This is a genomic window from Ancylobacter tetraedralis, assembly GCF_014195655.1.
GTDB classification, from domain to species: Bacteria; Pseudomonadota; Alphaproteobacteria; order Rhizobiales; family Xanthobacteraceae; genus Ancylobacter; species Ancylobacter tetraedralis.
Map to the genome: position 1 here is coordinate 226,242 of NZ_JACICD010000002.1, position 113,217 is coordinate 339,458.

Sequence of the window (113,217 nt, forward strand, 5' to 3'; positions counted from 1 at the left end):
CTTGGAGCGGCGGCCGGCCACGTCCAGCGTGCGGCCCTCGCTCGCGGCCCAGCGCACGGTCTCGGCGACGTCGGCCTCGTCGCGCGGGCACAGGCGATCGCCCGATATGGCGGCACTAGCGGCACGCGTGGCAGCACTCATGGCAGCACTCATGGCAGGGATCACTCCGACAGCGCGGCCAGCCGCGCGGCATGCTGGTTGTGCTCGGCGACGACGGCGGCCAAGTCGATGGTGACGACCTCGCCATGGGCGACGATCGGGCGGCCATGCACGACGGTGAAGGCCGCGCGGCCGGGCGTGCAGAACAGTGCCGCCGCCACCGGGTCCGAGAGGCCGCCGGCAAAGGCGACGTCGTCGAGCCGGAGCGCGAAGAAATCGGCGCATTTGCCCACTTCCAGCGCGCCGATATCGCTGCGCCCGAGCACCGCTGCCCCGCCCAGCGTGGCCAGTTCCAGTGCCTCGCGGGCGGTCATCCACTCGGCATCGCGCGCGGGGTCGGAGGTGGACAGCGTGGTGTCCGGGCCTTCGGGCGGGCGCAGGGAGATCTGCAGCCGCGCGAGCAGCAGGGCCTGGCGCGCCTCGCCCAGCATGTTGTTGCCGTCATTGGAGGCCGAGCCGTCGACGCCGAGCCCGACCTTCACGCCGGCGCGTCGATATGCCTTCACCGGCGCGATGCCGGAGGCGAGCCGCATGTTGGAGGATGGGCAATGGCACACGCCCACCCCCGCGCTGGCAAAGCAGCCGATCTCATGCGCGTTCACATGCACCGCGTGAGCGAACCAGACATCGTCGCCGAGCCAGCCCAGTTCCTCCATATAGGCGACCGGCCGCTTGCCGAAGCGCGCCAGCGTGAAGCGCTCCTCGTCGATGGTCTCGGCGAGGTGGGTGTGCAGGCGCACCCCCTTCGCCCGTGCCAGCGCCGCGCTGTCGCGCATCAGCTCCGGCGTCACCGAGAAGGGCGAGCAGGGGGCGAGGGCGATCTGCAGCAACGAGCCGGGCGCGGCGTCGTGATAGCGGGCGATGACGCGCTCGGAATCAGCGAGGATGTCGTCTTCCCGCTCCACGCAATCATCGGGCGGCAGGCCGCCGCGGGACTGGCCGAGCGACATGGAGCCGCGCGAGACCATGAAGCGCAGGCCGATTTCGCGCGCCGCCGCGATCTGATCGTCGACCGTGCAGCCATTGCGGAACACATAGGCGTGGTCGAAGCAGGTGGTGCAGCCGGTCAGCGCCAGCTCGGCGAGGCCGGCCAGCGTCGCGGTGCGCGAGGCCTCCGGCGTGCGCGCGGCCCAGCGGCGATAATGCGCGGTGAGCCAGCGGAACAGGTTGACGTTCTGGGCGACCGGCAGGTTGCGCGTCAGCGTCTGGTCGAGGTGATGATGGCAATTGACCAGCCCCGGCAGCACCACATGGCCGTCAAGGTCGAGAATGCGATCGGCCGTGGTGGGCAGGGTTTCGCTCGGCCCCACGGCTTCGATGATCCCGTTGCGGGCGAACAGCCCACCCCCCGCGATCTCGCGGCGCGCGCCGTCCATGGTGACGAGTACCGTGGCATTCCGGACGAGGAGTGTGCGGTCGGGCGGGTTCATGAGGGGCTCAGAATCGGGGAATGTCGGGGAAGGGCAGCTGGCCGGCGCTCACATGCATGCGCCCGAGCTCGGCGCAGCGGTGCAGCACCGGGAACACCTTGCCGGGGTTGAGCAGCGCCTCGGGGTCGAAGGCGCATTTCAGCCGCTGCTGATGGGCGAGGTCGACCTCGTTGAACATGGAGGGCATGAGGTCGCGCTTCTCGACGCCGACGCCGTGCTCGCCCGTCAGCACGCCGCCGACCTCGACGCAGAGCAGCAGGATATCGGCCCCGAAGGCCTCCGCCTTGTCGAGTTCGCCGGGTTTGTTGGCGTCGTAGCAGATGAGCGGATGAAGATTGCCGTCGCCGGCATGGAAGACATTGCCGCAGCGCAGCCCGTATTTGACCGACATCGCCTCCATGCGGCTCAGCACCAGCGGCAGCGCCTTGCGCGGAATGGTGCCGTCCATGCAGAGATAATCCGGCGAGATGCGCCCCACCGCCGGGAAGGCCGCCTTGCGCCCGGCCCAGAAGGCGACGCGCTCGGCCTCGCTGGTGGAGGCGCGCAAGGTCATGCAGCCGAGCCCGTTGCCGATCTCGGCGACGCGCTCGATGAGGTGATTCACCTCCGCCTCCGGCCCGTCCAGCTCGACGATCAGCAACGCCTCGACATCGAGCGGGTAGCCGGCTCCCAGAAAGGCCTCGGCCGCGTGCACCATCATGCGGTCCATCATCTCCATGCCGCCGGGGATGATACCGGCGGCGATGATGGCGGCGACGCAGGCGCCCGCCGCCTCGGAGGAGGGGAAGCCGAGCAGCACGGCGCGCGCCGTCTCCGGCTTCTTCAGAATGCGCACGGTGACCTCGGTGACGACGCCGAGCAGCCCTTCCGAGCCCACGATGAGGCCGAGCAGGTCGAGCCCGCCGGAATCGAGATGCTTGCCCCCGAGGCGGATGATCTCGCCCGTGATCAGCACCATCTCGACGCCGAGGACGTTATTGGTGGTGAGGCCGTATTTCAGGCAGTGCACGCCGCCGGAATTCTCCCCCACATTGCCGCCAATGGTGCAGGCGATCTGCGAGGAGGGGTCGGGTGCGTAATAGAAGCCGTGATCGGCCACCGCGGTGGTGATGCCCAGATTGGTCACGCCCGGCTGGGCGATCACGGTGCGGTTCTCGAAATCGATGTCGAGAATCCGGTTGAACTTGCCCATGCCGAGCAGGATGCCGTCCGCCAGCGGCAGCGCGCCGCCCGATAGCGAGGTGCCCGCCCCGCGCGGCACCACGGGTATGGCGTTGGCATTGGCATAGGCCAGCACCTGCGACACCTGCTGCGTGGTGGAGGGCAGCACGACCACCAGCGGCAACTGGCGATAGGCGGTGACGCCGTCGCTCTCGAAAGGGCGCATCTCGGTCTCGGTATCGATCACCCCCTCGCCGGGGACGATCTCGCGCAGCGCCGCGACGATCTCCGACCGGCGGGCCAGCACGTCGGCTTTTGGCGCCGGCATGACGAGACCGGACATGGCGTTTCTCCTCGTTCCCGGCTGGCGCTCTTGGCGGCGCGCATCTGGCTTTCGAGCCATTCTAGGGAAAAGCGCGCACGCTTCCTATGGTAAAAAAACTGGACCACGCAAGAATGTACGCCCGTCCGCGGCCCGTTCCCGCGGCGCGCGGGAACCAACGGGCTTGCGGCGCATCAAGGAAGAGGGTCGGCCCGCACGCTACAAGCCTATCGTTGCGGGCGGGCCCGCTGCCGGCTCGTTCCGACCGGAGACAAGGGAGACAGCCATGAACGCCGTCGCGGCCACCGCGCTCCAGCGCATCCGCCTCCATCTCGCCCGCTCGAAGGAGTTTCCCGAGGGCAGCGCCCGCCACGGCTACGAGTTCGTCGCGCCGCTCGACGCGCGCGGGCATATCGATCTGGAGGGTTGGAAGGCCGCGCGCGCGGCCTGCCTCGTCACCCGCTTCTGGGGCAACGACGCGCCGGAGAGCGGCCATCTCGTGCACCGCGCCGGCGGTGCGCGGGGCGCGACGTGGATCTTCGATTATGAGGAGGGCACCAGCGAGGATGACGAGGCCGGCTACCGCTTCGCCGATCATGCGTTCGCGCCGGGGGAATATGTCTCGCTGCGCGAGGAAGACGGCGCGCTGCACACATTCGTGGTGTTTTCGGTAGTGCCGGCCTGAGGGCGCTTGCCTGAAAGTGCCCGCCTGAAAGTGCCTGCCGCCCCGTCGTCGACCGGCGCGCCTCAGTTCGGCGCGCGCATCACGGCGGGACTGACGGCGCCGGCGGAGGGAGCGGCGGCGGTTTCCGTCGCCGACGGCGCAAGCGTGGCGGAGGCGGTGGGCGCGACATTCCCGGCCGGAGCGCCGGGGCTGGCGACCGGTGCCGCCGGCGGGGCGATCGGCCGGGGCCGGCGCGGCGCGCGGCGCGCGGGCTGCTCGATCAGCGCGATCACGTGCTGGTGCAGGTCCGACGCCTTCTCCATGTTGAAATGCGTCAGGCCCTTGCCCGCGAGATCGACATTCTCGACCCGCGGGCCGGCCACGCGCTTTCCGGCGCCGCCGGTCTGGTAATAGTTCAGCACCCGGGTGATGCGCCCGTCGGAGGTGACATTCGAGACGGGATCGAAGGTGACGACCAGCGGCACCGGCACGCCGGCACCGGCGACCTTGTTGCCCATGTAGATCGCCGCGTCGGCCCCGAGCGAATGGCCGATGATGATCACCGGGGTCGCGCGGCGCTTGCCCTTGGTCGCGTCCTCGATGGCCATGGTGCTCAGCGTCTGCCAGTCGGTATAGGGGTGCACGCTCGCCTTGATGCCGCGCGCCTTGAGCTTGGTGGCGAGATCATCCATGCCGAACGAGAAGATGTTGGCGAGGCCGCGCAGCAGGTAGACGCGCACCTCCGGCGCCTTGCCCGCGTTGGGCGTGCGCGCCTGGGCGAAGGCGGAGCCCGGAAAAGCGGCGGCGAGGGCCAGGGTCAGGACGGCGACGAAACTGAAGAACCAAGCCCGCGCAGGCGTCATGTCACGATTCCCGAAATATCGCTCAACTTCATGCATCTGCCATGATCGGCAAGGCAAACCGTATTTTGATTCGCTCCAGCATCACGACCGGGCTGATGCGAATCGGCAACAGAGTGTGACCGGTCCTGCTGCGGCAGGTCGGCGCGGCGGGCTTGCCAGTGCCCCGCCACCATGCAACCGACTGGGTCCGCTGCGGGTTCCCGCCCGGCCGGACGGGGGCGGCGGTGATTTGGTAGCATGGTCGAAATGGGTAAATTTTCCCGTTTCGCCGGGTGGGTTTGCACGCGCGGGCGATCGCGAAGGCTGTCGCCGGGACGGGATGGCGCCGGGCATTTTCGAGCGAGGTGAGAACCGGCTCGTGTGAAGAAATGCGTGAAGCCGATCGTGGAGCCTGTTCGGTGAACCCGGGTTCACGATCAGGCTCCACTGCGCCGGCAGTGTTTGCGCGGGCACGCCTTGAAGCAGGGAGCACATGCCGTGACGACGACTATCCTCGCGAAAGCCGAGCCCATGCTGCCGCGCGCGGGAGCCTTCTACGATCATCCGCTGCGCGCGACCGTGCTGGCCGAACTGCACGCGCGCCCCTTCGTGCCGGTGGCGACGCCCGCCCGCATCCTGCATGCCGCCTTCCTGGTGGATCGCAGTCAGGCCGGCGCCGACCGTGCCGCCTTTGCCGCACTGTGCACCGCGCGCGGCCAGCCGGCGCCGGCGCGCGAGGCCAAGCAGCATCGCGTGTCCTTCGGCGGCGCCGTGGTGCGCTGGGAGCGCCACGCCGAATTCACCACCTATACCTGGGAACTGCCGGCGCAGGATCTGGTGGATGGCGGGCTTCCCTTCCACCCCTCCTCCGGCAGCCTTGCCGAGATGCTGGCGCAGGTGCCCCAGCCCGGCCCGCTGCTGGTCGCGGTCGACGTGCATCTCGTCACCGACACCGCGGATGCGCTGGCGCTCGACCGGCTGTTCGACCGCGCCAGCCTCGCGCGCTCGGATGTGGAGGATGGCTTCGCGGAGATCGCCACCGACTTCCAGCCGGACCCGTCCGGCTTCGTGCGCATCCTCGTGCGCGATCGCGGCATGACGGCGGATGCGGCCGGCGCGCTGGTGCAGCGTCTGCTGGAGATCGAGACCTACCGCACCCTCGCGTTGCTCGGCCTGCCGGAGGCGCAGCGTCTCGCGCCCACCGTCGCCAGCAGCGAGCAGCAGCTCAGCGCGCTGACCAGCGAAATGCGCGAGAGCGAGGGACTGGCCGCCAATAACAAGCTGCTCGGCGCGCTCACCTCGCTCGCCGCCGCGCTCGAGGCGGATGCCGCCGCCTCGCTGTTCCGCTTCGGCGCGACGCGGGCCTATGAGGAAATCGTCTCGGCCCGGCTGCGGGCGATCGGCGAGCGGCCGATTTCAGGCTACCCGACCTGGCAGCAATTCCTGCTGCGCCGTCTGCAGCCGGCCATGCGCACCTGCCAGGCGATCGAGCAGCGGCAGGCCAATCTCTCGGTCAAGCTCACCAGCGCCGCCAACCTCCTGCGCACGCGCGTCGATGTCGAGCTCGAGCAGCAGAACCGCGATCTCCTGCAAAGCATGAACAAGCGTGCCCGCCAGCAGTTGCGGCTGCAGCAGACGGTCGAGGGTCTCTCCGTCGCCGCCATTTCCTATTACGTGGTCAGCCTGATCCATTATCTCTTGGAAGGCATCCACGCCCGCGCGGAGGCGGCTGGCCTGCATTACGACGTCGGCACCGCCACCGCGATGTCGGTGCCGCTCGTCGCGCTGCTGATCTGGCTGGTGGTGCGGCGCATCCGCCGCGGCCATGTCGAGGAAGGCTGAGCCCGGCGACGACGGAGCGGACGAGGCCCGATCCGGGAGCACGGTACGGCGGGCGGCGGCCTGAGGCGTCGCCGGCGTGGCGAAGGGCGCCTCGACTGCCGCGTGGCCGTCTATTGCGAGAAGGTGTTGGTCGCCGGGGCGGGCGCGCCGATCCACTGATTCTGCCCGTTGCCCGACGCCGCCTGCGGCGTCGCCGGCGCGGCCGGGGTTGCGGTGGCCGGGGCCGCCGTCACGGGCGCGGCCGGCGCTTCGATCGGGGCCTGCTGTACCACGGGCGTGGAGGGCGCCGACGGGGCCGTGGTGGGCCGCGATGTCTGGGCGGGCGCAGTCTGGACGGGGGCGCTCTGCGCCGGCTTCGGCCGCGAGGTGCGCGGCCGGGCGGCCGGCTTGTCCGCAGCCGTGGCGCCCTGCGCATCGAAGCCGACATAGACGACATACTTGTCCAGCGTCGCCGCGTCGGGGCGCGGGAAGGTCACGTCGTCCGCCACGAGGCCGAAATCGACCTGCAGCACGTTGGGACCGATTTCGACCGGCACCGAATAGAGCTTGGTCCAGATCGACTTCGGCTCGGGCCCTTCCTGCAGCAAAGCGAGGCGGATCGGCACGTTGATCTTGCCCGGGCCACCCTTGGCGCCCAGCAGCACGCGGCCCTGGATGCCGATGCGCATGGTCATGTCCGGCGAGGTGTAGCGGCATTCGCGGGCGAACTGGCCGAGCGTCGCCTGGTAGCGCACGCCGGGCGGCTCCTCGCCCCGGGCCGGCTCCGTCACCTGCCAGGAGCCCGCCCCGCCCCGGACCTGCACCAGCGGGCAGGAATAATCGGGATTGTCCGTCGTCTTGGGCGTGGGCGACACCGAGCCGCGGATGACCGGGTCGTCAGGCGAGAGATTGGTCGAGGTGGTGGTACCGGACGACGCCACGGTCGTGGTCTGCATCTGCGACCCGAAAAGGCCCTGGCCATCCGTGCCGCCGGCGCCCATCGGGCCGACATTGCCGTTGCCGCCGCCCGTGCCGGCACCGGCGCAGCCCGCCAGCAGCCATGCCAGCCCTGTCGCGGCCAGTGCCGCACGAAGGCGAATGGCCGCGCCACGGGGGCCGTGACCGGTGACGCCCGAAGTTCCGTTCCGCATTTGAGCTCGACGCATACAGCTACTCCCGCCCAGGACCGACAAGACCGTCAGCTTACCGGCGCGTCGCCACGCCGGACCCCGTTTCCATTCGAGATATCCAGACCGGGGGCTCTTATAGCAGGCGATCCCGCGCGGGGGGAACATCCTGCGGCGTCGCCGCATGATTCGTTACCCGGCGTCAACACGGGGAAATCAACCGCCGTTCGGCACGACCCCGACCGGTTTGCCGACCAGACTGAACAACAGCTCCGGATTTGCCTTGAGGCGCGCGGCGACGCGCTTCACGTCGTCAAGCGTCACGGCGGCGACCAGCTGGTTGCGCACGTCGATGTAATCGATGCCGAGATTGTCGATCTGGATCTGCAGAAGCTGCGAGGCAACCTTGGCGGAACTATCGAAACGCAGCGCGAAGGAGCCGATGAGGTAGCTCTTGGCGTCGTCCAGCTCCGCCTCGCTCGGCCCGTCGGTCAACAGCTTGAGATATTCGGCGCGGATGAGGTCGATGGCCTCGCCCGCCCGTTCGTTCTTGGTCGCCGTCCCGCCGAGAATCAGCGCGGCGTGGTCGAGCGGGGCGAGATGGCTGTAGACCGAATAGGCGAGGCCGCGCTTCTCGCGCACTTCCTTGAACAGGCGCGAGGAGAAAGCCGAGCCGCCCAGCATGTGGTTGAGCACGAAGGCGGGAATGAAATCCGGGTCGTTGCGCTTGAGACCGATGCCGCCGAACACCACCGAGGTCTGCGGCACGTCGAGCGTCTTGACCTCCACCGTGCCGAGGCCCTGCGGCACCACGTCGGGCACCGGAGTCAGCTCGGCCTTGGCCGGCAGCGCGCCGAATATCGAGTCCAGTGCCGGTGCCAGCGTTTCCGCCGTGATGTCGCCGACCACGGCGATCTTGAGATTGTCCTTCGCCAGCGTGCGCTTGGCGAAGGCGGCGAGATCCTCGCGGGTGATGGTGGGAACGCTCTCCAGCGTGCCCGCCACCGGGCGACCATAGGGATGGTTGGGGAAGGCCCTCGCCGACCAGCCGAGGCTGGCCAGCGTGGAAGGATCGTTCGCCCGGCGGCGCAGGCTCGCCAGCTGGCCCTGGCGGATACGCTCCACCGCCTCCTCGTCGAAACGCGGCGCATTGACCGCGAGACGGGTCAGCTCGAAGGCGGGTGCGACATTTTCCGAGAGGGTCCGCAGTGAGCCGCCGATCGAATCGCGCGAGGCATCGAAGCGCAGCTCGATCGCCTTCTCCGCCAGCTTGTCCTGGAAGCTGCGCGAATCGAGGTCGCCCGCGCCCTCGTCGAGCAGCGAGCTCATGAGGCTCGCCGTGCCCGGCTTGTCCGCCGGATCCTGTGCCGCGCCGGAGACGAAGGCGAACTCCATCGCCACCAGCGGCAGGGTCTTGTCGTGCACCAGCCACGCCTCGATGCCGCCGGGGCTCACCACGCGTTGGATGCGCGTGGTGTCGGACTGGGCGGAGGCGGCGGGCGCGAGAGCGATGTTCATGATGAAAAAGGCCGTGGCGAAAAGGACGGGAGCGGAAAGGATGACGCCAAGCCCCGAGCGGAGCCGGGCGCGCGCGGACGGTTGGGCACCGGCGCGGGCGGAACCGCGTGGCGCGCGGCTCACGAACGCTTCTCCGGCGCCCCGGGCGCGGCGGCGGGCTCGGACGAGGCGGAGGCCGCCGCGGCGGGCAGGAGTTCGCTGGTTACGGCGCGGGCCGGCACCAGATAGCGGCGGGCAACGTCGCGCAACTGGTCGGCCGTGACCGCCTTGACCATGTCCGGCCAGACCTTCACGTCCTCGACAGTGGATCCGGTGGTGAGCGCGGCACCGTAGATGCGCGCCAGCGTCGCCTGGTTGTCCTGCGCGTAGATGGCATCGGCGACCAGCCGGGTCTTGGCGCGCTCCAGTTCGTCCGCCGCCGGGCCGTCCTTGGCCAGCGCGGCGATGGCCTCGTCGAGCGCGGCCTCCAGTGCCTCGGTCGTCACCTCCGGCCGGGGCGAGGCCGAGATGCCGAAGCGCGTGGCGTCCAGAGCGGTGGACTGGTACCAGGCGCCGGCGCTTGCCGCCAAGCCCTTCTCGACCACGAGGTCGCGGTAGAGCCGGCCGGTCGAGCCGCCGCCCAGCACCTGCGCCAGCACGTCCAGCGCGACGCTGTCCTCCTTCGCCTGCCGATAGGACGGCACGAGATAGGCGCGGGACAGGTTCGGCTGGCCGACGCGCGCATCGGCGAGGATGAGCCGGCGCGCGGCGCGCGGCGTGGGCTCGCTCGGGCGCACCCGCTCGGCGGTCTCGGCGCGGCGCTCGACCTTGCCATAGGTCTCTTCGGCGAGCGTCTTCACCTCGTCCGGCTCGACATCGCCGGCCACCACGAGGATCGCGTTGTTCGGGGTGTAGAAGCGGCGGTAGAAGGCCAGCGCATCCTCGCGGTTGAGCTGCTTGATCTCCTCCTCCCAGCCGATGATCGGATGGCCGTAAGGATGGTTCACATACATCGCGGCCTGCGCGGCTTCCGAAAGCTGGGAGGCCGGATCGTTGTCGGTGCGCATGCGACGCTCTTCCAGCACCACGTCGCGCTCGGGCAGCACGACCTCGTCGGTCAGCACCAGCCCGGTCATGCGGTCCGCCTCGAAGGCCATCACCGTGCCGAGGCTCGGCTTGGCGACGCGCTGGAAATAGGCGGTGTAATCCTGCGAGGTGAAGGCGTTCTCCTGCCCGCCGAGCTTGCCGACCACCTGCGAGAACTCGCCCGCCGGGTGCTTGTCGGTCCCCTTGAACATGAGATGCTCGAGGAAATGGGCGATGCCCGACTTGCCCGGCTGTTCGTCGGCCGAGCCGACCCGGTACCACACCATATGGGTGACGACCGGCGCGCGGTGATCGGGCACGACGACGACCTGCATGCCGTTGTCGAGGGTGAATTCGGCGACGTCCGCCGCCTCGGCGGCCTTCGTCGAGGCGAGGGAGGCGGCGATGAGCATCACGGCGGACATCAGCTTTCCAGTCGACAGGGTTCGAGGCGCCATTCCGGTTACAATATCCGTATTGGGTCCCTGATATAGGGACATGTCGGCGCAGGCGCCATGAGAGGGCGCATCGAGGGGCGGCATTTCCCGGCGCGGCGTCCTGAAGAACGGCGCCGTGAGAAGGGGGCGCCAGCGGGATCGGCGCGGTTCGGCATGGGCACGCGGGCAAGGCCGCCCGCTTTTTGTCGTCGTGTTGGGCTTCCCGTCATCTCCCGGGCCGGACGCGCCAGACGGACGGACCCGATGACGGACAACGGCGCATCTCCGGTGCAACGCACCGAGGGCACAACCGCGCGGCGGAGTGTGCCACAGTTCGAGCGATGAAAACGGCCGGCCAGATCAATCCCGTGTGAGTCGCCCCCGGTATCGAAGGCATGTCCCGGAAGGCATGGCCCGGGCGCGGCGTGTGGCCGGAAGTTTGTGCGATGCCGACGAGCGCGCGAACGGCCAGCCCGCGGCGCCGCCCTACGGCATGGGGCCGGCGCGGGCGGATCCGCCCCCCCGGTCGAGAGGGGCCGTCGGAGCCCGTCAGTTGCGGGTATTGTTCTTCTGCGAGCGGTCGAACCAGTCCGGCAACTGCCAGACGCTCTCCTCGGGACGCTCGGCGACCGTGCCATAGGCGGCGCTCGATGCCGGCGTCTGATAGCCGACCGGCGGGTCGGTCAGCGTCTGACGCTCCGGCTCGCCCGCGAAGGCGATCGGCTTCTCTTCCTTCTTGCTGCCCCAGCCGAGGAATCCGAGGCCGCCGGTCGGCTTCAGCCAGTCCTGCCGCTGGGCATTGTTCTCGGCCACGAGGCCCGGCTTGGTGGTGATGTTGTTGGCGTTCGGATTGGTGCCGGTGGCGATCTGGGCCGGCGTGAGGGCGCGGGTCGCGTCACGGTCGTTGAAGCTCGTCGGCTTGCTGGCGACCTTCTGCGCATCGGCGCGCTTCTTGACGTCGTCGTCCTTCGGCCAGTTCGGGTTCTGGGTGATGGCGTCGGCCGCGCGCGGGGGCGGCAGCGTCTCGCCCGTGGGCGGCACCACCAGCGGCGCGCGCTCGCGATAATCGATATCCGGCGGCGGCGCGGCGACGAGGCCGAGATTGGTCAGCAGCTGCTCGGTGAAATTGTCTTCCTGGGCGAAGGCAGGGCTCCCGTTGACCAGAACAGCCACGCAGAAGGCGCCGGAAAGCAGGGCGGCGCGCATCGTCAGAGGTTGTCTCGACATTCGGTCATCTCCTGCTTCTGCCGCGAAAGACCCGCTCGTCGGGCGTCGCGCGGGCACGGGCATGTAGAACACGGGGCCTATCGGGCACGGGCTCGCCCGCCTCCCATGACGCGCGTCCCGAAGCGTCAACTCTTCATGTCAGGACGGCAATTTTGCGGCGCCGCCCAGGAAAGAGTCATACAGAAGCAGTCCGACACCGGCAACAATCGCGACGTCGGAGAGATTGAACACGTACCAGTAGAAGCCGAAGGCGTGCAGCGAGACAAAGTCGAACACCGCGCCATAGGCGAGGCGGTCGATGGCGTTGCCGAGCGCGCCGCCGATCAGGAGGCCGAGTGCGGCCGCCTCGATCCGGCGGTCGACCCGGGCGAGCCAGAACCAGAACAAAACCGCCGCCGCCAGCTTGAGCCCGCCCAGCAGCCACCAGCCATCCGCGCCCTGCGAGAACAGGCCGTAGCTGATGCCGGTATTCCAGGCCCGCACGAAATCGAGGAAGGGCAGGATCCGCACGATCCCCGCGTCGCCGAAATCGACGCCGTGCAGCACGGCGAGCTTGGACGCCTGGTCGATCACCAGCGCGGCGAGCGCAAAGCCGCCGCCATAGAGCGAGAGCGGCCCGGTCAGACGTAGCCCGGCGAGGCGCGGCTTCATGCGGAGAACCTCACGGGGCGCAATAGGACAGCGTCATTCCGCCGCTCGCCGCGCATTGGCGAGTTCGCGCAGCGCCAACGCGTCGCGCGGCGTCACGTCGGGGAAGTCCGGGTCGCTGCCGACCAGCGGCGAGATCTTCCACGAGCGGGCGCATTTCTCGCCCACCGCCTTGGCCGGCACCACCGCGACGCCCGGCACGTCCGGAAGGCGGAACGCCTCCTTCGGCCCGGCATCGGGCATCAGATGCGCGTCGGAGGTGATGCACACCTCCGCCAGATCCACCGCGCTCACCGCCGCGAACAGGCTCTCGTCGCTGACATGGATGATGGGCGCGGCCTCCAGGCTGGAGCCGATGCGCTTGGCGGCGCGCTCCACTTCCAGCGCGCCGAGCACCACGCGGCGCACGAGGCGGATCTTGCGCCACTCGTCGGTCAGCGTCTCGTCGCGCCACTTGGCCGGCGTCTCGGGGAAGAGCTGGAGATGCACCGAATCCGTCTCGGAGGGGAAACGGGCGAGCCAGGTTTCCTCGGCCGTGAAGGGCAGGATCGGCGCCAGCCACAGAACGAGGCGGTTGAACACCTCGTCCAGCACGGTCAGGCACGCCCGGCGCGTCACCGAGGAGATCGGGTCGCAATAGAGCGCATCCTTGCGCACGTCGAAATAGAAGGCCGACAGCTCGGTCGTCATGAAGGACGACAGCGCCGCATGCACGCGCTTGAAGTCGAACGCGGCATAGGACGCGCGCACCTGCCGGTCGAGCTCGTGCACCCGGTGCAGAACCATGCGCTCCAGCGCCGGCATGTCGGCATAGGCGACGCGCTCGGCCTCGCGGTAATGGTGCAGCGAGCCCAAGAGCCAGCGCAGCGTGTTGCGCAGCTTGCGATAGGTCTCGACCGTGGTCTTGAGGATTTCCGGCCCGATGCGCAGATCGTCGGAATAGTCGGAGGCGCAGACCCACAGGCGCAATATGTCGGCGCCGGAGGACTTGATCACCTCCTGCGGGGCGACGACGTTGCCGACCGATTTCGACATCTTGCGGCCCTGCTCGTCGAGCACGAAGCCATGCGTCAGCACCACGTCATAGGGCGGGCGCGCCCGCGTGCCGCAGCTCTCCAAGAGCGAGGAGTGGAACCAGCCGCGATGCTGGTCCGAGCCTTCCAGATACATCACCCGGTCCGGCCCGCCCTGGAACGCGCGGTTCACCTTCAGGTCTTCGCGCACTTCCAGCGTGAAGGCGTGGGTGGAGCCCGAATCGAACCACACGTCGAGAATGTCGTCGACCTTGTGCCATTCGTTCGAGCTGTGGTCGTGCCCAAGGAAGCGCTGGGCGGCGCCGTCCTTGTACCAGGCGTCCGCGCCCTCGGTGGCGAAGGCGTCCGCGATGCGCTGGTTGACGGCGTCGTCGCGCAGGATCTCGACCGTGCCGTCGCCCTTGTCCTTCACGAACACGGCGATCGGCACGCCCCAGGCGCGCTGGCGCGACACCACCCAGTCCGGGCGGTTCTCGATCATGCCGGTGATGCGGTTCTGGCCCGAAGCCGGCACCCAGTCGACGCGTGCGATACCGCCGAGCGCGCGGGCGCGGAGCGTGTCGCCGGAGGTGGAGGAGCCATCGCTCGCCGCGATGTCCTTGTCCATCGCGATGAACCATTGCGGCGTGTTGCGGAAGATGATCGGCGCCTTGGAGCGCCACGAATGCGGGTACTGGTGCTTCAGCCGGCCGCGCGCCAGCAGCCGGTCGGCGGCGAGCAGCGTCTTGATGACGAGGTCGTTGGCGTCGCCATCCCGGCCCTTGTCGTCCATCACCCGATGGCCGGCGAACAGCGGCACATGCTCGTAATAGCGCCCGTCCGGGCCGACCGTGTGCGGGACATCGCCGAGCTTCTCGGCGACGTAGAGATTGAAGTCGTCGGCGCCATGGCCCGGGGCTATGTGCACGAAGCCGGTACCGGCGTCGTCGGTGACATAGTCGCCGGCGACCACGGGAACGGGGAAATCGAAATAGCCGTCCGTGCCCTCGACGCCCTTCAGCGGATGGGCGCAGACGAGATGGGTCGGGTCGACCTCCTTGTGGCGCTCATAGCCGGTGACACGCGCGGCCTTGAACACCTCGTCCGCCAGCTTGTCGGCGACGATGAAATGCTCTCCCACCTTCGCCCAATTGTCGGCGGGAGCCTCCGTCACCTCGTAGACGGCGTAGGTCACGTCCTTGGAGAAGGCGATGGCCCGGTTGCCCGGAATGGTCCAGGGCGTGGTCGTCCAGATGACGATGGACGCGCCCTCATAGGAGGGGAACAGGTGGATGTCGTCGGCTTCGCTGGCCGGCTTCAGTCCCTTGGGCAGGCCGCCGGCGGTGGCCGCGCTCTCGCGATAGCCGGTCACGGGGAACTTCACGAAGATCGTGGTCGACTGGTGGTCGTGATACTCGACCTCGGCTTCGGCCAGAGCGGTGCGCTCGACCACCGACCACATCACCGGCTTGGAGCCGCGATAGAGCAGGCCGTTGCTGGCGAACTTGATGATCTCGCGGGCGATCTGCGCCTCGGCGTCGAAGCTCATCGTGGCATAGGGGTGCGACCAGTCGCCCTCGACGCCGAGCCGCTTGAACTCCTCGCGCTGGATGTCGAGCCAGCTGGCGGCAAAGGCCCGGCATTCCTGGCGGAATTCGACGACCGGCACCTCGTCCTTGTTCTTGCCCCTCGCGCGGTACTGCTCCTCGATCTTCCACTCGATCGGCAGGCCGTGGCAGTCCCAGCCCGGCACATAGTTGGAATCGTGGCCAAGCGCGCCTTGAGAGCGCACCACCACGTCCTTCAGGATCTTGTTCAGCGCGTGGCCGATATGGATGTTGCCATTGGCATAGGGCGGGCCGTCATGCAGCACGAAGCGCGGGCGGCCCTCGCCGGCCTTGCGCTGCTGGGCGTAGAGGTCGATGCGCTGCCAGCGGGCCAGCAGTTCCGGCTCGCGCTGGGGCAGGCCCGCGCGCATGGGGAAATCGGTCTGCGGCAGGAACAGGGTCGACGAATAATCGCGCGCCTTCGCCTCCTCGGCAGGCTCGTTCGCGGATCGACCATCGCTGTTGCGGCTCGTCATGACGGACTCCTTCACTCGCCGCACGGTTTAAGCGCAGCGGCAAGGCGGTGCAAGGGCGGGGATGGTGGGGGCGTAAGGGCGATGGGCCAAAGAGTTTATATGGCCGAAGAGTCTCTCCTGGCTCCCGGATCGGCGCTGCACGTTGTCCAGCTTGTCCGGGAAACAGCAGCCTCGTTTCCCGGACAAGGTGCGCGAAGCGCAACGCCGATCCGGGACCCAGCGCGGGACTCGTCGGCTGGCGCGAGATTGTTCGGCTGACCCCTCTCTAACCCAGCGCCGCCTTCGCCCGCGCGCTGTCGATGTCCATCTGCGCGATCAGCGCATCAATGCTGTCGAATTTCAGCTCGGGGCGCAGATAGGCGTGGAAGGCGATGGGCAGCACGCGGCCGTAGAGGTTGCCTGAATAGTCGAAGATGAACGTCTCCAGCCGCGGCGCGCCGTCGTCGAAGGTGGGGCGCCGGCCGAAGCTGGCCACGCCCTTGTGGCGCACGCCGTCGATCTCCACCGTCACCGCATAGATGCCGTGGGCGAGGCGGATCGCCGGATCGAGCCGCATATTGGCGGTGGGATAGCCGAGCTCGCGCCCGCGCTTGTCGCCATGGATCACCTCGGCCTCGACCTCCCACGGGCTGCCGAGCATGTCGGCGGCCTGTTCGACCCGGCCCTGCGCCAGCGCCGCGCGGATGGCGCTGGAGGAAATCTGCGCCCCCTCGTCCAGCAGCGGCGCGACGATCTCGACCGGGAAGCCGTGGCGATGGCCGGCTTCGCGCAGGAAGCTCGGCGAGCCGCCGCGCCCCTTGCCGAAGTGGAAATCATAGCCGGCGACCACCATGGAGACGCCGAGCCGGCCGAGCAGGATCTCGCTCACGAAGGTCTCGGCGTCGAGGCCGGCGAGCGCGGCGTCGAAGGTCAGCACCACGGCGCCGTCGAGCCCGGTCTGCGCCAGGCGCTTGAGCTTCAGCGGCGGCGGGGTGAGGCGGAACATCGGCTCGTCCGGCCGGAAGAAGGCGCGCGGATGCGGCTCGAAGGTCAGCGCCAGCGCCGGCCGCCCGAAGGAGCGGGCCTGGTCGATCGCCGTGCCGATGACGGCGCGATGGCCGCGATGCACGCCATCGAAATTGCCGATGGCGACGACCGGCCGGGCCAGGGCAGCGGGCAGGCCCGTTGCATCGTGAAAGATGGCGAAGTCATGCGGGCGGGCGGCAGCGTGGGTCATGTCCGGACACGGCACGAGGGGACGGGCGCGGTCGCCTTAGTGGCGCTGCCGCGCATCCGCGTCAATGCGGCTCAGCACGGATCCCCTCACCAGACGAGGCGGGTGGTGACGGCCGTCGGCTGGCCGGGCCCGTCGGCGAGCAGGCGCGCCAGCGCCTTCGGGTCGACCTCGGCGCCGTGTTCCAGCCCGAGCTCGCCGGCATGGATGCCGGCGGCGACGAACAGGCAGTCGATGCCCACGCCCAGCGCGCCGGCGAGGTCCGTGCGCAGCGCATCGCCGATGGCGACCACGCGGCTGGCCGGCGTCTCGGCCCCGCGCAGCTCGCGCGCGGTGGCCAGTGCCGCCTCGTAGATCGGCCGGTGCGGCTTGCCGCAGAACACCACGTCGCCGCCCAGCGCCGCATAGGCCTCGGCCAGCGCGCCGGCGCACCACACGAGATCGCCGCCGCGCTCCACCACGATGTCCGGGTTGGCGCAGATGAAGGGCAGGTTGCGCGCCCGCGCGGCCGCCAGCCGGTCGGCATAGTCCGCCGGCGTCTCCACCGTGTCGTCGAACAGGCCGGTGCAGACGATCAGCTCGGCTGCGTCCAGCTCGGCGAAGGCGAGGTCGAGCCCGTCATAGATGCCGAGGTCGCGCTCGGGGCCGAGATGCCAGAACCGCGCGCCGGCATGTCCGGCGAGCAGCCGGTTCGTCACCATGCCGGAGGTGACGATCGTGTCATAGGCGGCGCGCGGCACGCCGAACCCGTCGAGGATCTTCGCCACCCCGTCGCGCGGGCGCGGGGCGTTGGAGACCAGAATCACCGTGGCGCCAGCCGCCCGGGCGCGGATAAGCGCGTCGGACGCGGCGGCGGCGGCGACCACGCCGTTATGCAGCACGCCCCACACGTCGCACAGCACAACGTCGTAGCGCGGGGCGAGCGTGGCGAAGGAGGTGATGACAGGCGGCAGGATTCCGGGCGGAACGATCTCGGTTTGCATGCCCCGCGCATGCCATGGCGCGGGCGGCGGCACAAGACCCGCCGCGGCGCAGGAGCCATGCACGCGTTTCATCCCGCGCGTTTCATCCCACGCGTTTCATCCATGGTTGCAGGCGGTACCCTGGGTTTCAGGCGGTACCTTGGGTGGGTTCCCCGCAGGGGCCCGTCCCTGCTACGAGGAATGAGGGTCCGCGAAGCCGCGCGCGCCCACCGGCCCCCAGAGGAGACTTCAACGCCATGGATTTCGCCTTCGCGGCCAAGGTGTTCGCCGCCCTGTTCGCCATCATGAACCCGATCGCCAACCTGCCGATCTTCCTGTCCTTCACCTCGGGCATGAAGGAGGCCGAGCAGCGCCGCACGGCGATCCTGGTCAGCCTGACGGTCGCGGTCGGCTGCCTGGTGTCGGTGTTCGCGGGCAATGCCATTCTCGGCTTCTTCGGTCTCGACGTGGATCATTTCCGCCTCGCGGGCGGGCTGATCGTGCTGCTGATCGCGCTCTCCATGCTGCACGGCGAGGACAGCGCCACCCATGGCGGATCGAGCGCGGAGAAAGCGACCTTCAATAATGCGAGCAACGTGGCGTTCTATCCGCTCGCCATCCCGATGCTGCTGGGGCCGGGCACGATCTCGGCGCTGATCGTCTATGCCCATACTGCCGGGCGGACCGACCAGTTCCTTGCGCTCGGCCTCGGGCTCGTCGCCTTCCTGCTGCTGCTGTCAGCCACGCTCATCGCCGCGCCCTTCATCGGCCGGGTGGTTTCGCCCACCGTGATGAGTGTGACCAAGCGGCTCATGGGCATGGTGCTGGCCGCCATCGCCATGGAAATGCTGGTGGCGAGCCTGCGCGCGCTGTTTCCGGGGCTGGTGTGACGCCGCTAGGGCCGGAAGGCCGGCCCATGGGTGATGACCGGCCCGTCCGATACCTCGTTGCCGGTGGGATAGACACCGCCGAGCACATCGTCGAAATGCCGGCGCACCACGTCGTGGCAGCCGCAACTCATTGCCTTGAGCCGTTCCGGATCGCGCACCGTCAGCCGCCCGCGCCCGGGCTCCACCGCGCCGGAGCGGCGCAGGTGCTGCAGCACGCGGCTGACATAGGAGCGCCCCACCGCCAGCATCGAGGCGAGCTGGTCCTGGGTGAGGCGCACGCTGTCCTCGCCGGTGCGGTCGAGCGCGGCGAGCAGCCATTTGGCCGCGCGCTGCTCGATGGTGTGCGCGCCGTTGCAGGCCACCGACTGGAACACCTGTGCCAGCAGGCAGTCGGCATAGCGGGCGAAGAGGTTGGCGAGCGGCGGGGAGGTCTGCTTGGCGCGCTCCAGCTCGGCGACGTCGAGCCGCAGCAGCGGGCCGCCGATCTGCACCACGGCGCGGGCATAGGCGGGCAGCCGCCCGTGCGAGACGATGCCGCCGACGGCCCCCTCGCGGCCGATCGAGGTGATCTCGACCAGACGCCCGTCCTCCATCATCACCATGAAGGAGACGAGGGTCTGGCCGCAGGGAAAATAGACCGAGCGCACATCGTCGCCCGGCTCGTAGAGCACCGTGCCGGCGGCGCGGTCGATGCGCCGCAGCTGGTGGCGGATCAGCAGGAAATCGGCCGCGCGCAGGGCGCCGATGAGGTTGTTGCCGCCGGAGGAGGGTTCGGCGACATTGGCCACCGGCTCCGAAAGCGATCCCGATGCGTGCGTCATGAGGTTCTCCCCAGGGCTTCCCGAGCCAGAACGCACGGAGCGGCGCTTTGTTCACTCTTGCACAGAAGCGGCGTGACGATCGCGGTAAGAGTCTGCCATTATTCGCCGGGTCGATCCGGCCTAGCGGATGCCGAGGGGCGCTTGAGGGTTCTAGGAATGAGACGGACCGGCGTCCGCGGGACCATCCCGCTCGCGGCGGCCCTGCCGGCGGCGGACAACGCGGCGGCGTGGCACAATGGCTGAAATCGAAACGGCGGCGGCGGCTAACCCGGCCCTGTTCTGGCGGCTGGTCGAGTTCGCGCGGCCGCTGCGCCGGCATCGCTGGCTGCCGGATGCGTTCGGCGTGGCCATGTTCGCGGCGGCGCTCGCCCTGCGATTCGCGGTGGACGCGGTCCTGCCGCCTGGCTTCCCGTTCCTCACCTTCTTTCCCGTGGTGATTCTCACTACCTTCTTCTGCGGGCTGCGGCCGGGCATCACCTGCGCCACGCTGTCCACCATCGCCTCCTGGTATTTCTTCATCGGCCCGGCCACCGGCATGCAGATGACCGGCCAGGCGATGATGGCGCTGGTCTTCTTCATCAGCATCGCCACCATCGACATCATCCTGATCCACTTCACCTTCAGCGCCGCCGACAAGCTGCGCGCGGAGAAGGAGACCACGGCCCGGCTCTATGAGAGCCAGCGCACCATGTTTCAGGAGCTGCAGCACCGCGTGGCCAACAACATGCAGTTCGTCGCCGCCCTGCTCCTGCTGCAGAAGCGCCGGGTGGTGGACGATCCGCGCCAGGCGGTGGCCGCGCTCGACGAGGCGCGGGCCCGGCTCGACACCATTGCCCGCATCCACCGCCAGCTCCACGCGCCGGAGCGGCTGGACCTGCCGACCGGGCAATATCTGCGCGAGCTGTGCTGCGATCTCGTCGCCGCGTCCGGCGTGGAGAACATACGCTGCGAGGTGACGACCCCCGACCTGCCGCTGAGCGTAACCCAGCTCACCACCCTGTCCATGCTGGTGGCCGAGGTCGTCACCAATTCGCTCAAGCACGCCTTCGCCGACGGGCGGGCGGGCAGCATCCGCATCGTGGTCGTTCCGCGCGGGCCGGACCGCTACGAGGTCTCCATCGCCGATGACGGGCGGGGCCTGCCGGCGCAGATGGATCTCGCCGCCAGCCACGGGCTGGGCTGGCGCATCATCCAGAGCCTTGCCAGCCAGCTCGGCGGCACGCTCAACTATGGCAGCGCCAGCGGCACCACCGTACGGGTCGAGTTCGCGATCGCCTGAACGGCGACAGCCCGCCGCTGCCCTTGCATCCGGCCGGACAGGGCGCGTAGGAGAAGCGCGTGAGAGGGCCCACCGGCGAGGACGGCATGACTGAAACCTTCGATCTCCTGCTCAAGGGCGGCACGCTGGTCAATCACGACGGCACCGGCGCGCGCGACGTCGGCCTACGCGGCGGGCGCATCACCGGCATCGGCTCCTTCGATCCGGCGCAGGCCGGCGAGACCCTCGATTGCACCGGGCTCCACATCCTGCCCGGCGTCATCGACACGCAGGTGCATTTCCGCGAGCCGGGGCTGGAGCATAAGGAAGACCTCGAATCCGGTTCGCGCGCGGCGGTCATGGGCGGCGTCACCGCCGTGTTCGAGATGCCCAACACCAACCCGCTCACCACCTCGGGCGACGCCCTGGCCGACAAGGTCCGGCGCGCGAGGAACCGCATGCATTGCGACTTCGCCTTCTTCGTCGGCGGCACGCATGAGAACGTGAAGGACCTGCCGGAGCTGGAGAACCTTCCCGGCTCGGCCGGCATCAAGGTTTTCATCGGCTCCTCGACCGGCTCGCTGCTGGTGGCGGACGATCCCGGCGTGCGCGCAATTCTAAAGGTGATCCGCCGCCGCGCCTCGTTCCATTGCGAGCACGAGCCGCGGCTCGACGAGCGCAAGCACCTGCGCGTACCCGGCGACGCCGCCTCGCATCCGGTGTGGCGCGACGAGATCGCCGCCCTCACCGCCACCATGCGCCTCGTCAACCTCGCCCGCGAGGAAGGCAAGCGCGTGCACGTGCTGCACGTCACCTCGCAGGAGGAGATCGAGTATCTGCGCGACCACAAGGATGTCGCCACCGTCGAGGTGACGCCGCACCACCTCACGATGGAGGCGAGCTGGTACGCCCGGCTGGGTTCACTGGTGCAGATGAACCCGCCGGTGCGCGAGGCGCGGCACAGGGCGGCGCTGTGGCGCGGCCTCGCCGAGGGCGTGGTCGACGTGCTCGGTTCCGATCACGCGCCGCACACGCTGGAGGAGAAGGCCAGGCCCTATCCCGACAGCCCCTCGGGGATGACCGGCGTGCAGACGCTGGTGCCCATGATGCTCGACCATGTGAATGCCGGTCGCCTGTCGCTGGAGCGCTTCGTCGACCTCTCCTCGGCCGGGCCGGCGCGCATCTTCGACATCGCCACCAAGGGCCGCATCGCGGTCGGCTACGATGCCGATTTCACCATCGTCGACCTGAAGCGCCGCGAGACCATCCGCAATGGCTGGATCGCCTCCAAGCCCGGCTGGACGCCCTATGACGGGGTCGAGGTCACGGGCTGGCCGGTCGGCACCTTCGTGCGCGGCCACAAGGTGATGTGGGAAGGTGAGCTGACCACCCCGTCGCAGGGCGCGCCGGTGAGGTTTCTGGAGGCGCTGAAGCCCCTGCCGTGATGCGCGAAACGCCGTCCCCCTCAACCTCTCCCCGAGGGGGAGAGGGCGCCGCGTAATGGCGGGCGAGGGGGGCTCTCCGGTGCCGACGGCAACAGGTTCCTCACCCCAGCCCTCTCCCCGGCGGTGAGAGGGAGCAAGGTGCTCAATACCTCACTTCCGCCAGATACAGCCCGGCCGAGGGCGCCATCGGGCCGCAGCGCGTGCGGTCCCTGGCCTCCAGCGCGGCGCTCACATCGTCCGGCGTCCACGCGCCCTCGCCAACCTTCAGCAGCGTGCCGACCATGGAGCGCACCTGATGGTGCAGGAAGGACCGCGCCGCCGCATGCACGCGGATTTCGCTGCCGAAATCCTGCGCCACCGTCTCCACCTCCAGCCGGTCCAGCGTCTTCACTGGCGAGGCGGCCTGGCAGCCGATGGCGCGGAAGGTCGTGAAGTCGTGCCGGCCGACGAGGTGCGCCGCGCCCTTCGCCATCGCCCCTGCGTCGAGCGGGCGCAGCACCCGCCACGCCCGGTCGCGCTCCAGCGCGAGATCGGCGCGGCGGATGAGGATGCGGTAGACATAGCGCCGCCCGGTGGCGGAGAAACGGGCGTGGAAGTCGTCCGCCACCTTTTCGGCGGCGAGCACGGCGATGGGACGCGGGCGCAAATGCGCGTTCAGCGCATCGCGCACCGTGTCGGGCCGCCAGTCCTTGCTCAGTTCGATGTGCGCCACCTGGCCGGTGGCGTGCACGCCGGCATCGGTGCGGCCGGCGCCCTGCACATGCACATGCTCGCCCGTGAAGCGCGCGACGGCATCGGTCAGCGCGCCCTGCACGGTGACGCCCGCCGCCTGGATCTGCCAGCCGACAAAGGGGGTGCCGTCATATTCGATGGTGAGCTTGTAGCGGGGCATGGTGCTCTGTAGCGCCGCGACGGCCCGCCGTCATCTGCCACGAAAACACATCATTCCCGACGGCCGCCGCCCGGTCCGGGATCGCCGGCGGAAACGCGGAGCGATCCCGGCTCTCGCCGGACCCGGCCGGGATGACGTCACGCAAGCGGGATATCGCCCTTGCCCCGCGGCCGACGCATGGGGCATCGTGCGCCCGCCCGAGCCTGGCTCGGCCATCTGAATTCGGGGCGGGCCGTTCCCGTCCCCACCGGAGCCCTTCATGCCCGAGCACGACCCGCTGGAAGCCGGCGACCATGTCGTCCTGATCGACGGTTCCGCCTATATCTTCCGCGCCTATCACGCGCTGCCCCCGCTCACCCGCTCGTCGGACAAGCTGCCCGTCGGCGCGGTGGCGGGGTTCTGCAACATGCTGTGGAAGCTGGTGCGGGCGCAGGGTTTCTCCCCGGCGCCGACGCATCTGGCCGTCGTGTTCGACAAGTCCGAGCAGACCTTCCGCAAGGACATATACCCGCTCTACAAGGCGCAGCGCCCGGATCTGCCGGAGGATCTGCGCCCGCAATTCCCGCTCATCCGGGAAGCGACCCGCGCGTTCGACCTCGCCTGTGTCGAGCAGTCCGGCTTCGAGGCGGACGACCTGATGGCGACCTATGCGGAGCTGGCCAAGGCCAAGGGCGCGCTCGTCACCATCATCTCCTCCGACAAGGATCTGATGCAGCTGGTCGATGCGCGCGTGCGCATGTACGACCCGATGAAGGACAAGGCGATCGGCACCGAGGAGGTGTTCGAGAAATTCGGCGTCGCGCCGGAGAAGGTGGTGGACGTGCAGTCGCTGGCCGGCGATTCGGTCGACAACGTGCCGGGCGTGCCGGGCATCGGCATCAAGACCGCTGCCCAGCTGCTCGCCGAATATGGCGATCTCGACACGCTGCTGGCCCGCGCTTCCGAGATCAAGCAGACCAAGCGTCGCGAGAACCTGATCGAATTCGCCGACCAGGCCCGCCTCTCGCGCGAACTGGTGACGCTCAAGCGCGACGTGGCGCTGGACGTGCCGCTGGACGACATCGCCGTGGTGGAGCCCGCCGGCGGCAAGCTCATCGCCTTCCTCAAGGCGATGGAATTTACGACGCTCACCCGTCGCGTCGCCGAGGCCTATGGGATCGACGCGGCCGCCATCGACCCCGATCCCGGCCTGAAGGCGGGCGGCGCGGAGACGGCGCTGGTCGCCGCCGGCATCGACCCCGAGAGCCACGCCGCCGCCGCCGCCGACAATGACATGGCCATCCCCGGCGCCGCGCCGGCACTGACCCCACAGGCACTGACCCCGCAAGCGCTCTCGGCCGCGCGCGTGGCGCAAGGCGCGGCCACCCCGGTCGACCGCTCGACCTACGAGACCGTGACGACGCTGGCGCGGCTGAACCAATGGATCGCCCGCGCCGTCGAGATCGGCGTGGTGGCGGTGGATACCGAGACCACCGGGCTCGACCCGATGCAGGCCGACCTCGTCGGCTTTTCGCTCGCCACCGCGCCGGGCGAGGCGTGCTATGTGCCGCTCGCCCACAAGGGCGGCGACGAGGGCCTGTTCAGCGAGGGCCTGCTGCCCGGCCAGATCCCGCCAGCCGAGGCGATCGCCGCGCTCAAGCCGCTGCTGGAGCACAAGGGCGTGCTCAAGATCGGCCAGAACCTCAAATATGACTGGCTGATCCTGAAGCGCCAGGGCATCGAGGTCGCCCCGTATGACGACACGATGCTGCTCTCCTACGTGCTCGACGCCGGCGCCTCGCCGCACGGCATGGACCCCTTGTCGGTCCGCTGGCTCGGCCACACGCCGATCAAATATGAGGAGGTCGCCGGCAAGGGGAAAAGCGCCGTCACCTTCGACCGCGTCGCCATCGACAAGGCCAGCGCCTACGCGGCGGAAGACGCCGACGTGACGCTGCGGCTCTGGCGGGTGCTCAAGCCCCGCCTCGTGGCGGAGGGCAAGACCACCGTCTATGAGCAGCTGGAGCGCCCGCTCGTCACCGTGCTCGCCCGCATGGAGGCGCGCGGCATCATGATCGACCGGCAATTGCTCTCGCGCCTGTCCGGCGAGTTCGCGCAGGGCATGGGCCGGCTGGAGGCGGAAATTTCCGAGATGGCGGGGGAGAGCTTCAATCCCGGTTCGCCCAAGCAGCTCGGCGACATCCTGTTCGGAAAGATGCAGATTCCCGGCGGCCGCAAGACCCCCACGGGCGCCTGGTCCACGGGTGCCGACGTGCTGGAGGAACTGGCGGAGCAGGGCCATGCGCTGCCGCGCCGCATCCTGGACTGGCGCCAGTTGCAGAAGCTGAAATCGACCTATACCGACGCGCTGCCGTCTTACGTGAACCCCGAGACCGGCCGCGTGCACACCTCCTTCGCGCTCGCCGCCACTACCACGGGCCGGCTCTCCTCCTCCGAGCCGAACCTGCAGAACATCCCGGTGCGCACCGAGGAAGGCCGCAAGATCCGCAAGGCCTTCATCGCCGCGCCCGGCCACAAGCTGATCTCGGCCGACTATTCACAGATCGAGCTGCGCCTGCTGGCCGAGATCGCCGACACGCCCTCGCTGCGCCAGGCCTTCCAGGACGGGCTGGACATCCACGCCATGACGGCGTCCGAAATGTTCGGCGTGCCGATCGCCGGCATGCCGAGCGAGGTGCGCCGGCGCGCCAAGGCGATCAATTTCGGCATCATCTACGGCATTTCGGCCTTTGGCCTCGCCAACCAGCTCTCCATCCCGCGCGAGGAGGCGGGGGCCTATATCAAGCGCTATTTCGAGCGCTTCCCCGGCATCCGCGCCTATATGGACGAGACGCGCGCCTTCGCCCGCGAGCACGGCTATGTCGAGACGCTGTTCGGCCGGCGCTGCCACTATCCCGACATCGCGGCCAAGAACCCGTCCATTCGCGCCTTCAACGAGCGGGCGGCGATCAATGCCCGGCTGCAGGGCTCGGCCGCCGACATCATCCGCCGCGCCATGGCGCGCATGGACGCGGCGCTCGCCCGAGCCGGGCTCGCCGCGCGCATGCTGCTGCAGGTGCATGACGAACTGATCTTCGAGGTGCCGGACGACGAGATCGGCGCCACCGTGCCCGTGGTGCGCGAGGTGATGGAACTCGCCCCGCTGCCCGCCCTCTCGCTCAAGGTGCCGCTGAAGGTGGACGCCCGCGCCGCCGACAACTGGGACGAGGCGCATTGAACGGATCGCTTCCGTACAGCGTCATCCCGGCCGGAGGCGTAGGGCGTGACATGAGAGCCGCGATCGCCCGCCGCTCGCCGCCGCGATGACGATCCCGGATCGGCCCGGCGGGCCGTCCGGGATGACGTCTTTTCGGGTGGGCGCCTCAGCCCACGCTGAGCTCGACCGGGATGTTGCCGCGCGTCGCCTTGGAATAGGGACACATCTGGTGCGCGGCATCGAGCACCTCCTGCACCTCCGCGGGCGAGAGCGCCGGCGCCTTGAGCGAGAGCTTGGCGGCGAGGCTGAAGCCGTCATCGCCCTTCACCAGCGAGACCGCCACGGTGACGGCGGCGCCGGTGACATCGAGCTTCTTCATCCGCCCGACCGCCTCGACCGCCGAGCCGAAGCAGGCGGCGTAGCCGGTGGCGAACAGGTGCTCGGGCGTGGTCTTGCCGGGATCCAGCACGCCATTATGCGGCATGGCGAGATCGACCGAGACCGAGCCGTCGCTGGTCTGGGAATGACCGTTGCGGCCGCCGATGGCGGTCGCGGTGCCGGTGAAAAGGACGGTGCCGGACATGGGTATCTCCTCGGTTGATTGACGTCTTGGGGCCGGTGAATTGGGGCCAGTGAATTGGGGCCGGCGAGGCCGGGGCCGGTGATGCCGGGCGCAGCGTAGCGCCCGCCTGCTAACATGGTGCGACGGCCGCGCGCGGCAACCGGATCGGCACGATCCATTGCCCCCACGCACGGTCGTCGCTGTGTTCCCGGTTTGTTCATTTTCACTTGCCGATCCGCGCGCCAGGGCTTACCTGTCACCCAACACGTCCCGTTCCCGCGCGCCAGGATCTCACGCTAGGGAATGCGACAACCCCGTCGACGGAACTGCCTCATGCCGATCGCGATCCTGAAGGAGCGGGCGGTTGCCCGCATTGCGGGCGCCGATGCCGCCCACTTCCTCGACAATCTGCTCACCGCGCGCGTGCCGGGCGAGCCCGGGGCGGCGCGCTACGCGGCGCTGCTCACCCCGCAGGGCAAGATCGTCTCCGACATGATCGTGCTCGCCACCGAGGGGGGCTTCCGGCTCGACGTGCCGCGCCTCACGCTGGCCGACCTGGTCAAGCGCCTGCAGCTCTACCGGCTGCGCGCCAAGGTGGAGATCGGCGTCCTGGAGGACCTCGCTGTTGCTGTGGCCTGGGGCGGGGCGAGCCCGCTGGTCGACACGCTCGCCTATGACGACCCGCGCCTGCCCGCGCTCGGGCGCCGCTTCCTGCTGCCCGCCGCCGAGGCCAGCGAGATCGGCGCGGTGCCGGAGGAGGAATGGCAGGCGCATCGCATCGCGCTCGGCGTGCCGGAGGGCGGCATGGATTTCCTCTATGGCGACGCCTTCCCGCACGAAGCGGACATGGACCAGCTCGGCGGCATCGATTTCGACAAGGGCTGCTATGTCGGCCAGGAAATCGTCAGCCGCATGCAGCATCGCGGCACGGCGCGCACGCGCATCATCCCCTTCGCCGTGTGCGGGCGCCCGCCGGCCGAGGGCACGCCGATCCTCGCGGGCGGCAAGACCATCGGCCGGCTCGGCTCCGGCACGCCGGGGCGCGTGCTCGGCCTCGTCCGGCTCGACCGGCTGGAGGATGCCCGCGCCGGCGGCCATGTGGTGGAGGCGGACGGGGCGGCGCTGGTGCCGGAAAGACCGGGCTGGGTATCCTTCGCGGTCCCCGGCACGGCCGGCGGGGAGATTCTGGCATGAACGTGCACCATCACCCCGACGGCGTGACGCGCTGCGCCTGGTGCGGCACCGACCCGCTCTATGTCGCCTATCACGACGACGAATGGGGCGTGCCGGAATATGACGACCGCGCGCTGTTCGAGAAGCTGATCCTCGACGGCTTCCAGGCGGGCCTCGCCTGGATCACCATCCTGCGCAAGCGCGAGGGTTTTCGCGCGGCGTTTGACGGCTTCCAGCCGGAGATCATCGCCCGCTACACGCCCGAGAAGGTGGAGGCGCTGATGCTGGATGGCGGCATCGTGCGCAACCGCTCGAAGATCGTCTCCACCATCCGCTCGGCGCAGGTGTGGCTGGATATCATGGAGCGCGGGCCGGGATTCTCGAAGCTCTTGTGGGGCATCAACGGCCCGGTGCAGGACAATGCCCGCAATCCCGGCGCGCCGCCCATCATCACCTCGCCGGTGGCGGTGGCGATGTCCAAGGAACTGAAGACGCGCGGCTTCAACTTCGTCGGTCCCACCATCGTCTATGCCTTCATGCAGGCGGTCGGCATGGTGGACGACCATGCCGTGACCTGCCACCGGCACGGCGCGCATGCCGGGAGCCCGTCCCCGGGAGCGCCGGCGTGAGTGCGGGCGGCGCCCGGGTGGCACGGACAGGCCCCGCGCGGACCCGGCCGGCGCGTGTCTGGCAGCGCATGCTGTCCGGCCGGCGGCTCGACCTGATCGACCCGTCCCCGCTCGATGTCGAGATCGAGGACATCGCCCATGGTCTCGCCCGGGTGGCGCGCTGGAACGGGCAGACGAGGGGCGAGCACATCTTCTCGGTCGCCCAGCATTCGGTGCTGGTGGAGCACATCGCCCGCCGGCAGGCGCTCGCGCGCGGCAGCGATCTCGATCCACGCTGGCGGCTCGCCACGCTGCTGCACGACGCGCCGGAATATGTGGTCGGCGACATGATCAGCCCGTTCAAGGCGGTCCTCGGCGGAGACTACAAGCTGGTGGAGGCGCGCCTGCTGGGCGCCATCAGCCTGCGCTTCGGCCTGCCGGCGCTGTGGCCGGCCGCGCTGGTGAAGTGGGTCAAGGCGGCGGACCGGGCCAGCGCCTTTCTCGAGGCGACGCGTCTGGCCGGCTTCGAACTGGTCGAGGCACGCGCCCTTTTCGGCCAGCCATTCCCGCTCGACGCCGCCGCCGAGCGGGATTATCTCACCCCGTGGAGCGCGGAGGAGGCCAAGACGCGCTTCCTCGCTCGTTTCCGCGAGATCACGGCCGAGCCGGCCACTGCCACGCTCGAACCCGAGTCCGCGCCCGATATCGCATCCGCCGTCCGGAGGGGTTCCTCATGATCCATGTCTGCCCGCTCTCGCGCCTCGAGGAGACGGTGACCCGCACCGGCGCCGCGCATGTGCTGAGCGTGATCAATCTTGGCACGCCGGTCGTGCTGCCGACGAGCGTCGCGCGCGACAATCATCTGTTCGTCGGCTTCAACGACATTGTCGAACCGCGCGATGGGCTGATCCATCCGGCGATCGAGCATGTGGAGGCCATCCTCGCCTTTGCCGGCCGCTGGCCGCGTTCGGCGCCGCTGGTGGTGCATTGCTTCGCCGGTATCAGCCGCTCCACCGCCTCCGCCTATATCGCCGCCTGCGCGCTGAATCCCTCGCGCGACGAGGCGGAGATCGCCACCGCCCTGCGCGCCGCCTCGCCCATCGCCACACCGAACGCGCTGCTGGTATCGCTCGCCGATGCCGCGCTCGGCCGGCAGGGCCGCATGAGCGCCGCCATCGCCGCCATCGGCCGGGGCGAGGAGGCGATGGAGAACGTGCCGTTCGAGCTCCGGCTGGATTGACGCGCCTCGGTTGGCGGGAGAGGCACCACAGCCACCGGATCTGCCCGCGATGCGAGCGGGGCCATCTCTCCGGCCGACGCGGGATAGGGATGGGAATGGGTGGCGCAGAGCCGGGACGCCGTGAGTCCCTCGGGGCCCCGTCTTGACGTGCCGGACGCCTGAACCGGGAGGCCGCGTCGCCGAAGCGCGTTTCTGAGCGCATTCCCGCCGCGGATGGCGGCAAGCCGGGACGCGACACGTCCCACGCGGCCACGCCCGATCCGGCAAGGCCCGATCCGGCAAGGCTCGATCCGGCAAGGCTCGATCCGGCAAGGCTCGATCCGGCAAGGCTCGATCCGCGAGATCGCGTGCCGACGCCCTCATTCCGGAGCCCGAGATCCGAGCTGTCTCGCCCCCGGCCGCGCGCGCGTGGCCGGGCAAATCGCGCCCGTCGCGCGCGGCTCGGGGCAGAGGTTGGATGCTGCCCCGCCCGGCCGATGGACGTCCCGTTTCGGAACCGCGGCGCGGCCGATCTCCGGCGCCGCGCGATTGCCGTTCAGCTCGTAGCCGCGCCGGTGGCGGGCAGCACCACGACCTTGGTGCCCACCGGCACGCGCCGATAGAGGTCGATGATGTCCTGGTTGATGAAGCGGATGCAGCCGGAGGAGACCATGGTGCCGATGGTCGAGGGCTCCGTCGTGCCGTGCAGGCGATAGAGCGTGTCCTGCCCGTCCTTGTAGAGATAGAGCGCGCGCGGGCCGAGCGGGTTGGTCTCGCCCCCCGGCATGCCGCCGGCGAAGGGGCCGTAGCGTTCCGGCTCGCGCGCGATCATGGTAGGGGTCGGCGTCCAGCGCGGCCAGGTGGCCTTGCGCGCGATCGTGCCTTCGCCGCGGAAATTGAAGCCCTCCTGCCGGCCCACGCCCACGCCGTAGCGCAGCGCCCTGCCGTTTCCGAGCACCAGATAGGCGTGGCGTTCGTTTGGATCGACCACGATGGTGCCGGGCTGGTACGGCGAGCGATATGCCACCTCCTGGCGCAGGAAGCGCGGATCGATCTCGCTCAAGTCGACCGCCGGGACCGGGAACGGCTCGTCGGTGATCGCGGCGTACATCTTCAGGAATTGCGGATCCACCGACGGCGGCAGGACGCCGCTGACGCGCGGGCCCTGCGTGGTGGTGCAGGCCGCGAGGGCGAGCGGGGAGGCGATCAGGAACAGACGGCGGTCGAGAAGCATGGCGGGCGGACCGGGAGGCGTTAAGGAACAGGGATGTTCCCCTATAGCGTGTCGCGATGGCGCGGTTCGCGCCGGCGCCTTCACGGTGGCGTTATGGCGGCCATTCGCGGACGGCCTGTGGCCTATCCGCCTCACCTGCTTCCATCATTTTTCCTGATCGCCAACCTGAAAATTATTCGTTTTCCTTCCCGATGACGGCCATTTATTTCACAGCGAGGGGTGGTCGAAATCGCCTGCGGCCCCGCGCCGCCGTCTCGCAGCGTGCCGGAGGAGATGTCCGTGTCCAGCCCCGCCGCTCGTCCCAGCCTTGCCATGCGAGCGCCGCTGATCGTGGTGCTGTGCGGCTGCATGATCGCGATGCTAACCTTCGGCCCGCGCGCCTCCTCGGGCATCTTCCTGCTGCCGATGACCCGTGAATTCGGCTGGGGCCGTGACACGTTCGGCCTCGCCATCGCCATCCAGAACCTGCTCTGGGGGCTGGGCACGCCGTTCGCCGGCGCCATCGCCGACCGCTTCGGCGTGGTGCGCGTGCTGTTCGTGGGCGCGGGCCTCTATGCGCTGGGCCTTATCGCCATGGCGCATGCCGCGACCCCGGAACTGCTGCAACTGTCGGCCGGCGGGCTGATCGGCTTCGGCCTGTCGGGCTGCTCGTTCAACATCGTGCTGGCCGCCTTCGGCAAGATGCTGCCGGATCGCTGGCGCCCACTGTCCTTCGGCGCGGCGACGGCGGCGGGCTCGTTCGGCCAGTTCCTGTTTCCTCCGCTCGCGGCCGGGCTCAATGCCAGTATCGGCTGGCAGGAGACGCTGACCCTGTTCGGCCTAGCCATGCTGCTGGTGCTGCCCTTCTCGCTGGCGCTGGCCACCCCGCGCGGGCCGGCGAGGGCCGATAGCGGGCCGCGCCAGACCATCGGCGGCGCGCTCGGCGAAGCGTTCCGGCACCCGAGCTACGTGCTGCTGGTGCTCGGCTTCTTCACCTGCGGCTTCCAGCTCGCCTTCGTGACGACCCACCTGCCGGCCTATCTCGCCGATCGCGGCCTCTCCATCGCCATTGGCGGCTGGACACTGGCGGCGATCGGCCTGTCCAACATGGTGGGCTCGCTTGGCGCGGGCTGGCTGTCGAGCCGCATGCCCAAGCGCTATTTGCTGGCGGCGATCTACTTCGCGCGCGGCATCGCCATCGCGGTGTTCGTTCTGCTGCCGGCATCCCCCGTCACGTCGATCGGCTTCGGCGTCGTGCTGGGGCTGCTGTGGCTGTCCACCGTTCCGCCGACCTCGGGGCTGGTGATGCTCATGTTCGGCACGCGCTATCTCGCCATGCTCTACGGCTTCGCCTTCTTCTCGCATCAGGTGGGCGGGTTCCTCGGCGTGTGGCTGGGCGGCGTGTTCTATGAGCGGCTCGGTTCCTATGATCTGGTCTGGTGGCTGGCGGTGGCGCTCTCCTTCGCCTCGGCGGCGATCAACCTGCCGATCGTCGAGCGGCCGGTGGAACGCGGCGTGCAGCCCGCCTGACGCCGCCCGCCAGATGCCTCGCCGGCGCGTTTGCTGGCTGTTAACCCTGTATGTTCATCATGGCGGTGTTGCGGTGCCGATGGCGTTGCGCCCATGTCACAGGGCGATCCGCAAGCATGCCGCCGGGCGTGCGGCGGGGCGCTTGTCCTTGACAGGATGGGGCCTTCGCAGCGCAACCTAGCTCGTCCTGACGATGGAAGCCGGAATGCGTATCCCCTCCGTTCTCACGCTTGCCGCCTGCCTCGCCCCTGCTCTTGCGGGCATGGCGCCGGCGTTCGCCGACCCGATGAACGCCCAGTCGGCCGAGCGCTTCGTCTATGGCCGGACTTTTTTCTACACCTGCTACGAGGGCACGGCGGGCGCCGGGCGCATCCTCGACGACGGCTCGGTGGCCGGCACCATCCAGATGCGTGGCAAGGGCAATGTGCGCTATGTCGCGCTGCCGGCCGGCACCATCCTCGTGCGCGGCGAGAAGGTCTGCGCCAAGGTGAAGGGCCTCGCCTTCCAGCCCTGTTTCGACCTCGACAAGACCGGGGAACAGAGCTTCCGCGGCAATCTCGCCGGGGCCGACAAGATGTGGTGCGAGTTCAAGCGCGGCGGCAGCGGCCGCACCCGCATGGCCGAGCGCGCCACGCCCAAGCGCAACGATGTCGCGACAGCCGACGAGAAGGCGCCGTCCGACCCGCCGCACTGATCGCGCGGCCGGGTGGCTTGAGCCCGTCTCGCCGAGTTTGCGCATGCGCAATATCGACCTGGTATAAACGGCTATTCTATTGCGAAATTGATTGATCTAACCTCTGGGCATGAAACGGACCGCACGGATGACCCGTCCCGTCCTTCACCCCTGAGGTTGTGCCATGATCGACAAGAACTCGGCGCCCTATGGCGTTTTCCTCCTGCGTGTCGCGCTCGGCGGCATGTGGGTCTCGCATGCCCTGCTGAAATATGTGGTCTTCACCATTCCCGGTTTTGCCGGCTATCTCGGCAGTCTCGGCTTTTCTCCCGCTCTCGCGTGGCCGGTCTTTCTGATGGAACTGACGGGCGGCATCCTCATCCTGCTCGGCGTCTATGCGCGCCATGTCGCGCTGCTGCTGATCCCCGTCATGGTGGCGGCCTCCAGCGCGCATATCGGCAATGGCTGGGTGTTCTCGGCGGCGGGCGGTGGCTGGGAATATCCCGCTTTCCTGGTCGTCACCTCCTTCGCCCTGTGGCTGATCGGCGACGGCGCCTTTGCCCTGCGCTCGCGCCCGCTGCTCTTCGCGGGCCGGCCCGTGAGCGCCTGAGCGCCCCGGCCGCCGTGCCGGACAAGGCAGTCGACTGACGAAAAAGGGGCGGACCCCATGAGGTCCGCCCCTTTTTCATGTCGTCCTGCCGCGAGCGCCCAGGGCCGTTGCCGGCCCGCCCCGATCAGCCGCCCCGATCAGCCGCCGCCGTCAGGCTTGGTTTCCACCGGTGCCGGGGGCTCGGCTGCCTTGGGCGCCTCGGCCTGATGGGTGGCAGCGGCAGGGTCGACCTCGGTCTTCTGGATGTCCGGCTTGTCGTTCTTGCGCCGCTCCGCCTCGTCGAGGCCGACGGCGATCTTCAGTTCGATTTCCTGCAGCTCGTCGGCATCGGGCTTCAGGTCGCGGGCATGGTTCCATTTGAAGGTCGCCTCGAGCTTGCGCCCCACCTTCCAGTAGGCATCGCCGAGATGGTCGTTGATGACCGCCTCGTTCGGCTTCAGCTCCACGGCGCGCTCCAGTTCGCGCACCGCGTCGTCATAATGGCCGGTGCGGTAATAGGCCCAGCCGAGGCTGTCGATGAAGAAGCCGTCATCGGGCCGCAGCGATACCGCCTTGCGGATCATCTCGGTGCCCTGGTCGAGATGGATGCCCTGGTCGATCCAGCTATAGCCGAGATAATTCAGCACGTGCGGCTGGTCGGGCTTCAGTTCCAGCGCCTTCTTGAGGTCGGCCTCGGACTTCTCCCACTGCTTGGTGCGCTCATAGCTCGTGCCGCGGAAATAATAGAGCATCCAGTTGGCGGCGGTGGGCGTCTGCAGCTGGTCGATCGCCTTGGTGTAGATGTCGGCAGCGTCGGCATATTTCTCGTTCGAGCGCAGCACGTCGCCCAGCGCCATCAGGGCCCGCAGGTCCTTCGGGTTCTTGGCGACGACGGCTTCCAGCGTCTTGCGGGCACCCTCGAAATCGCCGACGGCGTCGAGATTGAGCGCCATCTGCACGTCGGCATTCACCTTGAAGGGCGAATCGGACGGCACGCTGCGGTAGAGCGTGATGGCTTCGTTATTGCGCTTCTGCGTCTCGAACAGGTCGGCGAGGGTGATCTCGATCAGGGGATGCGAGGGATCCAGCCAGTGGCCCAGCTGCAGATAGATGAGCGCGAGGTCTTCGCCGCCCTGCCGGGCCAGCGCCGCGCCGAGCCCGTAGAGCACCTCCGCCGCCCCGGCCGACGGGGTGGTGATGAGCGCGGGAAGCGTCTTGCCGGCTTCCAGCAGGCTCAGTTCCTGGTCGACCAGCGGATCATTCGGCACCAGCTTGTCGAATGCCTCATAGGTGTCGACGGCCAGCTTCTTGTTGCCCGATCGCGAGGCCCAGCGGCCATAGGCATCGACCACGCGCAGCGTGCGCGGATCGATCTTGAGCGCGCTCTCCAGGCGTTGGCCGGCCTCCTTCTTGGCGCCCGCCGCATCCAGCAGCAGGCCGGCGTGGAAGTCCTTGAACCCCGCATACCATTCCGGGCCCTTCAGCTCGTCGATGGCGGCAACGCCGGCGCGCGGATTGCCGGATCCGTACTGGCTCCAGGCGCTGAGCAGAGTGGAATTGAGCTCGGCAATGGCCCCCTGGCCGGAGCGGCGCAGATTGCTGCGGGCGGTGACATATTGCTTCGACTTGATGGCGCGCACGCCCAGGACGAGGCGCGCCAGCGTGTGCTCGGGATCGATCCGCACGATGCGCTGGGCGTAGTCCACGGCTTCATCGATCGAGCCTTCCGCCAGTACGGCGAGGAAGGCGCGCTCCAGGATCTCGCCGCTGCGCGGGAAGCTGCGCACCAGCGCGCGATAATAGGCCGCGGCCGCCGGTGTATCGCGTTCGGCGGTGGCGAGCCGGGCGGCGAGATAATTGCCGGCCGGCGCGGAGCGGGCGATGAAATTGTCCGGCGGGGCATCGGCCAGCACCGGCGACGCTCCAAGCGCGGTCATGATGGCAAGAATGGCCGCACCGGGCCGCAGCGACAAACGGCGGAACGTCAAGTTGGAACCTCCTGCGGCGCATCCGTCATGCCTTCGGCGTGACTCGCAGCCATTGCTCGCCGGCAGATTGGTCCTTTTTGGCTCCCCCTGCAAGAATCGCCGGAGTCCGAAACAGGCCGCTGCGGAACGTTCCGCGACGGTTTCAGATGCGTCGGCCAAGAATAAGGCCGAGAAGTGCCGCCCCCGCGGCAACGGCGATCACCGTTGTGGCATTGGTCGGCCGCGGCGGCACCGCCTCGGCCAGCGGCTGAATGGAGGGCGGTGGCGCGGTCAGCCCGGCGAGGCTCGAATAGCCGCCCCGCGCATGCCGCCGGCGCGAGCGCAGATGCGCCGTCATCAACAGAATCAGCGCCAGCAGCAGCAGCACGCCGGCAATGATGAACGCCGCGATCACCGGGTCGTAATGGCTTGCGAGCAGCAGGAAGCAGGCGACGAGAAACGCCAGCACCGCACCGCCGAGCATGAGCCCGGCGATGAGCAGGATGACAAGCGTGACCGCCGCGCGGCGGGTCGCCATGCGCAGCTCGGCGCCGACGACGCCGGCGACCAGCCCGGTGAGGAGGCGCAGCATCAGCGACCCCGGGTGATGAGGCCGAGCAGGAAGCCGACGCCGAGCGCCGCTGCCACCGCGCCGAGCGGGTTGCGCTCGATCGTCGCCGTCACCTCGCCACCGAACTGGCTGGCGCGCTCCTTCGCCTCCTGATAGGCGTCGGCGCCTTCCTCCATCAGATCGGCGGCGGTCGCCTCCGCCTTCTCCTTGCCCTGGCGCACACGACTGGCCACCGCATCTGCGGCGGCCTCGCCCTGCACCTTGGCAAGCGTGGTGAGCGTTTCGGCCAGCCTGGCGACGTCGGCGCGCAGCACGGCGAGATCGGCGGACAGCTGGGCGAAATCTTCCTGCGCGTTGGGTTCGGCCATGAACATCTCCTGACGGGTGCTTTGGTGCTGTTCCGACAACGCCGATCGCGGAACTCGGGTTCCATTCTACGCGGTAGTCAGATGCGCCGGAACTCGTAATAACCCGGCCGGCGTCCCTCGCGCAGCGCTTTCGCCTCGTAGCGCGTGCCCGGCCAGCCTTCCCAGGGCAGCCGCCAGTCATCGGCGCGACGGGCGGTCCATTCGAAGCGCGGATCGGCGTTGAGCCGCGCCAGCGTCCAGGCGGCATAGTGCTCGATGTCGGTGGCGAAGCGGAAATGCCCGCCCGGCGCCAGCAGGCGGGCGATGCGGTCGATATTGTCGGCCTGCACGAAACGGCGCTTCCAGTGCCGGCGCTTGGGCCAGGGATCGGGATAGAGCAGGTCGATGCGCTCCAGCGCGCCGTCCGGCAGGCGGTCGAGCAGCGGCACCACGTCGTCGCCATGAAGGCGCACATTGGCGAGGCCCGCCTCGGCGATGGCCGCGGTCATCTTGGCGATGCCGTTCAGGAAAGCTTCCGCACCGATATAGCCGATATCGGGATGACGCCGCGCCTCGGACAGCAAATGCTCGCCGCCGCCGAAGCCGATTTCCAGTCGTACCGCGCGCACCGGATGAGGAAACAGCTCGGCAAGCGGCCGGCCGTCCAGGGTGGCGGTGTCGATGGCGAGGGCCGGCAGGTCGCGGACGAGATGGGTTGCCTGCGCGGCGCGCAGCTTCTTGCCCTTGCGCCGGCCGTAGAAGGCGGTCTCGCGCACGGGAGCGGGGACACCGGACGCGGGTGCGTCACTGTCCGGGTCGTCACGGGCAGGTGCATTACTTGCGGGATCGGTCATCGGCACAAGACAAAATCAAACGGGGCGGACACTGGCGTCCGCCCCGCTTATCATCGACAGGAAGGGTGCGTGCAACCGTCCGCTCAGGCGACCGCGGCGCGAATGGCCTCGGCGAGGTCGGTGCGCTCCCAGGAAAAGCCGCCATCGGCCTCCGCGGCGCGGCCGAAATGGCCATAGGCCGAGGTACGCGCATAGATCGGCTTGTTGAGGCCGAGATGCTCGCGAATACCGCGCGGGCGCAGGTTCATCACCTCGCGCAGGACCTTCTCGAGCTTGGCCTCTTCGACCTGCCCGGTGCCGTGCAGGTCGACATAGATGGCCAGCGGGTCGGACACGCCGATGGCATAGGCGAGCTGGATGGTGGCGCGGTCGGCGAGGCCGGCGGCCACCACGTTCTTGGCGAGATAGCGCGCGGCATAGGCGGCCGAGCGATCGACCTTGGTCGGGTCCTTGCCGGAGAAGGCGCCGCCGCCATGGGGCGCGGCTCCACCATAGGTGTCGACGATGATCTTGCGCCCGGTCAGGCCGCAATCGCCGTCCGGGCCGCCGATCACGAACTTGCCGGTCGGGTTGACGTGCCAGATCGTGGCGGGGGTGATCCAGCCTTCCGGCAGGGTCTCGCGGATATAGGGCTCCACGATGGACTGCACGTCATGCGAGGAGAGGTCGGCGTCGAGATGCTGGGTGGAGAGCACGATCTGCGTGACCTCGACCGGCTTGCCGTCCTCATAGCGCACGGTGACCTGGCTCTTGGCATCCGGGCCGAGCACGGTGCTCTCGCCGGAATGCCGGGCCTCGGCGAGGCGCTTCAGGATCTTGTGCGCGTACAGGATCGGCGCGGGCATCAGTTCCGGCGTCTCGCGGCAGGCATAGCCGAACATGATGCCCTGGTCGCCGGCGCCTTCGTCCTTGTTGTTGGCGGAATCGACGCCCTGGGCGATGTCGGCCGACTGCGCGTGCAGCAGCACTTCGATCTGGGCATTCTCCCAGTGGAAGCCTTCCTGCTCGTAGCCGATGTCCTTGATGGCCAGGCGCGCGATATGGGTGATCAGATCCTTGGTGATCTGCGCGGGCCCGCGCGTCTCACCGGCGATCACCACGCGGTTGGTGGTGGCCAGCGTCTCGGCCGCCACACGCAGGTGGCTGGGATCCCAGCCATGTTCCGGCCCAAGGCGGAAGAAGGCATCGACCACTTCGTCGGAAATGCGGTCGCACACCTTGTCGGGGTGCCCTTCGGAAACGGATTCGCTGGTGAACAGATAGGCTTGCCGAGACACGCGTCAGCTCCTCAATGCTCGCCGGCGCGCGCACAGGCTCCGGCTTGGCCTGTGTCGCAAGCGCCAGCACGTGGGTCAAGATTGCCAAGCGAATTCGTTCGGAAAAAAGAACGCTGTGGCAGGCAGGTCTCAGGCCACCGGTTCGCCGCCCGCCAGGGCCTCGACCAGATCGACAATCCGGCGCCGCACCTTGCTATCCGGTATTTTTAGGAAGGCGCGCGTGAGGGCGAGGCCTTCGTTCGTGGCGAGAAAATCGGCGACATAGGCGGGCGAGGCGTCTTCGGCAAATCCCGCGGTCCCGGGCGTGGTGTTCGGGATTCCCTCGAAGAAAAACGCGACCGGAACGCCGAGCACGCTGGAAATGTTCTGCAGCCGGCTGGCCCCGATCCGGTTCGTGCCCTTCTCGTATTTCTGGATCTGCTGAAAGGTGATGCCCAGATTTTCCCCCAGCTTTTCCTGGCTCATGCCGACCATCATCCGGCGCATGCGCACCCGACTGCCGACATGCTTGTCGATGGGGTTGGGAGATTTTTTGGTCATCGAGGTCTCCGACCGCAAGCAAAAAAAACCCTGCCCCCGCCGGCCTAGCGGGGAGAAGGTGTGCCCGAACAAGCATCAGTCTAGGCAAAGCGTTGGGCACCGTCGATCAATCTAGAGGTGCAACTGCCTCCGATGCCCCAGCAGGGCCAGCAATAGGCTCATCAGCACCAGAAAATGTGGTAATAAGTTGCCGATGCTTGTATAAATTGGCGGAGCGAGAGGTAACGGGAGGGGGCCATCGAGCACGCCGCGTACACCCAGAGGTAGTATGCCCATAATTCGGCCAAGCGGATCGACGATCGCCGAAATGCCGTTATTGGTTGCGCGTATAAGTGGCAGGCCCTGTTCCACCGCCCGGAGGCGCGCCTGTTCGAAGTGCTGGTAGGGGCCGGGCGTGAGGCCGAACCAGGCATCGTTGGAGACATTGAGCAGGAATCCCGGCCGTGCCGCTCCGGGCGCGGATGCCGGCATCAGCTCCTCGGGAAAGATCGCTTCGTAACAGATGAGCGGCACCGCCAGCGGCAGGCCGGGGATCGCCATCGGCTGGCGATGGCTGGCGGCGGTGAAGCCGCCCCGCTGGCGGGTCAGTTGCTCGAAGCCGAGCGCCTCCAGCGTTTCCTGGAACGGCAGGTATTCGCCGAACGGAACGAGGTGCACCTTGTCGGCATCGGCGATCACTTCGCCACGCGCGTCGATCACCCTGAGACTGTTATAGGCCTTCGGCCGCGGCTGCCCGGGCACCGGCTCCAGCCGGGCGGCGCCGGTGATGAGCAAGGCCCCTGGCGGCAGCATGGCGGCGATGCGGGCCTGGGCCTCGGGTTCGCGCTCGTAGAAGAAGGGAAAGGCCGATTCCGGCCAGATCAGGTGGGTGACGCCGGTAAGCCCGCCCTGGCTCTCGCTGGTCGCGACATAGAGGTCCATCACGCTGCGGCGCGCGTCATAGCGGAATTTCTGGTCCTGCGGCAGGTCCGGCTGCATGATCCGCAGATGCACGCCGGCCACGGTCCCGACCTCGGTGGTGGCCAGGCGCCACTGCCCGCCGGCCCACACGAGCGCGAGCAGCCCGATGGCGAATGCGAGCGGCAACTGGCGTCCGCGCGGCGTCGCCTCCTCGTCGAACAGCGCCGCCGGGCTGGCGAGGGTGATCAGCGTCAGCCAGCACAGGCCAAGGAGCCCGACCACCGAGGCGGCCTGGGCAAAGCGCAGGTCATTGGCCAGCGCGTAGCCGAAATTATTCCAGGGAAAGCCGGTCAGCAGGAAACCGCGCAGCCACTCCGTCAGCGTCAGCGCCCCGGCAAAGGCGAAGAGCCGCCCCCAGCCGCGCGACCACAGCAGCACCGCCAGCGCGCAGCCGAGCCCGGCAAAGAGTGCCAGGCCCGCCGGCAGCAGCAGCACGGCGAAGGGCATGAGCCAGGCGAAGGCATCGGCCTGCACCAGGAAGGCCTCGCCGATCCACCACAGGCCGGCGAGGAAATAGCCCATGCCGAACAGCCAGCCGCTGGCGAAGGCGCCGCCGAGCCGCCGCCGAAGGCTGCGCGCCTCGCTCGCCGCGTCGATCAGCCCGACCAGCACCGGCAGGGTGGCGGCGAGCACCGGCCACAGGCCGAACGGCGGCATGGCGAGCGCCGAGAGCCCACCCGCCGTGAGCGCGGCGAGCACGCGCCAGCGGGTGGATGCGCCCCGCAGCAGGGCCGGAGTCAGCATCATCGACGCGTCTTAGGCCGCTTCATTCGGTGTGCCGGAGGGGGAGGGACGACGGCCGCTGGCCTGTTCGGCCGGTGGCGGCAGGCTGGCCGCGCCGCTGCGGGCGGGATCCTCCCGCACGGTCTCCTCGGACTGCGCCGATGCCCGGCGGACCGGGGTGTCGCCTTCGCCGGCGCGGGAGATGCGCAGCCGCTTGACCCGGCGCGGATCGGCATCGAGCACCTCGATCTCGAACTGGCCCGGCCCGGGAACGATTTCGCCGCGCACCGGCACGCGCCCGGCAATGGTGACCAGAAGGCCGCCCAGCGTATCGACTTCCTCCGCCTCCTCGCCGGCCGCGAAGGCCGGATCGATCATTTCGGCGACGTCCTCGAGGCTGGCGCGGGCATCGGCGATGAAGCTGCCGTCGGCCTGGCGGGCGATGAGCGGGGTCTCGTCGTCGTCGTGCTCGTCCTCGATATCGCCGACGATCTCCTCGACCAGATCCTCCATCGAGACGATGCCGTCCGTGCCGCCATACTCATCCACCACCAGCGCGAGGTGAATGCGGCTCGCCTGCATGCTGGCCAGCAATTCGATGGACGGCATGGAAGGCGGCACGAACAGCAGACGGCGGATCAGCTTGGCGGCGCTCAGCGTGGCGCTGAGGTCGATGGCCTTGAGGTTGAAGGCCGGCAGCGGGTGCGCGAGATCCCAGCCGCGCATGTGGGGCCGCTCCTTGGCGCCTTCGCCATTGGCCCGCCCGTTGTCGCTCTTTGTCTCGCTCTTCGCCTCGTTGCGGGCGTCGCTGCGCGCCTCACCCCGGCGCGGCATCATGGCGCGCTGGGTGAGATAGGTGACGAGGTCGCGGATGTGGACCATGCCGACCGGGTCGTCGAGCGTGTCGTCATAGACGACGAGACGCGAATGCCCGGCATCGGCGAACACGGCGAGCAGTTCGCCGAGCGTGATGTCCTTCTGCACGGCGATGATGTCGGCGCGCGGCACCATCACGTCGCCGATGCGCAGCTCGCGCAGGTCGAGAATGCTCTTGAGCATGGACCGCTCGGTGGCGGTCAGGTCGGAGCCGGTGTCCATGCTGGTCGACAGCGCTTCCGCGAGATCGTCGCGCAGCGATCCGGTGGACCGCCAGCCCCCGATGAGATGGCGGAGCCGGTCGAACAGGCCGCCGCGCGCGTCGGCGCGGGCGGCGCTTCTACTCTGCCCTGCGCCGGACGTCGAGCCGCCGGACGAACCGTTACTGGATCCGGTACTACTTGGTCCGGCAGCCGGCCCTTCGCTGGAGCCGGAGGAGGAATGGGAAACGGGGTCGGACATTGGCCTCTAAGGGTGTTGTTGAACGGGTTCCGTGTCGGCATAGGGGTCGGGAATGCCGAGGCTGGCGAGCACGTGGCGTTCCATCGCCTCCATCTCCTCCGCTTCCTCGGTGACCTCATGGTCGTAGCCGACGAGATGCAGAGTACCATGGACCGCCAGATGCACGAGATGGTCGGCAAGGGGCTTGCCCTCGCTGGCCGCCTCGCGCTCCAGCGTCTCGAAGGCGATGGCGATGTCGCCGAAATGGGGATCGCCCCCTTCGCGCGCCACCTCGGGCGTGGGGAAGGAGAGCACGTTGGTGGCGCTGTCCTTGCCGCGCCAGTCGCGGTTGAGCGCGCGGATGGCGGCGTCGTCGGTCAGCTTCACGGCGATCTCGGCGCCGTCGAGGTCGAGTTCATAATCGGCGGACGCGCCCTCGCAGGCCGCCATCACCGCCCGCGTGACCAGCCCGGCCGCCTCGGGAAGCGCCGACCAGCCGCTGGCCTCGACCAGGACGTCGACCTCAAGGGCAAAGCCGATGGCGGGCGCCTCGCTCATCGCGGTGGCGCCTCGACGGCACCGGCCACCTCGTTGGCCCGCGCCTCGGCACGGGCGCGCGCGCTGGCGGCCTTGCCGTCATAGGCGGCGACGATGCGCCCGACCAGCTCATGCCGCACCACGTCGGCGGCCGCGAAATGACAGACCTCGACGCCTTCGACATGGCTCAACAGAGCCACCGCCTCGGCGAGGCCCGAGGTCTGGCCCGGCGGCAGGTCGATCTGGCTGGGATCGCCGGTGACGATCATGTGGGAGTTCTCGCCCAGACGGGTGAGGAACATCTTCATCTGCATCGAGGTGGTGTTCTGCGCCTCGTCGAGGATGACGCAGGCATTGGCCAGCGTGCGCCCGCGCATGAAGGCCAGCGGGGCGATCTCGATCTCGCCCGACGTCATCGCCCGCTCGACAAAGGCGCGGTCCATCAGGTCGTGCAGCGCGTCGTAGATCGGCCGCAGATAGGGATCGACCTTCTCCTTCATGTCGCCGGGCAGGAAGCCGAGCCGCTCGCCCGCCTCCACGGCCGGGCGGGAGAGGATGATCTTGTCCACCACCCGGCGCTCCAGCAGGTGCACCGCATAGGCCACGGCCAGCCAGGTCTTGCCGGTGCCGGCCGGGCCGACGCCGAACACCAGCGTGTGCCGCTTCAGCGCGCGGATATAGGCGTCCTGCGCGGCGGTGCGGGCGCGCACCGGGCGCCGGCGCAGCTGGATCTCGTCGAAGCTCTGCTTCTTGGTCGCGGGATCGAAATCGAACAGGAAGCCCTGGCTGGCAGCCTCGCGCAGCACGCCCTCGACATCGCCGGGCGCGATCTCGCCACCCTTCTTGAGGCGGGCATAGAGCGTTTCCAGCACGTGGCGGGCCTGGTCGCAGGCCTCCCGCTGGCCTTCCAGCGTGACATGGTTGCCGCGCTGCTCGGCGACGATCTCGAGGCGCCGCTCGACCAGCGCGAGGTTCTGCCCGTAATGGCCGAACAGCAGGCTGGCGAGGCGGTTGTCGTCGAAAGCGAGCACGATCTGGCTCGGCGCGTCGTCCGGGGTGTCGAGCCATCGCGCCTCGGGGCGGCTGGCGGTTCGCGGCGGCGAACCTCCCGGTCCACCCGCGCGGGTGGCAACCAAGGTACGGTCGGAATCGGAACCACCAGGTCGACGCACGCTCACGCCTCCACCTTCTCGCTCTGCCTCGCCGAACGATTCATGCCGACATTGTCGGCGAAGAATTCGCCACCGACGATGTCACCCGAAAGACTCTTGGTGCTGACCTCGCGCACGTCAACCAGCGCCAGCGTACCGATCGCCTCGACCGGCGCCTCGACCACCACCGACTGCAGATAGGGCGAGCGGCCGATGAGCTGGCCGGGGAAGCGGCCCGGCTTCTCCAGCAGGATCTCGAAGCGGCGCCCGCGGCAGGCCGCGTCGAACGCCGCCTTCTGCCGGTCCAGCAGGGCCTGCAGCGCATGGATGCGCGCCGATTTCACATCCTCGGGAAGCTGGCCGTCCATGCTGGCCGCCGGCGTGCCCGGGCGCGAGGAATATTTGAACGAGAAGGCGCCAGCGAAGCCGACCTTTTCGACGAGGTCCAGCGTGTCGGCGAAATCCTCGTCGGTCTCGCCGGGGAAGCCGACGATGAAATCGGAGGAGAAGGCGATGTCTGGCCGCGCTGCGCGCACCTTTTCCACGATCGCGAAGAACAGCTCGCGGTCGTGCCGGCGGTTCATCGCCGCGAGAACCCGGTTGGAGCCCGACTGCACCGGCAGATGCAGGTAGGGCATCAGCGCGGGCAGGTCGCGATGGGCGGCGATCAGATCGTCATCCATGTCGCGCGGGTGGCTGGTGGTGTAACGCACCCGGGCGATGCCGGGCACCTGCGCCACGCGGCGCACCAGTTCAGCGAGGCCGACATCGCGCCCGCCCGCGTCAACGCCGTGATAGCCGTTGACGTTCTGGCCGATCAGCGTCACCTCGCGCACCCCGCCATCGGCGAGGCGGATCACCTCGTCGAGGATCTTGGCCACCGGGCGCGAGACCTCGGCGCCCCGCGTATAGGGCACGACGCAGAAGGTGCAGAACTTGTCGCAGCCTTCCTGCACGGTGACGAAAGCGGTGGGGCCGCGCTTGGCGATGGCGGCGCGGCTCGGGGGCGGGAGAAAATCGAACTTGTCCTCGACCGGGAACTCGGTCTCGACGATGCCGGCGCGGCGGTTGGAGCCGCGCGCTTCCGCCTGCGCGATCAGCTCGGGCAGCTTGTGGTAGCTCTGCGGGCCGACCACGAGATCGACTGTGCGGGCGCGCTTGAGGATTTCCGCGCCTTCCGCCTGCGCGACGCAGCCGGCGACCGCCACCATCTGCCGGCGGCCGGCTTCTTCCTGGCTTTTGCGCAGGCGCCCCAGCTCAGAATAAACCTTCTCGGCCGCCTTCTCGCGGATATGGCAGGTGTTGAGGATGACGAGGTCGGCGTCCTCGGCCGTGTCGGTCTCGACATAGCCTTCCCTGGCCAGCGTGTCCGTCATGCGCTGGGCGTCATAGACGTTCATCTGGCAGCCGAAGGAGCGGACGTAGAGTTTGCGCGGCTCAGTCATGGCGTATCGATCGACCCGGCCCGCGTGGCGCCGATGGCGGCGCGGTCCCTTGCGTTGAACGTTCGGGCGCGCGACGAGAGCGCCCTCGACAAGGCGCATCCGAAAATCGTCGCTCGCACCGAGGTCGGGATCGCCTACGTCTCCACAAATGACACCTTGTGACCTGTGTAGCGGGATTCCCGCGAAAAGGGAATGCGGGAGACACGAGACGGAGGCGCTTGCGTGCATCCGCCTTGCCCGGGAAATGTCAGCGCCCCGTGAGCGCGCGCGCCAGCATGGTGCGGCTCGCGGCCTCCGCCCGGAGCGTCGCCGCCTTGCGGTCGCCGGCGTCGAGCGGGGCGCCGAAATGCACCTCGACATCCACCGCCCCGCGCCGCAGCACGGCGAGGAGATGGGGCGCGAGGTCCATGTCGCCATACCAGGCGAGGCGCGGGCGCCCGGCGCGGCCGAGCGGCACGCCGTTCTGGCGGACATAGGCGATGGCGAGCGGCTGGAGGATCGCCGCGCCCGCCGCATCCCCCGCTGCCGCACCCTCTCCGAGGGTGGCCCGCGCGGCGCCGATCAGCGCCGAGCGGAATTGCAGCACCCGGTTGCCGTCGCTGGACGTGCCTTCCGCGAACAGCACCACCGGATCGCCGTCATTCATGCGCGCCGCCATCTCGCCGGCCACCTTGCCGGTGGCGGCGCGGGAGGTGCGATCGACGAAGATGGTCCGCTGGAGCTTCGCCAGCAGGCCGATGCCGGGCCAGCCCGCCACCTCGGCTTTGGCGACGAAGCACAGCGGCAGGCAGGAGCCGAGCACGCAGATATCCAGCCAGGACACGTGGTTGGACACGAGCAGCAGCGGGCGGGCCGTCGCCGGCGCCCCCACCACGCGGACCCGCACTCCCACCAGTGCCAGCACGATGCGATGATAGAGAAGCGGCAGGGTCCGGCGCGCCGGTAGCCGGTACCGCACCGCCAGCCATTGCAGCGGGATGCCGATCAGCGTGACGAGAACCACCGGCACCAGCACCAGCCCGACACGCAGCCCTCCCGCACGCATGGCCGGGGCTCAGTCCGTCTTCTTGTCGAGCGGCACGCCGTAGAGCTCCAGCCGGTGGCCGACCAGCCGGTAGCCCAGCTTGCGGGCAACCTCTTCCTGCAGCCGTTCGATTTCCTCCGAGCGGAACTCGACGACCGTGCCCGAGCGCAGGTCGATCAGGTGGTCGTGGTGCTCGTCCGGCACCGGCTCGTAGCGCGAGCGCCCGTCGCGGAAATCGTGGCGCTCGATGATGCCGGCATCCTCGAACAGCTTGACCGTGCGATAGACGGTGGAGATCGAGATGCGGTCGTCGATCGCCGCGGCGCGGCGGTGCAGTTCCTCCACGTCGGGATGGTCCTGCGCGTCGGCGATGATGCGGGCGATGACGCGACGCTGGTCGGTCATGCGCAGGCCCAGCGTCACGCAGGCTTCCTCGATGGCGGTCGGCTTTTCGTTCATCTACGCCCGGTCTCCCGTCGCGGCCTGCGGTTCCCGATGCCTTATGGCGCAGGCGGAACGCAAAGGGCAATCGTCTCTCAGGCGATATCGCGCCGCATCACCAGCGCGGCCGCCGGTTCGCCCGCCGCGCTGCGATAATAGCCCGACCGCCGGCCGATCTCCTGAAAGCCGGTGTGCTGGTAGAGCCGCAGCGCCGGCGCGTTGCCCTCCTCGACCTCCAGGAACACGGTCCTGAAGCCCTGGGCGGCCAGTTCGGCGAAGGCGGCCACCACCAGCCGGCGGGCAATGCCCTCGCCCCGGCGGGACGGGGCGACCGCGACGGAGAGAATTTCCATCTCCGGTGACACGCCGCTGAGCAGGATGAAGCCGAGTATGCGCCCGGTCGGGCCTTCCGTCGCCACCAGGCAGCGACTGAGCCGGTTGGCCAGCAGGCGCTCGAATTCCGACGCGTCCCAGCCGATGCGGAAGCTCTGCGAATGAATCTGCGCGAGCGCGTCGGCATCGGCCGTGCAGGCCGTTCGCAGCGCCGTGTCGGGGCGCGTGATGCCGAGAAGCTCGAACAGCCGGGAGGTCATCGTCGCGCGATCCTTCCGGCCGTCTGCGGCTTGGCGTCGGCCTCGCGCAGATAGAGCGGGCGCGGCTCCGAGCGGGCGGGGTCGGCCACAATGGCGAGGCGCGCGAGCCAGACCGCATCGGGCGTGGCGGCGGGATCGACGCTGATCGGGGGCCTCTCGCCGGACGGCCAGGCCTGCGCCAGCAGGGCGGCGCCCGAGCCGACGATGCGGACCGGGCCGATGGCGATGGAGCGGGCGGCATCCTTCAGCGCCATGGCGCGCGGGCCCACCAGCACGCGCCCGGCGGCGCCGATCATCTGCAGATAGACATTGCCGTGCCGCGCATCGATCGCCGCCGCGACCGGGACCGCGTCGTTCACCGCGAGAAGCGGCGCGGCGAGCACGGCGAGTGTGGACAGGCCGATGACCGGCCGGCCGGTGGCGATGCGGAAACCGCGCGCGGCGGAGAGCCCGACCCGGAGGCCGGTGAAACTGCCCGGACCGACGGTGACGGCGAAGCAGTCAATGTCACTGAACCCGAGCCGAGCCTCCTGCATGACGCTGTCGACCATCGGAATCAGCGCCTCGGCATGGCCACGGCTCATCGTCTCGTGCCCGGACGCCAGCGTCTGGTGCGAGGTCGTGTCGTAGAGCGCCACGGAACAGGCTTCGAGCGCAGTATCGAGGGCGAGAATCAGCATCGTTTCAACCTGTCGTCGCTCACGATGCACACGCTCCGCGCCGGAAGGAAAGGGACCGGCGCAGCCGGGTGGGTCGCGGCGTCGGGGCTCTCAGACCGGCCGCACTTCCACCACGTCGGGGACGAAGTGGCGCAGCAGGTTCTCGATGCCGTTCTTCAGCGTCGCGGTGGAGGACGGGCAGCCCGAGCACGAGCCCTTCATGGCGAGGAACACCACGCCGTCCTTGTAGCCGCGGAACGTGATGTCGCCGCCGTCATTGGCCACCGCCGGCCGGACGCGCGTATCGATCAGTTCGCGGATCGTATCGACCACGCCCGCATCCTCGGCGGCGAAGAAGGCATCGTCCTCGGCATGCTCATGGTCGTCCGGCAGCAGCGTCTGGCCGGAGACGAAGTGCTCCATGATCGCGCCGAGAATGGCCGGCTTGAGATGCGCCCATTCCGCGCTGTCCTTGGTGACGGTCACGAAGTCCGAGCCGAAGAACACGCCGGTGACGCCGGCAATCTCGAACAGCCGGCTGGCGAGCGGCGAGCGCGTGGCCTCGCCGGCGTCGCGCGCCTCGAAGGTGCCCTGGCCGAGCACGGTGCGGCCGGGCAGGAATTTGAGCGTGGAAGGGTTCGGGGTGGCTTCGGTCTGGATGAACATGGCTGTCTCCTTGCCCACCGGGGTTCAAGGCCGCGGCGACGGGGAATGTGCCCTCTAGATAAGCCCTCCCGACGCGGAGGGGAAGGGATCGGCCGCGCACATCCCTCGTGGAGCGCGCGGGGAGGGGCGCAGGGGGGAGGCGGCACCGAGCGTCGGGCCTCAGGCCAGCGCGTCGATCTCGGCGTCGGAGAGCGTGCCCGGCACGAGGGTGATGGGAATGCCCAGGCCCGCCCAGAGCCCGGAGCCGAGCGAGGATATGAGCGAGGCCGGAGCCTCGCGCCCGGCATGCACGGCCACCACCAGCAGCGCGATATCCTCGTCCGCCTCGATCAGCTTGAGGATCTCGTCGACTACCGCGCCCTCGCGGATGAGCGTCTGCGCCGTGACGCCGGCGACCGAGCGGGCGCGCGCGGCCATATGCTCGAGCCGCGCCGTCGCCTTGTCGGCGGCCTCCGCGCGCATCAGCTCGGCGACGCCGAACCACTGGCTTTCCACATCGGCGAGGGTGAGCACGCGCAGCAGCACCAGCCCGCCGGCGGTGCGTGCCGCCCGGCGCGCGGCGTAATAGACCGCGCGGTCGCATTCGGGCGAATCGTCCACCACCACCAGGAGCTTGCGCAGGTGGCCGGGCTCGTGGATCTGGCGCCGGCGCGTCATGGGACTTTTCCCGAATGGAACCGTGTCGGCACCGTCGGCCGCCGAAACGGAGGCAGAGGCACAAGCTTGACAGGCGGACCCGCCGCGCGGCCGCCGTTCCGCCTCAGGATAGCACGGGCAGCGGGCGGCCGCGCAGGCCGCTCGCCCCGCCGGCCTCAGCGCACGAAGCCGACGATGTCCTTCACCTGGTTCAGGGTCTCGTCCGCCAGCACGCGGGCGCGGGCGGCGCCGTCGCGCAGGATGGCGTCGATATGGGTGGGCTCGGCGACGAGGCGCTTCATCTCGGCGCCGATCGGCCCGAGCTTCGCCACCGCGAGGTCGACCAGCGCCGACTTGAAGGTGGAGAACTGCCCGCCGCCGAAATCGGTCAGCACCTGCTCCTTCGGCGTGTCGGACAGGGCGGCGTAGATGCCGACGAGATTATCCGCCTCCGGCCGCCCCTTCAGCCCCTCGGCCTCGGTGGGCAGCGGCTCGGGGTCGGTCTTGGCCTTGCGGATCTTCGAGGCGACCTGGTCGGCATCATCGGTGAGGTTGATGCGCGAGAGGTCGGAGGGATCGGATTTCGACATCTTCTTCGAGCCGTCGCGCAGGCTCATCACCCGCGCCGCCGGCCCGCCGATGAGCGGCTCGGTGAGCGGGAAGAAGCTCTCGCCGAGTCCAAGGCTGGCGATGGAGGGGCCGAAATCATTGTTGAACTTCTGCGCGATGTCGCGCGTCAGCTCCAGATGCTGCTTCTGGTCCTCGCCCACCGGCACATGGGTGGCGCGGTAGAGCAGGATGTCGGCCGCCATCAGGCTCGGATAGGCGTAAAGGCCGACCGAGGCATTCTCGCGGTCCTTGCCGGCCTTTTCCTTGAACTGGGTCATGCGGTTGAGCCAGCCCAGCCGCGCGACGCAGTTGAACACCCAGGCGAGTTCGGCGTGTCCCGACACCTGGCTCTGGTTGAACACGATATGCTTCGCGGGGTCGATGCCGGCGGCGATGAAGGCGGCCGTGACCTCGCGGATCTGCTTCTTCAGCTCGATCGGGTCCTGCCACACCGTGATCGCGTGCATGTCGACCACGCAATAGATGCAGTCATAGCTGTCCTGCAGCGCCACGAAACGCTGGATGGCGCCGAGATAATTGCCCAGATGCAGATTTCCGGTCGGCTGGACGCCGGAAAACACACGCTGCTGAAATTCCATGTCGTGACGTCCTGATCGTCAAACGCGGCTGCGGCGGAGGGCGCCGCGCGTCGCGCTATGGCACGCACGGCCGGGCCGGGCAAGCGCAAGGCGCGTCTCGCCTGTCCCTAATGCCGCAGCGCGGCCGTGAGCCGGGTGAATTCGATGGCGCCGAACGCCCGCGCTGCCCCGCCATAGACTATCATCCCGATGAGGACGAGGCCGGCCAGCGCGCCGGCCGCGCCAAGCCCGTTCGTGGCGAAGGCGCCGCCGGTGAACGTGAGGGCCAGCGCGATGGCGCCGGCCATGACCAGCGCGGCCGCCACCAGCCCGCCAATCCGCCGGCGGGCCGGGCGGGAAAGCGCGAGGTGCCCGCGCCGGGCCAGCCCGAGGCCGAGCGTGCCCAGCCCGACCAGGCTGGAGACCAGCACACCCAGCGCCGGCCCGGCCATGCCGAGCATGGCTGCTCCGGCAAACCCGGCCGCGCCGCCGGCCAGCAGCGCCGCCAGCCCCGCCTTGGTCACGAGTCGCGCGAAGCCGCGCGAAAAGGCGATCGCCGCGAGGATCTTCTCGACCGCCTGCAGCGGCAGCGACAGGGCGAGAAGCGCCAGCGCGGTGGCGGTGAGCGCGCTCGCCTGCCGGTCGAAGGCGCCGCGCTCGAACAGCACGGTGACGATCGGGTGCGCCAGCACGGCAAGGCCCAGAGCGGCCGGCAGGGCGAGGGCGAGCGCCGCCTCGATGCCGCGCGTGCCGAGTTCGTGGCCCTGCCGGGACTCCTCCGCCGCCAGCGCCGGCAGCAGCACCGCCCCGGCGCTGGCGCCGATCAGCCCGAGCGGCAGCTCGACGAGGCGGGTGGCGTAGAACAGCGCCGCGATGCCTCCCGTGATGCTGGAGGCCGCCGCGGCGGCTACCAGAAAGCGCAGCTGCGGCAGGGCGGCGGCGAACAGCGTCGGCGGCGCGGCCTTGAGCATCGCCCCGCCCGCGCGAAAGGCCGCGCGCGACAGCCGCCAGTCGAACGTCCCGCGCGGCATGGCGAGAAAGTTCAGCCCGAACTGCGTCGCCGCCCCGGCGACAGCCCCGCCCGCCAGCCAGGCGATCGCCAGTGCCGGGGACATCGCGTGGGCGCCGGCGAGATAGAGCGCCACCAGCAGCGCCAGCACCACGACATTGGCCGCCGCCGGCGCGAGGGAGGGGCGCGCGAAGCGCCCGGCGGCGTTGGCGAGCGCGGCGAACACTCCCGCCAGCATGGCGAGCGGCAGGCAGATGACGGTGAGACGCCCGGCGAATACGGCCCCTTCGGCCCTCGGCCCCTCGCCGGGAAAGCCTGGGGCCAGCAGCGCGATGACGGCGGGCATCAACAGGTAGAGCAGGACGGCCAGCCCCATTGCGGCAAGGGCGAACAGCACGACCGCCGCTGCGGCGCGGGCGCGGGTCTGCGCACTGCCCCGCGGCCCCGCCGGCCCGCCCAGATGCGGCAGGATCGCCGCGTTCAGCGCGCCTTCCCCGAGCAGTCGCCGCGCCAGCTGCGGCAGGGCGAGGCCCGCCACGCAGGCATCCGCCACCAGGCCGGTGCCGAACAGTGCCGCCACCCCGGCATCGCGCGCGAAGCCGAGCACCCGCGAGGCGAGGGTGAGCAGGGCGACGGTGGACGCGTGACGCAGCAGGGCCATGGGTCTGCGATAAAGGAAACCGGCGGGCAATAGAAGCGACGAGAGAAGGGACGAGGCTGGTCCGAGAGGCGTTGCGAGCGGCCCCCGCGTCTGCTACCGCCACTGCGGTTCCGCCCGGAGGCTCCCGCCGCCGCCCGCCCTTCAAGGAAAGCGCCTCCATGACTGTCCAGCAGCTTGATGTGATCGGCTTCGGCAATGCCATCGTCGACGTGATCGCCCGCTCCGAGGAGGCGTTCCTCGACCGGCACGGCATGCGCAAGGGCGGCATGACGCTGATCGACGAGGCGCGGGCCGAGGCGGTCTATGCCGACATGGGGCCGGGCGTGGAGATTTCCGGCGGCTCGGCGGCCAACACCATGGTGGGCATCGCGGCGCTGGGCGGGCGGGCCGGCTTCATCGGCAAGGTGCGCGACGACGAGCTGGGCGGCATCTTCGCCCATGACATCCGCGCCGCCGGCGTCGCCTACGCCACCCCCGCCGCCGTGGCCGGGCCGACCACCGCACGCTGCCTCATCCTCGTCACGCCCGACGGCGAGCGCACGATGAACACCTATCTCGGCGCGGCGCAGCACCTCACGCCGGCCGATGTCGACGCGAATGCGGTGGCGAGCGCCGGCGTCACCTATCTCGAAGGCTATCTGTGGGATCCCGCGGAAGCCAAGGAAGCCTTTCTCAAGGCCGCCGACATCGCCCACAAGGCGGGTCGTACCGTCGCGCTCACCCTGTCGGATGCGTTCTGCGTCGGCCGCTACCGGGCCGAATTCCTCAATCTCATGCGCGAGGGCATCGTCGACCTGGTCTTCGCCAACGAGGCCGAACTGACCTCGCTCTACGAGACCGGCTTCGACGCCGCGCTGGCCCAGCTGCGCCGTGACGTGACGCGGGGCGTGGTCACGCGCAGCGAGAAGGGCGCGCTGTCGGTGGCGGGCGAGGATCTCGTCGTGGTGCCCGCGCACCCGGTCGCGAAGGTGGTGGACACCACGGGCGCGGGCGACCTGTTCGCGAGCGGCTACCTGCACGGCTTCGCGCGCGGCTTCACCCCGGAGGAATCGTTGAAGCTCGGCGCGCTCGCCGCCGCCGAGATCATCAGCCATATCGGCGCCCGCCCCGAGCAGGGCCTGAAGGCGCTGGCGCTGGAGAACGGCCTCCGGGTGTGAGGGTCGGTCGGGTGTAAGGGCGCGGCGGGTGTAGGGGCCAGCGCGGCGTCCCATAACCGACACGTTGGGCGTCCAGGGTCCGCGACGAACGGCTTCGCCCAGCGGCGAAGCGCGCGTGGAGCCGGCCATGTCTCTTCCAGCGTCCCTTGCCGAACCCGAGATCATCCCGTTCGACCCGAGCCGCTTCCGCTCGACGGCCGCGTTCTATGACCGCTATCGCCTGCCATATCCGCCGGAACTGATCGCCTGTGTGGCGCTGCGGCTCGGGCTCGCCCTGGGCGACCGGGTGCTCGACCTCGGCTGCGGGCCGGGGCCGCTCGCCATCGCCTTCGCGCAGCGGGCATATGACGTGACGGCGATGGACCCCGAGCCCTCGATGCTGGAGGCCGCGCGCCTTGGCGCAGTGGCGGCAGAGGTAAGGCTGACCCTCATCGAAGGCTCCTCCTACGACCTCTCCCCGGCGCTGGGCCGCTTCCGCGCGGTGCTGATGGGCCGGGCGTTCCACTGGATGGACCGGGTCGCGACGCTCAAGGCGCTGGACGCGCTGGTCGAGCCCGAGGGCGCCGTGGTGCTGATGGGCGACCGGCGGCTGCACGCGGTGCCCGATTATCACGCCGTGCTCGACAAGCTGGCGGAGAAGCACGCGCCGGCGCGCTACGCCGACCGCAAGCTCAGGCGCGGGCCGGACTGGGTGCCTCATGAGGCGGTGCTGCTGGCCTCGCCCTTTGCCTGGCTGGAGCGGACCGGTCGCATCGTGGCGCGCGAGCGCCGCATCGACGAGGTGGTCGGCCTCGCCTTCTCGCGCTCGCTCACCTCGCCCGCGGCACTGGGCGCGGCGCGCCCCGCCTTCGAGGCCGAACTGCGCACGAACCTCGCCCGGCTGGCGCCGGAAGGGGTGTTCCACGACGTGGTGGAGGTCGGCGCGGTCATGGCCTTCCGCCAGGCGCCCAGGGACGCGAGGGAGGCTTAGGACGCGCCTAGCGTGGCGCGCGTTTGGCGAGGATGCGCTGGAGCGTGCGACGGTGCATGGAAAGGCGCCGCGCGGTCTCCGACACATTGCGTCCGCACAATTCATACACGCGCTGGATATGCTCCCAGCGCACCCGGTCGGCCGACATCGGATTTTCGGGCAATTGCGGCTTGTAATCGCCCTGCACGCTCAGCGCGGCGCAGATGTCGTCGGCGTCCGCCGGCTTGGCGAGATAGTCGACCGCGCCCATCTTCACCGCGTTCACGGCGGTGGCGATATTGCCGTAGCCGGTGAGGATGATGCCGCGCGCTTCCGGGCGGCGGCGCTTCAGCGCGGAGATGACGTCGAGCCCGTTGCCGTCGGCGAGGCGCATGTCCACGACCGCGAAGGCCGGCGCGACGCCCTCGACGCTGGCCAGTCCGTCGGCGACCGTCTCGGCAGTGGTGACGATGAAGCCGCGCGTTTCCATGGCCCGCGCGAGACGCTGCAGGAAGGGGCGATCATCGTCCACGATCAGCAGCGATCGATCCTGAGTCTCAGACGTCACATCCAACATTGGGTCTTTCCCGGGCGCCGCGCGGAAATCATCGCTCTTTTTTCTGCCGAAACAGTACACCGGCCGGCACGCGAGTGCAAAATTGTCGCAGCCCCCTCAGCTGCGCCCCGCTGCCGGCACCCTCGCTGGGTCGCCCGAGATGTCGACCCGCGCGCGCGGCCAGCGCACCGTCACCGAGGCGCCATGCGCGGGCGCCGTGCGGTTGGCGAAGGCGATCTCCGCCCCCGAGCGCTCCAGCAGCGTCTTGGCGATGAACACGCCGAGCCCGAGCCCCTCGCTGCTGTCCTCGCCCGCCTCCACGGCCTCGCGGCGCCAGCGGTTGCGGCCGCGGCTGGTCACGTAAGGCGCGCCGATGGAATCGATCAGTTCCGGGGGAAAGCCCGGCCCGTCATCGGTGATGGTGACGGTGACGTCGGCATGGTTCCAGTTGGCGACGATATTGACCCGGCCCGCCGCGAAATCGACCGCGTTTTCCACGATGTTGCCGAGCCCGTAGAGCAGGCCGGGATTGCGGGCGATGACCGGCTCGTCAATGCCGCGTGCCGGCAGCGTGACCTCGATGGCGATGCCGAAATTGCGGTGCGGCGCCACCACGTCCTCCAGGATGTGCGAGAGCGGCATGCGGTCGAACGGGGCATCGCCCGCCTCCAGCGAGGTGAGCGTGCGCAGGATGGCGCGGCAGCGCTGGGCCTGCTCGCCCAGCAGGCGGATGTCTTCTGCCATCGGGCTCCCGGTGGGGAGCGCCCGCGCCAGCTCCTTCGCCACCAGCGTGATGGTGGCGAGCGGCGTGCCGAGCTCGTGCGCGGCGGCGGCGGCCATGCCGTCCAGCGCCGAGAGGTGCTGCTCGCGCGCCAGCACCAGTTCGGTGGCGGCGAGCGCCTCGGAAAGCTCGCGCGTCTCCTCCGCCACGCGCCAGGCATGCACGCCGATGAAGGCGATGGCGATGGCGAGCGCCACCCAGATGGCGGCGAGGTAGATGGGCGGCAGCACGGGGGCCGCGCCCAGATCGTCCGCCGACCAGGGCAGCGGCATCTGCCACAGCCCCACCAGCGCCGCGCAGGCCGCCGCCAGCACGCCGAGCAGGATGGTGGTGCGCGGGGAGAGCGCCGTCGCCGAGATCAGCACGGGGGCGAGGAACAGGAAGGCGAAGGGGTTGGCGAGTCCGCCGGTGAGGAACAGCAGGGCGCCGAGCTGGAGGATGTCATAGGCCAGAAGCCAGGCCGCCTCGATGTCCGAGAGCCGCCGCGCGCCCGGATTGCGCAGCCGGAGCGCGAGGTTCAGCCAGGCCGACAGCGCCACCACCGCGAGGCAGGCACCCAGCGGCAGGGTGAAGCCGAGCAGCCAGTGCACCACCACGATAGCCAGCGTCTGGCCCGAAATCGCGAGCCATCGCAGGCGGATGAGCGTATCGAGCCGCAGCCCGAAAAAGCGTTCGCCAATAGGATGTTCCAGCGAAAGCATCATGATTCCCCGTCGCGTCGCCCTCTATAGCCGCTAATGTGACGGCACGGCGAGACACGTGATTCGTTGACGTCGCTCCGAAAACGCCTATGTATGCTGCAACGCACAACAAAGTGCGGTCAGGGAATGACGCTGGCGGGGAGCCGCGGCAGCTACCGATACGCGCAGCGCGGGCGGTAGCATAGGGCCGCACCTGCCGCCGGAGCGAAGCAGGCGGCTCGCCTGAGGATGGAGGCTTTCATGGCGATCGGCGTTTTCGGCGATGTCCCCGACGCTGAGGAGGCGGTCCGTGCGCCCGACGTGGCGCTCGAGACGGTGACCTCCTTTTCCAAGCCGCTCTACTGGATGTTCGAGATGGGCCATGCGGCCCTCGATCCCCTGCGCATGATGGCGGATGCGGGCCGGCTCTATTACCGGAACCCCGTCAATCCGCTCGCTCATACCGGGTTCGGCAAATCGATGTCGGCGGCACTCGAAATGTTCGAGCGCTCGACCCGGCGCTACGGCAAGCCGGACTGGGGCATCACCGAGACGGTGGTGGGCGCCACCCGCGTGCCGGTGGAGATCGAGACCGTCTGGGAGCGGCCTTTCTGCAAGCTGCTGCATTTCCGGCGCGACTTCGCCACGCCGCCGCGCCGCCCGCAGCCGCGCATGGTGATCGTCGCCCCGCTGTCGGGCCATTACGCGACGCTGCTGCGCGGCACTGTGCAGACCCTGCTGCCCAATCACGACCTCTACATCACCGACTGGGTCGACGCCCGCAACGTGCCGATGAGCGATGGGCGCTTCGACCTCGATGATTATATCGACTACCTCATCGATATTTTCCGCCATCTCGGCGGCGGCGTGCACGCGCTCGCCGTGTGCCAGCCGGCCGTGCCGGTGCTGGCGGCGGTGGCGCGCATGGAAGACATGGGCGACCCCGATGTCCCCGCGTCCATGGTGCTGATGGGCGGGCCGATCGATACCCGCGAAAGCCCGACCGCGGTGAACCACTTCGCCGAGGCGCGCAAGATCGACTGGTTCCGCCGCAACGTCATCACCACGGTGCCGTGGCCCCATGCCGGCATCATGCGGCAGGTCTATCCCGGCTTCCTGCAGTTGCATGGCTTCATGTCGATGAACATCGAGCGCCATCTGCAGGCCCATGCCGAAATGTTCGGCCATCTCGTCAAGGGGGATGGTGATTCCGCCACCAAGCACCGCGAGTTCTACGACGAATACCTCTCGGTCATGGATCTGCCGGCGGAATATTACCTGCAGACGCTGGAAGCCGTGTTCATCGACCATTCGCTGCCGAAGGGCGAGATGACCCATCGCGGCGCCCGCGTCGACACCTCGAAGATCCGCAACGTGGCGTTGCTGACCGTCGAGGGCGAGAATGACGACATTTCCGGCGTCGGGCAGACGCGGGCCGCGCACAAGCTGTGCTCGAACCTGCCCGACGACAAGAAGGCGCATTACCTGCAGCCGACCGTCGGCCATTACGGCGTGTTCAACGGCTCGCGCTTCCGCGCCGAGATCGCTCCGCGCATCTCCGACTTCGTGCTGTCGCACAACTGGCCTCGCAAGGGGCACAACGCGCCGGCGGACGCGCCCGCTTCGTGACGTGAGTGTCCTTGTCGATCCGGTCAGTTCGCCGGATCGACAAGGCACCCGGCCTCCCAATAGGGCGGATCGCCGAAGGCGTCGCGCAGGCATTCCGCCAGCGCCCGCAGCTTTGCCGTCGGGTTGCGCCCTTCGGGATGCGCGACATAGATGAATTCCTCCTCCGGCTCCGCGCCGACCTCGATCACGCGGAGCGTGCCCGCGCGGATGTCCGGCCCGGCGATGAACAGCGGCAGCATGGCAATGCCGAGCCCGGCGGCGGCGGCGTCGCGCATCACCATGCCGTTGTTCACCTGAAGCCCGACCTTGGCGCGCACCTGAACGCGGCCGGACGCGGCGACGAACTGCCAGTCGGCAAGGCCGCGATGGGTGTAGAAGATGCCGCGATGGCCATCGAGCTCGGCGAGGTCGCGCGGCGTGCCGTGCCGCTCCAGATAGTCGGCTGAGGCCACCAACACGCGCCGGCTGCGGGCGAGGCGCCAGGCGGTGAGCGGGCTATCGCGCATCGGCCCGTGGCGGATCACACCGTCGAAGCCTTCCGCCTGCGCGTCCACCACCCGGTCGTCGAGCTCGAGGCTCAGTTCGATCTGCGGATGGCGGCGCAGGAAGGGATAGAGCGCCGGGCCGATATGCAGGGCCGTCAGCGTCACCGGTGCGGAAAGCCGCAGCGGGCCGGCGAGCGTGCCGCGCCGCTCGGCCAGCGTGGCAACCGCCGCATCGAGGCCGCGCAGCGATTGCGAGGCCATTTCCAGAAAGGCCGCGCCGTCCTCTGTCAGCGATAATCGACGGGTCGAGCGGTGCACCAGACGCGCCCCGAGACGATGCTCGAGTTGCGCCAGGCGGTCGCTCACCACCGATTTCGACAGGCGCAGCCGGCGCGCGGCCTCGCTGATCGAGCCGGCCTCGGCGATGGCGATGAAGGCGGCGATGCCGTCCAGTTTCATCGTTCGGCTTTTCCGGACATGAAATCCATTTTTAGAAGTCTAATCCGAACGCGTAGGCCTTGCCATACTCTGGGGCGAAACAGGCCGACCGGGATCGTCCGGTGGCCGACCAAACGGAAATCACGGAGACTCCCCATGTCACGCCTCAAGGACAAGGTCGCGTTGATCACCGGCGCCAGTTCCGGCATCGGCCGCGCCACGGCGCTGTTGTTTGCCGCCGAGGGCGCGAAGCTCGTGGTCGGCGCCCGCCGACAGGCCGAGCTCGATACGCTGGTCGCCGAGATCGCCGCCGCGGGCGGCGACGCCGTGGCTCTGGCGGGCGACGTGCGCTCGGAAGACTACGCGCAGGCGCTGGTGGCACTGGCGGCGACCCGCTTCGGCCGGCTCGACATCGCCTTCAACAATGCCGGTACGCTCGGCGAGAAGGGGCCGAGCACCGGCGTCTCCGCCAGCGGGTGGGACGACGCGCTGGCGATCAACCTCACCGGCGCCTTCTTCGGCGCCAAGCACCAGATCGCGCAGATGCTGAAGACCGGCGGCGGCTCGGTGATCTTCACCTCGACCTTTGTCGGCTACACCACGGCATTTCCCGGCCTTGCCGCCTATGCCGCCTCGAAATCGGGGCTGATCGGCCTCACCCAGGCGCTCGCCGCCGAATTCGGGCCGCAGGGCATCCGGGTCAATGCGGTGCTGCCCGGCGCGGTGGAAACCGAGATGTACCGCGAGGCCAACGACACGCCCGAGGCGCAGTCCTTCATCACCGGGCTGCACGCGCTGAAGCGGGTGGCGCGGCCGGAGGAACTGGCGCGCTCGGTGCTCTATCTCGCCTCGGACGATTCCTCCTTCGTGTCCGGCACCGCGCATCTGGTCGATGGCGGACTGTCGATCACCCGCACCTGAGAGCTCGCGTCGCGGGGCGCGAAATAACCGCCCGATTTGCGGCGGCGCCCCTCGGCCGGCATGATAGCTCTCAGCCATGCTGTTCGACCTGCCCGATGCTTCCACGCTGTACCGCGCGCTCGTCGAGCGGGACGAGGCGTTTGACGGGCGCGCCTATGTCTGCGTCGCCACCACCGGTGTTTTCTGCCGGCTGACCTGCCCGGCGCGCAAGCCGCTGCCGCAGAACTGCACCTTCGTGGCGACGATCGGCGAATGTATCGAGGCCGGCTTTCGCCCCTGCAAGCGCTGCCACCCGCTGCAGCCGGCCGCTGCCGCCGATCCGACGATCGCCACCCTGCTCGCGGCGCTCGATGCGCGGCCGGAGCGGCGCTGGAGCGAGGGCGACATCGCGCGGATGGGGTTCGATCTCTCCACCGTGCGCCGCGCCTTCAAGCGGCAGTTCGGCATGACATTCCTCGACATGGCCCGGCATCGGCGCCTGCGCGAGGGCTTCGAGACCTTGGCCGGGGGCGGCTCGGTGATCGAGGCGCAGCAGGAGGCGGGCTTCCAGTCCGCCAGCGCCTTCCGCGCCGCCTTCGCCCGGCTCCTGGGCTGCGCACCGGGCGACATTGCCGGGCGCGGCGCGCTGCTGGCCGACTGGATCGGCACGCCGCTGGGCGACATGATCGCCATTTCCAGCCCCTCGCACCTGCATCTGCTGGAGTTCGTCGAGCGCCGCGCGCTGCCCACCGAGATCGCCCGGCTGCGCCAGCGTGCCAAAGGCGACCTTGGCATCGGTCCCTCGGCCGCGACGGAACGGATCCGCGCGGAGCTGGGCGCCTTCTTCGCCGGCCGATCGGCCGTGTTCGAAACGCCGCTGGCGCTGGATGGCAGCGCCTTCACCCGCGCGGTGTGGGCGGAGCTGCGCCAGATCCCGCCGGGTGCCACGGTGAGCTACAGCGAGATCGCCCGCCGCCTCGGCCAGCCCGCCGCCATCCGCGCGGTGGCGCGGGCCAACGGTGCCAACCAGCTGGCGCTGGTCATCCCCTGCCACCGCGTCATCGGCGCCGACGGTTCGCTCACCGGCTATGGCGGCGGACTGTGGCGCAAGCAGCGGCTGCTGGAGATCGAGCAGCAGTTTCGGCGAAACGGGATGGCCCCCGCGGCCGTGGCGGGCGGCTGAAAGCACCGCGCGCGGGCATCCCGCCCGAGCCGGGCGGGAGAGGGGCGCGCCCCTCGTTGCCGTGCGATCCCGGATCGGTCCTGCAGACCGTCCGGGATGACGAGGATCGGCGTTCGCCTGCGCTCAGTGCGCGCGGGCGAACATCTCGTTGAACGAATAACCCGAGCCGCGCACGGTGCGGATGGGGTCGGGCTGGCGCGGGCGATTGAGCGCCTTGCGCAGGCGGCCGACATGCACGTCGACCGTGCGCTCGTCGATATAGACGTCCTGGCCCCACACGCCGTCGAGCAGCTGCTCGCGGGAATAGACGCGGCCGGGCGACTGCATGAGGAATTCCAGCAGGCGGAACTCGGTCGGTCCCAGATGCAGTTCGCGGCCGGCGCGGTGCACCCGCTTGGTCTCGCGATCCAGCTCGATGTCGCCGGCGCGCAGCAGCGTCGAGACGTGCTCGGGCTTGGCCCGGCGCAGCAGCGCCCGCACCCGCGCCACGAGTTCCGGCACCGAGAAGGGCTTGACCACGTAGTCGTCCGCCCCGGTGGCGAGGCCGCGCACGCGCTCGGTCTCTTCGCCGCGCGCGGTCAGCATCAGGACCGGCATGCGCTCGGTCTCGGGCCGGGCGCGCAGGCGCCGGCAAAGTTCGATGCCGGACAGGCCCGGCAGCATCCAGTCGAGGATGAGAAGGTCCGGCACGGCTTCGCGCAGCCGGGTCTCGGCTTCGTCCCCGCGGGCCACGCTGTCGACGGCGTAGCCCTCGGATTCGAGATTGTAGCGCAGAAGGAGGGTGAGGGGCTCCTCATCCTCCACGATCAGAATGTTGGTCGGCATGCTTTAATCCCCGGTTCGTGGGGTGATCGCGGCGTCGCGCTCAGGCGGGGAACGGCACCGATGTCAGGCTGCTGGTGTCCTGCTTGGGGCGCTCGTCGGCGAGCTGCTGGCCGGTCGCGAGATAGTGCACGGTTTCGGCCACGTTGGTGGCGTGATCGCCGATGCGCTCGATGTTCTTGGCGCAGAACAGCAGGTGCGTGCACAGCGAGATGTTGCGCGGATCCTCCATCATGTAGGTGAGGAGTTCGCGGAACAGCGAGGTGTACAGGACATCCACCTGTCCATCGCGCCGCCACACGTCCAGCGCGCGGGCATCGTCGCGGCCCGCATAGGCATCGAGCACTTCCTTGAGCTGCTCCTGAACCAGGCTGGACATGTGCTCGACACCGCGCACAAGCTTCTGCGGGTGGAATTCGCCGGTGAGCGCGAGCACCCGCTTGGCGGTGTTCTTGGCGAGGTCGCCGATGCGCTCGAGGTCGTTGGCGATGCGCATCGCGGCCACGATTTCGCGCAGGTCGCCGGCGAGGGGCTGGCGGCGCGCGATGGTAAGGATGGCCTTTTCCTCGATTTCGCGCTGGAGCAGGTCGACCGGGCCGTCAAGCACGATCACCTTCTGGGCCAGCTCGGAATCGCGCTTGACCAGCGCCTCGACGGAATCGGCGACCAGCCGCTCGGCCTGGCCTCCCATCTCCACCACGCGGCGGGAGAGTTCCTTGAGATCGATGTCGAACGACGTGACGATGTGTTCGGGCATGATGTGATCCTCCGCTGCCGGTTCAGCCGAAGCGGCCGGTGATGTAGTCGCGAGTGCGCGCTTCGCGCGGATTGGTGAAGATCTCGGCGGACGGGCCGACCTCGATCATCTCGCCGAGATAGAAGAAGGAGGTGATGTCGGCGCAGCGGGCAGCCTGCTGCATGTTGTGCGTGACGATGACGATGGTGAATTCCTGCTTCAGCTCGTCGATCAGGTCCTCGATCTTCGAGGTCGAGATCGGGTCGAGCGCCGAGGTCGGCTCGTCGAGCAGGATGACTTCCGGGCGCACGGCGATGGTGCGCGCGATGCACAGGCGCTGCTGCTGGCCGCCGGACATGCCGAGCGCCGACGTGTGCAGGCGGTCCTTGGTCTCTTCCCAGATGGCGGCCTTGCGCAGGCACCATTCCACCCGCTCGTCCATCTGCGCCTTGTTCAGCTTCTCGTGCAGCTTCACGCCGAACGCGATGTTGTCGTAGATCGACATCGGGAAAGGCGTCGGCTTCTGGAACACCATGCCGATGCGCGAGCGAACGACAGTGGAATCCAGCTCCTTGCTGAGCAGGTCCGTGCCGTCGAACAGGATTTTGCCCTCCGCGCGCTGGCCCGGATAGAGTTGGTACATCCGGTTGAAGATGCGCAGCAACGTGGACTTGCCGCAGCCCGACGGGCCGATCATCGCGGTGACGCGCTTCTCGGGGATGTCGAAATGGATGTTCTTCAGGGCGTGGTTTTCGCCGTAATAGAAGTTCAGCCCCTCGACCTTGAGCTTGGGCTCGGCGGTCGGCGCGGTGGCACGGTTGACGGCGGAAGCGATGTCGATCGACGTATCAGAGGTGAAGTTCATGGTCCGTCTCACTTCATCTTCGCCAGGACGAGGCGGGAAAGGATGTTCAGGGTGAGCACCCCGACGGTGATGAGCAGGGCGCCGGCCCAGGCCAGGGCGACCCAGTCTTCGAAGGGACTGGCAGCGTATTGATAGATGGCGATCGGCAGCGACGCCATCGGCGCGTTCATGTCGAGCGACCAGCCATTATTGCCGAGCGAGGTGAACAGCAGCGGCGCGGTCTCGCCGGCGGCGCGGGCGATGGCCAGCAGAATGCCGGTGACGATGCCGGCACGGGCCGCGCGCCAGGTGATGAGCGTGACCACCTTCCACTGCGGCGCGCCGAGCGCGAAGGCCGCCTCGCGCAGGCCGATCGGCACCAGGTTCAGCATGTCTTCGGTGGTGCGGACCACGACCGGAATGATGATCACGGCGAGCGCGGCCGCGCCGGCCCAGCCCGAAAAGCCGCCGAACGGCATGACGAGCAGCTGGTAGACGAACAGACCGATCAGGATCGAGGGCGCCGAGAGCAGCACGTCATTGACGAAGCGCACGGCATTGCCGACCGGCGTGGTCTTGCCGTGCTCCGCGAGGAAGGTGCCGCACATCAGGCCAATCGGCGTGCCGATGACGAGGGCGATGCCGATCTGGATCAGCGAGCCGACAATCGCATTGAGCAGGCCGCCGCCGGCGCCCGGAGGCAGCGTGATGCGGGTGAAGACATGTGGGCCGATGGCCGGCAGGCCCCGCACCACCAGGGTCCAGAGGATCCAGGCGAGCAGCAGCAGGGCAAAGGCAGCGAAGGCGACGCTGATGACCTTGACGGTGTAGTCGGTGGCGCGGCGACGGGCGAGAGATGACATGGGTTTTCCCCTCAACCCTTGAGCTTCGAGCGGACCAGCAGCCGGGAGAGCGCCAGAACGATGAAGGAGATGACGAAGAGGATGAAACCAAGTTCCAGCAGCGACTGCAGCTTCAGCGAGCCAGGGCCTGCCTCGGGGAACTCGTTGGCGATGGTGGAGGCGATGGTGGAGCCGGGCGCGAAGAGCGAGGCCGACATGCGCGTCGCGTTGCCGATGACGAAGGTGACGGCCATGGTCTCGCCCAGCGCGCGGCCGAGGCCGAGCATCACGGCACCGACCATGGCGGTGCGGCCATAGGGTACCGAGACGTTGCGGTACACCTCATAGGTCGTCGCGCCGACGCCATAGGCCGATTCCTTGATCATCGGCGGCACCGATTCCAGCACCTCGACGAACATGGCGGTGATGAAGGGCAGGATCATGATGGCCATGATCAGGCCGGCGGTCAGCATGCCGGCGCCGAGCGGCGGCCCCTGGAACAGCGCGCCGATCACCGGCAGCGGGCCGAGCAGGTCGATCAGCGGCGGCTGCACATAGGCGGCCATGAGCGGCACGATGACGAAGAAGCCCCACATGCCGTAGATGATCGACGGGATCGCGGCGAGCAGCTGGATGGCGACGCCGATCGGCCGGCGCAGCGGGCCGGGCGCGATTTCGGTGAGGAAGAAGGCGATGCCGAAGGACAGCGGCAGCGCGATGATCACCGCGATGACGGCGCTGAAGATGGTGCCGAACACCATGACGCCGGCGCCGAACTTCTCCGTCACCGGGTTCCAGGTCGTCGACCACAGGAACTGGATGCCGAATTCCCGGAGGGCGGGCAGGCCGCCTTCGAACAGCATGGCGATGATGAGGCCGAGCAGGATCAGCACGAAGATGCCGCTGGCCCAGAGCACCCCGACAAAGATGGGGTCGCTGAGGCGGCCGGTCGGCTTGCGCGCGACGGCCATGGCCGAGGCTGCTTGGTTTCCGGTAAGCGTGGCGTCCATGTTCCTGTGATCCTGTCAGCGCCGTGGGCGTGGACACCCTGGGGGAACGGGTGCGCGCGCGGGGCTCGCTAAGGCGTCTCGTGCGTCATCTCGGGGCATGGCGGCCAGGCCACGCCGGAACCGGCGGAGCCGGTGAAACATCGGCGGCCAAACTCACCGCGGGTATTATCAGGCGGCGCTTGCGAGAATGGACGGCCGCCGCAACGGCCGCCCCTCTTTTTGCTGGACCGGTAACGATCAGTTGGTCCAGACGGGCTTGCCGTCGAACTTCACTTCCGTCTTCCAGGCGTCGCGGACGCGGTTGGCGACATCGGCCGGGAGCGGGATGTAGTGCAGCTTCTCGGCGATGGAGCCGCCATCCTTGAAGGCCCAGTCGAAGAACTTGATCACCTCGGCGGCCTGCGGGCCGGACTTCGGCTCCTTCGGCAGCAGGATGAAGGTGGCCGACGTGATCGGCCAGGTGGTCTCGCCGGGGGTGTCGATCATCGAGGCGGCGAAGTCCTTGGCGCCGGCCCAATCCGCATTCGCGGCAGCCGCCTGGAAGGACGGCACCGTCGGCGCGACGAACTTGCCGGCCTTGTTCTGCAGCTGGGTGGTGATCAGGCTGTTCGACGACGCGTAGATGTACTCGACGTAACCGATCGCGCCCTTGGTGTTCTTGACGGTGCCGGCAACGCCTTCATTGCCCTTGCCGCCCGCGCCAGCCGGCCACTGAACCGAGGTCGCGGCGCCGACATTCGACTTCCACTCGGGGCTCACGGCGGAAAGGTAGCTGGCGAACACGAAGGTGGTGCCCGACCCGTCCGAACGATAGACCGGGACGATGGCCAGATCCGGCAGCTGCGAGCCCTTGTTCAGGGCGGCGATCTTCGGGTCGTTCCACTTGGTGATCTTGCCGAGATAGATGTCGGCAAGGACCGGGCCGGTGAGGTTGAGCTGGTTGGCGGCGATGCCGTCGAGATTGACGATCGCGACGACCGAACCGATCACGGCCGGGAACTGCAGGAGCTTCTGGGCCGCGAGCTTGTCACCTGCCACCGGAGCGTCCGAAGCGCCGAAATCGACGGTGCGGTTGAAGATCTGGGTCTGGCCGGCGCCCGAGCCGATCGACTGGTAGTTCAGGCCCGTGCCGGACTTGTCCTTATAGGCGACGGCCCATGCCTGATAGACCGGGGCGGGGAAGGTGGCGCCGGCGCCGGTGATGTCGGCAGCGAAAGCGGCGCTGGAAAGGCCGAGGGTCAGCGCAGCGGCGCCGAGGATGCGGGTCAGTTTCAAGGGTCTTCTCCTTGTTTCGGGAGACGGGCGGAACCCGCCGGGCCATATGACCCTGGGGAACGCCTTTGGCCGGGGGAGGCGGATGAGTTTCACACCGGGTTATGTATCCCCCCGGCGCCAAGGTTCTATGACGCCGCAATGACACCTTGATGACGATTCAAGCCTATGATTTTGTTGATGTTTTCGTGTCGTCCGCGGGGCAGGCGGACAGTCTTACCGAAAAGGTCGATCCTTCGCCCGGCGTGCTCTCGATGCCGAGCCGGCCGCGGTGGCGGGCGACGATGTGCTTGACGATGGCAAGTCCGAGCCCCGTGCCCCCCTGCTCGCGCGAATGGGCGGTGTCCACCCGGTAGAAGCGTTCCGTGAGCCGGGGCACATGCTCGGGGGCGATGCCAGGGCCGTAGTCGCGCACGGATATGACGACATCGGAGCCCTCGCGCACGATGCCGATCTCCACCCGTCCGGCCGCGCCGCCATATTTAAGCGCGTTCTCCACCAGGTTCTCGAACACCCGAAAGAGCTCGTCGCGGTCACCATGGACGGCGACGGGCTGGGGTGGATGCTCGAGGGCGATCTCCACCCCCCGCTCGCGCCCGAGCGGCCCCAGCGCATCGCGCACATGGCTGAGCACCGCGGTGACATCGACCTTGGTCTCCGGGCGCAGATGCGCGTTCATCTCGATGCGCGACAACGAGAGCAGGTCGTCGATGAGCCGCGACATGCGCCGCGCCTGCTCGCCCATGATCTTCAGGAAGCGTTCGCGCGCGCCGGCATCGTTGCGGGCCGGCCCCTGCAGCGTCTCGATGAAGCCGGAGAGCGAGGCGAGCGGCGTGCGCAGCTCGTGGCTGGCATTGGCGATGAAGTCCACCCGCATCTGCTCCACCCGTCGCTGGGCGGTGAGGTCCGCGAAGCCGACCAGCACGGCTTCCGTGGCGGTGCCGCGCCCTTCGGCCGAGCGTACCGGCACGATATCGGCCCGCAGCCAGCGGTCCAGTGGCACGCGCTCGGCGAATTCGATGCGGCGGGCGACGCCGTCGGCGGTGGCGGCGCGGATCGCTTCCAGCACCTCCGGCACCCGCACGGCGAAGGACACGGGGTCGCCCACCCGGGCGCTGGCGACGACGCCGGAGGCGCGGAGATTGGCCACCACCACCGTGCCGCGCGGGTCGAGCAGCAACGCGGCATCGGGCAGCGCGCGCACCAGGGCGGTGAGGCGATCCTCGCCGCCCAGCCGCAGCGGCTTGGGCTCGTTGGTCAGCCGGGCCAGCGCGGCCGCTACCGGGCGCCGCCGCGCCGATACGCTCGCCGCCACCAGGATCAGCGCGCCGAGGCCGATGGCGGGCATGAGGGCGAGCGCATCCATCCAGACCGCGGCGGCGAGGCCGAGCCACGCGGCCGCCAGAATCCAGCGCGCACCAGCCAGGCGCTCACGCAGATTGTCCTCGATGAACCGGCTCGAATCTCCGAGAGCCATGCTGGATCGCTTCCTGCCAGGTATCGGCATCGTAACGGCGTGGGTGACCCGCCCCTCCGTCCCGTTCCGCCGCATATGGCGGCTGGGTCCGGCGAAGGAAAGGGCGAATCTGCCGCTTATGCTACAGACCTTCGGCTTCCATGTGACGACGATCGCACGCTGCTGTTGATGGCGGCATGACGGGCCATGGCGAGGATCGACAGGGTGGGCGCGCCGTGGATGGCTATTTTGGAAAATGACAAAATGCGGGCGCGACCGGTCGCTGTTCGACAGATTTGATCACGTTTGCCCTATAAAGGTCGCGATGATCGCGCGGTAGCTGGTCCGATCCGGCTCTCGAGGCGGGGTGCGGGACTTTTTCGACGGTCCGGAAGCTGAGACGACGACGCGTGGCGTGGGGCAGGGCAGTGATGGGCAGGAGCGGGCTGGCAATCGTCGCCCTCATCGTCGGGATGCCGGTTTGCGGGGCGTTCGCCGGGGAGCCGGTGCCGCGCGCGGCGGTCGACTATAACCTCACCGCCCGCACCGCCGAGCGTGCCCGCCTGTCGCTGGCCCACAGCAATGGCTGGATGCGGGTCGAGCTTGAGCAACTCGGCGTTCCCGGCACGTTTACCGGCCTCATCGACTTCACGCGCAACCGCATGCTGGTGATGGCGTCGCTGCCCGGTCTCGACCGGATGGCGATCGACATGGCGATGCCGGCCGATTTCGCGGTGGTCGACATGGGCGGTCAGGGCACCCGCACCGGCGTCGACATGGTAGCCGGCCAGCCCTGCGATGTCTGGCGCGCGCAGGAAAAGCGCTCTGGCGCGCTGATCGACACCTGCGTCACCGAGGACGGCATCACGCTGCGGGCGGTGGCCGACGTGAACGGCAAGAAGACGCTGATCTTCGAGGCCGAGACGCTTGAGCGCCGCACGCAGGACCCGGCCATCTTCAAGCTGCCCAAGGGCGTGAAGGTGACGCGGGTGCCCGGCGGCCTGATGGACAGCCTCGTGCCGTCCTTGCTGCCCTGACAAGGGCCGGCGCGCTGCGCTCCGGCGCGGCCGCTCACGCGCTGCGGCGCGCGGCGGTTTCCTTCACCGGCTCGTCGTCATCCTGCAGCACCGGCATGTCGGCCAGCGGGTCGATGGAAATCTCGGGCTCGCATGGCGCGGCGCGGCGGCGTGTGCGGTTCACCAGCAATTCGCGCACGCCCAGCAGGATGAGCGCGAGGGCGAAGGGCGTCACGTAATAGAGCAGCCGCAGCAGCAGCAGCGCGCCCAGCAGCGATTCCGTCTCGAACTGCGGCAGCGCCACCAGCATGGCGGCATCGAACACGCCGAGCCCGCCCGGCGCGTGGCTGGCAAAACCGAGCAGCGTCGCCGAGATGAACACCACGCCGAGCGCGATCGGGTCGATGAACGGCGCCTCCGGCATCAGCACATACATCGCCGCCGCGCAGAAGGAGAGGTCGATGATGCCGATGCCGATCTGCAGCGCGGTGAGCTTCGAGCCCGGCAGCGTCACCGTCCAGTGGCCCTTGCCGATGCCGATGCGGCGGGGCTTGAGGCCGACCCAGACGATGTAGCCGGCAAGGCTCGTCAGCAGCGCGATGCCGATCAGCCGGTTGATCCAGGCCGGCAGCTGGTCCACCGCGCTGGCCGCCCAGGGCTCGACGGTGATGCCGAGGCCGAGAATGGCGATGTTGCCGAGCCAGAAGGTGAGGCCCGTGATGAAGCACAGCTTGGCCACGTCGATCGCGCCCAGCCCATGGGCGGAATAGATGCGGTAGCGCACCGTGCCGCCGGTGAAGGCGGAGAAGCCGAGATTGTGGCCGATCGAATAGGAGGTGAACGAGGCGAGCGCGGCCACCCGATAGGGAACGTTCGGCCGGCCGATGGTGCGCAGCGCGAACCAGTCATAGAAGGTGAGGGTGAAATAGGCGCCGGCCACGAACAGCGCGGCGAGCGCCACGCGCCAGGGATCGGTGTCGGCGAGCGCGTTGAAGACCTCGCCCAGATGGATGCCGCGCAGCATCCGGTACAGCACGACCGCGGCGATGCCGATGATGACCAGGCTGGCCACCAGGCCGAGCGCATGCCAGCCGATGCGTTGGCGCAGCCAGCCGAAAACCGCCTTCAGCCCGTTCATCGCACAATCACCATTATCGTCTCCGCACCCAGGACGGTCCCGGCAGGCCTACCAGACCTTGAGGCCTTTCGGAACCGTGCCCGCATGTCGCGGCCGCGCCATCGCCTTTGCGGCGCATGCGGCCCCGTCGCCGCGCCGGATGCGGCGGCTTGTTGGCCGGGATCGCGGCGAAGGCATGGCCTTGGCGCGCGGATCGCGCGGCCGTGATCGGGCCGGCGCCGGCGCGCGATCACAGCCGGACCGGGTAGCCGATCTCGATGGTGCGCGGGCGCGGCAGCCCGAAGCGGTCGACCGAGCGCTCGGCGTTGCGGGCGAGGAAGGCGAAGACATGGGCCAGCACGTCGCGCACGCCGCGGATATCCTCCGGCGGAATCACCCGCTCATGGCCGATCACGTAGACCGCGTCGTCTGGGTCGATCCCCTGCGCGTAGAGCGCCGGGCCGAGCACCGAGGGCACGTCGATCTGCTGCATGTAGCCGAAGCGCACGTCCACCCGCACATGCACGGGATCGAGCGCGGTGACGCGCACCCGTTCGTCCACCGCCACGCGCGGGCGCGAGGCGATCCACACCGAGACGATCACCGCCTTGCTGAACTGGATGTTGAGCAGGTCCGACAGACGCCCCAGCGCCACGGGCGTCACCGCCCCGCCGCGCGACAGGAAGATCGCGGTGCGCGGGCTCACCGCGCAGGCCGGCGGCTTGCCACGGGCGATGAAGTCGTCCAGCGGCTCGGTGAAGCGGCGCTGCTGCAGGCCCAGCCCTTCCAGCCCGCGCCGCCACGACACCATGACCACCAGCACGATGGCGGCAATGGTGACGGGCAGCCAGCCGCCATCGTGCAGCTTGGTGAGATTGGCGGCGGCGAAGGAGACGTCGATGACGGCCAGCCCGCCGGCCAGCCCGATCAGCGCCGGCAGCGGCCAGTTCCAGCTGCGCTTGACATAGGCGACGAACAGCACCGTCGTCGCCACCATCGCCATGGCCACCGCGATGCCATAGGCCGAGGCGAGCCGGTCCGACGAGCCGAACGACACGACGATGGCGGCGCAGGCCAGCATCATGATCCAGTTGAGCCGGCCGATATAGATGTGCTGGTCGTTGTGCTCGCTGGTGTAGCTGATGCGCATCGGCGGCAGGTAGCCAAGCTCGATGGCCTGCTTGGCGAGCGAGAACACGCCGGTGATGATGGCCTGCGAGGCGATCACGGTGGCGCAGGCGGCCAGGATCAGCAACGGCAGGTCGAGCGGATCGGGCGAGAGGTCGTAGAACGGGTTGCGCACCGCTTCGCGGTGCACCAGCACGTTGGCGCCCTGCCCGTAATAGTTGAGCAGCAGCGCCGGCATCGCCACGAACAGCCAGGCCCGGGTGATGACCGGCCGGCCGAAATGGCCGAGATCGGCATAGAGCGCCTCGCCGCCGGTGATGGCCAGGAACGTGGCACCCAGCACCGCGCCGGAGAGAAACGGGTGGTCGACCAGCAGCGCCACCCCGTATTGCGGATCGAGCGCCCATAGAACCTGCGGGGCCTGCACGATGCCATAGACCCCGAGCCCGCCAAGCGCGCCGAACCAGAGCAGCATCACCGGCCCATAGAAGGCGCCGATGCGGTCGGTACCCGCGCGCTGCGAGAGGAACACCGCCAGGACCACCATCACGGTGAGGGCGACGATCCAGTGATCGAGCGCCGGTGCGATGACTTCGAGCCCCTCGATCGCCGAGAGCACGGACATGGCCGGGGTCAGCACGCCGTCGCCGATGAGCATGGCGGCGCCGATCAGGCCCACGACCAGCAGCCACAGGCGCTTGCCGGTCGTCGAGCGGTGCAGGTCGAGCAGCGTGACCAGCGCGAGGATGCCGCCTTCGCCGTCATTGTCGGCGCGCAGCACCAGCATGACATATTTGATCGTCACCGAGAGGATGATCGACCAGGTGATCAGAGAGAGCAGGCCGAGCACGTCGGCATCGCTCACGGCACCGCCGCCGACGGCGAGCAGGCCCTGCTTGAAGGCATAGAGCGGGCTGGTGCCGATATCGCCGAACACGACGCCCAGCGCGGCGACTTCTGCCGCGAAGGGCACGGAACGGCCGCCGACGGAGACACCCTTAGCCATGATTTGTCCGGGCTGACGCATCCGGCGCAAAACCCCGAGCGGGGCCGGGCACGCAGCGAGGGACGACAAATGAGGTCATGGCGATCCGGATTCGCGCTGGAAGGCCGGACGCGTCCGGCGCAGCAGCATTAACCCGACCGCGCGGCGCCGCCAAGCGGAACCTCCGGCCGTCCTTGCGCGGGGGCACGACATTGCGCCGCCCGCCGCTTTTCAACCACAGGGAGAGGACGAGGGAGGAGGATCTGGGGGGCGGAATGAACCCCCTCCCTCTACCATCGGTCGCGGAATTTCGAGCGGCTTGCGGGAGCCTCCCGAGGTGCAGACCGTCGGATGACCCATCTGATAGAACGAATTGCCGCGGCCGGCAAGCTATACTGAACGGTTCGGTCAAAAAATATCGGTTTGGTAGGAGGGCCGCCCCTGAAACCATTGAGGTCGGGCCTGTGTTGCGTCAAAGATCGAATCGTTCCTCACCCTCGCCGCTCCCTGACCCCTGACCATCGGCTCAACGTGTCCAGCATGACCAGTGCGTCAAACGAAATCTCCGCCGATCCGGAAGGGGGGGCGAGCGCCTCCGTCGCGGCGGGGGGGCTGGCAGCCGGTGGCAGCCGGTCGAATTCCGACAAGCAGCGGCGGATCCTCGCCGGCGCGCGCGATGTTTTCCTGTCGAGCGGGTTCGATGGAGCCAGCATGGGCGAGATCGCCCGTGCCGCCGGCGTCTCGAAGGGCACGCTCTATGTCTATTTTCCCTCCAAAGAGGGGCTCTTCGCCGCGGTGGTGAGCGAGGTCTGCCAGGAGGCGGCCGAGCAGAGCTTCGCGCTGGACCCGCAGGCGGATGCGCGCGAGGCGCTGACCCGGACCGGTCACCGCTATGTCCGGGCGATGATCCGGCCCGAGCACATCGCCACCGTGCGCATGGTGATCGGCATCGCCGAGAAACTGCCGGCAATCGGCCGGACCTACCTGTCCGCGGGTCCCGACGCTGGCGTCGAGCGCCTGTGCGGCTGGTTGCGGGGCAAGTGCGCGGCGGGCGAACTGGTCATCGACGACTACGAACTCGCGGCGTGGCAGTTCCTGGTCGGCTGCCACGCGCTGATCGTGATGCCGATGCTGTTCGGCGGCTCGTCCCAGCCCGACGAGGCGACCGTCGATCGGGTGGTGCGGCACGCGGTCGACAATTTCATGCGCGCCTATGGCGTGCGAGCGTCAACCGGCCGGGAATCCTGATTCGCGCCCTCGCCCGCGGCGAATAGCGCGGCGAGCCCCTCGCGATAGCTGGGATAGGCGAGGGGGCCGGCGAGCGCGGCCAGGCGATCGTTGCGCACCCGCCGATTGTCCGCCCAGAAGGACAGCGCCATCGGCGACAGGCTGGCGGCGGCCTCCTCGAAGGGCACGGGCTGCGGCTCCGGCAGGCCCATCAGCCGCGCGGCGAAGGCGACCGGGGCGCAGGAAGGCGAGGGCTCGCCGTCCACTACATTGAGGATGCCGTCGAAGCCGGTGTCGATCACCGCGCGGATCGCCCCGGCGATGTCATCGACATGGATGCGGTTGAACACCTGGCCCTCGCGCTCGATGCAGCGGGCGGTGCCCGCCGTGAGGTCGGCGAGCGCGTTGCGGCCGGGCCCGTAGATGCCGCCGAGCCGCAGCACGGCCACCGGCCGGCCGGCCGCCTGCCCCAGCGCGCGCCACGCCGCTTCGGCCTCGATGCGGCGGCGCGCGCGCGGTGCCGCCGCGTCCGTTGGCGCGTTCTCGTCGATCCAGTCGCCGCCCGTGTCGCCATAGACGCCGATGGTGGAGAGATAGATCAGTGGCCCCTTGCGCGCGCCGGCAGCCAGCGCCGCGCCGAGACTCGGCAGGAACGGATCGCCCGCCTCAAGGGGGGCGGCGGAGGCGAGCACGATGTCGGCCGCGCGCGCGGCGTCCAGCAGGGCGGGCGTCGCGGCGCCTGCGAAGCGCAGCATCTCCACGCCATTGGCGGGCGCGCCGTCCCGGCTGGTGCCGGTGATGCGCGCGAACGCCCCGGCGTGGAGCGTGGCGAAGCGGCGGGCGCAATAGCCGAAGCCGAGGCAGAGCAGCGTCGTCATCAGGTCAGCACTTTCAACCGTGGGCTCATGCCATCACCGATGCCGGATCCGGCGCGCCGGCAGCGCGCCGCCATTCGTCGCGTACCTCGTCATCCTCCTCGCCGGCATGGGCGGTTTTGAGCCGGGCAAGCGTCGGCCGGTCGAGAAGCTGCGCCAGTGCCCACACGGCGGCCCCGCGCACCAGCGGATGCGGGTCGACGAGGAGCCGTTCCGCTTCCGGAACGAGCGCGGGATCGCCCGAATTGCCGATGGCCACCAGCACATTGCGCAGGAAGCGGACGCGGCCGGTGCGCTTGATCGGGCTCTTGGCGAAGCGGGTGCGGAAGGCCGGCTCGTCCAGCCGCGCCAGCTCGGCCAGCGCCGGCGCGCGGTTCTCCGTCCGCGCCGCCAGCCGGGCCTCGCGGCCAAGCGCGGCGAACTTGTTCCACGGGCAGGCGGCGAGGCAGTCGTCGCAGCCATAGATGCGGTTGCCGATCCCCGCCCGCAGTTCGTGCGGGATCGGCCCTTTGTGCTCGATGGTGAGGTAGGAGACGCAGCGCCGCGCGTCGATCCGGTAGGGGGCGGGAAAGGCCTGCGTCGGGCAGGCGTCAAGGCAGGCGCGGCAGGAACCGCAATGGTCGCGCTCGGGCGCGTCCGGCGGCAAGGCGAGCGTGGTGGCGATGGCGCCGAGCAGCAGCCAGGAGCCACGCGCGCGGGAGACGAGATTGGTGTGCTTGCCCTGCCAGCCGAGCCCGGCAGCCTCCGCGAGCGGCTTCTCCATCAGCGGTGCGGTGTCGACGAACACCTTCACCTCGCCGCCGGCACGCGGCAAGAAGCGCGAGGCGATGCGCTTGAGCTTGCCCTTGATCAGTTCGTGATAATCGTCGCCGCGGGCATAGACCGAGATGGCGCCGCGTGTCCGGTCGGCCAGTGCCGCGCGCGGGTCCTCGTCCGGCCCGTAATTGAGGCCGAGCATGAGCACCGACCCGATCTCGGGCCACAGCCGCGCCGGCGCGGCGCGGCGCTCAGCGGTCTCGGCCATCCATTCCATGTCGCCATGGGCGCCCTCCACCAGCCATCGGCGCAGGCGGTCGCCGGCGAGAGGAATGGAATCGGGCGCGGCGATGCCGAGGGCGTCGAAGCCCTCCGCGCGGGCGAGGTCGAACAGAAGGTCCTTGGCGGCGGCAGGGCTCAGAAGTCGAGGTCGGCGTAGCACGGCGCCGGCGGCATGCCCGCCACGGTCAGCGCCAGCAGCGGCCGGAAGGCCGGGCGCGACTTGATCCGGGCGTACCAAATCTTCGCTCCCTCGTCCTCGTCCCAGGGCACGTCGCCGAGATAGTCGACGACGGAAATATGCGCCGCCGCGGCAAGATCGGCATAGCTCATGCGCTCGCCGGCCAGCCAGTTCCGCGACTTCAGCAGCCAGCCGATATATTGCAGATGGTAGCGGATATTGGCCCGGGCGGCGCGGATGATCGACATTTCCGGCGGGCCGCCGCCGAATTCGCGCGGCATGCGGCGCTTGTAGACCTTCTCGCGCACCAGCGGCTCGGAGACCTCGGCGAAGAATTTGTGATTGAACCAGGAGGTGAGCCGGCGCACCTCGACGCGGGCGTAGAGATCCACCGGCAACAGGCGCCGATCGGCGAGATGGTCGCCGCGCGTCTCGTCGAGATACTCGGCGATGAGGTCGCCGCCGGGCACCACGAAGCCGTCATTCTCGACCAGAACCGGCGTGATGCCGGCGGGGTCGAGCATGAGGAATTCGGCCCGCCGCTCCCAGACGTGTTCCTCGATCAGCTCGGGCTCGATCCCCATCTCGCCAAGGGCGAGCCGGATCAGGCGCGAGTGTGCACAGAAGGGGTGATGATAGAGCTGCATTGTCCGGGAAAGCTGAGGTGGGCCAGAGGGCCGCGCCTGATGCATCGATTAGAAGGGTTGAGGCGTCATCGCAAGCCATCGCGGCGTGAACATGGCACTGCTGCCGGCACCTGCGCAGTCGCCCTCCCACGCATTTCTCCGTGTATCGTATCCAGATCGTTAACGGCTGGTAAGGAGATGTGGGAGGCGGTCATGGCCGGGACCCCACCGGGCGAGCCGGAGCGCGCGATCTTCGTGTGGAGCGGGCCGAACACCCGCCCGGGGGAGGTGGCCAAGGCGTTCTGTGCCGCAACCCCGGGGCTGGCGTTTCGGGCGATACCGATCGAGGACGAGGCCCATCCTTGCCGATCCTCTCGGGTGGCCGGCGACCATCGTGCCGCGTCCGGGCATCGACGTGCCGGAAATCGGACGAATCGCCATCGCGCGCGATTGGCTCGGCGCGGCGTCGGGCCGGATCACGCCGTCCATGTCAGGCGAGGGCCGGGCCGCGCGGGTAGCGGGTTGACGCTGCGGCATTAGGCTGATCGGACATTCACGTGTCATGTTGGCGGCGCAGGAGCGTTCCCAATGTGGCGCTCCTCTCCGCATCGGCGCGTCGCACGGCCGGTTTCCGCCCGGCACGGCCCGGCTCGACCGGCCCCGCGCTCCGCGGCCGCGATGCGGGCCCGAGAATTCGCGGCGCAGCGCCCGTTGCGCCGTCATCCACCTCGAACGATCAGGAAACACGTCAGGATGCAGATGCACATTCCGGCTTCCCCCATTCGCGCCGTCGGCTATTCCATCCGCGAGGGCAGTGCCGAGTTCGACGATCTCGGCGCCAGCCTCGACGAGGCGGAGGCGCTGGGCGTCGACGTGGTGGAACTGCCGGTCTATGCATGGCATCTCATGGTCGAGGGCCGGCTGCTGCAGGACCGGGTGAAGGACCTGCAGGCGGCGCTGGCCGGCCGCCGGCTCGGCTACACCGTGCACGGCACGCTGGCCATCAACCTGATGGACGTGGCCGAGCGCCTGCCGCGCCACGAGAAGGTGCTGGCGGCCAATATCGAGCTGACCGCCGCCCTCGGGGCACAGCATCTGGTCATGCATACCGGCGTGGTGCGCGCGCATGACGATGATGTCGAGGTCGCCTATTCGCGCCAGCGCGACGCGCTCGCCCGTGCCGGCGACCATGCCGCCTCGCTCGGCGTGACGCTGTGCGTGGAAAACATCTTCCGCTACGGTCAGGCGCGCGAGACCGCGACGCCGTCCAAGCTGGCCGGCGAGCTCGCCGCCATCGACCACCGCGCGGTGAAGGCGACGCTGGATGTGAGCCACGCCTATATACGCTGCACCGATGCGCGGATCGACCCGCTCAAGGAAATCGCCGCGCTGGCGCCCCATGTGGTGCATTTCCACCTGCATGATTCGTTCGGCCGGCCGAGCGAGTTGTGGACCTATCACCCGGCCGAGGCGGTGGCGCTGGGCGAGGGCGACCTGCATCTGCCGATCGGCTGGGGCGGCATCGACTGGGACGGGGTCGTCGCGGCCGTGCAGCCGAACGAGGGTGCCATCGCCATCCTGGAACTGGAGCCGCGCCACTGGCGCGAGCTGAACGCGCAGATTCCGGTGCTGCGGAGCCTCGCCGGCCGCTTCCGCGCGCCCGCCGTGGCGGTCGCCTGATGCCGGCGGCGGCTCGGCTCGGGGCGTGCAGGGCCGGCTGAATCCCGGCGGCACGCGCGGGCGGCCCATTTTCGCCGCGTGCACCTTCTTGCAGCGGAAACGGCCGCCCCCTATATCGGCCTCGAACGGCGTGGACAGCGCCGTACCCCATGAGTTTGGGGGCCGGTCCGGAGGGACGGGATGGCAGCGTGCCGCCCTTTTTCCTCTCCGGGTGCTTCGCGAAGGCCCGGCCGGCCTGCCAGAAGGAGAGACAGTATGTCTAAAGTCATCGGTATCGACCTCGGTACGACCAATTCCTGCGTCGCCGTCATGGAAGGCTCTTCGCCCAAGGTGATCGAGAATGCGGAGGGCGCGCGCACCACGCCGTCCATCGTCGCCTTCACCGAGGATGGCGAGCGCCTCGTCGGCCAGCCGGCCAAGCGGCAGGCCGTGACCAATCCCGAGCGCACCTTCTTCGCGGTAAAGCGCCTCATCGGCCGCCGCTATGACGACCCGATGGTCGCCAAGGACAAGGACCTCGTCCCCTACAAGATCATCAAGGCCGACAATGGCGACGCCTGGGTCGAGGCGGACGGCAAGAAATATTCGCCCTCGCAGATCTCCGCCTTCACGCTGCAGAAGATGAAGGAGACCGCGGAATCCTATCTGGGCTCGAAGGTGACGCAGGCGGTCATCACCGTCCCGGCCTATTTCAACGACGCCCAGCGCCAGGCCACCAAGGATGCCGGCCGCATTGCCGGCCTCGAAGTTCTGCGCATCATCAACGAGCCGACCGCCGCCGCGCTGGCCTATGGCCTCGACAAGAAGCAGGCCGGCACGATCGCGGTCTATGACCTCGGCGGCGGCACGTTCGACGTGTCGGTGCTGGAGATCGGCGACGGCGTGTTCGAGGTGAAGTCCACCAATGGCGACACGTTCCTCGGCGGTGAAGACTTCGACATGCGCCTCGTCAGCTATCTCGCTGACGAGTTCAAGAAGGAGCAGGGCATCGACCTGCGCAACGACAAGCTCGCCCTTCAGCGCCTGAAGGAAGCGGCCGAGAAGGCCAAGATCGAGCTGTCCTCCGCGACGCAGACCGAGATCAACCTGCCCTTCATCACCGCCGACGCCACGGGCCCGAAGCACCTGACGCTGAAGCTTACCCGCGCCAAGTTCGAGGCGCTGGTGGACGACCTGATCCAGCGCACCGTCGAGCCCTGCCGCAAGGCGCTCAAGGATGCCGGCCTCACCGCCGGGCAGATCGACGAGGTCGTGCTCGTGGGCGGCATGACCCGCATGCCCAAGGTGCAGGAAGTGGTGAAGCAGTTCTTCGGCAAGGAGCCTCACAAGGGCGTCAACCCGGATGAAGTGGTCGCCATCGGCGCCGCGATCCAGGCCGGCGTGCTGGCGGGCGACGTGAAGGACGTGCTGCTGCTCGACGTGACCCCGCTCTCGCTCGGCATCGAGACGCTGGGCGGCGTGTTCACGCGCCTGATCGACCGCAACACCACCATCCCGACCAAGAAGAGCCAGACCTTCTCCACCGCCGAGGACGGCCAGACCGCGGTGACCATCCGCGTGTTCCAGGGCGAGCGCGAAATGGCGCAGGACAACAAGATCCTGGGCCAGTTCGATCTCGTCGGCATTCCTCCCGCGCCGCGCGGCGTGCCGCAGATCGAGGTCGCCTTCGACATCGACGCCAACGGCCTCGTCAACGTCTCGGCTAAGGACAAGGGCACCGGCAAGGAGCAGCAGATCCGCATCCAGGCCTCCGGCGGCCTGTCCGACACCGACATCGACAAGATGGTGAAGGACGCCGAGGCGCATGCCGAGGAGGACAAGAAGCGTCGCGCGGTGGTGGAAGCCAAGAACCATGCCGAGGCGCTGATCCACTCCACCGAGAAGGCGCTCGGCGAGCATGGCGACAAGGTCGGCGCGCCCGAGAAGGCCGCCATCGAGACCGCGCTCACCGAGCTCAAGAGCGCGATCGAGGGTGACGACGCCGAGGCGATCGCCACCAAGACCAACACGCTGGCGCAGGCGAGCCTGAAGCTGGGCGAGGCGATGTATGCCTCCCAGTCGGGCGGCGCGGATGCCGGCGGCGCGCCGAAGGACGATGTGGTCGACGCCGAATTCACCGAGGTCGACGACGACAAGAAGAAGTCGGCCTGACGGCCTGACAGCTGAGCACCGCCCCCGGAATCCCTTCCGGGGGCGGATTTCTATCCGGCAGCCTCCGCTGCGCGGGTGGCCTGTGGCCGCTCATGTCGGGATGGATCGGGTCGACGGGCATGTCGACCGGCAAGAATCCTGCATGTCGCGGCTGCCTTGATCCGCGTGGCCGCCGCGCTGAGGCGGGGCGCCATCCGGCACGAACCGCGCGACGATCCGTCTGCCGGACACGTCCGCCTAGGTCCATTCGCACATGTCCAAGATCGACTATTACGAACTTCTCGAAGTCACCAAGACCTGCAGCGATGGCGAGCTGAAAAGCTCGTATCGCAAGCTCGCGATGAAGTGGCATCCCGACAAGAACCCCGGTAATGCCGAGGCGGAGATGCGCTTCAAGGAGATCAGCGAAGCTTACGACGTGCTCAAGGACCCGCAGAAGCGGGCGGCCTATGACCGCTTCGGCCACGCGGCCTTCGATGGCGGCATGGGCGGGGGCGGCGCGGGGGCGGGCTTCGGCAATGACTTCGCCTCCACCTTCTCGGACATTTTCGACGACCTATTCGGCATGGCCGGCAACCGGCGCGGCGGCGGCGGCGGCGGCGGCGCGGGTGGCCGCGGCGGGCGCGAGCGTGGGGCGGACCTGCGCTACAACATGGAAATCACGCTGGAGGAGGCCTTCGGCGGCAAGAACGCCACGGTGCGCCTGCCCACCTCCATCGTCTGCGAGACCTGCTCGGGCTCCGGCGCCAAGCCCGGCACCCAGCCCACCAGCTGCCGCACCTGCTCCGGCTCCGGGCGCATCCGCCAGGCGCAGGGCTTCTTCACACTGGAGCGCACCTGCCCGACCTGCCAGGGCCGGGGCCAGGTGATCGAGGATCCGTGCCCGGCCTGCGCCGGTGCGGGGCGCACCACGCGCGAGCGCACGCTCGAAGTCGCCATTCCCGCCGGCGTCGAGGACGGCACGCGCATCCGGCTCGGCAATGAGGGCGAGGCGGGGCTGCGCGGCGGCCCGCCGGGCGACCTCTACATCTTCCTGTCCATCGCGCCGCACGAGTTCTTCCAGCGCGATGGCGCGGACCTGTTCTGCCGCGCGCCGATCTCCATGGTCACGGCCGCGCTCGGCGGCTCCTTCGAGGTGCCCACCATCGACGGCGACACCACCAAGGTGAAGGTCCCCGAGGGCACCCAGTCCGGCAAGCGCTTCCGGCTGTCCGCCAAGGGCATGCCCGTGCTGCGCACCCGCACGCGCGGCGATATGTATGTGCAGGTCGTCGTGGAAACGCCGCAAAACCTGACGCGACGTCAACGTGAACTTCTGACGGAGTTCGATGCAGAATGTTCGAAGGAGACGCATCCCGAATCCAGCGGATTCTTCGCCAAGGTTAGGGATTTCTTTGCCGGCGAGGCGGAATAGGCTCATAAGGGCGTAATCGGCGCGTCATGGCAGGGGCTTAACATGTCGGGTCAAGCGCTTTAGGGTCTCTTGAGCCGTTTCGGCTCAGGGGGGGTTTCCGCAACCGCCCGTTTCAGGGGCACATCGGAATTTTCGTGGCATGATTCACCGCTCCGCCTCCCGCGCCGGCAAGACCTCCGACCCGAAATCACGCCCCGACGAGGTTCGCTTCCTGCGCTCCTGGCTGCAGAATCCGCTCCGCACCGGGGCGGTGTCGCCCTCGGGGCGGGCGCTGGCGCGGACCATGGCCAATTATGTCGATCCGGCCCAGCCCGGGCCGGTGATCGAGCTCGGACCCGGCACCGGCCCGGTGACGAGCGCGCTGCTGCGGCGCGGCGTGGCCGAGGAGCGGCTGGTGCTGATCGAGTTCAACCCCGAATTCTGCACGCTGCTGCGCGCCCGCTTCCCGCGCGCCACGGTGATCCAGGGCGATGCCTACGGCATGAAGGCGACGCTGGGAGACAGCGTCCGCGCGCCGGCCGCGGCCGTGGTGTCGAGCCTGCCGCTGTTCACCCGTCCGGTCGAGGAACGATATTCCCTGCTCGACCAGGCCTTCGAGATGTCGTGCGCGCAGGCCCCCTTCATCCAGTTCACCTACGCGGTGGTCTCGCCGATGCCGCTGCGGCCGGAGCGCTTCGACGCGCATGTCAGCCAGCGCGTGTGGGCGAACCTGCCGCCCGCGCGCGTCTGGGTCTATCGCGCGCGTGAGGCCGGGCAGGCCGCCGCCTGATACTTCGCCGCCGTGCGCCGCCGATATCCGTGCGGCCTCCGGCGCTGGCGCCGCGCGGCGTGCGCCCACATATAGGGCGGGCTGGCGGGATCCTCCGCCGGACGACTTATCGGGGAGGCGACGATGCGTCGGCCGAGAATCCTGACATTCGCCGGCTCCATCCGGACGGGCGCCTATTCGGCGGCTCTTGCCGCCCTGGCGGCCAAGGAGCTGGCGCGGCTCGACTGCGAGCCGGTGCTGATCTCGCTCGCCGACTATCCGCTGCCGATCTACGACGCCGATTTCGAGGCGTCCGACGGTGTGCCGTCTCCCGCAATGCGGCTGCGCGACCAGCTGGCGCTAGCGGACGGCGTGTTCATCGTCACGCCGGAATATAATGCCGGCCTGCCGCCGCTGCTGAAGAACGCGCTCGACTGGGCGAGCCGCGCCAAGGGCGAGGGCGATGCCTTCAAGAAGCCGGTCTATGCGATCGGTTCCACCTCGCCGGGCGGGCTCGGCGGCTACCGCGCCTCGATGATGCTGCGCCAGGTGCTGGCGCTGGGCCTCGGCGCGCTGGTGCTGGCCGAGCAGGCCATGGTGGCGGGCGCGGGAAGCGCCTTCGCCGAGAATGGCGATCTCAAGGACGAACGCGCGCAGGAGAGGTTGCGCGCACTGCTGTCTGCGCTTATCGAGCAGGCGGCGCTCAGGTCCGGCCTGCGCGCCTGAGACCAGCGGAGAACCAGCCCGATGAGCGTGCCGATAACCGACCCGAGAGACCGGCTGATCGTCGCGCTGGATCTGCCCTCGGTCGGCGCGGCCGAGAGCCTCGTGGCGCAGCTTGGCGACGCCGTCACCTTCTACAAGATCGGTTATGAGCTCGGCTTCGCGGGCGGCCTCGGCCTTGCCCGCGAGCTGATCGCCGACGGCCGCAAGGTGTTCATCGACTTCAAGCTGCACGATATCGGCAACACGGTGGCCCGCGGCATCGCCAGTCTCGCCGCGCTCGGCGCCAGCTTCGCCACGGTGCATGCCTATCCCCAGACCCTGCGGGCGGCGGTGGAGGGCCGGGGCGACAGCGCACTGCGCCTGCTCGCCGTCACGGTGCTCACCTCCTATGACGAGGCCGACCTGCGCGCGGCCGGCTACGGCGCCGGCGTCGAGGAGACGGTCGCCCGCCGGGTGGTGCAGGCGCGCGAGGCCGGCATAGACGGCATCGTCTGCGCGCCCACCGATGCGACGCGGGTGCGCACGCTGCTCGGGCCCGACCGCGCCATCGTCACCCCCGGCGTGCGCCCGGAAGGCGCGGCGACGGGCGACCAGAAGCGCGTCGCCACCCCCTTTGCCGCCATCCGCGCCGGTGCCGACCATCTCGTGGTCGGCCGGCCGATCGTCGCTGCGCCCGACCCGGCTGCGGCGGCGCGCGCGGTGCAGGCCGAAATCGCCGCCGCGCTGGCGGCTTCCTGAGACATTTGCGACGCGACGTTTCGCCAGCAAGACGTTTTGCCAGAAGGATCGATGACGATGGCCAAGGCCTACTGGATCAGCCGGATCGATGTGCGCGACCCCGAGCGCTACAAGCTCTATGTGCCGGGCGCGGATGAGGCCATCGCCGCCTTTGGCGGCCGCTTCCTGGTGCGCGGCGGCGCCTTCGAGGTGCTGGAAGGCACGGCCCGGGCCCGCAACGTCGTGGTCGAGTTCAAGGATTACGAGACCGCGCTCGCCTGCTTCCATTCGCCGGTCTATCAGGCCGCCTATGCCCACCGCTCCGCCTCGGCGGAGGATGAGCACCTGATCATCGAGGGCTATACCGGCGACCAGCCGGCCGCCAGCGTCATCCCCGGCCCGGCCGAGGGCCCCGGTACGGCCTATTGGGTGATGCGCATCGACGTGCACGACCCCGAGACCTACAAGTCCTATGTGGCGGCGGACGCCATCGCGGTGGAGACCTACAAGGGCTGGTTCCTGGTGCGCGGCGGCCGGCATGAGGCGGTGCACGGGCCGGCGCGCTCGCGCAACGTGGTGCTGGCGTTCAAGGATTACGAGACCGCGCTCGCCGCCTACCGCTCGCCGGAATATCAGGCGGCGCTGGCCTTCCGCCTGAAGGCGGCCGAGGCCGAGGTGATCGCCATTCACGGCGTGTGAGCGCCACCTCGGGAATTTCGGCCTCGAAAGCCCTGCTCCGAAAAGCCCTGCGGGTTGAATCGATTGGCTCGGGCGGTGTTTGTCTGGCATGCCAGTTTGGGCTGTGGACAAGCCTTGGGGCGTCTGCTATGAGCCCACACCTTGATCGGTGGAACGTGGCCTTGCGCCCTGCGTGAGACGCTCGCCCGATCTGAGCGAATTCAACGCAGACGCGACAGCAGAGCACGAAGAGGAAGACACGTGCAGGTTCTCGTTCGGGACAACAATGTCGATCAGGCCCTGAAGGCCCTGAAGAAGAAGATGCAGCGCGAAGGCATTTTCCGCGAGATGAAGCTGCGCGGCCATTACGAGAAGCCGTCCGAGAAGCGCGCCCGCGAGGAGGCCGAGGCTGTCCGTCGCGCCCGCAAGCTGGCTCGCAAGCGCGCTCAGCGTGAAGGCCTGCTGCCGTCCAAGCCGAAGGTCGTTGCCGGCGCCGGCGCGGGCGCCCATCGCTGAGGCATGCGCGGCCTGCGCGATGGTGCGGGCCTCGGCTGGATCGATACGGCACAAAGCATGATGAAAGCGCGGTGACGGATGTCGCCGCGCTTTTTGTCGTCTGGAACATCAGGTTGAATCCCGGTCTACCCGCGGCACCCGTGCCCGCCGCGTCGTCGCGCAGGCTGCGGCGGGGGCTTCTGCAACACCATGGATGCCAGCGTCCCGCACCATGATCGCGGATACCGATCACAACCCCGTCGCCATTGACGACCTGCGGCTCGTGCCCGGCTTCGCGCCGATCGTCGCCGATCGCGTGTGGCGAGCATGGTGGCAAGAGGCCGGCAAGCCGCTGGCCGCGCTGCGCGCCCGGCTCGATGAGAGCCTCGGTCCGGCGACGGCGGCGATCCCCTCAAGTTTCGTGGCGCATCGAGGCGCGGAATTCCTCGGCACGGTGGCGCTGATCGAGAGCGACATGGAGGATCGGCCGGCCCTGACGCCTTGGCTCGCGGCGCTCTGGGTGGAGCCGGCAGCGCGGGGACGGGGGACCGGTGCGGCGCTGGTTCGCCATGCCGCTCGGGCCGCCTTCGCGGCCGGTCACGCGCGGCTCCACCTCTGCGCCACGGCGCAGAACGCGCCCTATTATCACCGTCTCGGCTGGAGCCGTATCGAGGCCGATATTGACGGCCTCGACATTTTCATCCGTGAACGTGTGGCCGGGTGAGGCGCCTTACTGCCGGTTTTCCGGGATCGTGTATTCGCCGGCGCGAATCCGGCCGGCCAGACGTTCGGCGAAATCGGCAGCGGCATCCTCGCCATAGGTGGCGACCATCGAACGTATGGCGGTGAACAGGGCCGCCTGCGCGAGGCAATCCTCGTCGAGCCCGTCATAGACCGCCTCGTTCCACGCTTCATCGAGATAGGCCAGCGCCGCGTGGCGCTCGTCTTCATGCGCCTTGTCAGCCCTGTCGTCGATGTCGTGCGTCTCGGGAAGCTGGGACAATATCTTTCCTCCGCGTGCGAGCAACGCACCCCAATGGGCACACTAGCACGCCGCGCCGGAGCTTCCGCGCAAGAATTGAAGGAAGGTTAATTCGGTGCGACAAAAATGTGACACGTGCTGGAATACCGATGTCGGCGCAAGCCCTTTGCCATGGGCGAGAAATCGACTCCGGGCGGGCCGGCTCGACGCGCTCAGTTGCTGCCGTAGCGCGCTGCAATGTCGCGGGAGAGCTTGGCGCCGGTCTCGAGATAACGCTGGCTGGCGAGTTCCGCGGAGGGCGTGCAGCTGTGATAAACCTGCCGATAGCTGTCATAACCGCGGTTGAAGGCGGCGACAAGCTGGCCGCGCCGCGTGTCCGAGGGCTGTTCCGCCTCGATCAGCGCCGTCATCTCGTCGCGCCAGCGGGTGCCTTCGGTAGCGCCACAAAGCGGGCGGATATAGTGCAGCGCGCCGAGGATTTCCGCCAGACGCGTCAGTTCCGGCTCATAGGGCGGCGGCGCGCCCTCGCTCGCCTGGCCGAGCGCCGGCACGAGGCTGAGGCCGAGCAGCAGCGCGGAGGATAGCGCCAGGAGGGGGGCGGGTCTGTTCATGAGGGATGGGATGAGCCCCGCCCGCGCCGGCGTCAAGATCGCCTCACGCCTGCCTGGTCACATCGTCGGCCACGTCGCCGGCCACGTCGTCGGGAACTTGGCCGGGAACTTGGCCGGCAACTTGGCCCGGCCCATGGCGGGTGGCCTGCACGATGAGCGCCGCCGTCGCAACGATGCCGGGCAGTCCCTCCGTCGTGCCGTCCGGCAGTGCGGTGGGTTCGAACCAGCCGATTTCGGCGGCTTCCGGCCCGGTCGTGGGCTCGCCGCCGCGCCAGCGCGCCGCATGGGCCACCACCACGAAATGCGCACTCACCTCGCCCTGCGCGTCGCGCAGGATGACGTCGACCGCCCCGGCCACGCCGAGAATCTCCGCCGCGACACCGACTTCTTCCATGAGCTCGCGCTCGGCGGCGGCGGCCAGCGTCTCGCCCGGCTCCACCCGCCCGCCGGGCAGGGTCCACAAGCCCTGCGCCGGGCGCGCGCCGCGGCGGGCCAGCAGCACGCGGCCCTCGTGGAACACGGCCGCGCTGGTGGCGAGAACCGGCCGCTCAAGCGTGGGGAGCATGATGGCATCCAAGGGTTTCGACGAATCGACCCCATGCTAGAGCACGCGCCGATCGGATTGCAGCGCAATCGGATCGGCTCGGGTTCCCTTGCCCCGATCGGGCCGCAATCGCGCGCGAGATTCCATTGCCGCTCCCCAAGCGCGGCCGCGCGGGGACAGGAACAGGGGCGAGGCCATGATGGGCGCGGGACGTGGGCGGGTTCTCGTCGGAGCGATCGGCGCGGCGGTCCTTGGGCTCGCGGCGCCTTTGTTCCTGGCGCCGGCCCAGGCCGGCATGGTAAAGAGCCCGGCCGCCGCCGTGGCGGAGGACCCGGCCAACGGCACGGCCAAGGTGGACCCGTTCTGCGCCAGCTATGGCGCCGGTTTCGCGCGGCTGTCGGGCACGTCGACCTGCGTGAAGATCAGCGGCAACCTGCAGGCCGACGGTTACAACCAGTCTTCTTCGGGCGGCGCCGGTGTCGGGGCCTTGCAGCCGGCCCTGCGCAGCCAGTAACGCTGCAAGTCTTTGTTTTAATGTGTTTTCTTCACGCGAACCGGAATCCGCTTCGCTCGAAAACGCCCTAGCGCCCGAAGGCGGCGAAATAGCGCGCGACGATGTCGGCATAGACGCGCTTGAGTGCCGCGACCTCGTCGATCGGCGTCGATTCGTCGACCGCATGCATCGTGGTGCCGACCAGGCCGAACTCGACCACCGGGCAGTAATCCTTGATGAAGCGGGCATCCGACGTGCCGCCCGTGGTCGACAGTTCCGGCCGCCGGCCCAGCGTCGCCGCGATCGATTCGACCACGAGGTCGACGAAGCTGCCCGGCGCGGTGAGGAAACTGTCGGACGAGCGCGGCTCGAAGGCGAGGCTGAAATGCACCATGTTGCCGGCGGCGCTGGCCAGCCGGCGTTCGATCTCCGCCTTCAGCGTCACCGGATTCCACAATTCGTTGAAGCGGATGTTGAAGCGGGCGACCGCCTCGGCGGGAATGACGTTGAACGCCGCATTGCCCACGTCGACCGACACGACTTCGAGGTTCGAGGCCTGGAAATGCGCGCTGCCGCCATCCAGCGGGGCGCCGTCGAGCCCCGCCAGCAGGCGCACCATGCCGGGGATCGGGTTTTCGGCGAGGTGGGGATAGCCGACATGGCCCTGCTTGCCATGCACGGTGAGCGTGGCCGAGAGCGAGCCGCGCCGGCCGATCTTCACCATGTCGCCGAGCGCGGCGCGGCTGGTCGGCTCGCCCAGCACGCAATGGTCGATGCGCTCGTCGCGGTCGGCCAGCCAGCGCAGCAGCTTCTCGGTGCCATTGATGGCCGGGCCTTCCTCGTCGCCGGTGAGGAGGAAGGAGATGGAGCCCGGCAGGCTCTCGCTGTCGCCATCATGACCATGGGCGGCCGCGACATCGAGACCGGCGGCGATGAAGGCGCTCACGCCGCCCTTCATGTCGACCGCGCCGCGCCCGTAGATGAGCCCGTCCTGGATCGCCCCTTCGAAGGGCGGGAAGCGCCATTGCGCGGCATCGCCGGGCGGTACCACGTCGGTATGGCCGGCGAAGCAGAGATTGGGGCCCTTGCTGCCGAAGCGGGCGTAGAGGTTCTCCACATCCGGCGTGTCCGGGCCGGTGAGCCGTACCCGGTGAGTGGTGAAGCCGGCATTGGACAGCAGCGCGTCGAGATAGGCGAGCGCGCCGCCCTCCTCGGGCGTCACCGAGGGGCAGCGGATGAGATTGCGCAGGATCTCGACCGGATCAGTCACCTTCGCCTCGGCCATCGGTCCCTCCTTCAGCGGTATTGTACCAGCGCGTCTGCCAGCTTGCGCGGCCTTTGGGTCGCCATCGCGGCGGGCGAGCCGCGTCGCGATCAGTCCCGCAGCAGGTCGTTGATCGAGGTCTTGGAGCGGGTCTGCTCATCGACGCGCTTGACGATGACGGCGCAGTAGAGCGAGGGGCCGGGCTCCCCGTTCGGCAGCGTCTTACCGGGCAGCGCGCCGGGCACCACGACGGAATAGGCCGGCACCTCGCCGATGAAGATCTCGCCGGTGGCGCGATCGACGATCTTGGTGGTGGCGGAGATGAACACGCCCATCGAGAGCACCGAGCCGCGGCGGACGATGACGCCTTCCACCACTTCCGAGCGGGCGCCGATGAAGCAGTCATCCTCGATGATGACCGGGCCGGCCTGCAGGGGCTCCAGCACGCCGCCAATGCCGACGCCGCCGGACAGGTGCACGTTCCGGCCGATCTGCGCGCAGGAGCCGACCGTCGCCCACGTATCCACCATGCTGCCGGCATCGACGCGGGCGCCGAGATTGACGAAGGAGGGCATGAGCACGACGTTCGGCGCGATGAAGGCCGAGCGGCGCACGATGGCGCCCGGCACGGCGCGGAAGCCGGCCGCGCGGAACTCGCTCTCGCCCCAGCCCTCGAACTTGGAGGGCACCTTGTCCCACCAGTGGGCGCCGCCCGGCGCGCCGGGAATGGCGGTCATGTCGTTGAGGCGGAAAGAGAGCAGCACCGCCTTCTTGAGCCACTGGTTGACGCTCCAGTCGCCATTGGCGCCGGGCTCGGCGACGCGCAGCGTGCCGGCATCGAGCAGGCCGAGCGCCTCGTTCACCGCGTGACGGATCGCGCCGCCGGTCTCGAAATTGACCTCGGCCCGGTTCTCGAAGGCGTTCTCGATGGTGCTCTGAAGCTGGCTCGACATGACACTCTCCCGCTGTTCGGCGCGTCTTGTCCGGTTGCCGGGCGGTTCTGTCAACGGCTGAGTGGCGGGGGCGGAGTGGCGGGCGGCCCCCGGCCGGGGAGCCCGCCGCCGCTCAGCCGGCGCGCAGGCCGGCGAGGAAGGCCGCGAGGTCGTCCGTCACCACGTCGATATGCGCGCTGTCGAAGCCCTCATTCTCCCACGCCTCACGGTCGGCGGGGGCGGCGGCCTGAAGCGGGGGCACGACCAGCACGGTGCGCATGCCGAGTTGCGCAGGCACTTCGAGGTTGCGGGCGAGGTCCTCGAACATCGCCGCGCGGCCGGGATCGACGTCGAAGCGCGCGAGGAAGCCGCGATAGGCGGCCTCCTGCGGCTTGGGATGGAATTCGGCGGCCACGATGTCGTGCACGTCGGCGAAATGCTCGGTGATGCCGAGCTTGTCCAGCACCTGCTCGGCATGGCGGCGCGAGCCATTGGTGTAGATCAGCTTGCGGCCGGGCAGCGCGCCGATCGCCGCGCCGAGCGCGGGGGCCGGATCGAGCGAGGCGAGGTCGATGGCGTGGGCATTGGCCAGGAACGGGTCCGGGTCCATGCCGTGCTCGATCATCAGCCCGCGCAGCGAGGTGCCATATTTGCGGTAATAGCTCTTCTGCAGCGCGAAGGCGTCGTCCAGCGACAGGCCGAGATACTCGGCGATGTAGCTGCGCATGCGCATGTCGATCTGCCGCCAGAGATCGAGGCCCGGCGGGTAGAGCGTGTTGTCGAGGTCGAACACCCAGGTGTCGACATGGGCGAAAGCGACCGGCGAGGCCTTCGCGGGCGAGGAATCGGTGGAGAGGAGCGACATCGTCATGGCTCCATCCATAGATCAGACCGGGCGATGGGGCGAGAGGCAAGCGGCACGCGGGGGCGACTAGATCTCTCCCCATGGAGGAGAGGTCGGCGCGCAGCGCCGGGTGAGGGGCTCGTGCTCCAGGACCGGGAACCGCGCCCCCCTCGCCCCACCCCCTCTCCCCGACGGGGAGAGGGAGGAGGTCAGGGCCTCACCGGGTGATCAGCGTGCCGGCGCCGTGATCGGTGAACAGTTCCAGCAGCACCGAATGCGACACCTTGCCGTCGAGGATGACGACCCCTTCCACGCCCTGCTCCAGCGCGTAGATGCAGGTCTCCACTTTCGGGATCATGCCGCCCGAGATGGTGCCGTCGGCGATCAGCGCGCGCGCTTCGCCGATGGTGAGCTCCTTGATCAGCTCCTTGTTGCGGTCGAGCACGCCGGGCACGTCGGTCAGCAGCAACAGCCGCTTGGCACCCAGCGCGCCGGCGATGGCGCCGGCGAAGGTGTCGGCATTCACGTTGAACGTGCCGCCATCCTTGCCGGTGGCGACCGGGGCCAGCACCGGGATCAGCTCGCGGCCGAGGATCTGGTCGAGCACGGTGGTGTCGACGCTGGAGGGCTCGCCGACGAAGCCCAGATCGATCTCCTGCTCGATATCGGAGCCGGGATCGCGCACGGAGCGCGTGACCTTGGAGGCAACCACCATGTTGCCGTCCTTGCCGGACAGCCCCAGCGCCTTGCCGCCCGCCTCGTTGATGAAGCCCACCAGCGACTTGTTGATGGAGCCGGCCAGCACCATCTCGACGATCTCGACGGTGGCCTTGTCGGTGATGCGCAGACCGGCGGCGAATTCCGACTTGATGCCGAGCTTGGCCAGCATGGCGCCGATCTGCGGCCCGCCGCCATGCACCACGACCGGGTTCACGCCGGACTGTTCGAGCAGCACGATGTCCTGCGCGAAGTCCCGCGCCACCTGCTCGTCGCCCATGGCGTGGCCGCCATATTTCACCACGATGATGGCGTCGTCATAGCGCTGCATGTGCGGCAGCGCCTGCACCAGCACGCGGGCCTTGGCGTGGTCGTCGATGGGTTCGGCGCTGATGGGGGCGCTGATGTCGGCGCTCATGGCGGTTCCGTCTCGCGGCTTGGCGGCGCCGGGCATCCGGAAGGGGGTCCGGCGTCCGGTAGCCCGGTTGAAAGCGTGCCCTTCTAGCCGATTTCGATGACGCTTCTCAATCATTCCGGAGCCGGCTGGATCATTGCGGATGGCGGGGGTATCCGGGTCAGGCCCCCCCGCTGTCCGCCCCCGGCCGTCCTTCTCCGGCGGTCCTCGCCGCGCGCACCGCCGCGCCATTGGCGGCGCGCGCGCAAACGCACTGTTGCGCGAGCCCGCCTATCTGGAAGCGCGGGCGCCATGGCATATGTCAGCCATCATGAGCATGCCCGACCCTGTCGATCCCGCCGCTGCCCCGCTTGCCGCCCCCTCGCCGGGGCGCCCGTTCAAGGCCCGCTTCGTCGAGGGCTCGACGCTGCGCCATGTCGCGGTCATGACGGCGACCGGCTCCATCGGCCTCGTCGCGGTGTTCCTCGTCGACCTGCTGAACCTGTTCTACATCTCGCTGCTCGGCGAGGAGGAACTGGCGGCGGCGATCGGCTATGCCGGCACGGTGATGTTCTTCACCACCTCGGTCGCCATCGGGGTGATGATCGCCGGCTCGGCGCTGGTCTCGCGCGCGGTCGGCAGCGGCGCGCCGGAGGACGGGCGCCGGCTCTCCACCTCCTCCTTCGTCTACATGGCGCTGGTGACGACGCTTCTGGCGGCGGTGATGCTGCCGCTGGTCAGCCCGCTGCTGACCCTGCTCGGCGCGAGCGGGCGCACGCAGGAACTGGCGCGCGGCTTCCTGTTCATCGTGCTGCCTTCGACGCCGCTGCTCGGCATCGGCATGGCCGCCTCCGGCACGCTGCGCGCGGTGGGCGATGCCCGGCGCGCCATGTGGGTGACGCTGTCGGGCGGGCTCGCCACCGCCGTGCTCGATCCGCTGCTCATTCTCGGCCTTGGCTTCGGCGTCGAGGGCGCCGCCATCGCCTCGGTGATCGCGCGCCTGGTGATGGCGGCTTACGGCCTTTACGCCGTGGTGCGGGTGCACAAGCTGGCCTCCGTGCCGAGCGTGGCGCATTTCCTGCGCGACGTCGCGCCGCTATCGGCCATCGCCGTGCCGGCCATCCTCACCAACATCGCCACCCCGGTCGGCAATGCCTACATCACCCACGCGCTCGCCGCGCATGGCGATGCGGCGGTGGCGGCCTGGGCGGTGATCGGCCGGGTGATCCCGGTCGCGTTCGGGCCGATCTTCGCCCTGACGGGGGCCATCGGCCCGGTGATCGGCCAGAATGTCGGCGCGCTGCGCTATGACAGGGTTCGCCAGACGGTGCGCGACAGCCTGAAGCTGATCCTCATCTATGTCGCCTTCGTCTGGCTGTTGCTGGCGCTGGCGCGCCACCCGCTCGCCTCGGTGTTCGGCCTGTCGGCCGAGGGTGTCGGGCTGGTCGAGTTCTTCTGCCTCTACGCGGCGGGCAGCTTCGTGTTCATCGGCACGCTGTTCGTCGCCAATGCCGCCTTCAACAATCTCGGCGCGCCGCTGCTCTCCACCCTGTTCAACTGGGGGCGGGCGACGCTCGGCACCGTGCCCTTCGTCTGGGCCGGCGGGCACTGGTTCGGGGCGACGGGTGTTCTCGCCGGGCAGGCGGTGGGCTCGGTCGCCTTCGGCATCGCGGCGCTGGTCTGCGCCTTCGCGGTGGTCGGCCGGCTTCATGCCGGCCTGCCGCCGCGTCCCGCCGCGGCACCGCTGGCCGGCGCGCAATTGCCGCCCTTCTCGCGCGGCGAGGATGCGACCGCCATCGAGACCGCGTCGCCGCGCGATTGAGTCGGCCTCAGATGAGGCCCAGCGCGCCGAGCCCGGCACCGAGTGCCATCATCCAGAGCGGGCTGATACGGGTGAGGTAGAGCACGATCGCCGTCGCGGCGGTGAACAATGCAGTCGGCACCGAGCGGGCGGCGCCCTGCGCCAGCACGACGCCCGAGGCGGCGATGAGGCCGATGGCCAGCGGCACCAGCGCGCCCTGCACCACCCGGCGCCAGCGCGCCTCGCGGAAGCGGTGCCAGAGGCCGCCGACGACATAGGCCAGCACGCAGGTCGGCCCGCACATGGCGAGCGTCGCCGCCAGCGCCCCCCAGGCGCCAGCGACCTGCCAGCCGATCAGCGTCACCACCAGCATGTTGGGGCCGGGCGCCGCCTGCGCGATGGCGAAGGTGCGGGCGAACTCGGCATTGCTCATCCAGCCCGCCACCTCCACCACCTGCCGGTGCATTTCCGGCAGCACCGCATTGGCGCCGCCGACCGCGAGCAGCGAGATCAGCAGGAAATGCAGCACCAGCGCGGTGATGGGGCTGTCGTCGCTCATCGCCGGTGTGCCCACCACGAGAGCGCCAGCGCCGCCGGCAGCAGCACGGCCATCACCTGCGCCAGCGGCAGGCTCACGAGCGTCATCGCCAGAAAGGCGGCGATGGCGATGGCGCTGCTGTGCAGCCGCGGGTGCCGCCAGAGCGGCTCGGCCATGCGCGCGGCCATGGCGATGACGAGGCCGGCCGCCGCCGCCGCGAGGCCCGCCAGCATGCTCGATACCGCACCGATATCGCCGTAGCGGGTGAACACGACGCTCACCAGCACCACGCCGACCGCCGGCACCAGGGTGAGCCCGAGAAAGGCGGCGAGCGCGCCGAGCGGGCCCTGGAAGCGGCCGCCGACCACCACGGCGAGATTGACGATGTTCGGCCCGGGAAGAAACTGCGCGAGCCCGATCAACTCGGTGAATTCCTCGGGCGTCACCCAGCGATAGCGCTCCACCAGCGCACGACGGGCGATGGGCAGCACGCCACCGAACGCGACCACCGTGACCGACAGGAAGCCGAGGAACAGTTGCGCCAGGCCCGGCGGCGGGTGGGGGGCAGCCCTGCTGTCGGCGGGGACGGGGTCGGTGGGGGAAGCGGCCATGGCAGGGATACCGGCGGGGTCGCCCCGCCTATAGACCAATCGCGCGCGCCCGGTAAGGCGTCGCCGTTCGGCCCGGCCACGCCGCTCTTCCCATCCCGCCACGGGAACGGATAGAGTACGCTTCCCGTGTGAAGCCCGGATCGCGCCCGCCTTGTCCGAATCCGCTGTCGCCCTCAGCTCCCTTGCGGTGCCCCTCGACGGACGCCAGTCCGAGACGGCCCGTGCCATCCAGCGCGGCGCGCTGCGCTATCTCGCGGCGCGCGGGCTGATGGGCGTGCCGGAATTCGGGCTCGCCTCGGGCCGGCGCGCGGATATCGCGGCGGTGGACGGGCGCGGCGAGGTGTGGGTGATCGAGATCAAGTCCTCGGTCGTCGACTTCCGCACCGACCGCAAATGGGCCGATTATCGCCTCTCTTGCGACCGGCTGTTCTTCGCGGTGTCTCCCGATTTTCCGCTTCACATCCTGCCCGATGACGTCGGCGTGCTGGTGGCCGACCCGTTCGGCGCCGGGCTCATCCGCGAGGCGCCGCGCCACCCGCTGCCGGGCGCGACGCGCAAGGCGCTGACGCTGCGCCTCGCGCGCACGGCGGCGGGCCGGCTGATGGGGCTGATGGACCCCGAGGCGATGCGCGGCATCGAGCTGTGACGCGCTTTCCGGCCGCATGGTCGCTTTCCCGCGTCGGAAGGTGCCCACCTGTCAAATGAGTGAGGGGATAACCGGCCGTGATGCTTGAAACGCCGCGCCCGCCTCTGCCAGCGTCATCGCCATGAATGCACCCGTGAACACGCCGGCCTCCGACGCGACTGAGCCCGCCCACCTCACCCCCAAAGCGGCCGGCGAGGGTGAGCGCGTCACCCCCATGATGGCGCAATATATCGAGATCAAGACCGCCAATCCCGGCAGCCTGCTGTTCTACCGGATGGGCGATTTTTACGAGCTGTTCTTCGAGGATGCCGAACTCGCCTCACGGGCGCTTGGCATCGTGCTCACCAAGCGCGGCAAGCACCAGGGCGAGGATATCCCGATGTGCGGCGTGCCGGTGGAGCGCGCCGAGGAATATCTCCACAAGCTGATCGCGGCCGGCTACCGCGTCGCCGTGTGCGAGCAGACCGAGGAACCGGCGGAAGCGCGCAAGCGCGGCCCAAAGAGCGTGGTGAAGCGCGACGTCATCCGCCTCGTCACTCCCGGCACGCTCACCGAGGACGCGCTGCTCGACGCCCGCCGCGACAACGTGCTGGCGAGCCTCGCGCGGGTGAAAGGCGGGGAGGGCGAGGAGGCGGCCCGGGGGGATGGCTATGTCTATGCTCTCGCCCTCGCCGACATCTCGACCGGCAGCTTCCGCGTGGCGGAGACCGACGCCGCCCGCCTCGCCGCCGATCTCGCCCGCATCGAGCCGGCCGAGCTCCTGGTGGCGGATGCCATCTATGACGAGCCGGGCTTCAAGGCGCTGTGGCGCAGCCTGCCGGCGGTGACGCCGCTGCCCAAGGAGAGCTTCGATGGCGCGGGCGCCGAGCGCCGTCTCGCCGGCTTCTTCCAGGTGGCGACGCTGGAGGCCTTCGGCAGCTTCTCGCGTGCCGAGCTCACCGCCGCCGCCGCCGTGGTGGCCTATATCGAGCGCACCCAGCTCGGCGCCCGCCCACCGTTGAGCCGGCCGCAGCGCGAGGCCTCCAGCGCGGCGATGGTGATCGACCCGGCGACGCGCGCCAATCTGGAGATCCTGCGCACCACCACGGGCGATCGCGCCGGTAGCCTGTGCGCCTCGGTGGACCGCACCGTCACCTCGGCCGGCGCGCGCCTGCTCGCCCGCCGCCTCGCCGAGCCGCTGACCGATCCCGCCGCCATTGCCGGGCGGCTGGACGCGGTGGAGCATCTGGTCGAGGAAACCGCCCTGCGCGGCGCTTTGCGCGAGCGGCTCGCCGGCGCGCCGGATCTTGCCCGCGCGCTGTCGCGCATCGCGCTCGGGCGGGCCGGCCCGCGGGACCTCGCCGGCATCGGCCGGGGGCTGCGTGAAGGGCTGGAGATCGCCCGGCTCATCGCCGCCTCGCCGGCGCCGGCCGAGCTGGTCGAGGCCGCCCGCGTGCTCGGCGCCGTCGATCCCGCGCTGGTGCTCACGCTGCAGGCGGCGCTGGATGATGAATTGCCGCTCAACCGGCGTGACGGCGGCTTCACCCGCCCCGGCTACAGCGATGAACTCGACGCCACCCGCGCGCTGCGCGACGAGAGCCGGCGCGTGGTGGCGGCGCTGGAGCGGCGCTATGTCGAGGAAACCGGCGTGCGCGCGCTGAAGATCCGGCATAATGCGGTGCTCGGCTATTATGTCGAGGTCAGCCAGCAGAATGCCGACCGCCTGCGGGAGCCGCCTTTCGATGTGGTCTTCGTGCACCGCCAGACCATGGCGGGTGCGATGCGCTTCACCTCTACCGAACTCGCCGAGCTGGAAGCCAGGATCGCCAGCGCCGGCGAGCGGGCGCTGGCCTTCGAGCAGCGTATCTTCGACGACCTGGTCGCGCGCGTCATGGCGGAGGCCGAGGCGGTGCGTGCCTGCGCCGAGGCGCTGGCGGTGATCGACGTCACCGCGGGGCTCGCCAAGCTCGCGGTGGACGAGGGCCATGTGCGCCCCGAGGTCGATGGCGGGCTCGATTTTCGCATCGAGGGCGGCCGCCATCCGGTGGTGGAGCAGGCGCTGCGGCGCGATCACGGTTCCTCGGGCGGCCCGTTCGTCGCCAATGATTGCGACCTCTCCGCGCCCGAGGCCGGCAAGGGCAAGCCGCCTTCGGGGCGCATCTGGCTGGTCACCGGCCCCAACATGGCGGGCAAGTCGACCTTCCTGCGGCAGAATGCGCTGATCGCCATCCTCGCCCAGGCCGGGTCCTTCGTGCCGGCGACGTCGGCCCGCCTCGGCGTGGTCGACCGGCTGTTCTCGCGCGTCGGCGCGGCGGATGATCTGGCGCGCGGGCGCTCGACCTTCATGGTGGAGATGGTGGAGACCGCCGCCATCCTCAACCAGGCGACGGAGCGCTCGCTGGTCATTCTCGACGAGATCGGCCGCGGCACCGCGACCTTTGACGGCCTGTCCATCGCCTGGGCGAGCTTGGAGCACCTGCACGAGGTGAACCGCTGCCGCGGCCTGTTCGCCACCCATTTCCACGAATTGACGGCGCTGTCGCAGCGCCTGCCGCGCCTCGTCAACGCGACGGTGAAGGTGAAGGAGTGGGAGGGCGAGGTGATCTTCCTGCACGAGGTGGTGCCGGGGGCTGCGGACCGCTCCTACGGCATCCAGGTGGCCAAGCTCGCCGGCCTGCCGCCCATGGTGGTGGCGCGCGCGCGGGCGGTGCTGACGGAGCTGGAAAACGCCGACCGCGCCGCCCCCGCGCAGCGCATCCTCGACGATCTGCCGCTCTTCGCCGCCATCAACCGCGCCCCCCCGCCCGCCGGCCCGGTGGTGAAGGCCGACCCGGTGGCGGAAGCCGTGAAGACCGCGCTGGCCGGGCTCGACCCCGACGAGATGTCCCCGCGCGAGGCGCTGGAGGCGCTGTACAAGCTGAAGGGGATGGCGCGGGGTGGGTGAGGCACTCCCCACCGTGTGATCACCTGAACACACGGAAGGTGTGAGATGAGTGCATTGAAAGCAAAGACCGGAGAGACGTGCCCGACCAGTGGCGTGTGGAAGGTGGACGACCCGTTCGGGTCCACCACGGCCCATCGCCAAGGGCAACATCTTTCCTCCCTTCAGGGGCAAGGCCGTTAACTGGGTTCTGATCCAGTACGCCTGATCCTGCAAAGCAAATGGGGCGGCCGGTGGTCGCCCCATTTTTCGTCATGCCTTGTGGCGTGTCTGCGTCTTCAGTGCTGGCGGCTTGGCGGACCATCGTTATGTGGAAGGGCGGGCAGGATGTTCCATCGAGCCCCACGCCCTTTCAGCCGACGGCGACCAATACCCAACCGCATCCCGTCTCGCTCGGGACGCCAACCCTCCGCCACCGGAGCGGAATGTCTACTTCCCGCCGCGCACGCTGGCGGCGCGGGCCGGCTTGGCGGCCGGGGGCGGGGTGGCGGCGTCGCGGGCGAGGCGGGCTTCGCGCAGGCGGGCGGTCTTGGCGTCGCGCCGGACGGTTTCCTGATTGATCAGGTTGCGCGCGACGCGCGCGACCGTCTCGGCCTTGCTCTCGGTCTTGGTGAGGTTGGGCTTGAAGAGATCGTCGTGGGTGGTCTTGGCCATCGTCCTAATCTCCTTCACATGAAAAAGGCCGGGGGTGATCCCGGCCTTCCCTGGAGCCTCGTCGCAATCGGGTGAATGCCCGATCGAGCAAGGCTCTCCATTCCGTGCGTGGGCCGTATCGTCCGGCGCGGATCCCATGACCCGGCCGTGATCCTGCCCGGTGCTCAGCGCTGCGTGCCAGTACATCCGTGGTCACACAGCGCCGGCACGATCACACGTCCTGAAGTTGACCGGCCGTCTGCTTGCCGGTGCGGCTGTCGGCTTCGATCTCATAGGAGATCTTCTGCCCGTCGCGCAGTTCGCTCCAGCCCGCCCGCTGAACGGCGGAGATGTGGACGAAAATGTCCGACCCGCCGGCGTCCGGCTGAATGAATCCATAGCCCTTCTGGCCGTTGAACCACTTTACGGTGCCCGTCGTCATGATGAAGTTCCTTCATTCGATATAGAAAATCGTTCGGTCACCCGAGGGTGATCGTCACGCCGTCATCGATTTGAGAGGAAGTTCGCCACCGCGCGAAACGCGCAAACAAAGCTCAACGTGCAAGATCGATGTGGATAACTTACAGATTCGCTGGTGATATTGCAACCCTGCAGAAATGTTATTTTTCCACACACGTCCCTGTGGCGGAAAAGCGATCGGTGCAGGCGAGGGCCGCGCGCTAAATCAGGTCGGCGGCGCGCAGCACCGTGCCATATTCGCCATCCATGTTGGCGAGCGAGAGCGCATGCACCTCCTCGGCGCTGCGCCACCGCCCGGCATGGTCGTGGCGCGCGAAGGTGAAGCAGCCGTCCTCGACCAGACGCACATGGAAGCCGAGATCGGCCGCCATCCGCACCGTCGCCTCGACGGAATTATTGGTGATGACGCCGGCGACCACCAAGGTGCCGATCCCCGCCGCGCGCAGGAGGGGCTCAAGCTCCGTGCCGATAAAGGCGCTGTGCGCCTGCTTGGCGATCACCACCTCGCCGGGGAGCGGCATGGCCTCCGGCTTGAACGCGCTGCCCGGCCCGGCCGGCGCATAGGTCGAGGCGGGGTCGGTGGATTCGTGGCGGATGTGGAAGATCGGCCGTCCCGCCTCCCGCCAGATGGCGAGCAGGCGCGCGATGACCGCTTCCGCGCCGGGATTGTTGCGCGGCCCCGCCGCCGCCCAGCGCGGATCGTCGATGGCCTTTTGCAGATCGATGATCACCAGGGCGGCATCGGGCGGCAGCATGCAAAGATCTCCTGTCGGCCCCCCGAACGCAAAAATGGCCGGGGGAGACCCGGCCATTCTGGTTCAGTATCGGCGGCGCGTCACGCCTTTGCGGGTCGCGCCCCAGCGCCCTCAGGCCTGGCTGGCGGCCTGCGTCTTCAGCGCCGCCTGCGCGGCGGCAAGGCGGGCGATCGGCACGCGGAAGGGCGAGCACGATACGTAGTCGAGCCCGACCTCCTCGCAGAAGGCGACCGAGGCGGGATCGCCGCCATGCTCGCCGCAAATGCCGAGCTTGAGCTTGGGCCGCACCGCGCGGCCGCGCTCGGTGGCGATCTTCACCAGTTCGCCGACGCCCTCGACATCGATCGAGACGAACGGGTCGATCTCGAAGATGCCCTTGTTGATATAGGTGCCGAGGAACGTGCCGGCATCGTCGCGGGAGATGCCGTAGGTGGTCTGGGTCAGGTCGTTGGTGCCGTAGGAGAAGAACTCCGCCGTCTCGGCGATCTCGCCCGCCTTCAGCGCCGCGCGCGGCAGCTCGATCATGGTGCCGACCTGATAGTCCAGCTTGGTGCCGGTCTCGGCCTCCACCTTGGCGGCGGCGGCGTCGATGACCTCCTTCACCAGGTCGAATTCCTTCTTGCCGGTGATGAGCGGCACCATCACTTCCGGCACGACCGGCTTGCCGGTGGTCTTCTGCGCCGCCACCGCCGCCTCGAAGATGGCGCGTGCCTGCATTTCGGCGATCTCGGGGAAGGCGATAGCGAGGCGGCAGCCGCGGAAGCCGAGCATCGGGTTGAACTCGTCGAACTCGCGCTTGCGGGCGGCGAGCTTGGCGGCGCTGACCCCGAGGCCTTCCGCCACTTCGGCGATTTCCGCGTCGGTGTGGGGGAGGAACTCGTGCAGCGGCGGGTCGAGCAGGCGGATAGTGACCGGCAGCCCGTCCATGATCTCGAACAGCTCCTGGAAGTCCGAGCGCTGGGCGGTGAGCAGCTTGGCCAGCGCGGTGCGCCGGCCCTTCTCGTCATCGGCCAGGATCATCTCGCGCACGGCGCGGATGCGGTCGCCCTCGAAGAACATGTGCTCGGTGCGCGAGAGGCCGATGCCCTCGGCGCCGAAATCGCGGGCGGTGCGGGCGTCCAGCGGGGTCTCGGCATTGGCGCGCACCTTCAGGCGCCGCACGCCGTCGGCCCAGCCCATGAGCGTGCCGAACTCGCCGGAAAGCTCGGGCTGCAGGGTGGGCACCGCGCCGGCGATCACCTGACCGGTGGCGCCGTCAATGGTGAGGATGTCGCCGCGCTTGAGCGTCACGCCGCCGGAGGTGAGCGTGCCGGCGGCATAGTCGACGCGGATGGTGCCGGCGCCGCAGACGCAGGGCTTGCCCATGCCGCGCGCCACGACGGCGGCGTGCGAGGTCATGCCGCCGCGCGTGGTGAGGATGCCCTGCGCCGCGTGCATGCCGTGAATGTCCTCCGGCGAGGTCTCGATGCGCACCAGGATGACCTTGCGGCCCTGCGTCTTGAGCAGTTCCGCGTCATCGGCGGAGAACACGATCTCGCCCGAGGCGGCACCCGGCGAGGCCGGCAGGCCGGTGCCGATGACCTTCTTGTCGGCCTTGGGATCGAGCATCGGGTGGAGCAGCTGGTCGAGCGAGGCGGGATCGACGCGGGCGATGGCCTCCTCGCGGGTGATAACGCCGTCATTGGCCAATTCGACCGCGATGCGCAGCGAGGCCTTGGCGGTGCGCTTGCCCGAGCGGGTCTGCAGCATCCACAGCTTGCCGCGCTCGACGGTGAATTCGAGGTCCTGCATATCGCGATAGTGCTGTTCCAGAACGCCGGCAATGCGCTGGAACTCGGTGAACACCTCCGGCAGCGCCTTCTCCATGGACGGCTTGTCGGAGCCGGCCTCGATGCGTGCGACCTCGGTGATGTTCTGCGGCGTGCGGATGCCCGCCACCACGTCCTCGCCCTGGGCGTTGATGAGGAACTCGCCATAGAGCGCGTTCTCACCCGTCGAAGGGTTGCGGGTGAAGGCGACGCCGGTGGCCGAGGTCTCGCCCATGTTGCCGAACACCATGGCCTGCACGTTCACCGCCGTGCCCCAGCTCTCGGGGATGGCGTGGAGGCGGCGATAGACGATGGCGCGCTGGTTCATCCACGAGCCGAACACGGCGCCGATCGCGCCCCACAGCTGGTCGGCCGGCTCCTGCGGGAACGGGCGGCCCAGCTCATGCACCACCAGCGCCTTGTAGCGCTTGACGATTTCCTTCCAGTCATCGGCGGAGAGGTCGGTGTCGAGCGTATAGCCCTGGTCGGCCTTGAAGCCGTCCAGCACTTCCTCGAAATGGTGGTGCGGGAAGTCGAGCACCACGTTGGAATACATCTGGATGAAGCGGCGATAGCTGTCATAGGCGAAGCGCGCATCGCCGGAGGAGGCGGCGACCGCCTCGACCGTGACGTCGTTCAGTCCGAGATTGAGCACCGTGTCCATCATGCCGGGCATGGAGGCGCGGGCGCCGGAGCGCACGGAGACGAGAAGCGGGTTGGCGGGGTCGCCGAAGGTGCGGCCGGCGAGCGCGCCGATATGGGCCAGCGCGGCGTCGACGTCGGCCTGCAATTCGGCCGGATACTTGTTTCCGTTGGCGTAATAATAGGTGCAGACCTCGGTCGAGATGGTGAAGCCGGGCGGCACCGGCAGACCCAGATTCGACATTTCCGCGAGGTTCGCGCCCTTGCCACCGAGCAGGTTGCGCAGTTCCGCCGCACCTTCCGCCGTGCCGTCGCCGAAGGTGTAGACCCATTTCGTCATGTGGGGAGCCCCGTTGCTTTGAAGCGCGAACGCGCCCTCATCGCCTTGATGGAAATTCAGACGAGATTAAAAATAAAGCACCTACAATGGGTTCGGGCGGAGTGAGACAGTTGTGCCGCTCGTTTTCCCACTCGATGATCTAGCGGTTTGAGGTCCTTCATTCAATCCATCATTTGCACTGCGGCATGGCTTTGTGCCGCGCACCGGAATGTGACCGCATCGGTGGATTGTGACAAAACCGCCAATCGGTCAGTTTCGCCGGGCTTGGAAACCTACTCGCGTACAGGGCTCATCATGAATGCTGTTTTGAATCGTCTCGCGCCGCACATCCTCAGCCTGCTGCGCGTCGCCGCCGCGCTGCTGGTCATGCAGCACGGCACCACCAAGATCCTCGGCTTTCCCGCGACGCAGATGTCGGGGGTCAGCATCTTCACCATGGCGGGCGCGGCCGGTGTCATCGAGCTGGTCGGCGGGCTACTGCTGCTGATCGGGCTGTTCTCGCGTCCGACCGCGTTCATCCTCTCGGGCATGACCGCGGTGGCCTATTTCCTGGTGCACGCGCCGCGCGATTTCTTCCCGATCGTCAATCAGGGTGAACTCGCGGCGCTCTATTGCTTCGTGTTCTTCTATCTCGTCTTCGCCGGCCCCGGCCCGTGGAGCGTGGATGCCTTCCGCGGCGGCGAGAAGGCCGGAGCGCTCCGGCGTTGAGGCAAGCCGATGCCCGGGTTCGCCCCGGGCATCGTGCCGTGCGTGGCGGGCAGGATCAGAACGGCAGCTTGAAGCCGTGGCCGAGCAGGCCGGTGACGCCGATGAAGATGAGATAGATCGCCACGATGAAGTTGAGCAGGCGCGGCATCACCAGAATGAGGATGCCGGCGATCAGCGCGACCAGCGGCTGGATGGCGACGATGTTGATTTCCATGAGAGTCTCCCCGGGGTGGTAACGACATAAGCCGCCCCGGCGCGGATGGTTCCGCGCCGGACGCGCCTGTCGCGCCCCCGAACGGGCGCAGGATACCGCCCGCCCCGGCCGCCGGCGAGGGGCTCAGCCCTCGATGCGATCGAAATCGGCGATGGCGCGGGTGATGGTGCGGATATCGGCGAGCAGGCGCAGCCGGTTGGTGCGCAGGGCCGGGTCCTCGACATTCACCGTCACCTTGTCGAAGAAGGCATCCACCGGCCCGCGCAAGCTGGCGATCAGCGCCATGGCGGCCTCGAAATCCTCGGAGCTGAGCGCCGCCTCGATCGGCTCGCCCAGATGCGCGATCGCCTCGCCCAGCGCGCGCTCCTCCGGCTCGTGCAGCAGCACCAGATCGACGCCGCCCTCATACGAGACGCCGTCCTTCTTCTCCTCGATGCGCAGGATGTTGGCCGCGCGCTTGGTGCCGGCCAGCAGCGTCCGGCCGTCTTCCGAGCTGAGGAACCGCCCCAGCGCCTCGACGCGCTTCACCACCAGCAGAAGGTCGTCCTGACCGAGCAGGGCGAACACGGCATCGACGAGGTCATGCCGCGCGCCCTGCTCGCGCAGATGGACCTTGAGGCGGTCGGCGAAGAAGGCGAGGAGGTCCGGTTCGACGAATTCGGCGAGCTTCACGACTAGCCCGTTCTCCAGCACCAGCCGCACCACGCCCAGCGCCGCACGCCTTAGCGCATAGGGATCCTTGCTCCCGGTCGGCTTCTCGTCGATGGCCCAGAAGCCGGTGAGCGTGTCGATCTTGTCGGCCAGCGCCACGGCGACGGAGACCGGCGCGGTCGGGACATAATCGGTCGGGCCCTGCGGCTTGTAATGTTCTTCCGCCGCCGCGGCGATTTCCTCGGGCAGGCCTTCGAGACGGGCGTAATAGCGACCCATCAGCCCCTGCACTTCGGGGAATTCGCCGACGACTTCGGTGCGGAGGTCTGATTTCGCGTAGAGCGCGGCCTGCCGGGTCAGCGCCGGATCGGCCCCGACCAGCGGCGCCAGCGTCTCCGCCAGCGCGGCGATGCGCTGGATGCGCTCATATTGCGAGCCGAGTTTCTCGTGGAAGGTGACGTTGCTGAACCGCTCCAGCCGCTCGGCGAGCGGCACCGTCGCGTTGGTCTTCTGGTCGGTCTCCCAGAAGAACTTGGCGTCCGACAGGCGGGCGCGGATGACGCGCTCATTGCCGGCGATGATCGCCTTGCCGCCATCGCTGGCCGCCAGGTTCGACACCAGCACGAATTTGTTGGCCAGCCGCCCGGTGGCGGGGTTCTTCAAGACGAAGCACTTCTGGTTGGCGCGGATGGTGGCGCGGATCACCTCGTCCGGCACGTCGAGGAAGTCTTCCTCGAAGCTGCCCATCAGCACGACCGGCCATTCCACCAAGCCGGCGATCTCGTCCAAGAGGCCGGCATCCTCGACGAGTTCCAACCCCTGGGCGAGCGCGAGGTCCTTGGCGTCGTTGAGGATGATGTCCTTGCGCCGCTCGCGGTCCACCACCACGAAGGCGGCCTCCAGCTTGGCCATCCAGTCCTCCAGCCGGCGCACGCGGATCGTGCCCGAGCTGAGGAAGCGGTGGCCGCGCGTGGTGTCGCCCGATTCCAGCCCGTCGATCGCGAAGCGCACCACCTCCGGCTCCTCGGTCTCCGGCCCGAAGGTGCACAGGATCGATTGCAGCGGCCGTACCCAGCGCAGCGCGGCGGGATGGACCGAGGCCTTGCCCCAGCGCATCGATTTCGGCCAGGGGAAGGCGCGCACGATCTGCGGCACGATCTCGGCGATCACTTCCGGCGTGGTGCGCCCATGCTTGTGGATGCGCGCGACATAGAACGAACCCTTTTTCGGGTCGGTCTCGATGGTCGCCTGATCGAGGGAGGCGAGCCCCGCCGCCTTGAGAAAGCCCTGGATGGCGGCATCCGGCGCGCCGACGCGCGGGCCCTTGCGCTCCTCATGCACATCCGGCTGCTGCGCCGGCAGGCCGTGCACGGCGAGGGCGAGGCGGCGCGGCGTCACGAACGCCTTGGCGCCCTCATAGACCAGACCTCGCTCGACCAGCGCGTCGGTGACGAGCTTCTTCAGCGCGTCCGCGGCGGCCGCCTGCATGCGGGCGGGGATTTCTTCCGAAAACAGTTCGAGCAGGAGATCGGGCATGGGGCGGTTCGATACGCTGTCGGCGCCGGCACGCGCGTTGCCGGCGGGGATGGAGGTCGCCTGAGGCCCTAGCACGTCGCGGCGCGCGACGGGAGTGCGGATTTGGGCACCGGGCCCCGACGGGCGCGCCCGGAGATCAGGTCAGCGACGCGCCGCTCCGCTCCTTCAGCGTCAGCGCCGCCGCGAGCGACACCAGCGAAATGCCGATCAGATAGACCGCCGGGCCCATGTCGAAGGCCTCGCGGTTGACGAGATAAACCGCCACCATCGGCGCCGTGCCGCCGGCCAGGCCGAGCGCCACATTGTAGCTGAGCGAGAGCGCCGTGCAGCGCGCGCCGGGGCGGAACATTTCCACCAGCGTGGCGGGTATAGGCCCGGCATAGCAGGCGGTGAGAACGGCAAAGCCGAGCTGGCCGAGCAGCGCGCCCTGCGCCCCGCTCTCCAGCAGGCGGAACAGCGGCCAGGAGAACAGCACCATGCCCACCAGCCCGGCGATGATCACCGGCTTGCGGCCCACCCGGTCCGACAGCGCCGCGAACATCGGTGCCAGCACCAGCACGGCGATCATGGAAATCGTGTTGATCTGCAGCGAGAGACGCTGCGTCAGCCCGTCCACCTGCTGCATGTAGGTGGTGAGGTAGACGAACAGCATGTAGAAGCCGGCGCCGAGCGTGAGGTTCAGCGCCGCCGCGCGCGCCATGTCGGCGCCATCGCTGCGCAGCGCCGCCATCAGCGGCAGCTCGGCCTTCGCGCCCGGCGCGCGGGTCGGCCGGGGCGGGCCGTGCTCGATCGCCGCGTTGCGCAGATAGAGCGTGAAGCCGCCGAGCACGATGCCGAGCAGGAACGGGATGCGCCAGCCCCAGGCGATGAGGTCGTCGGTCGACATCATAAGGGCGGTGACGGCCCCCACCATGGAGCCCAGCAGCGTGCCGCCCGAGGCGCCGCAGCCGGCGAAGGAGGCGACCAGCCCGCGCCGGCCGGGCGCGGCGTTCTCGGCGAGGAAGATGGCGGAGGTGGTGTATTCCCCGCCGATCGATAGCCCCTGCAGCAGGCGCAGCATGAGCAGCAGCACGGGGGCCAGCGCGCCGATGGTGGCATAGGTCGGCAACAGGCCGATGGCCACCGTCGATGCCGTCATCATGGCGGCGGAGATGAACAGCGCCGGCCGCCGCCCGTAATTGTCACCGATATGGCCGAACAGCACGCCGCCGATCGGCCGCATGAGGAAGGAGGCGGCGAAGATGCCGAAGGCGGCGATCAGCCCGACAAAGGCATCGCTGGCGGGAAAGAAGTTCCTCGCGAAGATCGCCGCCAGGAAGCCATAGGCGGCGAAATCGTACCATTCCAGCGCATTGCCCAGCGCGCCGGCCAGAAGCGCCCCCGGCGCCGCGCGCCGCGCCGCCGGTCCGGTATCTCGGTAGCCTGCATCGTCAAGGCTGCTCACGGACACGGCGCAGTCTCCAGAAGGGAGCGCAGGAAGGTGGGAAGTCAGGCGGCCGAGGTGCCGCCCGCCGCGGTCTTGAGCCAGGCCGCCCCACAGGCCTTGGCAAGCTCGCGCACGCGCAGAATATAGCTTTGCCGCTCGGTGACGGAAATCACCCCGCGCGCGTCCAGCAGGTTGAACACGTGGCTGGCCTTGATGCACTGGTCATAGGCCGGCTGCGCCATCAGATGGCGGCTGCGGTCCTCGTTCCAACCGGCCTCAAGGTACTTCGATGCCGCGCTCTCCGCCATCCTGAACTGCTCGAACAGCATGTCGGTGTCGGCATATTCGAAATTGTGCCGGGAATATTCCTCCTCGGCCTGCAGGAACACGTCGCCATAGGTGACTTTCTCGTCACCCTCGCGGCCGTTGAAATTGAGGTCGTAGACGTTCTCGACCCCCTGCACATACATGGCGAGGCGCTCCAGCCCGTAGGTCAGCTCGCCCGCCACCGGCGAGCACTCGACGCCGGCCACCTGCTGAAAATAGGTGAACTGCGAGACTTCCATGCCGTCGCACCAGCACTCCCAGCCCAGCCCCCAGGCGCCCAGCGTCGGGCTTTCCCAGTCATCCTCGACGAAGCGCACGTCGTGCAGGTTGAGGTCGATGCCGATCGCCGCCAGCGAGCCGAGATAGAGCTCCTGCAGATTGGCCGGCGAGGGCTTCAGGATCACCTGGTACTGGTAATAATGCTGCAGCCGGTTGGGGTTCTTGCCGTAGCGCCCATCCTTGGGCCGCCGCGAGGGCTGCACATAGGCGGCCTTCCACGGCAGCGGCCCGAGCGCGCGCAGCGTGGTGGCAGGATGGAAGGTGCCGGCGCCGACCTCCATATCATAGGGCTGGAGCACGACGCAGCCCTTGTCCGCCCAGAAGGCATGGAGCGCGAGGATGAGCCCCTGGAACGATTTGTCGGGGCGCATGTGGGGCGGCAGGGCGGGATCGATCATGGGAGGCGGGCCGGCGGTTGGCGGGAAATCGCGCGCAACCTAGGCCGGGCAAGGGCGGGGATCAAGGTGGGGCGCCTGTTCCGGCCGCGGCGTCCCGCGCGACGTCATCCCGGACGGCCGCAGGCCGATCCGGGATCGCGGGCAGAATGGAGAGCGATCCGCGCTCTCGCTTTGCTCGGCCGGGATGACGGGGGCCCTGCCGGTTCCCGCCTTCCGCAAAAGCGATTATCACTCCCCCATGCCCGACACGCTCTCCGAATCGCCCGCCTCCAACGCCCCCGACTGGACCGTCTCGGAACTCTCCGGCGCGCTCAAGCGCACGGTGGAGGAATCCTTCGGCCATGTGCGGGTGCGCGGGGAGATTTCCGGCTATCGCGGCCCGCATTCCTCCGGCCACGCCTATTTCAGCCTGAAGGACGCCAGTGCCCGGCTCGACGCCGTGGTGTGGAAGGGCACGTTCAACCGGCTCCGGCTGAAGCCCGAGGAAGGGCTGGAAGTGGTCGCCATCGGCCGCATCACCACCTTTCCCGGCAAGTCCTCCTACCAGATCGTCATCGAGCAGCTGGAATTCGCCGGCGCCGGCGCCATCATGGCGATGCTGGAGGAGAGGAAGCGCCGTCTTGCCGCCGAAGGTCTGTTCGATGGCGCGCGTAAGCGCCGCCCGCCCTTCCTGCCGCGCGTCATCGGCGTCGTCACCTCGCCGACCGGGGCGGTGATCCGCGACATTCTGCACCGCCTGTCGGACCGCTTCCCCCGCCATGTGCTGGTGTGGCCGGTGCGGGTGCAGGGCGACACCAGCGGTGCCGAGGTGGCCGCCGCCATTCGCGGCTTCAATGCCATTGCGCCCGGCGGGCCGATCCCGCGCCCGGATGTGCTGATCGTGGCGCGCGGCGGCGGTTCGCTGGAGGATCTGCTTGGCTTTTCCGAGGAGATCGTGGTGCGGGCGGCGGCCGAGAGCGCCATTCCGCTGATCGCCGCGGTCGGGCATGAGACCGACGTGACGCTGATCGACTTCGCCGCCGATCTGCGCGCCCCCACCCCCACCGCCGCCGCCGAGATGGCGGTGCCGGTGCGCGGCGAGCTGCTCGCCGAGATCGGCAGCCTGCAGGCCCGGCTGGGCGGGGCGCTCGCGCGGGCCACCGAGCGGCGCCGGGCCGAGCTGCGCGCGCTGGGGCGGCTGCTGCCGAGCGCGGATACGCTGCTCGCGGTGCCGCGCCAGCGCCTCGATGTCGCCGGCCAGCGCCTGCCGCGCGCGCTCAAGGCCAATGCGGGCGCGCATCGTCTGCGCCTCACCCGGCTTGAGGGGCGGCTCGGCCCCGAGCGGCTCGGCGCTGTCATCGAGAGGCGGCGCGAGCGGTTCGGCCTGTTCGCCAGCCGGCTTTCCAGCGCGCTGCGCGCCAATGCGAACGCGCATCGCGAGCGTAATGCGCGCTCGCGCGAGCGGCTGGAGGGCGCGCATGCCCGCCTGCGGCCGAGCTTCAACCGGGCGGGGGCGGAGCGCCGCCGCCAGTTGAAGGCGCTGGAACAGCTGATGCAGGCGCTGTCCTACAAGGGCGTGCTCGCGCGGGGCTATGCGCTGGTGCGCGACGCCAGCGGCGAGCCGATCCACGCCGCCCGCCAGATCGCCGCCGGGCAGGCGCTGGAGATCGAATTCCACGACGGTCGCGTCACCGCCGTTGCCGGGGAGGGGGCGCCACCCCCGGGCGCGCCGCCCTCCAGGCGCGGGCGAAGGAGCGGTGCCAAGGGGGCCGGCCAGGCCGGGACCGGGCAGCAGGAGACCCAGCCCAGCCTGTTCGAGACCTAAGTGTCGAAGCTATGAGGGTTTTTTAATCGGGAGTGAGCTGAGAGGGGGGAGGCTTCAACACTTGTCATTGAGCCGCATGCCGGCCGGGGCAAGCGCCATTGAGACGCGGCTCTGCAATGCGATATCGGCTGCCGCCGTCCTCACGTTTTATTTATCTTACGCCGACTGAACGAGGTAATTGCTTAGATAAGAAGAATTATTTTCTGTCATGGGTCGTATATTGAATTTCCCTCATTGTCGGGCTGTCGATGTTTTGCGTCAACCGCGGTGCGGACGTCTCCTTCGATAAGTTGAATTATCATTACTACGATGCATTCGCCTTTCTTAAGGGCCGCATTGAACTGTACGGCGTTCCGGCCTCGCTCAGGCGCAGCTATTACAATCCCATCGTCTATGTGACGTTTTATTTTTTGCTGACGATCACCGGACCGCTCGTCACAAACATGGATCTGACGATAATACAGTCGTTAAACTATATCATCGTCGGCTTGACGACATTCTTTCTGGTCCGTCGGGAAAGCGCTTGGTACCGCTGGGGGTGCATCGTCATCGCGACGATCATCGCCCTCGCCAGCCCGATCGCGCTCTCCGAAATCGGAACGTCGTTCGCGGACATCGTGTCGAGTATTCCCGTGATTGCCGCGGTCGCCATCGTGCTTTCCTCGGCGAATGTCACCCGTCCGATGCTGCTGTTGAGTGGCCTGCTCATTGGCGCGGCCACCGGGCTCAAGCGCACCAACGCCACCTTCGCCATCGCTTTCGGCGCAGTCTGCCTGCTCTGCGCGCCGGGGATCGGCGCCCGCATCCGGGCGGCCTGCACCGCCGGCATCGGCCTTGTGGTCGGCCTCATCGCCGTCGGCGGCGCGTGGGGCTTCACTTTGTGGACGCGCTTCGGGAACCCCATCTTCCCGTTCTATAATTCCATCTTCAGGTCGCCCGATTATCCACCCTCCTCCTCCGCGGATCGCCGATATCTGCCGGAGGGGGTGCTGGACGGCATCGCCTATCCGTTCCGCGGGCGGTCGAAATCGTGCCGCAGCCGGAAGCTACCTTCCGCGACATCCGCTTTGCCGTGATCCTCGTGCTGCTGGTCGGCATCGCGGTCATATCGATGGACAGGCGGCGATCCGCCCCGCCCCGCCGCAGCCGGGCTGGGCCGGCCCCGGCATCAGGCTGGCGGTGTTCTGGTCGGTTTCCTTACATCGTGTGGCTGAGCGTTTTCGCCATCCAGCGCTACATCGTGACGCTGGAACTGTTGTGCGGCCCGCTCGCCGTGCTGGTGGCCGCTGGATATTTCGGGAACGGTACCGGCTCGTTCGGCTCGCTGCCTGCGGTACTTTGGCGATCTCCGCTGCTTTCACGGTCACCGTTCCCAACTGGGCGCATACGGACTTCACCGCGACGCCTTGCGGAACCGAGATCCCGCCCGAAATCCAAGGGAACGGGCTGTATATCACCATGGGCGAGCCTGACCATGGGCGAGCCTGTTTCATATCTCCTTCCCGCGCTGTCGCCAGAGGCCCGCTTCTTCGGCGTCTGGGAATATGAGGAGACGCTGGCGAGTTCGAACACGCTGACGACCCGCCGGCTGCAGCAGGCCCTCACCGAGGCCGGCGCACGGAAGATTTTCGTGATCAGCCGTTATCCGATGTCGATGGGCACGCGATATCGCGTCGGCAGCTTCGGTCTGCAGCCCACCGGGCGCTGCACGGTCATTCCCGGTTTTGCGTATGACAGCCGCACCAACCTCGCCTGCGAACTGGTCCAGGTCACTGACACGCGTCCGACCGCAACCGAGCTGGCGCCGGACAGGGACGTCGATTTTCGCGCCATCGCCGACAACTTCACGATACTTGCCTCCGCGACCAACGCCGATTGGCGCAGCCCCGGCCCGATCGCCGTGGTGCAGCAGGGCAATGAGCCCGGCTGCCGCTTCCGCCGCACGTCGCGGGGGAAGGGCAGCAAGGCACTGCGTCTGGAGCTGACCTGCAGGCTGGCCGACGGCTCTGCCGCGGATCGCGACGTTATACCCTTGATCAACGGCTTCCCGCCTACCGACAGCCGCGCTGTGGTCGGCAGCGACGGCCAGACCCGGACATTGACGGCCTGCATCGCCGAGGAGCGGCTCGACGGATCCAATGAAGGGGCCGACATCATTCATCTTGGCCTGCATGGAACGGATGCCTTGCCGGGATGGGCCGACATCGGTCCGGTGCGGCTTCGCATCGAAACGCTGCGCTGGAACTCGGATGACAAGCTGTGCGATGGTGGCGCGGTCGGTCCGGCGGAAGGCGCTATGGGCGAGGCGGTCGACTAGCCGCAAGAGCGGCGGCCGGCCGACGCGGTCCGGGGCATTGTTTCGGGGCGAATCGCGGGCGCGCGGCCTAGGCCGGCGCCGAGAGGCCGCTTGAAGTCACCGTCTCTGTGCGAGATAAAAACGCCTCGAGCGAACGAGAAAATGGCCATGGAGTCCGAAGTCACGGAGGTGCGCGTGCATCACGCCGCGACCCTTTCGCCGGCGCGCGCGGCGGCGCATGCGCGGGTGAGGGACTTCTCGCCAATCGGCGTCCTCGGGGGAGCGGCGATCACGACATGCTTCGTCGTCGGTGTGCTGGTGATCGCCGGTGCGGCGCCAACCTTCGGCTCCTCCATGCTTATGATGTTGGCAGCCGTCGTCATGTTCCTTGCCGGGGACATCATCATCTCCTGGGCATCACCAGCCTACTGGCCCGGCAGGCTGCCGTTCACCTTCGTCTGCGGTGTGGTGGCCACGGTCCTGGCACAGCTGTTCGGCGTCTTCGTCTGCCGGGTGGGGGCGGACATCGCGTTCGCCGCCTGGAGCCTGCCCGTGCTTGCGGTGGGCATCTTCCGTGCGCTTCGGCAGTCAAACGCGCAATGGAGTCGCCAGGACCTTGTCGACCTCGTCGTTATGGCGGGCATCGCCGTCATGGTCGCCTTCGCTTTCCGCAACAATGTGGCGGTCATTCCGACGCTGGAATTGCGCGGCGCATTGCTCGATTCGGACGGGGTGATCCACGCCGGGCAGCTCGCCCA

The 113,217-nt window shown here is 68.9% G+C and carries 105 protein-coding genes (2 of these 105 running past the window's edge); 38 read left to right on the top strand and 67 right to left on the bottom strand.

Features of this window, described 5'->3' with window-relative positions:
* The 3 genes in view from FHS55_RS06350 to FHS55_RS06360 are tightly spaced (at most 20 nt apart) and all read right to left on the bottom strand, a layout consistent with a single transcriptional unit that may run on beyond the window.
* Positions 1–141, bottom strand: partial view of an FAD-binding protein gene (locus tag FHS55_RS06350; protein WP_183188862.1) — the 5' portion only. The gene continues 1,221 nt to the left of window position 1, outside the view; 141 of the gene's 1,362 nt are visible here — the first part of the coding sequence; it begins with the start codon at positions 139–141; the stop codon falls past the left edge of the window.
* 20 nt (positions 142–161) lie between these two features.
* Positions 162–1,589: an 8-oxoguanine deaminase gene (locus FHS55_RS06355; protein WP_183188863.1), complete on the bottom strand. Its 1,428-nt coding sequence runs from the start codon at positions 1,587–1,589 to the stop codon at positions 162–164.
* A 7-nt stretch (positions 1,590–1,596) separates the two neighbouring features.
* Positions 1,597–3,093, bottom strand: coding sequence for an FAD-linked oxidase C-terminal domain-containing protein (locus FHS55_RS06360; RefSeq protein ID WP_183188864.1), 1,497 nt, complete (start codon positions 3,091–3,093; stop codon positions 1,597–1,599).
* A gap of 265 nt (positions 3,094–3,358) precedes the next feature.
* Here FHS55_RS06360 and FHS55_RS06365 point away from each other — a divergent pair, with 265 nt between their 5' ends.
* Entirely contained in the window at positions 3,359–3,757 is a 399-nt protein-coding gene (locus FHS55_RS06365) for a hypothetical protein (protein WP_183188865.1), read from the top strand.
* 62 nt (positions 3,758–3,819) lie between these two features.
* Here FHS55_RS06365 and FHS55_RS06370 read toward each other — a convergent pair whose 3' ends face one another.
* Positions 3,820–4,599 carry an alpha/beta hydrolase family protein gene (locus tag FHS55_RS06370; RefSeq protein WP_183188866.1) on the bottom strand — a complete coding sequence of 260 codons (780 nt, stop codon included), beginning with the start codon at positions 4,597–4,599 and terminating at the stop codon, positions 3,820–3,822.
* 510 nt (positions 4,600–5,109) lie between these two features.
* Between FHS55_RS06370 and FHS55_RS06375 the strand changes: the two genes are divergently transcribed.
* A complete protein-coding gene (locus FHS55_RS06375) occupies positions 5,110–6,420 on the top strand; it encodes a DUF3422 family protein (RefSeq protein ID WP_183189243.1) in 1,311 nt (436 codons plus the stop codon).
* A gap of 110 nt (positions 6,421–6,530) precedes the next feature.
* Here the strand turns inward: FHS55_RS06375 and FHS55_RS06380 are convergent, their stop codons facing one another.
* From FHS55_RS06380 to FHS55_RS06415, 8 genes are all read right to left on the bottom strand, one after another.
* Entirely contained in the window at positions 6,531–7,550 is a 1,020-nt protein-coding gene (locus FHS55_RS06380) for a hypothetical protein (protein WP_183188867.1), read from the bottom strand.
* Positions 7,551–7,742: 192 nt separating this feature from the next.
* Positions 7,743–9,044, bottom strand: coding sequence for a M16 family metallopeptidase (locus tag FHS55_RS06385; protein ID WP_183188868.1), 1,302 nt, complete (start codon positions 9,042–9,044; stop codon positions 7,743–7,745).
* 119 nt (positions 9,045–9,163) lie between these two features.
* Positions 9,164–10,534 (bottom strand): M16 family metallopeptidase, encoded by a 1,371-nt coding sequence (locus FHS55_RS06390; protein WP_183188869.1) that lies wholly within the window; start codon positions 10,532–10,534, stop codon positions 9,164–9,166.
* 561 nt (positions 10,535–11,095) lie between these two features.
* Positions 11,096–11,773: a hypothetical protein gene (locus FHS55_RS06395; protein WP_183188870.1), complete on the bottom strand. Its 678-nt coding sequence runs from the start codon at positions 11,771–11,773 to the stop codon at positions 11,096–11,098.
* A 138-nt stretch (positions 11,774–11,911) separates the two neighbouring features.
* Complete coding sequence (gene lspA / locus FHS55_RS06400) at positions 11,912–12,424, bottom strand: signal peptidase II (RefSeq protein ID WP_183188871.1); 513 nt, start codon at positions 12,422–12,424, stop codon at positions 11,912–11,914.
* 33 nt (positions 12,425–12,457) lie between these two features.
* On the bottom strand, positions 12,458–15,517 hold the full coding sequence (gene ileS / locus FHS55_RS06405; protein WP_183188872.1) for an isoleucine--tRNA ligase: 3,060 nt from the start codon (positions 15,515–15,517) through the stop codon (positions 12,458–12,460).
* A 265-nt stretch (positions 15,518–15,782) separates the two neighbouring features.
* Positions 15,783–16,733 carry a bifunctional riboflavin kinase/FAD synthetase gene (locus FHS55_RS06410; RefSeq protein ID WP_183188873.1) on the bottom strand — a complete coding sequence of 317 codons (951 nt, stop codon included), beginning with the start codon at positions 16,731–16,733 and terminating at the stop codon, positions 15,783–15,785.
* An 86-nt stretch (positions 16,734–16,819) separates the two neighbouring features.
* Positions 16,820–17,713, bottom strand: a complete 894-nt coding sequence (locus FHS55_RS06415) for a TIGR01459 family HAD-type hydrolase (protein WP_183188874.1) — start codon at positions 17,711–17,713, stop codon at positions 16,820–16,822.
* A gap of 236 nt (positions 17,714–17,949) precedes the next feature.
* On the opposite strand from FHS55_RS06415, the gene FHS55_RS06420 reads away from it, so the two are divergent.
* Entirely contained in the window at positions 17,950–18,582 is a 633-nt protein-coding gene (locus tag FHS55_RS06420) for a MarC family protein (protein WP_183188875.1), read from the top strand.
* A gap of 5 nt (positions 18,583–18,587) precedes the next feature.
* Here the strand turns inward: FHS55_RS06420 and FHS55_RS06425 are convergent, their stop codons facing one another.
* Positions 18,588–19,403, bottom strand: coding sequence for a Crp/Fnr family transcriptional regulator (locus FHS55_RS06425; protein WP_183188876.1), 816 nt, complete (start codon positions 19,401–19,403; stop codon positions 18,588–18,590).
* Positions 19,404–19,638: 235 nt separating this feature from the next.
* Here FHS55_RS06425 and FHS55_RS06430 point away from each other — a divergent pair, with 235 nt between their 5' ends.
* Both FHS55_RS06430 and FHS55_RS06435 read left to right on the top strand, forming a co-directional pair.
* Positions 19,639–20,682 carry a sensor histidine kinase gene (locus FHS55_RS06430; RefSeq protein WP_183188877.1) on the top strand — a complete coding sequence of 348 codons (1,044 nt, stop codon included), beginning with the start codon at positions 19,639–19,641 and terminating at the stop codon, positions 20,680–20,682.
* An 86-nt stretch (positions 20,683–20,768) separates the two neighbouring features.
* A complete protein-coding gene (locus FHS55_RS06435) occupies positions 20,769–22,106 on the top strand; it encodes a dihydroorotase (RefSeq protein ID WP_183189244.1) in 1,338 nt (445 codons plus the stop codon).
* Positions 22,107–22,248: 142 nt separating this feature from the next.
* On the opposite strand, the gene truA is transcribed toward FHS55_RS06435, so the two are convergent.
* Positions 22,249–22,998, bottom strand: coding sequence for a tRNA pseudouridine(38-40) synthase TruA (gene truA / locus FHS55_RS06440; RefSeq protein ID WP_183188878.1), 750 nt, complete (start codon positions 22,996–22,998; stop codon positions 22,249–22,251).
* A gap of 277 nt (positions 22,999–23,275) precedes the next feature.
* Between truA and polA the strand changes: the two genes are divergently transcribed.
* On the top strand, positions 23,276–26,215 hold the full coding sequence (polA, locus tag FHS55_RS06445; protein ID WP_210286898.1) for a DNA polymerase I: 2,940 nt from the start codon (positions 23,276–23,278) through the stop codon (positions 26,213–26,215).
* A 145-nt stretch (positions 26,216–26,360) separates the two neighbouring features.
* On the opposite strand, the gene FHS55_RS06450 is transcribed toward polA, so the two are convergent.
* The gene (locus tag FHS55_RS06450; RefSeq protein ID WP_183188880.1) at positions 26,361–26,777 is read right to left on the bottom strand and encodes an Ohr family peroxiredoxin; all 417 of its coding nucleotides are present in this window, start codon (positions 26,775–26,777) and stop codon (positions 26,361–26,363) included.
* A 312-nt stretch (positions 26,778–27,089) separates the two neighbouring features.
* Here FHS55_RS06450 and ygfZ point away from each other — a divergent pair, with 312 nt between their 5' ends.
* From ygfZ to FHS55_RS06470, 4 genes are all read left to right on the top strand, one after another.
* Entirely contained in the window at positions 27,090–27,950 is an 861-nt protein-coding gene (gene ygfZ, locus FHS55_RS06455) for a CAF17-like 4Fe-4S cluster assembly/insertion protein YgfZ (RefSeq protein WP_183188881.1), read from the top strand.
* Positions 27,947–28,558, top strand: coding sequence for a DNA-3-methyladenine glycosylase I (locus FHS55_RS06460; protein ID WP_183188882.1), 612 nt, complete (start codon positions 27,947–27,949; stop codon positions 28,556–28,558). The genes ygfZ and FHS55_RS06460 overlap by 4 nt, the downstream gene beginning before the upstream one ends.
* Before the next feature lie 68 nt (positions 28,559–28,626).
* Positions 28,627–29,274, top strand: a complete 648-nt coding sequence (locus FHS55_RS06465) for an HD domain-containing protein (protein WP_183189245.1) — start codon at positions 28,627–28,629, stop codon at positions 29,272–29,274.
* Positions 29,271–29,777, top strand: a complete 507-nt coding sequence (locus FHS55_RS06470) for a tyrosine phosphatase family protein (protein WP_183188883.1) — start codon at positions 29,271–29,273, stop codon at positions 29,775–29,777. Before FHS55_RS06465 ends, FHS55_RS06470 begins: the two co-directional genes overlap by 4 nt.
* Before the next feature lie 535 nt (positions 29,778–30,312).
* Here the strand turns inward: FHS55_RS06470 and FHS55_RS06475 are convergent.
* Entirely contained in the window at positions 30,313–30,990 is a 678-nt protein-coding gene (locus FHS55_RS06475; RefSeq protein ID WP_183188884.1) for a L,D-transpeptidase, read from the bottom strand.
* 273 nt (positions 30,991–31,263) lie between these two features.
* Between FHS55_RS06475 and FHS55_RS06480 the strand changes: the two genes are divergently transcribed.
* From FHS55_RS06480 to FHS55_RS06490, 3 genes are all read left to right on the top strand, one after another.
* Positions 31,264–32,499, top strand: a complete 1,236-nt coding sequence (locus FHS55_RS06480) for an MFS transporter (protein WP_183188885.1) — start codon at positions 31,264–31,266, stop codon at positions 32,497–32,499.
* Positions 32,500–32,704: 205 nt separating this feature from the next.
* Complete coding sequence (locus FHS55_RS06485; RefSeq protein ID WP_246339901.1) at positions 32,705–33,193, top strand: hypothetical protein; 489 nt, start codon at positions 32,705–32,707, stop codon at positions 33,191–33,193.
* Positions 33,194–33,356: 163 nt separating this feature from the next.
* On the top strand, positions 33,357–33,782 hold the full coding sequence (locus tag FHS55_RS06490; RefSeq protein WP_183188886.1) for a DoxX family protein: 426 nt from the start codon (positions 33,357–33,359) through the stop codon (positions 33,780–33,782).
* A gap of 137 nt (positions 33,783–33,919) precedes the next feature.
* Here FHS55_RS06490 and FHS55_RS06495 read toward each other — a convergent pair whose 3' ends face one another.
* The 19 genes from FHS55_RS06495 to murJ all read right to left on the bottom strand — a co-directional run bounded on the left by FHS55_RS06495 (position 33,920) and on the right by murJ (position 52,326).
* Positions 33,920–35,698 carry a tetratricopeptide repeat protein gene (locus FHS55_RS06495; protein ID WP_183189246.1) on the bottom strand — a complete coding sequence of 593 codons (1,779 nt, stop codon included), beginning with the start codon at positions 35,696–35,698 and terminating at the stop codon, positions 33,920–33,922.
* A gap of 193 nt (positions 35,699–35,891) precedes the next feature.
* Entirely contained in the window at positions 35,892–36,320 is a 429-nt protein-coding gene (locus FHS55_RS06500) for a hypothetical protein (protein ID WP_183188887.1), read from the bottom strand.
* Complete coding sequence (locus FHS55_RS06505) at positions 36,320–36,667, bottom strand: ElaB/YgaM/YqjD family protein (protein ID WP_183188888.1); 348 nt, start codon at positions 36,665–36,667, stop codon at positions 36,320–36,322. Before FHS55_RS06505 ends, FHS55_RS06500 begins: the two co-directional genes overlap by 1 nt.
* Positions 36,668–36,744: 77 nt before the next feature.
* Positions 36,745–37,500, bottom strand: a complete 756-nt coding sequence (gene trmB, locus FHS55_RS06510; RefSeq protein WP_183188889.1) for a tRNA (guanine(46)-N(7))-methyltransferase TrmB — start codon at positions 37,498–37,500, stop codon at positions 36,745–36,747.
* Positions 37,501–37,583: 83 nt separating this feature from the next.
* Entirely contained in the window at positions 37,584–38,777 is a 1,194-nt protein-coding gene (metK, locus tag FHS55_RS06515; protein WP_183188890.1) for a methionine adenosyltransferase, read from the bottom strand.
* A 129-nt stretch (positions 38,778–38,906) separates the two neighbouring features.
* Complete coding sequence (locus FHS55_RS06520) at positions 38,907–39,317, bottom strand: helix-turn-helix domain-containing protein (protein WP_183189247.1); 411 nt, start codon at positions 39,315–39,317, stop codon at positions 38,907–38,909.
* 111 nt (positions 39,318–39,428) lie between these two features.
* The gene (lnt, locus tag FHS55_RS06525; RefSeq protein ID WP_183189248.1) at positions 39,429–41,021 is read right to left on the bottom strand and encodes an apolipoprotein N-acyltransferase; all 1,593 of its coding nucleotides are present in this window, start codon (positions 41,019–41,021) and stop codon (positions 39,429–39,431) included.
* 12 nt (positions 41,022–41,033) lie between these two features.
* Entirely contained in the window at positions 41,034–42,338 is a 1,305-nt protein-coding gene (locus FHS55_RS06530; protein ID WP_183188891.1) for a transporter associated domain-containing protein, read from the bottom strand.
* 6 nt (positions 42,339–42,344) lie between these two features.
* The gene (gene ybeY / locus FHS55_RS06535; RefSeq protein WP_183188892.1) at positions 42,345–42,875 is read right to left on the bottom strand and encodes an rRNA maturation RNase YbeY; all 531 of its coding nucleotides are present in this window, start codon (positions 42,873–42,875) and stop codon (positions 42,345–42,347) included.
* Positions 42,872–43,990 carry a PhoH family protein gene (locus tag FHS55_RS06540; protein ID WP_183189249.1) on the bottom strand — a complete coding sequence of 373 codons (1,119 nt, stop codon included), beginning with the start codon at positions 43,988–43,990 and terminating at the stop codon, positions 42,872–42,874. Before FHS55_RS06540 ends, ybeY begins: the two co-directional genes overlap by 4 nt.
* Before the next feature lie 38 nt (positions 43,991–44,028).
* Positions 44,029–45,450 carry a tRNA (N6-isopentenyl adenosine(37)-C2)-methylthiotransferase MiaB gene (gene miaB, locus FHS55_RS06545; RefSeq protein ID WP_183188893.1) on the bottom strand — a complete coding sequence of 474 codons (1,422 nt, stop codon included), beginning with the start codon at positions 45,448–45,450 and terminating at the stop codon, positions 44,029–44,031.
* Between the two features lie 247 nt (positions 45,451–45,697).
* Complete coding sequence (olsA, locus tag FHS55_RS06550) at positions 45,698–46,495, bottom strand: lyso-ornithine lipid O-acyltransferase (RefSeq protein WP_246339906.1); 798 nt, start codon at positions 46,493–46,495, stop codon at positions 45,698–45,700.
* 9 nt (positions 46,496–46,504) lie between these two features.
* The gene (locus tag FHS55_RS06555) at positions 46,505–46,933 is read right to left on the bottom strand and encodes a Fur family transcriptional regulator (protein ID WP_183188894.1); all 429 of its coding nucleotides are present in this window, start codon (positions 46,931–46,933) and stop codon (positions 46,505–46,507) included.
* Positions 46,934–47,010: 77 nt separating this feature from the next.
* The gene (gene rimI, locus FHS55_RS06560) at positions 47,011–47,508 is read right to left on the bottom strand and encodes a ribosomal protein S18-alanine N-acetyltransferase (RefSeq protein ID WP_183188895.1); all 498 of its coding nucleotides are present in this window, start codon (positions 47,506–47,508) and stop codon (positions 47,011–47,013) included.
* Positions 47,505–48,188, bottom strand: coding sequence for a tRNA (adenosine(37)-N6)-threonylcarbamoyltransferase complex dimerization subunit type 1 TsaB (gene tsaB / locus FHS55_RS06565; protein WP_183188896.1), 684 nt, complete (start codon positions 48,186–48,188; stop codon positions 47,505–47,507). Before tsaB ends, rimI begins: the two co-directional genes overlap by 4 nt.
* Before the next feature lie 90 nt (positions 48,189–48,278).
* A complete protein-coding gene (locus FHS55_RS06570) occupies positions 48,279–48,833 on the bottom strand; it encodes a NifU family protein (RefSeq protein ID WP_183188897.1) in 555 nt (184 codons plus the stop codon).
* Positions 48,834–48,992: 159 nt separating this feature from the next.
* Complete coding sequence (locus FHS55_RS06575) at positions 48,993–49,490, bottom strand: universal stress protein (protein WP_183188898.1); 498 nt, start codon at positions 49,488–49,490, stop codon at positions 48,993–48,995.
* A 155-nt stretch (positions 49,491–49,645) separates the two neighbouring features.
* Positions 49,646–50,677, bottom strand: a complete 1,032-nt coding sequence (trpS, locus tag FHS55_RS06580) for a tryptophan--tRNA ligase (RefSeq protein WP_183188899.1) — start codon at positions 50,675–50,677, stop codon at positions 49,646–49,648.
* Positions 50,678–50,784: 107 nt separating this feature from the next.
* Complete coding sequence (gene murJ / locus FHS55_RS06585) at positions 50,785–52,326, bottom strand: murein biosynthesis integral membrane protein MurJ (protein WP_183188900.1); 1,542 nt, start codon at positions 52,324–52,326, stop codon at positions 50,785–50,787.
* A gap of 158 nt (positions 52,327–52,484) precedes the next feature.
* On the opposite strand from murJ, the gene FHS55_RS06590 reads away from it, so the two are divergent.
* Together FHS55_RS06590 and FHS55_RS06595 are read left to right on the top strand one after the other, a co-directional pair.
* Complete coding sequence (locus FHS55_RS06590) at positions 52,485–53,483, top strand: adenosine kinase (RefSeq protein ID WP_183188901.1); 999 nt, start codon at positions 52,485–52,487, stop codon at positions 53,481–53,483.
* A gap of 127 nt (positions 53,484–53,610) precedes the next feature.
* Positions 53,611–54,453 (top strand): class I SAM-dependent methyltransferase, encoded by an 843-nt coding sequence (locus tag FHS55_RS06595; protein WP_183188902.1) that lies wholly within the window; start codon positions 53,611–53,613, stop codon positions 54,451–54,453.
* 7 nt (positions 54,454–54,460) lie between these two features.
* Here the strand turns inward: FHS55_RS06595 and FHS55_RS06600 are convergent, their stop codons facing one another.
* Positions 54,461–55,009 (bottom strand): ActR/PrrA/RegA family redox response regulator transcription factor, encoded by a 549-nt coding sequence (locus FHS55_RS06600; protein WP_183188903.1) that lies wholly within the window; start codon positions 55,007–55,009, stop codon positions 54,461–54,463.
* 96 nt (positions 55,010–55,105) lie between these two features.
* Positions 55,106–56,473, bottom strand: a complete 1,368-nt coding sequence (locus tag FHS55_RS06605; RefSeq protein ID WP_183188904.1) for an ActS/PrrB/RegB family redox-sensitive histidine kinase — start codon at positions 56,471–56,473, stop codon at positions 55,106–55,108.
* Between the two features lie 237 nt (positions 56,474–56,710).
* Here FHS55_RS06605 and FHS55_RS06610 point away from each other — a divergent pair, with 237 nt between their 5' ends.
* Positions 56,711–58,078, top strand: coding sequence for a polyhydroxyalkanoate depolymerase (locus FHS55_RS06610; RefSeq protein WP_183188905.1), 1,368 nt, complete (start codon positions 56,711–56,713; stop codon positions 58,076–58,078).
* 23 nt (positions 58,079–58,101) lie between these two features.
* On the opposite strand, the gene FHS55_RS06615 is transcribed toward FHS55_RS06610, so the two are convergent.
* Positions 58,102–59,022: a LysR family transcriptional regulator gene (locus FHS55_RS06615; RefSeq protein ID WP_183188906.1), complete on the bottom strand. Its 921-nt coding sequence runs from the start codon at positions 59,020–59,022 to the stop codon at positions 58,102–58,104.
* Between the two features lie 135 nt (positions 59,023–59,157).
* Between FHS55_RS06615 and FHS55_RS06620 the strand changes: the two genes are divergently transcribed.
* Positions 59,158–59,922 carry an SDR family oxidoreductase gene (locus FHS55_RS06620; RefSeq protein ID WP_183188907.1) on the top strand — a complete coding sequence of 255 codons (765 nt, stop codon included), beginning with the start codon at positions 59,158–59,160 and terminating at the stop codon, positions 59,920–59,922.
* Positions 59,923–59,998: 76 nt separating this feature from the next.
* Positions 59,999–61,084 carry a bifunctional transcriptional activator/DNA repair enzyme AdaA gene (locus tag FHS55_RS06625; protein ID WP_183188908.1) on the top strand — a complete coding sequence of 362 codons (1,086 nt, stop codon included), beginning with the start codon at positions 59,999–60,001 and terminating at the stop codon, positions 61,082–61,084.
* A 123-nt stretch (positions 61,085–61,207) separates the two neighbouring features.
* Here the strand turns inward: FHS55_RS06625 and phoB are convergent, their stop codons facing one another.
* From phoB to FHS55_RS06660, 7 genes are all read right to left on the bottom strand, one after another.
* Complete coding sequence (phoB, locus tag FHS55_RS06630; protein ID WP_183188909.1) at positions 61,208–61,909, bottom strand: phosphate regulon transcriptional regulator PhoB; 702 nt, start codon at positions 61,907–61,909, stop codon at positions 61,208–61,210.
* 40 nt (positions 61,910–61,949) lie between these two features.
* Positions 61,950–62,663 (bottom strand): phosphate signaling complex protein PhoU, encoded by a 714-nt coding sequence (gene phoU, locus FHS55_RS06635; RefSeq protein WP_183188910.1) that lies wholly within the window; start codon positions 62,661–62,663, stop codon positions 61,950–61,952.
* Between the two features lie 22 nt (positions 62,664–62,685).
* The gene (pstB, locus tag FHS55_RS06640) at positions 62,686–63,507 is read right to left on the bottom strand and encodes a phosphate ABC transporter ATP-binding protein PstB (protein WP_183188911.1); all 822 of its coding nucleotides are present in this window, start codon (positions 63,505–63,507) and stop codon (positions 62,686–62,688) included.
* Positions 63,508–63,515: 8 nt separating this feature from the next.
* Complete coding sequence (pstA, locus tag FHS55_RS06645; protein ID WP_183188912.1) at positions 63,516–64,349, bottom strand: phosphate ABC transporter permease PstA; 834 nt, start codon at positions 64,347–64,349, stop codon at positions 63,516–63,518.
* 11 nt (positions 64,350–64,360) lie between these two features.
* Positions 64,361–65,338: a phosphate ABC transporter permease subunit PstC gene (gene pstC, locus FHS55_RS06650; protein WP_183188913.1), complete on the bottom strand. Its 978-nt coding sequence runs from the start codon at positions 65,336–65,338 to the stop codon at positions 64,361–64,363.
* Between the two features lie 237 nt (positions 65,339–65,575).
* Complete coding sequence (gene pstS, locus FHS55_RS06655; protein ID WP_183188914.1) at positions 65,576–66,613, bottom strand: phosphate ABC transporter substrate-binding protein PstS; 1,038 nt, start codon at positions 66,611–66,613, stop codon at positions 65,576–65,578.
* Between the two features lie 163 nt (positions 66,614–66,776).
* Positions 66,777–68,087, bottom strand: coding sequence for an ATP-binding protein (locus FHS55_RS06660; RefSeq protein ID WP_183188915.1), 1,311 nt, complete (start codon positions 68,085–68,087; stop codon positions 66,777–66,779).
* Positions 68,088–68,494: 407 nt separating this feature from the next.
* On the opposite strand from FHS55_RS06660, the gene FHS55_RS06665 reads away from it, so the two are divergent.
* Positions 68,495–69,103, top strand: a complete 609-nt coding sequence (locus FHS55_RS06665; protein ID WP_183188916.1) for a hypothetical protein — start codon at positions 68,495–68,497, stop codon at positions 69,101–69,103.
* 34 nt (positions 69,104–69,137) lie between these two features.
* On the opposite strand, the gene FHS55_RS06670 is transcribed toward FHS55_RS06665, so the two are convergent.
* Complete coding sequence (locus FHS55_RS06670) at positions 69,138–70,220, bottom strand: putative bifunctional lysylphosphatidylglycerol flippase/synthetase (protein WP_183188917.1); 1,083 nt, start codon at positions 70,218–70,220, stop codon at positions 69,138–69,140.
* Positions 70,221–70,449: 229 nt separating this feature from the next.
* Positions 70,450–72,333: a potassium transporter Kup gene (locus FHS55_RS06675; RefSeq protein ID WP_183188918.1), complete on the bottom strand. Its 1,884-nt coding sequence runs from the start codon at positions 72,331–72,333 to the stop codon at positions 70,450–70,452.
* 519 nt (positions 72,334–72,852) lie between these two features.
* Between FHS55_RS06675 and FHS55_RS06680 the strand changes: the two genes are divergently transcribed.
* A complete protein-coding gene (locus tag FHS55_RS06680; protein ID WP_183188919.1) occupies positions 72,853–73,560 on the top strand; it encodes a TetR/AcrR family transcriptional regulator in 708 nt (235 codons plus the stop codon).
* On the opposite strand, the gene FHS55_RS06685 is transcribed toward FHS55_RS06680, so the two are convergent.
* The 3 genes from FHS55_RS06685 to FHS55_RS06695 are packed head-to-tail and all read right to left on the bottom strand — an operon-like array spanning position 73,524 to position 76,277.
* Positions 73,524–74,417, bottom strand: coding sequence for an NAD-dependent epimerase/dehydratase family protein (locus tag FHS55_RS06685; protein ID WP_183188920.1), 894 nt, complete (start codon positions 74,415–74,417; stop codon positions 73,524–73,526). The two genes, FHS55_RS06680 and FHS55_RS06685, sit on opposite strands and share 37 nt — an antisense overlap.
* A gap of 25 nt (positions 74,418–74,442) precedes the next feature.
* Positions 74,443–75,612, bottom strand: coding sequence for a tRNA epoxyqueuosine(34) reductase QueG (gene queG, locus FHS55_RS06690; protein WP_183188921.1), 1,170 nt, complete (start codon positions 75,610–75,612; stop codon positions 74,443–74,445).
* Positions 75,588–76,277 (bottom strand): glutathione S-transferase family protein, encoded by a 690-nt coding sequence (locus tag FHS55_RS06695; RefSeq protein WP_183188922.1) that lies wholly within the window; start codon positions 76,275–76,277, stop codon positions 75,588–75,590. The genes queG and FHS55_RS06695 overlap by 25 nt, the downstream gene beginning before the upstream one ends.
* Before the next feature lie 732 nt (positions 76,278–77,009).
* Between FHS55_RS06695 and FHS55_RS06700 the strand changes: the two genes are divergently transcribed.
* From FHS55_RS06700 to FHS55_RS06740, 9 genes are all read left to right on the top strand, one after another.
* On the top strand, positions 77,010–77,936 hold the full coding sequence (locus FHS55_RS06700; protein ID WP_183188923.1) for a sugar phosphate isomerase/epimerase family protein: 927 nt from the start codon (positions 77,010–77,012) through the stop codon (positions 77,934–77,936).
* A gap of 255 nt (positions 77,937–78,191) precedes the next feature.
* Complete coding sequence (gene dnaK / locus FHS55_RS06705; protein ID WP_183188924.1) at positions 78,192–80,087, top strand: molecular chaperone DnaK; 1,896 nt, start codon at positions 78,192–78,194, stop codon at positions 80,085–80,087.
* A gap of 253 nt (positions 80,088–80,340) precedes the next feature.
* A complete protein-coding gene (gene dnaJ, locus FHS55_RS06710; protein WP_183188925.1) occupies positions 80,341–81,501 on the top strand; it encodes a molecular chaperone DnaJ in 1,161 nt (386 codons plus the stop codon).
* 139 nt (positions 81,502–81,640) lie between these two features.
* A complete protein-coding gene (locus FHS55_RS06715; protein ID WP_183188926.1) occupies positions 81,641–82,270 on the top strand; it encodes a class I SAM-dependent methyltransferase in 630 nt (209 codons plus the stop codon).
* A 123-nt stretch (positions 82,271–82,393) separates the two neighbouring features.
* The gene (locus FHS55_RS06720) at positions 82,394–82,975 is read left to right on the top strand and encodes an NADPH-dependent FMN reductase (RefSeq protein WP_183188927.1); all 582 of its coding nucleotides are present in this window, start codon (positions 82,394–82,396) and stop codon (positions 82,973–82,975) included.
* A gap of 21 nt (positions 82,976–82,996) precedes the next feature.
* Entirely contained in the window at positions 82,997–83,713 is a 717-nt protein-coding gene (gene pyrF / locus FHS55_RS06725; RefSeq protein ID WP_183188928.1) for an orotidine-5'-phosphate decarboxylase, read from the top strand.
* A gap of 51 nt (positions 83,714–83,764) precedes the next feature.
* Positions 83,765–84,391: a DUF1330 domain-containing protein gene (locus FHS55_RS23795; protein ID WP_343056027.1), complete on the top strand. Its 627-nt coding sequence runs from the start codon at positions 83,765–83,767 to the stop codon at positions 84,389–84,391.
* 240 nt (positions 84,392–84,631) lie between these two features.
* The gene (gene rpsU, locus FHS55_RS06735) at positions 84,632–84,886 is read left to right on the top strand and encodes a 30S ribosomal protein S21 (protein WP_183188929.1); all 255 of its coding nucleotides are present in this window, start codon (positions 84,632–84,634) and stop codon (positions 84,884–84,886) included.
* Between the two features lie 211 nt (positions 84,887–85,097).
* Positions 85,098–85,589, top strand: coding sequence for a GNAT family N-acetyltransferase (locus FHS55_RS06740; RefSeq protein ID WP_183188930.1), 492 nt, complete (start codon positions 85,098–85,100; stop codon positions 85,587–85,589).
* Between the two features lie 6 nt (positions 85,590–85,595).
* On the opposite strand, the gene FHS55_RS06745 is transcribed toward FHS55_RS06740, so the two are convergent.
* The 3 genes from FHS55_RS06745 to FHS55_RS06755 form a co-directional block, all read right to left on the bottom strand.
* Positions 85,596–85,868 (bottom strand): hypothetical protein, encoded by a 273-nt coding sequence (locus FHS55_RS06745; protein WP_183188931.1) that lies wholly within the window; start codon positions 85,866–85,868, stop codon positions 85,596–85,598.
* Between the two features lie 191 nt (positions 85,869–86,059).
* A complete protein-coding gene (locus tag FHS55_RS06750; RefSeq protein WP_183188932.1) occupies positions 86,060–86,458 on the bottom strand; it encodes a TIGR02301 family protein in 399 nt (132 codons plus the stop codon).
* Between the two features lie 43 nt (positions 86,459–86,501).
* A complete protein-coding gene (locus FHS55_RS06755; protein WP_183188933.1) occupies positions 86,502–87,023 on the bottom strand; it encodes an NUDIX domain-containing protein in 522 nt (173 codons plus the stop codon).
* A 175-nt stretch (positions 87,024–87,198) separates the two neighbouring features.
* On the opposite strand from FHS55_RS06755, the gene FHS55_RS06760 reads away from it, so the two are divergent.
* On the top strand, positions 87,199–87,516 hold the full coding sequence (locus FHS55_RS06760) for a porin (protein WP_183188934.1): 318 nt from the start codon (positions 87,199–87,201) through the stop codon (positions 87,514–87,516).
* A gap of 67 nt (positions 87,517–87,583) precedes the next feature.
* On the opposite strand, the gene dapE is transcribed toward FHS55_RS06760, so the two are convergent.
* From dapE to argB, 4 genes are all read right to left on the bottom strand, one after another.
* A complete protein-coding gene (gene dapE / locus FHS55_RS06765) occupies positions 87,584–88,780 on the bottom strand; it encodes a succinyl-diaminopimelate desuccinylase (protein ID WP_183188935.1) in 1,197 nt (398 codons plus the stop codon).
* Positions 88,781–88,869: 89 nt separating this feature from the next.
* Positions 88,870–89,712 carry a 2,3,4,5-tetrahydropyridine-2,6-dicarboxylate N-succinyltransferase gene (dapD, locus tag FHS55_RS06770; protein WP_183188936.1) on the bottom strand — a complete coding sequence of 281 codons (843 nt, stop codon included), beginning with the start codon at positions 89,710–89,712 and terminating at the stop codon, positions 88,870–88,872.
* A gap of 112 nt (positions 89,713–89,824) precedes the next feature.
* Positions 89,825–90,562, bottom strand: coding sequence for a pyrimidine 5'-nucleotidase (locus FHS55_RS06775; protein WP_425485789.1), 738 nt, complete (start codon positions 90,560–90,562; stop codon positions 89,825–89,827).
* A gap of 190 nt (positions 90,563–90,752) precedes the next feature.
* Entirely contained in the window at positions 90,753–91,670 is a 918-nt protein-coding gene (argB, locus tag FHS55_RS06780) for an acetylglutamate kinase (protein ID WP_183188937.1), read from the bottom strand.
* A 313-nt stretch (positions 91,671–91,983) separates the two neighbouring features.
* On the opposite strand from argB, the gene FHS55_RS06785 reads away from it, so the two are divergent.
* Positions 91,984–93,468 (top strand): MATE family efflux transporter, encoded by a 1,485-nt coding sequence (locus tag FHS55_RS06785; protein ID WP_425485798.1) that lies wholly within the window; start codon positions 91,984–91,986, stop codon positions 93,466–93,468.
* A gap of 7 nt (positions 93,469–93,475) precedes the next feature.
* On the opposite strand, the gene FHS55_RS06790 is transcribed toward FHS55_RS06785, so the two are convergent.
* Both FHS55_RS06790 and FHS55_RS06795 read right to left on the bottom strand, forming a co-directional pair.
* On the bottom strand, positions 93,476–94,006 hold the full coding sequence (locus tag FHS55_RS06790) for a chromate transporter (protein ID WP_183188939.1): 531 nt from the start codon (positions 94,004–94,006) through the stop codon (positions 93,476–93,478).
* Positions 94,003–94,596, bottom strand: a complete 594-nt coding sequence (locus FHS55_RS06795; protein WP_183188940.1) for a chromate transporter — start codon at positions 94,594–94,596, stop codon at positions 94,003–94,005. The genes FHS55_RS06790 and FHS55_RS06795 overlap by 4 nt, the downstream gene beginning before the upstream one ends.
* 151 nt (positions 94,597–94,747) lie before the next feature.
* Here FHS55_RS06795 and FHS55_RS06800 point away from each other — a divergent pair, with 151 nt between their 5' ends.
* A complete protein-coding gene (locus FHS55_RS06800) occupies positions 94,748–95,242 on the top strand; it encodes an MmcB family DNA repair protein (RefSeq protein WP_183188941.1) in 495 nt (164 codons plus the stop codon).
* 121 nt (positions 95,243–95,363) lie between these two features.
* The gene (gene mutS, locus FHS55_RS06805; protein WP_183188942.1) at positions 95,364–98,165 is read left to right on the top strand and encodes a DNA mismatch repair protein MutS; all 2,802 of its coding nucleotides are present in this window, start codon (positions 95,364–95,366) and stop codon (positions 98,163–98,165) included.
* Positions 98,166–98,591: 426 nt separating this feature from the next.
* Here the strand turns inward: mutS and FHS55_RS06810 are convergent, their stop codons facing one another.
* The 4 genes from FHS55_RS06810 to ppdK all read right to left on the bottom strand — a co-directional run bounded on the left by FHS55_RS06810 (position 98,592) and on the right by ppdK (position 102,820).
* Positions 98,592–98,816: a hypothetical protein gene (locus FHS55_RS06810; protein WP_183188943.1), complete on the bottom strand. Its 225-nt coding sequence runs from the start codon at positions 98,814–98,816 to the stop codon at positions 98,592–98,594.
* A gap of 211 nt (positions 98,817–99,027) precedes the next feature.
* Positions 99,028–99,237, bottom strand: a complete 210-nt coding sequence (locus FHS55_RS06815; protein WP_183188944.1) for a cold-shock protein — start codon at positions 99,235–99,237, stop codon at positions 99,028–99,030.
* A gap of 238 nt (positions 99,238–99,475) precedes the next feature.
* Positions 99,476–100,030 carry a cysteine hydrolase family protein gene (locus FHS55_RS06820; RefSeq protein ID WP_183188945.1) on the bottom strand — a complete coding sequence of 185 codons (555 nt, stop codon included), beginning with the start codon at positions 100,028–100,030 and terminating at the stop codon, positions 99,476–99,478.
* A 111-nt stretch (positions 100,031–100,141) separates the two neighbouring features.
* The gene (gene ppdK / locus FHS55_RS06825) at positions 100,142–102,820 is read right to left on the bottom strand and encodes a pyruvate, phosphate dikinase (protein WP_183188946.1); all 2,679 of its coding nucleotides are present in this window, start codon (positions 102,818–102,820) and stop codon (positions 100,142–100,144) included.
* Between the two features lie 294 nt (positions 102,821–103,114).
* Between ppdK and FHS55_RS06830 the strand changes: the two genes are divergently transcribed.
* Positions 103,115–103,528: a DoxX family protein gene (locus FHS55_RS06830; RefSeq protein ID WP_183188947.1), complete on the top strand. Its 414-nt coding sequence runs from the start codon at positions 103,115–103,117 to the stop codon at positions 103,526–103,528.
* A 55-nt stretch (positions 103,529–103,583) separates the two neighbouring features.
* Here FHS55_RS06830 and FHS55_RS06835 read toward each other — a convergent pair whose 3' ends face one another.
* From FHS55_RS06835 to FHS55_RS06850, 4 genes are all read right to left on the bottom strand, one after another.
* A complete protein-coding gene (locus FHS55_RS06835) occupies positions 103,584–103,742 on the bottom strand; it encodes a DUF3096 domain-containing protein (RefSeq protein WP_183188948.1) in 159 nt (52 codons plus the stop codon).
* Positions 103,743–103,865: 123 nt separating this feature from the next.
* Positions 103,866–105,929: a glycine--tRNA ligase subunit beta gene (gene glyS, locus FHS55_RS06840; protein ID WP_183188949.1), complete on the bottom strand. Its 2,064-nt coding sequence runs from the start codon at positions 105,927–105,929 to the stop codon at positions 103,866–103,868.
* A 136-nt stretch (positions 105,930–106,065) separates the two neighbouring features.
* A complete protein-coding gene (locus tag FHS55_RS06845) occupies positions 106,066–107,379 on the bottom strand; it encodes an MFS transporter (RefSeq protein ID WP_343056029.1) in 1,314 nt (437 codons plus the stop codon).
* Positions 107,380–107,417: 38 nt separating this feature from the next.
* Positions 107,418–108,359, bottom strand: coding sequence for a glycine--tRNA ligase subunit alpha (locus FHS55_RS06850; protein WP_183188950.1), 942 nt, complete (start codon positions 108,357–108,359; stop codon positions 107,418–107,420).
* Between the two features lie 238 nt (positions 108,360–108,597).
* Here FHS55_RS06850 and xseA point away from each other — a divergent pair, with 238 nt between their 5' ends.
* The 4 genes from xseA to FHS55_RS06870 form a co-directional block, all read left to right on the top strand.
* Positions 108,598–110,163 (top strand): exodeoxyribonuclease VII large subunit, encoded by a 1,566-nt coding sequence (gene xseA, locus FHS55_RS06855; protein WP_183188951.1) that lies wholly within the window; start codon positions 108,598–108,600, stop codon positions 110,161–110,163.
* Positions 110,164–110,411: 248 nt separating this feature from the next.
* The gene (locus FHS55_RS06860) at positions 110,412–111,239 is read left to right on the top strand and encodes a glycosyltransferase 87 family protein (RefSeq protein ID WP_183188952.1); all 828 of its coding nucleotides are present in this window, start codon (positions 110,412–110,414) and stop codon (positions 111,237–111,239) included.
* Positions 111,194–112,480: a hypothetical protein gene (locus FHS55_RS06865; RefSeq protein WP_183188953.1), complete on the top strand. Its 1,287-nt coding sequence runs from the start codon at positions 111,194–111,196 to the stop codon at positions 112,478–112,480. Before FHS55_RS06860 ends, FHS55_RS06865 begins: the two co-directional genes overlap by 46 nt.
* A gap of 147 nt (positions 112,481–112,627) precedes the next feature.
* Positions 112,628–113,217: the 5' portion of a hypothetical protein gene (locus FHS55_RS06870; RefSeq protein ID WP_183188954.1), read on the top strand. Its footprint extends 1,531 nt past the window's final position; the window shows 590 of its 2,121 coding nt (coding positions 1–590); it begins with the start codon at positions 112,628–112,630; its stop codon lies off the right edge, out of view.

Coding starts and splice junctions, on each gene's coding strand:
- FHS55_RS06355 (WP_183188863.1), bottom strand. CDS start 1,589: ATGAACCCGCCCGACCGCACACTCCTCGTCCGGAATGCCACGGTACTC.
- FHS55_RS06360 (WP_183188864.1), bottom strand. CDS start 3,093: ATGTCCGGTCTCGTCATGCCGGCGCCAAAAGCCGACGTGCTGGCCCGC.
- FHS55_RS06365 (WP_183188865.1), top strand. CDS start 3,359: ATGAACGCCGTCGCGGCCACCGCGCTCCAGCGCATCCGCCTCCATCTC.
- FHS55_RS06370 (WP_183188866.1), bottom strand. CDS start 4,599: ATGACGCCTGCGCGGGCTTGGTTCTTCAGTTTCGTCGCCGTCCTGACC.
- FHS55_RS06375 (WP_183189243.1), top strand. CDS start 5,110: ATGCTGCCGCGCGCGGGAGCCTTCTACGATCATCCGCTGCGCGCGACC.
- FHS55_RS06380 (WP_183188867.1), bottom strand. CDS start 7,550: ATGCGGAACGGAACTTCGGGCGTCACCGGTCACGGCCCCCGTGGCGCG.
- FHS55_RS06385 (WP_183188868.1), bottom strand. CDS start 9,044: ATGAACATCGCTCTCGCGCCCGCCGCCTCCGCCCAGTCCGACACCACG.
- FHS55_RS06390 (WP_183188869.1), bottom strand. CDS start 10,534: ATGTCCGCCGTGATGCTCATCGCCGCCTCCCTCGCCTCGACGAAGGCC.
- FHS55_RS06395 (WP_183188870.1), bottom strand. CDS start 11,773: ATGTCGAGACAACCTCTGACGATGCGCGCCGCCCTGCTTTCCGGCGCC.
- lspA (WP_183188871.1), bottom strand. CDS start 12,424: ATGAAGCCGCGCCTCGCCGGGCTACGTCTGACCGGGCCGCTCTCGCTC.
- ileS (WP_183188872.1), bottom strand. CDS start 15,517: ATGACGAGCCGCAACAGCGATGGTCGATCCGCGAACGAGCCTGCCGAG.
- FHS55_RS06410 (WP_183188873.1), bottom strand. CDS start 16,733: ATGACCCACGCTGCCGCCCGCCCGCATGACTTCGCCATCTTTCACGAT.
- FHS55_RS06415 (WP_183188874.1), bottom strand. CDS start 17,713: ATGCAAACCGAGATCGTTCCGCCCGGAATCCTGCCGCCTGTCATCACC.
- FHS55_RS06420 (WP_183188875.1), top strand. CDS start 17,950: ATGGATTTCGCCTTCGCGGCCAAGGTGTTCGCCGCCCTGTTCGCCATC.
- FHS55_RS06425 (WP_183188876.1), bottom strand. CDS start 19,403: ATGACGCACGCATCGGGATCGCTTTCGGAGCCGGTGGCCAATGTCGCC.
- FHS55_RS06430 (WP_183188877.1), top strand. CDS start 19,639: ATGGCTGAAATCGAAACGGCGGCGGCGGCTAACCCGGCCCTGTTCTGG.
- FHS55_RS06435 (WP_183189244.1), top strand. CDS start 20,769: ATGACTGAAACCTTCGATCTCCTGCTCAAGGGCGGCACGCTGGTCAAT.
- truA (WP_183188878.1), bottom strand. CDS start 22,998: ATGCCCCGCTACAAGCTCACCATCGAATATGACGGCACCCCCTTTGTC.
- FHS55_RS06450 (WP_183188880.1), bottom strand. CDS start 26,777: ATGTCCGGCACCGTCCTTTTCACCGGCACCGCGACCGCCATCGGCGGC.
- ygfZ (WP_183188881.1), top strand. CDS start 27,090: ATGCCGATCGCGATCCTGAAGGAGCGGGCGGTTGCCCGCATTGCGGGC.
- FHS55_RS06460 (WP_183188882.1), top strand. CDS start 27,947: ATGAACGTGCACCATCACCCCGACGGCGTGACGCGCTGCGCCTGGTGC.
- FHS55_RS06465 (WP_183189245.1), top strand. CDS start 28,627: ATGCTGTCCGGCCGGCGGCTCGACCTGATCGACCCGTCCCCGCTCGAT.
- FHS55_RS06470 (WP_183188883.1), top strand. CDS start 29,271: ATGATCCATGTCTGCCCGCTCTCGCGCCTCGAGGAGACGGTGACCCGC.
- FHS55_RS06475 (WP_183188884.1), bottom strand. CDS start 30,990: ATGCTTCTCGACCGCCGTCTGTTCCTGATCGCCTCCCCGCTCGCCCTC.
- FHS55_RS06480 (WP_183188885.1), top strand. CDS start 31,264: ATGTCCGTGTCCAGCCCCGCCGCTCGTCCCAGCCTTGCCATGCGAGCG.
- FHS55_RS06485 (WP_246339901.1), top strand. CDS start 32,705: ATGCGTATCCCCTCCGTTCTCACGCTTGCCGCCTGCCTCGCCCCTGCT.
- FHS55_RS06490 (WP_183188886.1), top strand. CDS start 33,357: ATGATCGACAAGAACTCGGCGCCCTATGGCGTTTTCCTCCTGCGTGTC.
- FHS55_RS06495 (WP_183189246.1), bottom strand. CDS start 35,698: ATGACCGCGCTTGGAGCGTCGCCGGTGCTGGCCGATGCCCCGCCGGAC.
- FHS55_RS06500 (WP_183188887.1), bottom strand. CDS start 36,320: ATGCTGCGCCTCCTCACCGGGCTGGTCGCCGGCGTCGTCGGCGCCGAG.
- FHS55_RS06505 (WP_183188888.1), bottom strand. CDS start 36,667: ATGGCCGAACCCAACGCGCAGGAAGATTTCGCCCAGCTGTCCGCCGAT.
- trmB (WP_183188889.1), bottom strand. CDS start 37,500: ATGACCGATCCCGCAAGTAATGCACCTGCCCGTGACGACCCGGACAGT.
- FHS55_RS06520 (WP_183189247.1), bottom strand. CDS start 39,317: ATGACCAAAAAATCTCCCAACCCCATCGACAAGCATGTCGGCAGTCGG.
- lnt (WP_183189248.1), bottom strand. CDS start 41,021: ATGCTGACTCCGGCCCTGCTGCGGGGCGCATCCACCCGCTGGCGCGTG.
- FHS55_RS06530 (WP_183188891.1), bottom strand. CDS start 42,338: ATGTCCGACCCCGTTTCCCATTCCTCCTCCGGCTCCAGCGAAGGGCCG.
- ybeY (WP_183188892.1), bottom strand. CDS start 42,875: ATGAGCGAGGCGCCCGCCATCGGCTTTGCCCTTGAGGTCGACGTCCTG.
- miaB (WP_183188893.1), bottom strand. CDS start 45,450: ATGACTGAGCCGCGCAAACTCTACGTCCGCTCCTTCGGCTGCCAGATG.
- olsA (WP_246339906.1), bottom strand. CDS start 46,495: ATGCGTGCGGGAGGGCTGCGTGTCGGGCTGGTGCTGGTGCCGGTGGTT.
- FHS55_RS06555 (WP_183188894.1), bottom strand. CDS start 46,933: ATGAACGAAAAGCCGACCGCCATCGAGGAAGCCTGCGTGACGCTGGGC.
- rimI (WP_183188895.1), bottom strand. CDS start 47,508: ATGACCTCCCGGCTGTTCGAGCTTCTCGGCATCACGCGCCCCGACACG.
- tsaB (WP_183188896.1), bottom strand. CDS start 48,188: ATGCTGATTCTCGCCCTCGATACTGCGCTCGAAGCCTGTTCCGTGGCG.
- FHS55_RS06570 (WP_183188897.1), bottom strand. CDS start 48,833: ATGTTCATCCAGACCGAAGCCACCCCGAACCCTTCCACGCTCAAATTC.
- FHS55_RS06575 (WP_183188898.1), bottom strand. CDS start 49,490: ATGACGCGCCGGCGCCAGATCCACGAGCCCGGCCACCTGCGCAAGCTC.
- trpS (WP_183188899.1), bottom strand. CDS start 50,677: ATGGAATTTCAGCAGCGTGTGTTTTCCGGCGTCCAGCCGACCGGAAAT.
- murJ (WP_183188900.1), bottom strand. CDS start 52,326: ATGGCCCTGCTGCGTCACGCGTCCACCGTCGCCCTGCTCACCCTCGCC.
- FHS55_RS06590 (WP_183188901.1), top strand. CDS start 52,485: ATGACTGTCCAGCAGCTTGATGTGATCGGCTTCGGCAATGCCATCGTC.
- FHS55_RS06595 (WP_183188902.1), top strand. CDS start 53,611: ATGTCTCTTCCAGCGTCCCTTGCCGAACCCGAGATCATCCCGTTCGAC.
- FHS55_RS06600 (WP_183188903.1), bottom strand. CDS start 55,009: ATGTTGGATGTGACGTCTGAGACTCAGGATCGATCGCTGCTGATCGTG.
- FHS55_RS06605 (WP_183188904.1), bottom strand. CDS start 56,473: ATGATGCTTTCGCTGGAACATCCTATTGGCGAACGCTTTTTCGGGCTG.
- FHS55_RS06610 (WP_183188905.1), top strand. CDS start 56,711: ATGGCGATCGGCGTTTTCGGCGATGTCCCCGACGCTGAGGAGGCGGTC.
- FHS55_RS06615 (WP_183188906.1), bottom strand. CDS start 59,022: ATGAAACTGGACGGCATCGCCGCCTTCATCGCCATCGCCGAGGCCGGC.
- FHS55_RS06620 (WP_183188907.1), top strand. CDS start 59,158: ATGTCACGCCTCAAGGACAAGGTCGCGTTGATCACCGGCGCCAGTTCC.
- FHS55_RS06625 (WP_183188908.1), top strand. CDS start 59,999: ATGCTGTTCGACCTGCCCGATGCTTCCACGCTGTACCGCGCGCTCGTC.
- phoB (WP_183188909.1), bottom strand. CDS start 61,909: ATGCCGACCAACATTCTGATCGTGGAGGATGAGGAGCCCCTCACCCTC.
- phoU (WP_183188910.1), bottom strand. CDS start 62,663: ATGCCCGAACACATCGTCACGTCGTTCGACATCGATCTCAAGGAACTC.
- pstB (WP_183188911.1), bottom strand. CDS start 63,507: ATGAACTTCACCTCTGATACGTCGATCGACATCGCTTCCGCCGTCAAC.
- pstA (WP_183188912.1), bottom strand. CDS start 64,349: ATGTCATCTCTCGCCCGTCGCCGCGCCACCGACTACACCGTCAAGGTC.
- pstC (WP_183188913.1), bottom strand. CDS start 65,338: ATGGACGCCACGCTTACCGGAAACCAAGCAGCCTCGGCCATGGCCGTC.
- FHS55_RS06660 (WP_183188915.1), bottom strand. CDS start 68,087: ATGGCTCTCGGAGATTCGAGCCGGTTCATCGAGGACAATCTGCGTGAG.
- FHS55_RS06670 (WP_183188917.1), bottom strand. CDS start 70,220: ATGAACGGGCTGAAGGCGGTTTTCGGCTGGCTGCGCCAACGCATCGGC.
- FHS55_RS06675 (WP_183188918.1), bottom strand. CDS start 72,333: ATGGCTAAGGGTGTCTCCGTCGGCGGCCGTTCCGTGCCCTTCGCGGCA.
- FHS55_RS06680 (WP_183188919.1), top strand. CDS start 72,853: ATGACCAGTGCGTCAAACGAAATCTCCGCCGATCCGGAAGGGGGGGCG.
- FHS55_RS06685 (WP_183188920.1), bottom strand. CDS start 74,417: ATGACGACGCTGCTCTGCCTCGGCTTCGGCTATTGCGCCCGCCGCTTC.
- FHS55_RS06695 (WP_183188922.1), bottom strand. CDS start 76,277: ATGCAGCTCTATCATCACCCCTTCTGTGCACACTCGCGCCTGATCCGG.
- FHS55_RS06700 (WP_183188923.1), top strand. CDS start 77,010: ATGCAGATGCACATTCCGGCTTCCCCCATTCGCGCCGTCGGCTATTCC.
- dnaK (WP_183188924.1), top strand. CDS start 78,192: ATGTCTAAAGTCATCGGTATCGACCTCGGTACGACCAATTCCTGCGTC.
- dnaJ (WP_183188925.1), top strand. CDS start 80,341: ATGTCCAAGATCGACTATTACGAACTTCTCGAAGTCACCAAGACCTGC.
- FHS55_RS06715 (WP_183188926.1), top strand. CDS start 81,641: ATGATTCACCGCTCCGCCTCCCGCGCCGGCAAGACCTCCGACCCGAAA.
- FHS55_RS06720 (WP_183188927.1), top strand. CDS start 82,394: ATGCGTCGGCCGAGAATCCTGACATTCGCCGGCTCCATCCGGACGGGC.
- pyrF (WP_183188928.1), top strand. CDS start 82,997: ATGAGCGTGCCGATAACCGACCCGAGAGACCGGCTGATCGTCGCGCTG.
- FHS55_RS23795 (WP_343056027.1), top strand. CDS start 83,765: ATGACGATGGCCAAGGCCTACTGGATCAGCCGGATCGATGTGCGCGAC.
- FHS55_RS06740 (WP_183188930.1), top strand. CDS start 85,098: ATGATCGCGGATACCGATCACAACCCCGTCGCCATTGACGACCTGCGG.
- FHS55_RS06750 (WP_183188932.1), bottom strand. CDS start 86,458: ATGAACAGACCCGCCCCCCTCCTGGCGCTATCCTCCGCGCTGCTGCTC.
- FHS55_RS06755 (WP_183188933.1), bottom strand. CDS start 87,023: ATGCTCCCCACGCTTGAGCGGCCGGTTCTCGCCACCAGCGCGGCCGTG.
- FHS55_RS06760 (WP_183188934.1), top strand. CDS start 87,199: ATGATGGGCGCGGGACGTGGGCGGGTTCTCGTCGGAGCGATCGGCGCG.
- dapE (WP_183188935.1), bottom strand. CDS start 88,780: ATGGCCGAGGCGAAGGTGACTGATCCGGTCGAGATCCTGCGCAATCTC.
- dapD (WP_183188936.1), bottom strand. CDS start 89,712: ATGTCGAGCCAGCTTCAGAGCACCATCGAGAACGCCTTCGAGAACCGG.
- FHS55_RS06775 (WP_425485789.1), bottom strand. CDS start 90,562: ATGACGATGTCGCTCCTCTCCACCGATTCCTCGCCCGCGAAGGCCTCG.
- argB (WP_183188937.1), bottom strand. CDS start 91,670: ATGAGCGCCGACATCAGCGCCCCCATCAGCGCCGAACCCATCGACGAC.
- FHS55_RS06785 (WP_425485798.1), top strand. CDS start 91,984: ATGCCCGACCCTGTCGATCCCGCCGCTGCCCCGCTTGCCGCCCCCTCG.
- FHS55_RS06790 (WP_183188939.1), bottom strand. CDS start 94,006: ATGAGCGACGACAGCCCCATCACCGCGCTGGTGCTGCATTTCCTGCTG.
- FHS55_RS06795 (WP_183188940.1), bottom strand. CDS start 94,596: ATGGCCGCTTCCCCCACCGACCCCGTCCCCGCCGACAGCAGGGCTGCC.
- mutS (WP_183188942.1), top strand. CDS start 95,364: ATGAATGCACCCGTGAACACGCCGGCCTCCGACGCGACTGAGCCCGCC.
- FHS55_RS06810 (WP_183188943.1), bottom strand. CDS start 98,816: ATGGCCAAGACCACCCACGACGATCTCTTCAAGCCCAACCTCACCAAG.
- FHS55_RS06815 (WP_183188944.1), bottom strand. CDS start 99,237: ATGACGACGGGCACCGTAAAGTGGTTCAACGGCCAGAAGGGCTATGGA.
- FHS55_RS06820 (WP_183188945.1), bottom strand. CDS start 100,030: ATGCTGCCGCCCGATGCCGCCCTGGTGATCATCGATCTGCAAAAGGCC.
- ppdK (WP_183188946.1), bottom strand. CDS start 102,820: ATGACGAAATGGGTCTACACCTTCGGCGACGGCACGGCGGAAGGTGCG.
- FHS55_RS06830 (WP_183188947.1), top strand. CDS start 103,115: ATGAATGCTGTTTTGAATCGTCTCGCGCCGCACATCCTCAGCCTGCTG.
- FHS55_RS06835 (WP_183188948.1), bottom strand. CDS start 103,742: ATGGAAATCAACATCGTCGCCATCCAGCCGCTGGTCGCGCTGATCGCC.
- glyS (WP_183188949.1), bottom strand. CDS start 105,929: ATGCCCGATCTCCTGCTCGAACTGTTTTCGGAAGAAATCCCCGCCCGC.
- FHS55_RS06850 (WP_183188950.1), bottom strand. CDS start 108,359: ATGATCGATCCCGCCCTGCCGCCCCACATGCGCCCCGACAAATCGTTC.
- xseA (WP_183188951.1), top strand. CDS start 108,598: ATGCCCGACACGCTCTCCGAATCGCCCGCCTCCAACGCCCCCGACTGG.
- FHS55_RS06860 (WP_183188952.1), top strand. CDS start 110,412: ATGTTTTGCGTCAACCGCGGTGCGGACGTCTCCTTCGATAAGTTGAAT.